The organism is Novosphingobium album (ex Liu et al. 2023), from assembly GCF_029076845.1.
Lineage (GTDB): Bacteria > Pseudomonadota > Alphaproteobacteria > Sphingomonadales > Sphingomonadaceae > Novosphingobium.
Genome location: NZ_JARESE010000049.1, coordinates 1 through 109981 on the forward strand (window position 1 = coordinate 1; position 109981 = coordinate 109981).

A 109981-nucleotide genomic window follows, 5' to 3' on the forward strand; every position below is an offset into this window, starting at 1 on the left:
CAAGGTCAACAACAGCTTTTAATGAATTGAATTTCTCCTTTCTTTTCAAACCCAACGCACGGAGCTTGTCCCATGAAAGTCGCCTTCGCCACCCAGGATCTCGAACGGATCGACGCGCATTTCGGCTGGGCGCGCAATCTTGCGATCTATGATCTCACGCCTGAAGGCTGGTCGCTCGACAAGGTCGAGGAGTTTTCCGGCGAACTCAACGAGGACGGCAACGAGGACAAGCTGGAGCCCAAGCTGAAGGCGCTGCGGGGCGTTTCGATCCTCGTCGTCGCCGCGATCGGCGGATCGGGCGCGGCGCGGGTGGTGGCGCAGAACATCCACCCGATGAAAGTGGCCGAGCCCGAACCGATCGAGGGAATGCTCGAAAAACTGCGGCAAGTGCTGTGCGGCACGCCGCCGCCGTGGCTGCGCAAGGTGCTTGCCCGCGATGGCGAGCGCCAGTTCGATGCCAATGCGTTCGATTTCGAAGAAGAGGAAGCGTGAGATGACCGGAACCGTTATTGAAACGCCCGTGATCGAAGGATTCGCCGCTGCGCTGGTCCGCCAGATCCGCGCGCAGGACACCCACGGCCACTGGGAGCGCAAGAGCGACCACCAGTTGCTCGAAGACTTCATCCTCGACAGGGAAAAGCGCCGTGCGATCCCGATCATCGGCGATCCCGATCCCGATACGCTGTGGCGGCTGGAGCTGTTCTATGGCGCGCTGTGCCTGGAGATCGAGCGGCGCTGCCGCCGCATGGTCCAGCCGATGATGAAGATGAGCCACGAAGGCTTCGGCCGCATGGTGCTGATCGCCGGGCGGCTGGTGGTGGTGAACAAGCAGTTGCGCGACGTGCATCGCTTCGGCTTCGACAGCCTCGACAAGCTCAACGCCGAGGCCGAGAAGCTGATGGCCTCGGCCATCGACCTGATCGAGCGGTTCCCCGCCGTCGCCGATTATTGAGGAGGCGGCCCCCATGTCCGACATCGAGAGCCTGAAGGGCGAGCTCAAGAAGCTTTCGGCCAAGGCGATGCAGGCGAAGATGGACTTGCACGACTTGTCCGAGGAACTGCCCGCCGGCGTCGAGACGGTGATGGCCGTGGCCCAGCGCGTGCGCGATGCCTATGCCGCGCTCGATGCCAGGCGCGCCGAGCTGAAGGCGCTGGAGGCGGCGGCGTGACCGCGCTGCTGACTCGCGGCGGGCACGAATGGGTGCCCGACTATCTCGTCGCGATCGACCCGGACCTGTGCATCGGCTGCGGCCGCTGCTTCAAGGTCTGCGGGCGGGACGTGATGACGCTCAAGGGCCTTACCGGCGATGGCGACATCGTCGAGCTTGAAGAGGATGACGACGAGGAGGATATCGAGAAGCGGGTCATGGCCATGTCCGATCCCGATGCCTGCATCGGCTGCGGCGCCTGCGCGCGCGTTTGCCCCACCAATTGCCAGACCCACGCTCTGGCGGCATGATCGCGGAGACCTGAACATGAGCCGGGCCGGAGACATCTACGCCGAACTGCTCTGGCTTGGCACGAAGGCCGGGGCGGCGCTGTTCGATACGCATGTCGCCGCCTCGATCATGGCGCTCGCCGTGGCCGAGGCCCAGGCCGAGGGCACATCGCTGTGCGAGGCGATCGGCCTCGACGATGGTGAGCTGGCCGAGCTGATCGCGCAGTGCTTTCCCGAGGCGCGGATCGAGATCGCCGGCCGGCCGATGCTCACGCAGGAAGAGCAGGCGCTGCGCGACATCCTGTGGATGAATGCGGCGCAGGCCTCGGTGCTGGAACTGTTGCTCGCCCGGATGATCGCGCGGCGCTGCCAGCGGCCCAACCACTTGTGGCAGGATCTGGGGCTGGGCGATCGGGGCGAGCTGTCCATGCTGATGGAACTGCATTTCCCGCGCCTTGCCCGCCGCAATTCGGCCGACATGAAGTGGAAGAAGTTCTTTTATCGCATGATGTGCTCGTCCGAGGGGTTCCGCCTCTGCGCCGCGCCGGTCTGCACCGAGTGCGACGATTTCGAGGCCTGCTTCGGCAGCGAGGACGGCGAGGCGCTGCTGGCGCGGATCGCCAACGGGCGTACCGGCGCGATGGAGGCGCGGATATGAGCGGCGATGGCGATCCCGAAGCGGCGATCATGGCGATGGTGCGCCGCTTCTATGACCTGTGCCTGGCCGATAGCCTGCTGGGCCCGATGTTCCGTGCCAAGATCGCCGATTTCGCCGAGCACTATGGCATCGTCGCCGATTTCTGGTCGCACTCGCTGCTGGGGACCGACCGCTACCGGCGCGGCACGCCTTACGTGCATCACGTTGGCCTCAAGGTGGAGGAAGACCACTTCACCCGCTGGATGGCGGCCTTCGAACAGGCGGTGGCGGAAACTCTCCCGGCCGGGTTGGCCGAAACCGCGATGAAGCGCGCGCGGCACATGACGCAGAGCTTCCGCATGGGGCTGCTGCCGCTGCCCAAGCCGGCGCCACAGACGACATGACCGGAGCGGTCTTCGCGATCTGCGCGGCGCAGGACATTCCCAACCGCCGTGCCGTTCCCTTCGTGCTCGCCAGGCGCGACGGGAGCGGCACGGTGCGCCCCTGGCCGATCTTCGTGCTGCGCTGGGGCCGCAACGTGCGCGCTTACGAGAACCGTTGCCCGCACCAGGACACCAACCTCGACTGGGAACGCGGCGAGTTTCTCGACGGCGCGGGAACCCGCATCCAGTGCGGCAAGCACGGCGCGCTGTTCGATCTCGGCTCCGGCGAATGCGTCGAGGGGCCGTGCCTGGGCGCGCGGCTTGCCGCGATCGACGTCTCGATCGACGCCGAGGGCGACATCTGTCTGGCGGGGGGCACGCTGGTCGAGGACGACGATGTCGACAGCGGGCAGGGGCTCGAATAACCGACCTGTCCGCCGCCCGCTTGACCGTGATCAAGGCATGTCGCCGCCGGCCGGGTAGCCTGCGGACATGACTCGCATTCTCGTCATCAACGGCCATCCCGACAGCGGGCGGCATTTCCTCCATGTCGCGGCCGATGCTTATGCGGCGGGCGCCGCGACAAGCGGCCACGAGGTGCGGCGGCTGGATGTCGCCGCGCTGGAATTCCCGCTGATCCGCTCCGAACAGCAGTATCACGACAATGCCTTGCCCGAGGATATCGCGAAAGCGCAGCAGGACATCCTCTGGGCCGAGCACCTGCTTATCCTGTTCCCGCTCTGGCTCGGCGATGCCCCGGCCTATTTCAAGGCATTCCTGGAGCAGGTCGCCCGGCCCGAGTTCGCCTTCGTGCCGAAGGAGCACGGCTTCCCGCAAGGCCGGCTCGCGGGCCGTTCGGCGCGACTGGTGGTTTCGATGGGGACGCCGACGCCGATCTATTCCTATTACTACGGCGGGCACGGGGTGAAGAGCTTCAAGCGCAACATCCTGGAATTCGTCGGCATCCATCCGGTGCGCTATGCGATCATCGGATCGGTGGGCGGCCCGGCGCGGCACCGCGAGAAGTGGCTCGCGCGGCTGAGGCACTGGGGCGAGCAGGCCGCCTGACGCGCAGGCGCGCCCGCCCCGTCGCCGCGGATCAGACCGGGCGGTTCTCGTTGCGGTTGCGCACCGGTTCCATGATCGCGACGCCGTCCTCATAGCCCAGCATCGGGAATTCGAGCTTCGCGCCCGCGAGTGCATCGAGCACGTATTCAAGCTTCCCGGCGCCGTTCATCTTCTTCACGTCGTTCTTGTCGATGCCGACGAGTTCGAGCGTTTCCTTCCACACGGTGGATTCGTCGAGCGGCAGCACGCGCGCGATCACGCCGCCGGGCAGCGGCACCGAATACTTCTTCAGGAAGTCGATGTTGTTGACGAAGAACACATAAGTCCCTTCCGGCACGAGGACGTCGCCCAGCACGTCGCCCACGTCCTTCAGCCAGGCGAAATTGTGCAGATAGCCGGCGAGCACCGGGATCTTGCCGGTCGCGCTGTCGGCGACGGCAAGCACCTGCTCCACCGAATAGGCCGGCGGGCGCGCCTCGTCGGCGACCTGATCCTGGAAGGCGAGGGCGATATCGCCGCGAAAGCCGAAAGTTCCGGCCCTGGGCAGCGGCTCCTTGAGGACAGCGTTGAGCAGGCGGTGCTGGGCGGCCAGCGTGCCGAAGGCGGTGTCTTCGAGCCGGACGGCGGAGAGAGTCGACATCTGGGTTTCCTTGGGTTGCAGGGCAGGGTTTGCACCGCGCCGGGTTGAGCCTGGCCCGTCATGCACGAACCGCGCCGTTTTCCTTTCCCCGGGCGAATGCGCGATCCGGCCGCTCCGCTTTGTGTGCAACGCAACAAGACCGCTGTCTCGATTGTGACGAATCCGACATGCGGCGCGTGTCGCGAAGCCTTTCCCGTCCCCGAAATGCGGGCGATTTCGCAATTGGCACGGGGCTTGCTGCAAGGCCGTCAGGAACAGTCCCAGCGGAGCAGGCCATGATCGTCCTTACCGACAGCGCCATCGAAGCGGTCCGCACCGCGATCGCCAAGGCCGCAGCCACCCCGGCGGGGCTGCGCATCCAGGTCGAGGCGGGCGGCTGCGCCGGCTACAAATACATGATGGGCCTGGTCGGCGCGCCCGATGCCGACGACGTCGTGATCCAGAACGACGGCGTCGCGGTGTTCATCGATCCCGTCAGCCAGCCGCTGATCGAGGGCACCGTCATCGACTTCGTCGTGGCGCTCGAAGGCTCGGGCTTCACTTTCGAGAATCCGAACGCAAGCAACCGCTGCTCGTGCGGCAAGTCCTTCGGTTGAGGGAGACCGGCAATGTGGGAATACAGTGACAAGGTCAAAGACTACTTCTTCAACCCCAAGAACAGCGGGGTGCTGGAAGACGCCGACGGCGTCGGCGATGTCGGCGCGATCAGCTGCGGCGATGCGCTGCGCCTGATGATCAAGGTGGACGAACCCACCCAGTTGATCACAGACGCCCGCTTCCAGACCTTCGGCTGCGGCTCGGCGATCGCGTCTTCCTCGGCGCTGACGGAACTGATCATCGGCAAGACGATCGAGGAGGCGATGACCATCTCGAACCAGGATATCGCCGATTTCCTTGGCGGGTTGCCGCCCGAGAAGATGCACTGCTCGGTCATGGGCTACGAGGCGCTGCAGGCGGCCGTGGCCAATTATCGCGGCGTCGAATGGGTCGACGACCATGAGGAAGGCGCGCTGATCTGCAAGTGCTTCGGCATCGACGAAGCCATGATCGAGCGCACCGTGCGCGCCAACGGCCTCACCAGCCTGGACGAGATCACCAACTACACCAAGGCGGGCGGCGGCTGCTCGACTTGCGCCGAGGGCATCGAAGGCGTGCTTGAGCGCGTCAATGCCGAGATGGTGGCCACAGGCGATCTGGCGGCGGACCGGGCCTTCGTGCCGGGCGCCATGCCGCGTCCTGGCAAGCCGAAGAAGGTCGCGCCGATCGCGCCGGCCGGCGCCAGGGCGAAGGGCGCGCCGCTGACCACGCTGCAGAAGATCCGCCTGATCGAAGAGACGATCGAGACGATCCGCCCCTCGCTCCAGCGCGACGGCGGCGATTGCGAGCTGGTCGATGTCGACGGCAACCGGGTGATCGTCAAGCTCACCGGCGCCTGCGTCGGCTGCCACCTCTCCAGCGCGACGATCGAAGGTGTGCAGGCCCGGCTGGTCGAGGCCGTGGGCGTGCCGCTCATCGTCGTTCCCGCCGCCCCCGTGCACTGATCGAACAGGAAAGGCACGCCGCCATGGAACCGGTCTATCTCGACAACAACGCGACCACCCGCACCGACCCGGAAGTGGTGGCGGCGATGTTGCCCTTCTTCACCGAGCAGTTCGGCAACGCCTCCTCGATGCACGCGTTCGGCGCCGAGGTCGGCGGCGCGATGGCCACTGCCCGCAAACAGCTCCAGGCGCTGCTCGGCGCCGAGTTCGACCATGAGATCGTCTATACCTCGGGCGGGACCGAAGCCGACAACATGGCGATCCTCTCGGCACTCGAAACGCAGGGAGATCGCGACGAGGTCGTGACTTCGGCGGTCGAGCATCCGGCGGTGCTGAGCCTTGTCGCGCATCTCGAAAAGACCGGGCGGGCCAAGGTCCACGTAATCGGCGTCGACGCCAAGGGCCGGCTCGATATCGAGGCCTACCGCAAGGCGCTCGGCCCGAAGACCGCGATCGTCTCGATCATGTGGGCCAACAACGAGACCGGGACGATCTTCCCGGTCGAGCAGCTCGCCGCGCTGGCCCACCAGGCCGGAGCGCTGTTTCATACCGACGCCGTGCAGGCGGTGGGCAAGATTCCCATCGACCTCAAGACCTCGGAAATCGATATGCTCTCGCTCTCCGGCCACAAGCTGCACGGGCCCAAGGGCGTGGGCGCACTCTTTGTGCGCAAGGGCGTCCGCCTGCGCCCGCTCGTTCGCGGCGGCCATCAGGAGCGCGGCCGGCGCGCCGGTACCGAGAACGTGCCGGCGATCATCGGGTTGGGCCGGGCGGCCGAACTGGCGCTGGCGCACATGGCGGACGAGCAGACGCGCGTCGCCGCCTTGCGTGACCGGCTCGAACAGGGGCTGCTCCAGCGGATCGGCAATTCGTTCGTCACCGGCGATCCCGACAACCGCCTGCCCAATACCGCCAATGTCGCTTTCGAATATATCGAGGGCGAGGCGATCCTGCTGCTGATGAACCGCGAGGGCATCGCCGCGTCATCCGGCTCGGCCTGCACCTCGGGCTCGCTCGAACCCAGCCACGTGCTGCGCGCGATGAACGTGCCTTACACGGCGGCCCATGGCGCGATCCGCTTCTCGTTCAGCCGCGAAAACAGCGAGATCGACGTCGACCGGGTGCTCGAAGCAATGCCGCCGATCATCGAGCGCCTGCGCGAGATGTCGCCCTTCTGGCGCGAGCGCGACAAGGCCGCCGGCGCGTTCAACCCGACTTACGCCTGAGGAAGGATCACGCCATGGCCGGACTGAAGCTCCCGATCGTCATCAACGACAGCACGCTGCGCGATGGCGAGCAATCGCCCGGCGTCGCCTTCACTTTCGAGGAAAAGCTGGCGATCGCCGCCGCGCTCGACGCGGCCGGAGTTGACGAGATCGAGGCGGGAACGCCGGCCATGGGCCCGCAGGAGATCGAGGCCATCGCCGCCATGGTCGATCGGGTCGAGCGTGCCGCGATCATCCCCTGGTGCCGCATGACCCGCGACGACGCCGGCCGGGCGCTGCTGACCGGAACCGGGCGCGTGCATCTTTCGGTGCCCGTGTCCGATCGCCAGATCCGCGCCAAGTTCGGCACTGGCCGCGCCGACGTGCTCGCGCGGATCGCCGATGTCGTCGGCTATGCCCGCGATCTTGGCCTGCGCGTGTCAATCGGCGGCGAGGATGCGAGCCGGGCCGACATGGATTTCCTCAAGCGCGTCGTCGTCGCCATCGAGGAAGCCGGCGGCCACCGCTTCCGCTTCGCCGACACGCTCGGCGTGCTCGATCCGTTCCGCACTTGCGACATCTTCCGCGAACTGGCGCGCGAGACCGATATCGAGCTGGAATTCCACGGGCACGATGACCTGGGCCTTGCCACCGCGAACACGCTCGCGGCGGTGCGCGGCGGCGCCACCCATGCCAGCGTCTGCGTGCTTGGCCTGGGCGAGCGGGCGGGCAATGCCGCGCTGGAGGAAGTGGTGACGGCGCTGGGTGAGACGCTCGGCCTTGCGACCGGGGTGGACCTCACCCGGCTGCCGGCGCTGGCCCAGATGGTGTCGGATGCCTCACGCCGCGCGATTCCCGAAAGCAAGCCGATCGTCGGCTCGATGATCTTCACGCACGAATCGGGCATTCACGTCTCCGGCCTGCTGCGCGATGCCGGCACGTACGAGGCGCTCGACCCGGCGAAGTTCGGGCGCGAGCGGCGGATCGTGCTGGGCAAGCATTCGGGCCGCGCGGCGGTGCGCTCGATGCTGCGCTCGATCGGCCTCGAAGCCGATCATGAACGCATCGCGCGCATTCTCGCCGAAGTGCGCGAACGCGCGCAACGCACCAAGCAGAGCATCGGCGTCACCGAACTTGCCGCGCTCCATCTCGCCAGCGCCGAACCGCAGGGCATGGCCTGATGCCCGCCGCCCCCCCCTTCGACCGGGTACCCATCGCCCGCCGCCAGCCATCGCTCCTTGCCTTGGCGCGCGACGATATCGCTTGCGTCGCGGCGCGCGATCCGGCGGCCGGGGGGCGGTGGGAAATCGCGCTGACTTATCCGGGCGTGCACGCCATCATCTGGCACCGCATCGCCAACCGGCTGTGGCGGGCCCGGCTGCGCTTTCCCGCGCGCTTTCTCGCGTGGGTGGCGCGGCTGCTGACCAATGTCGATATTCATCCGGCGGCGCGGATCGGCGCGCGCTTCTTCATCGATCATGGCGCCGGCGTGGTGATCGGCGAGACCGCCGAGATCGGCAACGACGTGACGCTTTATCACGGCGTCACGCTGGGCGGCACGAGCTGGTCGCCGGGAAAGCGCCATCCGACACTGGAAGACGGCGTGCTGGTTGGCTGCGGCGCGAAGATCCTGGGGCCGATCACGATCGGCAAGGGCGCGCGGGTCGGCGCGAACAGCGTCGTCGTCGATCCGGTGCCGCCGGGCATGACGGTGATCGGCATCCCCGGCCGCCTGGTGCGCCCGCAAGGCGAGCGGCGGCGGCTCTCGGGCCGGATCGACCTGGACCATCACCTGATGCCCGACCCGGTGGGCGACGCGATTTCCGAGCTTCTCGACCGGATCGACTTTCTCGAAGCGCGGCTGGCGCATCGCGAGGCGGGCCGGCGCGAGCGTCCGGTCCGCGAAACGGAGGACCGCCATGAGCCTGCTTGACGAACTGCAGGGCCTGTCGAGCGCCGAGGAGTTCTTCACCTTCCTCGACGTGCCGTTCGAACCCGCCGTGGTCCATGTCGCCCGGCTCCACATCATGCGCCGCATGGGCCAGTACCTGCGCGGCAGCGAGGTGGAAGGCGCGTTGAGCGATGCCGGCGACGCCGCGCTGTTCGCGTTGTGCCGCGAGCATCTGGCGCAGGCCCATGCCGATTTCGTCGCCTCATCGCCGATCGAGCAGCGCGTGTTCAAGGTCCACAAGGACGCCGTGGCGCCCAGGCCCGAGCCGAGCCGGCCCTTCGTTCCCCTTTCAGCCCTGACCGGAGAATAACCCATGCATATCGTGGTGTGCATCAAGCAGGTTCCCGACAGCGCGCAGATTCGCGTCCACCCGGTGACCAATACGATCATGCGCCAGGGCGTGCCGACGATCATCAACCCTTACGATCTGTTCGCGCTGGAAGAGGCGCTGCGGCTGAAGGAGCGCTTTGGCGCCACCGTGACCGTGCTCACCATGGGCCCGCCGACCGCCGCGGATTCGCTGCGCAAGGCGCTGACCTTCGGCGCGGACCGGGCCGTGCTGCTGACCGACCGCTACTTCGCCGGCTCGGATACGCTGGCCACCAGCTTCGCCCTGTCGATGGCGCTCAGGAAGATCGCCGCCGATTTCGGCGCGCCGGAGATCATCTTCACCGGCAAGCAGACGATCGACGGCGATACCGCGCAAGTCGGCCCCGGCATCGCCAAGCGGCTCGATTATAACCAGCTCACTTACGTCTCGCGCATTGTCGAGACCGATCTCGATGCCGGCACGATCCGCGTGGAACGCCGGGCCGAGGGCGGCATCCAGGTGCTCCAGACCCGGCTGCCCGTGCTCGTCACCATGCTGGAGGCGACCAACGAGATGCGGCGCGGCTCGATCGAGAACGCGCTGATCGCCGCGCGCGCCCCGGTCGTGACGTGGAACGCCACTGATGTCGGCATCGAAGACCTGACCAAATGCGGCCTGCGGGGCTCGCCCACCATCGTCAAGAAGGTGTTCGCGCCAACCGCGCGGACCGAGAAGGCCGTGATCGTCGATGCCGATGGCTCGGCCGACGCGAAGGCGCAAGCGCTGGTCGAGGCGATTTTCGCGCGTGCGCCCACGGTCGAACACGAACTCAACGAACAGGCCGCGCACCATTACGTCTGAAGGAGGCGAAGATCATGGCTGAGGAGAAGAAGCCCGCTCCACCGGCCGCCGGTGGCAGGGCCAATACCAAGAAGGAACTGCCCGAGCACTTCAAGGCGTACAAGCACGTCTGGGTGGCGGTGGAGATCGAGCACGGCCAAGTCCATCCGGTATCCTATGAACTGCTTGGCGAAGGCCGCAAGCTGGCCGACAAGCGCGGGGTGGAGCTGGCGGCGGTGGTCATGGGCGATGATCGCGCCAGCCTTGAGGACGCGGCCGTGGCCTGTTTCGAATATGGCGCCGATTGCGTCTATCTCGCGCAGGACCCGGCGCTCGCGCATTACCGCAATGAGACCGCGACGCGGGTGCTGACCGATATCGTCAACACCTACAAGCCGGAAATCCTCCTGCTGGGCGCGACCAACCTCGGCCGCGATCTGGCCGGTTCGGTCGCGACGACGCTGCTGACCGGGCTGACCGCCGATTGCACCGAACTGGCGATCGACGAGGAGGGCTCGCTCGCCGCGACCCGGCCGACTTTCGGCGGATCGCTGCTCTGCACGATCTTTACCCTCAACTTCCGGCCGCAGATGGCGACAGTGCGTCCGCGGGTGCTGGCCATGCCCGAGCGTGAGGCGGGGCGCACCGGCCGAATCGTCGAGTTCGCGCCCGGCCTGGTCGAGGACGACATCGTCACCAAGGTGCTCGATTTCATCGCCGATCGCGACAGCGACAAGGCACAGCTGCCTTATGCCGATATCGTCGTTGCTGGCGGGCTGGGGCTCGGCTCGGCGGAGAATTTCCAGCTCATCCGGGAACTGGCTGGAGTGCTGGGCGCGGAATATGGCGGCTCGCGCCCGCTGGTGCAGAAAGGCTGGATCACCTCGGACCGCCAGATTGGCCAGACCGGCAAGACCATCCGGCCCAAGCTCTATATCGCCGCCGGCATCTCGGGCGCGATCCAGCATCGCGTCGGCGTGGAGGGAGCGGACGTGATCGTGGCGATCAACACCGATCCCAACGCGCCGATCTTCGAATTCGCCCATCTCGGCATCGTCGCCGATGCCGTCACGCTGTTGCCGGCGCTCAGCCAGGCATTTGCCCGGCGCCTGCGCGTCAACCGGCTCGCAAGCTGAGGAGGACCGGACAATGATCGAGGAGAAGTTCGACGCGATCGTGGTGGGGGCGGGGCCTTCGGGCAATGCCGCCGCCTATACGATGGCCAGGGAGGGGCTCAACGTCCTCCAGATCGAGCGCGGCGAGTATTCCGGCTCCAAGAACGTGCAGGGCGCGATCCTCTATGCCGATGCGCTGGAGAAGATCATCCCCGATTTCCGCGAGGATGCCCCGCTCGAACGCCACGTTATCGAACAGCGCATGTGGATGATGGACGACAAGTCCCACACCGGCGCGCATTATCGGTCCGAGGATTTCAACGAGGAAAAGCCCAACCGCTACACCATCCTGCGCGCGCAGTTCGACAAATGGTTCAGTTCCAAGGTCCGCGAGGCGGGCGCGCTGGTGCTGTTCGAGACGACCGTGACCGAGCTGGTCAAGGATCTCTCGGGCCAGGTCATCGGCGTGCGCACCGACCGGCAGGGCAGCCCGATCATGGCCAATGTCGTGATCCTGGCCGAAGGCGTGAACGGGCTCGTCGGCCAGCGTTCGGGCCTGCGTGACGAGGTTTCGCCCGACAGCGTCGCGCTCGCGGTCAAGGAAATGCACTTCCTGCCGCGCGAGACGATCGAGGCGCGCTTCAACCTCACCGGCAACGAAGGCGTGGTGATCGAGGCCATGGGCACGATCACCCGGGGGATGACGGGCACCGGCTTTCTCTACACCAACGAGGAATCGATCTCGGTCGGCATCGGCTGCATCGTCTCGGACTTCGCCGAGAGCGACGTGACGCCCAACGAACTGCTGGAGGCGTTCAAGAACCATCCCTCGATCAAGCCGCTGCTGGCGGGCAGCGAGTGCAAGGAATATGCCGCGCACCTGATCCCCGAGGGGGGCTACCGGGCGATCCCGCGGCTGACCGGGCCGGGCTGGATCGTCGTCGGCGACGCCGGGCAATTCGTCAACGCGGTGCATCGCGAGGGCTCGAACCTTGCCATGACCACCGGCCGGGTCGCGGCCGAGACGGTCGTCGCGCTGACCCGCAAGCGCGAGCCGATGACGGCGGCGGCGCTCAAGGATTACGAGAAGCGGCTGGAACAGACCTTCGTCATGAAGGATCTGAAGAAGTACCAGGGCATCCCAGCCCTGCTCCACGCCAGGAAAGGCGCGTTCTTCGGGGCCTATCCCCGGCTGGTCAGCCAGGCGATGCAGACCTGGTTCCGCGTCGACGGCACGGACAAGAAATCCAAGGAACAGGCGATCTACCGCAACTTCCGCGAAACCCGCACGCTCTGGGGTATGCTGGGCGACGCTTTCAACCTGGTGAGGGCATGGCGATGAGCAATGCAGTGACGGCGCCGCGCGCCAAGGTAGAGGAAAAACTGTTCCAGAACCGCTATCTGGTCGATGCCGGCAGGCCGCATATCAAGGTGCGGCCGCATGATGTGCCATCGGCCAGCCTGCTGGCGATGATCACGCTGTGCCCGGCCGGCTGCTATACCACCACCGAATCCGGGCAAGTGGAAGTCGCCGCCGACGGGTGCCTCGAATGCGGGACATGCCGCATCGTTACGCGCAAGACCGGCGAAATCGAATGGAACTATCCACGCGGCGGCTTTGGTGTCCTTTACAAGTTTGGATGATCCGATCACCGAATTCCGCTTGTCGAATCGGCGGAAACCTGAGACTTTTCTGGTTCTGTTGCAAAGCGGCGGCGGCAAGCGTGGCGCACCAGCGGCAGATCGGGAGGCGAATGTCCTGACGGCAGAAAGGTTTCCGTCATGGGCAGCTTTGCCGGTAAGGCCAGACCAGACATACCCGGACCGATCGTGAGTTCCTACAGCCGTCAACCGAGCCATACGCGCGCGGACATCGCGTTGCGCGGCGTCTACGAGATTTCCAAGGTGCTCGCGGTGCCGGGCCGGCTGGAATCGACGCTGGCCAATGTCCTGACGCTGCTGTCCAGCTTCCTCGACATGCGGCACGGCCTGGTGACGCTGGTGGACGAGCGCGGCGTCCCGCTCAACGTCGTCGGCATCGGCTGGAGCGAGGAGCGCGCCCGCGCCTGGCTGGGCCGGGTGCCGGAACGGGCAGTGGCGCAGATCTGCGGCACCGGGATGCCGGTGGTGGTCCATAACATGGAAACCAGCGCCCTGTTTCCCGAGTGGTCCTTCGACGGGCCGCTGCCGCTGGACGGCCGCGTCTCGTTCATCGGCGTGCCGATCAAGGATCGCAACAAGGTGGTCGGCACGCTGACGATCGAGCAGATCTGGGACGAGACCACGACCTATCATGCCGCCGACGAGGACGTGCGGTTCCTGACCATGGTGGCCAACCTGATCGGCCAGACCATCCGCCTGCTCGAAATGGTGCAGCGCGATCGCGAGCGGCTGATGGACCAGCAGCGCCGGCTGGAAAAGGAACTGGTGCGGGAACCGGCGGTGCCCGCGTCGGGCCGGGGCAAGGTCAGCGATGTCGGCATCGTCGGCTCCAGCGCCGCGCTCAAGCACGCGCTCGACCAGATCCGGCTGGTCGCGCGCAGCCACTCGGCCGTCTTGCTGCGCGGGGAATCGGGCACCGGCAAGGAACTGTTCGCGCGGGCCGCGCACGATTTCTCGCCTCGCGCCAAGAAGCCCTTCATCAAGCTCAACTGTGCCGCCTTGCCCGAATCGGTGCTGGAATCCGAACTGTTCGGCCACGAAAAGGGAGCCTTCACCGGCGCCGTCGCCCAGCGCAAGGGACGCTTCGAACTGGCCGATGGCGGGACGCTGTTCCTGGACGAGATCGGCGACACTTCGCCCGCCTTCCAGGTCAAGCTGCTGCGCGTGCTGCAGGAAGGCGAGTTCGAGCGGGTGGGCGGCAACCAGACGATCAAGGTCGACGTCCGGCTGGTCTGCGCGACCAACCGGAACCTTGAGGAAGCCGTCGCCAGGGGCGAATTCCGCGCGGATCTGTATTACCGGATCAACGTCGTCTCGGTGCGGCTGCCCGCGTTGCGCGACCGGCGCGAGGACATTCCCGATCTGGCGCGCGAATTCCTGCGCCGCTTCGATGAGGAGCACCATACCGCGCACCAGCTGTCTCCCTCGGCGATCCGCGTGCTGGAAAGCTGCTATTTCCCCGGCAATGTCCGCGAACTGGAGAATTGCATCCGCCGCACCGCGACGCTCGCGCATGACGACCGTATCGGCGAGGATGACTTCGCCTGCCGCAACGACGAATGCCTTTCGGCGACCTTGTGGAAATCCGCCGTCTCGCCGCCGTTCCCGATCGTGCAGCCGCGCCCGCGCGACCTTGCCCAGACCGCGCCCGAGCCGCCGCGCCGGCTGACGCTGGACGACGAGGAGGAGGACAGCGAGGACGCGCCGGTCGACAACGTCAAGGTTGGCCGCCGCGAACTGGTCGATACGCTGGAAGCGACCGGCTGGGTGCAAGCCAAGGCCGCGCGCAGGCTGGGCCTCACCCCGCGCCAGATCGGCTACGCCATCCGCAAGTACGGCGTCGAGGTGCGCCGGCTGTAGGGCCGCTCGCCATTCCGCCCTGGCCGCCTGAAAATGGCGGTTTTCCGTGCTTCCGGTGCTCGCGTACGGTTAGTACGCTGCGCTCCGGGTCACGAAAAACCCTCATTTTCGGCGCGCTGTCTTCTGAATGACGATCGGCCCTAGAAGGCCGCGTGGCCGTCGGCGTCGGGCATCGCGATGCGCAGCAGCCCGGCCACGGTCGGCGCGATGTCGCGCTGGTCGATCAGGCCGATGTCGCCGCGTTGTGGCACGCCGGGGCCGCTGGCGAAGAAGGCGGAGTTCATTTCCGGCTGGTCGGGGAAATAGCCATGGCTTCCCCCGGTTCCGGTGGGCTGCACCATCGGGCCGGCCGGATCGCCGCCGGCAAGATAGCCGCTCTGGAAATCGACCCAGAAGCTGGCTTGCGGCGAGCCGCCCATGCGCGCGATCCCGGCCGCGTCGATCACGCGGCGGATGTGGTTCGCGGGGTCGGCGGCCAGCTTGTCCAGCAGGGCCCGGGTCCGGGCCTTGAGCGCCTTGTCCCGCGGATCGGCCAGCATGATCGGCACCGAGGCGCCGCCCCAGGGCGCTGCCCGCCAGGTGACGATCCGGTGCGAGGCGGGATCGAGCGTGAGCAGCCCGGCCTGCGCGAACGCGCGCAGGAGATTGACGCTGTGATGCGTGGGGGCAAAGCCATGGTCGGAAACGATCACCACAACGAGGTCGGGCTCGACCCGGCGCGCCGCGTCCACGATCGTGCCGACGGCGGCATCGACCGCATGGAGCGCGGCCCTGGCCTCGTCCGAGCCGGGGCCATGGACGTGCTGGACATGGTCCAACTCGCCCAGATGGATGGTGAAGAAGCGGGGTTTGCCAAGGGCATAGATCGCGGCGGCGAAGCCCGCCTTGGCCATGTCAGAACAAGGCGAGGCGCCGACCCGGCCACCGACATCGAAGCCGACCGCGCGATCCACGGCTTCGGCCTTGCTCGTGCCGCCCAGCCGGCGCAGCAGCTTGGGATCGCTGCGGTCATGATCGCGCGGATAGTCCGGGAAATTGTAGGTGATGTTGGGCGATCCGACGCTCGCCGGCCAGGAGATCGACGCGGTCGTGCCGCCGGCGGCGTGCACCAGATCCCACAGCGTGGGAACCTTGATGTCGTCGGCATACCAGTACCAGCCCATCGTGTTCAGGCCGGTCGGATCGAAGCCTTCGTTGTCGGTAATGCCGTGGCGGGCCGGGGCAACGCCGGTGATCAGCGTGAGGTGGCTGGGCCGGGTAAGCGTCGGCAGCGATCCGCGAACGCCGCTGGCATAGCTTCCCGCCAGCATTACCCGCCGCATGTTGGGCACCGAGATGCCGCGCTGTTCGGCCTCGATCACATCGCCGGGGCGCAGCCCGTCGATCGAGATCATCAGCACCGGCTCGGCCCGCGCGGTCCAGGGCAGGCCGGCGGTCAGCAGGAGGGCGATGGCGGCGCGGGCGAAGACGGACATGAGGGGAAGCCTTTCTGGTCGGCCCGCTCCTGCGAGCCACGCGAAGGATCGGGGCCGGCGGGCCGGCCGCCCCTGGCTTGACGGCTCCCCCCGGATCGACCGGAGAGAGCCGCGTTCGCCATTCCGGCGGCGGCGGGCCGCCCGCCGTCAGAAGGTGAGCGTCAGACGGCCGTAGTAATAGCCGCCGTTGATCCCGAACGACCCGTCGGTCAGATAGCCGTTCCAGGAATAGCCCCGGTCGCCGGTCAGGTACTGGTTCTTGCGGATCTTGTCGTAAGGCAGCTTGGACGGATAGTGATTGGTCAGGTTGTTGGCGCCGATCGCCACTTTCACGTTCCGGGTCAGCTGGTAGGCGGCTTCCAGATCGGTGATGAATGCGGCGTGGTTCTTGTAGACGAAATCGACCCCGGAAATACTGGTCAGCGTCGATTGCGACGAATAGTAGTTCTCCCGCAGGTTCAGGCTGAAATCACCCATCGTCCAGAACGCGTTGAGCACGGCGCGGAACTTGGGAAAGCTGTTTTCCCATGACCAGATCGAATACTTGTTCATCAGCGCGGTCGCGGCCGGGTTGATCGTGCTCTGATAGAGCTTGGAAGGCGGCGCGCCGACCTTGGTGACTTTCAGCTCGTTGTAATTGGCCGCGAGCGACCAGTCGATCCCGCCCAGGCTGCCCAGATCAGTCTTGTAGTTGACCATCAGGTCGATGCCGCGATTGCGTGTGTCCATGCCGTTCACGAAAGTCTGGATCGAGACCGCGCCGTCGACATTGCGCGTGCCCGCCAGGTTCTTCAGGATATAGCTTGGAATCTCGCCGCCCAGCGAGGCCGCGACGGCGTCCAGCACGGCCTGCTGGTTGTAGATCGCGTAGGTATCGGCATTGTAGACACCGCACCGATTGGCGTCGAACGCGCCCGATTCCTTGTAGCCTTCGGGGCAGGCATTGCCGAGATAGCCGTAATAGCTGCCCGACATGACGATGCGATCGCGAATGGTCGTCCAGTATCCGTCGATCGTGATCGACAGGTTGCGCGCCGGCTTGAACACGAAGCCAAGGTTGTAGCTCGTTGATTTTTCCGGCTTCAGGCCGCCGAAGCCCAGGCTGACCGCCGCGTTCGATCCGGGCGGGAACAGGCCGCTGACGCCGACGGTGCCGACATTGACGCCCGAATAGAAGCTTTCGCCCAGCGTCGGCGCGCGAAAGCCGGTGGAGATGGTGCCGCGCACCGCGAACGCGCTCGACAGGTCGAGCCGGGTGGTGAGCTTGAGCGCGGTGGTATCGCCGAAATCGCTGTAGCGTTCGTGTCGCACCGCGCCCTCGACCAGCCAGCCGTCGACCGGCTTCACCGCCAGATCGAGATATTGCGAGAAGTTGGTGCGGTGGTGGCCGCCGGCGTTGTTCGGGCCATAGCCGATGAAGGCCTGCGCGCCGCTGGCGTAGTAGGAGGCAGGATCGCCCTGGCCGATGCCGTAAGTCTCGCGCCGCCATTCCAGGCCGCCGGCCACGGTCAGCGGGCTGGCAAGGCCAAGGTCGAACTCGTGCGTCAGGTCCAGCGTGTTGCTCCACTGCGAGGCCGTGAAGGTGCCGTCGTAGAAGGTGTCGGGCGTGAAGCCCTTGTCCTTGTAAAGCGAGGCATTGGCCGATTTCTCGACATAGACGGCGAATTCGTCGCGGCCATAGGTCGAGGCGATGTCGAAGGTCGTGCCGCCGAGGTTGCCCTTCAGCCCGGCCGAGAACGAATAGTCGGTATCGTCACCCCGCAGAACCGGCGCGAAGCCGCCGGGAAACAGCGGCGTGCCATTCGCGCTGGTGACGACATCGGGCGGACGGTAGTTCTGCCGGGCGCGCACGATCTTGTGGGCCCAGCTGCCGAACGTATAGAGTTCGACATCGCCGAAATCGTAGCCGCCGTTGAAGTTCACCGTCGTCTGCTTGGACTGCGGATCACCCAGCCGCTTGTTGACGTAAGGATAGTCCGGCATCTGGGCGATGGCGGGATAAGTCGACAGATAGCGCTGCGCGACGGCGCTGGGGCCATAGACCAGCGGATTGACGTCACCGCGAAAGCTGTAGTCGTGCCGCTTGTTCTCGGCCGTGAGGTTCAGATAGGCGTTCTCGAACGGGGCGATGCCGATATTGCCGGACACCGAATAAGTCTCGCCGCCCTCGTCGAAATACTGGCCGGCGGTGGCATTGATGGTGCCGCCGTGATCGGCCTTCTTCTGGATGAAGTTGATCACGCCGGCGATCGCGTCGGTGCCGTATTGCGCGGCCGCGCCGTCCTGCAGCACTTCGACCCGGTCGATCGAATCGGGCAGGATGAAGCTGACGTCGGGCGCCGCGCCGCCGTTGAACACGCCGCCCGCCACCGCGACGTTGGCCGTGCCGTGGCGGCGCTTGCCGTTGAGCAGGACCAGCGTGTGGTTGGGGCTGAGGCCGCGCAGGCGCATCTGCTGCGTCGCCGCCTGAAGATCGCTGCCGAACGCCTGGACCTGCACCGTGGGCAGGTTCTGCGCCAGGCTCTGGATCATGTCCGGCTGGCCGGTGCGCTTGAGCTGGTTCTGGTCGATCACCTGGATCGGCGTCGGGCTGTCGGCCGCGCGCATCCCGGCCACGCGCGTGCCGGTGACGATGATTTCGGCCTGCGCTTCGCGTTCGGCCAGAGCCGTGTCGGAGAAGCGGGCATCGCTGGTCGTGTCGGCCACCAGGCTGATGGTCTGGCCGTTGCGGGCGCCGACGCGCAGGCCGGTTCCTTGCAGCAGGTGGGCCAGCGCCTGGTCGACGGCGAGCCGGCCTTTCACCGCACGGGTGCGCTTGCCGTCAAGGCCGCCGGCCGGCGCGACGATCTGGACGCCGGCCTGCCGCGCGAACGCGGGAATGCCGGTCACGGCCGACTGGGCGGGAATATCGAACAGGCGCGCTTGCGCCAGGGCGGGCTGCGCCGTGCACACCGCGACGACCGCCGAAGCGGCGCCAAGAGCATATTGCAGTTTCATAAAGTCCCCCGGATATGTGGCCGGCCAGGCCGGCGACAGCCGCTAGATGCGGGGGCGGGCGAGTTCCTCCACTCGCGCCGGGGGTTTTTTTTACCGGGGCTATCGCGACAGGTGGATCTCGTCCTGACCGGCGCGGACTTGCGCGCCCAGGCTGACGGCGATCGCCGTGGCGAAGCCCTTGGGATCGTTCGCGGCGAACAGCCCGGTGATCCGTTCCTCAGCCAGCTTCGGATCGTCGATCACGATGCGGTTGCGGCCATAGCGGTCAAACCGCGAGACCACTTCGCCCAGCGTCTCGCCTTCGAACGAGAGCATCCCTTCGCGCCAGGACAGCGCGCGGCCGATCTCGTCCTCGTCATGGCGCACCGGCGTGGGCGGCGTCCATTTGTCCGCGTCGAGCAGGTTGACCGAATAGTTCGATTCCACCAGCAGCGGCGCGGCGGCCCTTGGCTGGCTCAGGCGCGAGACCGAGACTTTCCCCTCGCTCACCAGCACGAGCACCGGCAGGCCATCGAACACGCGCACGGAAAAGGCGGTGCCGACCGCGCGCACCACCAGATCGCGCGCGTTGACGTAGAACGGGCGCGCCTTGTCGTGCGCCACTTCGAAATAGGCCTGGCCCGACAGCAGCGTGACCCGCCGCGCTTGCGCGGTGTAGGCGACGGTCACGCGCGTATCGGCATCGAGCGTCATCACCGATCCGTCTTCCAGCGAGATCCGCCGGATCTCGCCCAGCGCGCTCGTCATCGGCGTGGCATCGCGCGTGAGCCGGGGGATGAGCACCACCGCCGCCAGCGAAGCGGCCAGCGCCGCGCTGCCGATCAGCGCTGCCCGGCGCGACAATACCGGCAGGCGCCGCGCCCGATCGGCCTCCAGCACTTCGCTGCCCAGCGCGCCCGCGCGTTCGGCATGGAACCAGATCGCCTGCGCGCGCGCCAGGGCGCCGATACGGCGCATGTCGCCGGCCAGCCATTGATCCAGCCTGACGCGCTCCTCGTCCGACAGACCGCGATCGCTCAGGGCGGCCCAGTTGGCGGCCTCCTGATCAATGGCCTCGGCGGTCTCTTTCATCGACATTCGGCGCGGGGTCTTCCTGAAGATCGGCAGCGTGTTCGGACATGGATGCAGTGCGAGCCGATTTTCCGCCACGTCCAAATTGTTTCATCAATTGCTGTATCGCACGAGCAATGTGTTTTTCAACGGTACTTTCGGCCAGCCCCATGGCGGCGGCGATCTCGCGCTGCGAGAGCCCCTCGACCCGGCGCAGGGTGAAGGCCCGGCGCGTCTGGGGCGGCATCGCGCGGATCGCGTCGGCGACGCGCTTCAACTCGTCGCGGCCCATGGCATGGCGTTCGGGCGAAAGCGTCTCGGACTGGACATCGAATTTCTCGATGTCGCTGACCGCTTCGATGCGCACCACTTTCGATCGGCGCAGGCCCTGCAGGACCAGCGATTTGGCGATCTGATAGATGTAGGTGCGCGGGTTGCGGATGTCGTCCACCGATTCGCGCGTGGCCAGCACCGCGTAAGTCTCCTGGATCAGATCGTCGATATCCCAGGAAGAAAGGCCGGCGTAGTGTTTGAGCCAGCGGCGCAACTCCGGCTCCAGCGGCACCACGTGGGCGGTAAGCCATCGGCTGCGCTGAGGATCGAGCGGATGCATTGGCGCGCATATCGGGCCGGTTTATGACATCAGGAGGTCGATCGGCGGGCGCGCGGCCCGCGGCCCATTGCCCGCGCGCGGTTGCGACGGGCGCGCGATCGGCCCGGCGGGACGGTCATTCCACGGCGGCGGCGGCGCGGCGAAGCTGCGTGGGCGCGCGATCGGCCCGGCGGGACGGTCATTCCACGGCGGCGGCGGCGCGGCGAAGCTGCGTGGGCGAGCGGCCGAACCAGCGGTTGCAGCTTCGCGTCATGATCGATTGCTCGGCAAAGCCCAGCCGCTCGGAAATGCGCGCCAGATCGAGGTCGGTCTGCTGCAGGTAGTATTGCATCACGTCGCGCCGCACTTCGTCCTTCACCTGCTGGAACGAGGTGCCCTCGCGCGCCAGCCGGCGGTGCAGCGTGCGCACGTGCAGGTTGAGCGCGCGGGCGACATCGGCGTTGGTGCAGGCGTTCTGCCCCAGCCGGCGCATGACGATGCCGCGCACTTCGGCGTGGAACGGCGGGTGCTGGCGTGTGAACCGATCCGCGATATAGGCCGTCACCCGGCGCAAGGCGCGGCTGTCGCCATGGACGATCGGGCAGGCGAGATCGGCGGCGGAGAACACGACGCCGTCGGCTGGCTCGCCGAAGCGCACCTCGCAGCCGAAATAGCGGCGATAGACGCGCGGGGGAGAGACCGGCTGGTGGCGGAAATGGATGCGCCGCGCGCGCGCATGGCCCTGGGTCAGCTCGATAGCGGCAAGATGGCCCAGCAGCAGGATCTGCTCCATCGTCTGCGCGCGATGGGCCAGGTGATCGAGCAGGATGTCGTGCCCGGCGAACACCAGCTTCTCCTCGGGCAAGGGGTGCAGCCAGACGCGCGCGGCCAGGCTGTGCGCATAGCTGTGCCGGCTGACATAGCCGAGCGCATCGCCCAGGCTGCGCGAATGGCGCATGACTTCGCCAAGCGGTCCGAACACGCCGGCCCCGCCTTGCCGCACCGCCAGCCGCATCCCCAGATCGGGGCAATCGAGCGCGTGCGCGGCCCGCTCCATCAGCCGGATTGCCTGCCGGTAGGTCAGTTCCGGCTCCGCGCGCGAGGGCCCGGCGTCATCGGCATCGACCGGATTCCCGCGCAGCGCGGCGGGATCGCCGCCCAGGTCCGCGACCAGTTCGGGCAGGAATTTCAGCAGCCGCGCGTGGACCCGCTCGAAATCCTCGTCCCGGATCGCGGGGGCAGGCAAGGGGGAGGCGGGCAAGGTTGGCGCGGGCGGGGCGGGGGATGGGCCGGGCATGGTCATGGCGTTCCTGATCGGCGGGCCGGGACCATCGGCGCTTTGTCCGAATCAGTCAAACCGCAGCGGCGATGACGGCTGGCCTCAACAGGCCCCGTCCAGTCGCACGATATGGCTGGCCAGCCGCTCGACCTCGCCGCTGTCGTGGCTGACGTAAAGGATCGGCAGGCGCAATTCGTCGCGCAGCCGTTCGATCACCACCATGATCTCCTCGCGCCGCGCCAGATCGAGCGAGGCAAGCGGCTCGTCCATCAGCAGGAAGCGCGGGCCGCTCAGCAGCGCCCGGCCGATGGCGACGCGCTGCGCCTCGCCGCCCGAAAGCGTGCGCGGCCAGCGATCGAGCAAAGGCGCGATGCCCAGGAAATCGGTCGCTTCCTCCAGCGCCATCCAGCGGCTTTCGGGCGGGGCCAGCTTCCAGCCGTAAAGCAGGTTGGCGCGGACCTTCATGTGCGGGAACAGGCGCGCGTCCTGGAACACATAGCCCGCGCGGCGCTGCTGGGGCGGCAGGTCGATCCCCGCCGCGCTGTCGAACAGCACGCGGCCTTCGATGGCGATGCGGCCGCGATCGGGCCGGAGCAGCCCGGCGACCATGTTGAGGATCGAGCTTTTGCCTGCGCCCGACGGGCCGAACAGCGCGGTCAGGCCATCCGCGCTGGCGAACGCCACGCGCACTTGCGCATCGCCGAGCCGGCGTTCCACCGCCACGTCAAACAAGGCCGCTGCCTCGCCCGCCGCGCCGCGTCAGCACTTCCGATGCGGCCAGCGCCAGCAGCGAAAGCACCACGGCGATCACCGCCAGCCGCGTGACCGCGTTCTCCTGGCCGGGAACCTGCAACGCGCCATAGATCGCGATCGGGATCGTGCGGGTTTCGCCCGGGATGTTAGAGACGAACGTGATCGTCGCGCCGAATTCGCCGATCGAGCGCGCGAAGCCCAGCACCGCGCCAGCGGCCAGGCCCGGCATGGCTAGGGGCAGGGTGATCGTGCGGAACGTGTGCCAGGGCGATGCGCCCAGCGTGCGCGCGGCGCTTTCCAGCCGGCGATCCACCGTCTCGATCGAGATCCGCATCGCCCGCACCATCAGCGGCAGGGCCATCACGGCGGCGGCCAGCGCGGCGCCGGTCCAGCGGAACATCAAAGAGATGCCCAGCCATGCCTCCAGCCAGCGCCCCACCGGCCCGTTGTTGCCGAAGGCCAGCAGCAGCAGCCACCCGGTCACGACCGGCGGCAGCACCAGCGGCAAGTGCACCAGCGCGTCCAGCGCCAGCTTGCCCGGCAGGCGCGTGCGCGCCAGCACCCAGGCGAGGCCGAACGCGATGGGCAACATGCCGCCCACGGCGACGCCGCTCACCCTGAGCGACAGCCGGATGACCTCCCATTCGTCGGGCGTGAGCAGCAAGCCGCCGGCCCTCAGCGCGCGGTGAAGCCGTGCCGCACGAAGATCGCCTTGCCCTCGCGCGAGATCAGGAAGCGGCGGAACGCTTCGGCCTGCGGGTCGGTCGATGTCTTGAGCAGCGCGATCGGATACGTGATCGGCGGGTGGGTGGCGGGCGGAAAGACGCCGATCACTTTCACTTGCGTGGAAGCGCGCGCATCGGTGGCATAGACGATGCCGAACGGCGCGGCGCCGCGCTCCACCAGCGCGAGGGCGGCGCGCACGTTCTCGGCACGCGCCACTTTGGGCGCGACCGCGGTCCAGACGCCCAGCCGGGTGAGCGCTGCCTTGCCGTATTTCCCGGCCGGCACCGCATCGGGATCGGCCATGGCCAGCCGCCCGTTGCCCAGCGCCCGTGCCAGCGGGAAGCCGCGCGCGATCGTCAGCCGCGCGGTGCTGGCGGCCGGCGCGATCAGCACCAGCCGGTTCGACAGGAAGGCGGTGCGCGTGCTCGGGCGGATCAGCCCCTTGCCGGCGACATGGTTCATCCAGTCCTCATCGGCCGAAACGAACAGGTCGGCCGGCGCGCCCGCCTCGATCTGGCGGGCCAGCGCGGCGGAACTGGCGAAGGAGATGACGGGCCGGGGATGCTTGCGCGCGGCCCAGGCATCGGCCGCCTGGTTCATCGCTTCCTGCAGGCTCGCGGCCGCGAGGACCAGTGGCCCCCGGCCTTGCGCGTGGGCGGGCCCGGCTGCGAGCAGGCAGGCGAGGAGGAAAATCGCGATCTTGCGAAGGATCGACAGCATGGCGTTCCCGGTGAAAACTATATCGCCACGTATATAGTAGGGCGCCGGTGCGGGCAATGCGAAAGGCGGCGCGGGCGGCGGGGCGAGATGGGGTGGGGCGAGATGGGGCAGGGCGGGACGATCCGGCTTATTCCTTCTGGCTGGCCTTGGGCTCGGCCAGCATCTGGCCCATCAGCGCGCGGTAATCGGCGCAGTCGGCCGAGAGGTCGAGCTGTTCCTGCAGCTTGCGGTAATGGTCCAGCACCATCTCGCCAAACGCGCTGACCCGGGCGCCGCCGCTGCTGCCCGGCGCGGTTTCGACCAGCGGTTCGCGCCAGCAGCGGTTCATCGCGTCCACCAGCAGCCAGGTGCGGCGATAGCTCATGGTCAGCGCCCGGCCCGCCGCCGAGATCGAGCCATGGGCGCGAATGGCATCGAGCAGGTCAGCCTTGCCCGGACCCATTGCGATCTCCTCGCCGCAGTAGAGCTGGACTTTGATCTTGAGGGCCATTGGGGACATGCCGCAAGGATAGGCTGCAAAGGCCGGCGCCTGCAATCGGATCAGTATCCGCTTGCGATATCGCAACGGGCGCCGGGCCGGGCGTGGCGCGGATCGGTGGTGATGGTCCGGTCGGTCAGTTCGCCCATGAAGGCGACGAGTTCGGCTGTCCGCGCGGGCGAAAGGGCAAGGCCGTGGCGCGCGATCGCCGCTTCCAGCGTCGGCGCGCTACCGTCATGCAGGTATGGCGCGGTGATCGCGGCATTGCGCAGCGATGGCGTGCGGATCATCCCGGCATCCTCCGCCCGGCGAGTCGCGCGGGCAAGGCCGGCATCGCGGCCGGAATCGATGACAGAATCGAGGTCGGCATCGGCCGCGCCGCCGGGCAGGCGATGGAATCGCAAGTCGGTGAAGTTCGGCCCTGCGTGGCAGCCGGCGCATTGCGCGAACGCCGCTTCGCCGCGCCGCGCCGCCTCGGGCAGCGGATCGCCGCCGGCGCGCGCGCGATCCCACGGTGTATCGTAGCTGACCAGCGTCCGCTCGAACGCGGCGAGGGCCCGCGATACCGAGGCCAGATCGATCCGCCCGCGCGTTTCCGGGAAAGCCTTGCGGAACAGCTTGCGATAGCAGGGGTTGCCCGAAAGCCGGCGAGCGAGTTCGGCCTCCTGGCCTTTCATGCCCATCTCGATCGGATCGTCGCCGGTGATCGGCACGAGCGCCTGGCGTTCCAGCGTCGTCTGCGCCGGATCGCCCCAGGTCAGCGGGGTGAACCACGCGACATTGACCAGCGAGGGCACGTTGCGCAGCCCTGGCTCGCCATGCGCGCCGGGATGCGCGCGCACGCCGTCGCTGAAGGCACGGCGCTGGTCATGGCAGGTGGCGCAGGACAGCGTGCCGTTGATCGACAGGTCGGCATCGTGGAACAGGCGCCGGCCCAGCGCCACTTTCGCCGCGCTCATCGCATTGCCCGGCGGGACCGGCGGCGGCGCGATGCCTGCCGGCAACTGCCACCATCCCGCGCCGGGCCGGCCTTGGGCCAGCGCTCCGCTTGCCGCCAGCATCAGGACCGCGAGCGCCAGGGCCCGCTTGCCCATGGGCTTCACGGCAGCCGCGTGACCATGATCGTCAGCGCCGGTTCGCCCTGCGCCGCGATCTGCACGATGTGCCGGCCGGGCTGGAGCGTGTAGTCGACCATCTTGGCAATGCCCGAGCAGGCGGGGCCATGGCCATGCGCGACCGAGCCGAGCGCCTTGCCGCCCTCGATCACATCGACCCAGGACCGGCCGTCCTGCGCCACGCGATACGTGCCCGCCTCGGGCACGTCGAAGGCGAAGAGGCCGCCATAGCTGACCGAGCCGCCCGGCTTGGCCGGCTCCACCGCGTAACGCACCCTGGGCGTCTGGGCGAGCGTGGCATCGGCCGCCTGGCCCAGCGTGAGCAGCGCCTTGCCCGCCGCATCCGGCCGGGTCGCGGCGGTGAGCGCGACGTGCCTGCCGGCCCAGCCTTCCATCGGCGCGGGCGGCGGCGCGGGGGCGGTGCAGGCGGCGCCGTCAGGTTCGGGTGTCATCGCCGGTTCGGCCGCCATCGCCGCGACCGGGCCACCGCCAAGCCATGCCGCAGATGCGAGAACAATTGCCGCCCGAAATCGAATCATGCTTGCGCCTCCCTGAATTCGATGATCTATATACCGTGAAATATAGATGAGAGCCAAGCGCATTCTGGCGCCTGGGGTTCACGGAGGACAGAATGAAACACCGCATTTCCGCGGCTGCCCCCCTTTTGCTTGCCGGGGCGGCCTGTTCAGCACCGGCTTTGGCCGAGGATGCGGCCGAGACGGACAGCCCGTTCGAGCTGGGCCAGATCGTCGTTGTCGCACCGCGGCAAAGCGGCGCCGACATCACCACATCCTCGGTGAATGCCAAGGCGATCTACGAATACGGCCGCGATACGCTGGATGACGCGGCCCGGCTGATCCCCGGCGTCACCGCCGGCACCACCGGCAATTCGCGCAACGAGCGGCTGATCTATGTGCGCGGGTTCGATCGCTATCAGGTGCCGCTTTCGATCGACGGCATCCGCGTCTACCTGCCCGCCGATGGCCGGCTCGACTATGGCCGTTTCCTCACGCCCGACATCGCCGAGATCCAGGTGGCCAAGGGCTATGTCTCGGTGCTCAACGGCCCCGGCGCGATGGGCGGCGCGCTCAACCTCGTCACCCGCAAGCCCGGCAGCGCGCTCGATCTGGAAGGCCGCTTCAGCCTCAATCTGGACAACGACGCCGATTACGCGGGCTACACCGGCTTCGCCTCGATCGGCACCAGGCATGACATGTGGTACGCGCAGGCCAGCTACGCGCGCAATTTCACCGATCACTGGAGCCTGTCGAACGACTTCAAGCCCACCGCCAACGAAGACGGCGGCGAGCGCGACCTGTCGCGCACCGAGGACTGGCGGGTCAACGCCAAGGTGGGCTTCACTCCCAACGATACCGACGAATACGCGATCAGCTTCACCCGGCAGGAAGGATCGAAGCTGGCGCCGATCCACGTCTCGGACACCACCGGCCTGCGGTACTGGACCTGGCCGTGGTGGGACCTGCAGAACATCTATTTCCTTTCGACCACCCGACTGGACGATATCGCCACGCTGAAGACGCGCATCTATTACAACACGTTCAAGAACAGCCTCGACAGCTTCGACGACAAGACGCGCACAGCCCAGACGCGCGGCAGCAGCTTCAACAGCGCCTACAGCGACCGGGCCTATGGCGGCTCGGTGCAGCTCGATCTCAGGCCCTCGGAGGCCGAGCGGCTGAGCATCGCCTTCCATTACCGCAACGATCGCCACCGCGAGTATCAGGAAAGCTTCGCGCCCAGCCACTTCGTCGAACCCTGGCAGACCGACGAGGAGGAAACCTACAGCGCGGCGATCGAGAACGCCTACAAGCTGAGCCCGCAGCTTGAATTCATCGTCGGCGCAAGCTTCGACTGGCGCCAGCTGCGCCGTGCCGAAGACTATGCCAACAACGCCTTCCTCTATTACAGGCGGCGCAACGGCGATGCCTGGAACGCGCAGGGGCAATTGCTCTGGACGCCGGATCAGGACACCAGCCTGCACGCCTCGGTCTCCTCGCGCGCGCGCTTTCCGACCATCTTCGAACGGTTCAGCACCCGCTTTGGCGGCGCGGTTTCCAGCCCCGATCTGGCCGCCGAACGCGCGACGCAGTTCGAGCTGGGCGGCGCGCACCAGTTCGGGCCGCTGCATGTCGAGGCTTCCGGCTGGTACGCGCGGGTGAGCGATGCGATCATCGCGTTCCCGTTCATCTATACCACCTGCACGCCGGCCGGCGTGTGCACCGACAACGCGGTGACGCAGAGCCGCAACCTGGGCAAGGGTGACTATTACGGCGCGGAACTGTCGTTCACCGCCGAAGTGGCCGAAGGCTTCAGCCTGGGCGGCAACTATGGCTGGGTCCATCGCAAGCTGAAAGACCCGTCGAACGCCGCCTTCCGCCCCACCGGCGTGCCCGAGCATTCGGGCTTCCTGTGGGCCAACTGGTCACCGCTGCCCGCGCTGCACATCGTGCCCAACGTGGAAGTCACGTCCGATCGCTGGACGGTGAACACGGCCGGCACGCGCTATTACAAGATCGGCAGCTACGTGCTGGCCAACTTGCGCGCCGATTTCGACGTGACCCCCTGGGCGACGCTGGGCATCGGCGGGCGCAACCTGCTCGACAAGAACTACATGACGGTGGACGGCTATCCCGAAGCCGGCCGGACCTTGTTCGTCAGCCTGCGGCTCAAGAACTGAGCCGCAGGTTCGGGGCTGCCCGCGCGGCGCGCGCGAGTCAGGTGAAATCGACGCTCGCGCCCTGGCGGGCGAACGGCGCGCGGCGGATGGTGAAGGTGCGGTAATCGGGCGAGAGCACGGTATCGACGCCGATGAAGCTGGCCAGGCCGCGCTCGCGCTCCAGCTCGATCCGCACATAGCCCTGGTGCATGTTGTCGGTCCAGACGATCTCGGGCACATGCTCGGCGAAGGCGGCATCGAGCTTGCGCGCGGTATCCGGGGCAAAGCCGCTGTCGATGAAGTCTCCGGGCGACGAGATGCCGGCGGTGCCGATCTCGATGCCCGCCGGGCGGCCCGCGTCGTCCTTCAGGCGATTGGCCCAGAAGCTGTGGCTGTCGCCCGACAGGAACACGAGATCGCCAGCGCCCACCCGGCGGCTGAGCGCGTAGAGCCGCTCGCGCGCCCAGGGATAGCCATCCCAGGTGTCGGGGTAGAACGGCAGGTTCCAGTGGCCTTTCCACGCCAGGATCGTCGCCGGGCTTTCGGCCGCCCTGGCCAGATCGGCCAGCGTGGCGGTGGCGAGCGCGGGATAGGGATCGGGTACCAGGCCCAGCGCGGCCAGATCGGGCACGTCGCAGCGGGCGATGACCATCGGGTTGCCGATCAGCCGCCAGGGCTGTCCGGCCTTGACCGAGGCGGCCAGCGCCACTTCCAGATCGGCTTCCAGTTCGGGCGCCAGCAGCCTGCGGCCGGGTTCACCCAGCACGTCGCGGCGGAACTTCGCCGCTGCGTCCTTGCTGGTGATCGTGGTGGCGTGCGCCAGATAGTCGATCTGCCTGGCGCGCGCGGTGTGCAGGGTTTCCAGCGTGTGCAGCGTGGCCAGATCGCCGAAGCTGTAGCCGCGCCAGAACTGCGCGCGGGTGCGGCCCGGCGCCGGCTCGCGGATCGGCATCCATTCGTAATAGGCCTGGATCGAGGCGGCGCGGCGCGCGGCCCAATCGCCTTCCTTGGCCGGCTGGTGGTTTTCCGCGCCGCCGATCCAGGGATCGTTGGCGCTTTCATGGTCGTCCCAGCAGGCGAGCAGCGGGTGCGCGGCGTGCATCGCGCGCGATCCCGCGTCGGTCTTGTACTGGGCGTGGCGGGTGCGATAGTCGGCCAGCGAGACGATCTCGTTGGCCGGCGCGTGCACGCGGTCGATCGTATGGGCCACCGGGCCGCCCCATTCGTCCGCGCCGTATTCGTAGATGTAGTCGCCGGTGTGGAGCACGAAATCGACATCCGCATCCCGCGCGATCGCGTCATAGGCATTGAAGAAGCCGAAGGCATAGTTGGAGCACGATGCCAGCGCGATGCCCAGCCGGTCCAGCCGGCCTTGCGGCAACGTGCGCGTGCGGCCCACGGGCGACCAGGCATCGCCCAAACGGAAGCGGTAGTAATAGGTCCGGCCCGGCGCCAGCCCTTCGGCCAGCACTTTCACCGTGTGATCGCGCTCGGGCCCGGTCGCGGCGATGCCGCGCCGGAGCACGGGATCGAACGCGGCGGTTTCGGCCAGTTCCCAGGCCACTTCGGCGGCGCCCTGATGCGTCACGCGGGTCCACAGCACCACGCTGGTCGCATCGGGATCGCCGCTGGCGACGCCGTGGCGGAACACCGGACTGCTCGCCGGCACGTGCGCCCAAAGGCCGGCGGGCAGGGCCAGCAGCGCGGTGGTGCCGGCAAGCCCCGACAGGATCGCGCGGCGCGAGACGCCGGCCGAAAGGCGGAACTTGGCACAAGGCTCGGTCATGGGGCTCGCTCCCGCGATGAAATCAGTGGGCTGCCCGGTGCCACCGAAGTGCGTCGCCTTCGGAAAAGCGCGCCGGGCGCAAACGAGGCGGGCCGGCGCCAAGGCCGGCCCGCAAGGTCTTTCAGCTTAGGCGCGTTCAGAAGTCCGCGGTCACGGTCAGCACCGCGCTGCGCGGCGCGCCGATCCACGCGGCGTTGCCCGAGATGCCGCCGAGGTAGTTCTTGTCGGTCAGGTTGTTGACCGTCAGGCTCACGTCGATGCCCTTGAGCAGATGGCTGAACGCCTCGCCCTTCAGGCCGATGTAGGCGTCGGTCAGCAGGTAGTTGTCGGCCTGCCAGGTGTTCGACGTGTTGACGAAGCGCTTGCCGGTATATTTGCCCGAAACGCCGACGCGCAGTGGCCCGGTGTGGTAATCGGCCGAAAGCACCCACATGTTCTTGGGAATGCCGGTAACGCGGTTGCCGGGGTGCATACCCTGCTCGGCATCGAGCGCGTCATTGCCCGTGCCGCGATAGGTCGCGTCGATGTAGGTGTAGGAGGCATAGAGGTTCAGGCCCGGCAGCGGCCGCGCTTGCGCGAGCAGTTCGAAGCCCTGCGCATCGATGCCGCCGGCGTTGAAGAACTTGCCGTCGCCTTCGCTGAGGTAATCGTTGCCCGCCTGGGTCGAGTTGGGCACGAAGATCACCTGGTTGGAGAACTTGCTCTTGAACCAGGTGGCCGAGCCGTTGAACCAGCCGGTCTGGTACCGCGCGCCGGCTTCCCAGTTCTTCGCCGTTTCGGGCTTGAGCTGCGAGATGTCGGCGTTGTTGTATTCCAGCAGGGCGTCGGTCAGCGCCTTGAAGTTCTCCGCATAGCCGCCGAACAGGTTGAGGCCGTGGACCGGCTCGAACTGGACGCCGCCGGAGAACAGCACTTTCGATGTCGACTTGAAGCGGGTGTTCTCGCTCTCGCCGAACGCGTCGATCCGCTCGATGTGGTTGATGAACTGCTTGGCGCCCACGGTCACGGTCACCGGGCCGTAGATGGCCTGATCCTCGACGTACCACTTGAACGTGTCCTGCGGATATTCGCGGCGGTACTGCGTCCAGTAGGCCAGCGAATCGTAGGCCGGGCCGACCGAGGTGTCGGTCACGTTGTGCCAGTCGCGCCATTCCTGGCGGTGGGTCTTCTCATACCACGCGCCGCCGCGCAGCCGGTTGTCGACTTCGCCGAACGTCGCGTTCCAGGCCACGTCGGCGGTGCCGCCGGTGCGGTCCTTGCGGTAATGCGTGTGGCGGTAGGACTGCGCGCCGATCGCGCCGGCCGGATAGCAGGCCGGGTCATAGTTCGGATCGGAAGTGCCGCCGTAAGGGAAGGTGATGTGGCCCACGCAGCCCGCGCGCGGCGTCAGCGCCACGCCGTTGGCATCGACGAAGAAGATCTGGCCCAGGATCGCGCCGCCATCCTTGTGGCCGCCGTTCAGCTCGCTTTGCGGCTTGCCCGCGCCATCGGCGATGACATCGACGACATATTGCGGCACCCAGTCGCCCCGGCCGGCCATGTCGTGGTAATAGCCCGCCACCTTGACGTCGAGCGTGTCCGCGATCTTGGTTTCGGCCTTGAGGTAGGCGAAGAAGTTCTGGCGCAGCGTGGCCCAGGCGCGGCGATAGGCCTGGTCCTCGTAAGGAACGCCATACCACTGCGCGGTCAGCCCGTCGGTCTTGGGCGCGGCGGCATACTGGTCGGCCGAATAGATCTGGTCGTAGTTGTTTTCCAGCGCGTCATCGAACGAGACATAGCCGGTGAGCTTGACCGGCGTATCGACGATGAACTTCATCGCATAGTTCTGGCGGTTGTTCTGCGCCGACTGGGCGACCCAGTCGCTGCCTTCCTGATAGGAGGCGGAGAACCAGGCGCGCACCACGCCGCCCAGCACATTGCCGGTATCGAAGCGGCCATAGATGCGCTTGGCCTGGAAATCGCCCACCGCGCCCGAGAAGCGCACGCGCCGCTCTTCCAGCGGGTCGGACGTCACGAAGTCGAGCGTGCCGCCCAGCGCTTCGTTCGAGAGCGAGCCGATGTCGGCGGTGCCTTGCGAGACCGCGATCGTGCCGATGTTCATCGTGTCGATATAGCGGTTGGCCTTGGCGCCGCCGCCATAGCCGGAACCGCCGTTGGGCAGGCCGTCGATGGTGATGCCGACCTGCTGGGTATCGAGGTTCGACTGGAAGCCACGCACCGAAACCGCCGTCGACCAGTCGTCGAAGCCGAAGGCGTCGCCTTCTTGCACCTGCACGCCCGGCAGGTTGTCGACTAGGTCGAGCGCGGAGGCGACCGGCGGCTGCTGCAGGATCATCGCCTCGTCGGTGGCCGAGTTGTTGTAGGTCGCGGGCATCCCGGTGACGACGATTTCCGTCTCGGCGCTCGCATCTTCGGCCGCGTCGGCTTCGGCGGCGTGGGCCGGCGTGGCAATGGCCAGCGCGAGCAGGCTCACGCCGAGGAAGCCGGGATTCCGGCTCAATTCGATTCGCATGGATGTTCCCCCTGAACTGCGATTTTTCGCAGCGCAGCATCTGCTCTCCGATTCTGACCGCCGTCGGTCACTTCAGTGACGTTTCAGATGCGGTTTCGAGACGGTTCAGGGAACGTTGCGTGGCCGGCGTATGACGGCCCGCGGGGGTCACTTCACTTTGTAAGGGGCGTACTCGGGCGGATGGGCGCCGGTGCCGATGCGGACCGAGGGCGGGAAAGCGCCGCCGATATCGGTGATGCCGTAGTCCCGGCCCGCTTCGGCGCCGATCAGCGTCTTGCCGTTGTGCCGCATCATCTCCGGGTCATTGAGCAGCGCCCAGGCGACATGGCCGGTGTAATCGGGCGATTCCAGCGTGCCTTTCAGGTGGGCGAAGCGATCGGGCATGGCCTCGATCATGCCCAGCAGCCGCTCGGTGGCGAGCGCGCCCATCCAGATCGAGACCGCCGCGACATTGGCACCCGCGTCGGCGAAGTCCACGCCCATGTCGAAGGCCATCTTGTCGAGCCCCGCCTTGTGCGCGCCATAGGCGGGGCCGAAGCAGTAATGCATCGAGCCGGGCGAGGAGGTGAAGACGATCAGCCCCTTGTCCTGCTTCACCATATGCGGCGCGGCGTGCCAGCTGGCGACGAAGCCGCTGCGCACGCCCACGGTGATCATGTTGCCGATCTCGATCGGCTTTTCCCAGAACTGGCCGGGCGCATCCAGCCGATCGTGCACCGCGCAGGCATTGTTGACCAGGATGTCGATCCGGCCCGCCTCGGCGATCACCCGGTCGATCAGCGCCTTGACTTGCGCATCGTCGCCCGCGTCGCAGGCCACCGCGATGCCCCGGCCGCCGGCCTCGGTCACTTCGCGCGCGGTGGCGTGGATCGTGCCCGGCATCGAGGCATCGCCTTCCTTCTGCGACCGGCCGGTGACGTAGACGGTGCAGCCATGCGCGCCGAGGGCCCTGGCGATGCCCCTGCCGGCGCCCCGGCTGGCGCCGGTGACGATGGCGATCCTGCCTTGCGGTGCCTGTGTCATGATCGCTTCCTTCTTCCGATCAGCCGAGCGTGAAGTTCGCCGGCGCGATCTTCACGCCGGGCACTTCGGACCGGCCGCGATAGAGCGTCGAGGTGCCCGACAGCGGCTTGCCGTGCTTCAGGCACTCGCCGGCGTCCTGGGGCACGATGTTGAGGTAGATATCGCGGCCGTCGCTGCCGCCAAAGCGCACTTGCGTGGTCGTGCCGGGCGGGGTGTGCACCGGCGCCAGTTCCTCCCCGCCGGGCGTCACGCGCCGTACGATGCCGGGCGAGAACACGCCCGCGATCCAGACGTTGCCTGCCGCGTCGATCGTCATGCCGTCGCAATCATCACGGTCGAGCAGCACGCGCCGGTTGGCCAGCGTCAGGTCGGGCGCGACGTCCCAGGTATAGGCCTTGCCGAAGGTGTCCGAGCAATGCAGCAGGGCGCGGGCCGGATCATGGGCGATGCCGTTCGAGAACCTGAGGCCCTCGGCCAGGCGGATCGCCTGCCGGTCGCGCGTCAGCCGGTACACCGCGGTGGGGCGGCTTTCCCTGGCGGCGATGACGTGTTCGATATCGTTGGTGCCGAAAAAGATGCCGCCCGTGCCATCGGGCCACATCTCGTTTATGCCGTTGACCGGCCGGCCTTCCAGCTCGGCGATCAGCCAGCCCGACTTGCCGGTTTCCGGGTGGTTCCACATGATCCCGCCCTGGCCGGAAGACAGCACCGCGCCATCGGCGTTCATCAGCACCCCGCCGGTCCACATCCGGCCTTCGTTGAGCACGCCGAGCCTGGTCCCGTCCGGCTTCACGCCGTGGATGCCGCCGCCGATCACGTCGCTGTACCAGATCGCCTCGCGCTCATGGTCCACGGCGAGTCCTTCGAGGTAGATGCCCGTGGCGATCGCCTCGAACTCACCCGGCAACAGTTCGGTCACGCGCGTCTCTCCCGGAATGATCGTGCGCGGTCTCTCGATTCGCCGCGCGCGGCCGGCGCGTTGGCCAGCGTGTTCGTCCTATTGTTAGCGCGCGCAGGCTGTCAACCGGGCGGTGTTCGCCGGGACGATGCGCCGGAGGCGGCTTCGCCTGCACAGCGGAAGAGATCGCGTTGCCATGGCGCGATCGGCAGGCTAACAATCCGACGAACAGGGGGGCGGCCGCATGGCCGCGCAAGCCCCCGGCAAAGCCGTGAAGCGAGAGGGATGAAGGGACGATGGCCGACGAGTTACCCGATTTCTATTCCGACCCGAAGCTGATCGACGATCCGCGCCCTTATTACGACGCGGTCCGCGCGCGGTGCCCGGTGTTCGCCGAGCCCTATCACGGGTCGATCATGGTCACGGGCTATGACGAAGTGGTCGAGGTGCTGACCACGCGTGACGGCACCTATTCCTCCGCGCCGTCAGTGGTCGGCCCGGTCCTGGGCCTGCCGTTCGAGCCCGAGGGCGACGATATCACTGCCCAGCTCGACGCGCACCGTGCGCGGATGCCCTGGTCGGAGCATCTCGTCTGCTTCGATGGCCAGAAGCACGCCGAGAACCGCGCGTTGCTGACCAGCCTGCTGACCTTCAAGCGGCTCAAGGCCAATGAGGACTATCTCTATGCGCTGGCCGATCGGCTGATCGACGGCTTCATCGACCGGGGCCGGTGCAACGTCGTTACCGATTATGCCCATGCCACCACGACTTACGCGATCTCGGACATCCTCGGCATTCCCGAGGAGCATCGGGCCGAACTGCTCGAACTGATCGGCCCGGTGCCCAGCCAGCTCGATGGCGATGCCGCGCACAAGATCGGGCCCGACCCGCTGGTGTTCCTCAAGGACCGCTTCGATGCCTATATCCGGGAGCGGCAGGAGCAGCCGACCGGCGACTTGCTCTCCGACCTTGCCAATGCGCGCTACAAGGACGGCACCGTGCCCGATCCCGACATGCTCTCGCACCTTGGCCGCTTCCTGTATGGCGCCGGGCAGGACACCACGTCGCGGCTGATGGCGCGCTGCGTCCTCGAACTGGTCGACGATGCGGACCTGCAGGCCCGCCTGCGGGCCGAGCCCGCGCGGATACCCGATTTCATCGAGGAAGTGCTGCGCTATGACGGGCCGGTCAAGGCCGCCTACCGTCTGGCGCTGACCGACACGACCGTGGGCGGGCAGCCGATCAGGGCGGGTACCATCCTCAACGTCAGCCTGACCGGCGCGAGCAACGATCCCCGGCACTTCGCCCATCCCGAAAAGCTCGATATCGACCGGCCGGGCAATCGCGATCACCTCAGCTTCAGCCGCGGCGTGCACGGCTGCCTGGGCGCGCCGCTGGGCCGGCTGGAGACGCGCGTGGTGCTCGAACGCCTGCTGGCGCGCACCGCCTGGATCGATATTTCGGAGGAACACCACGGCCCGCCCGGCGCGCGCACCTATCGTTTCGAGCCGACGTATTCGTTCCGCAGCCTGGCCGACCTGCACATCAAGTTCACGCCGGCCTGATCCCTTGCGGGCTTCCCAGCGCGATCACGACGTATCAATCCAAGACGATCACGCGCTAGGCCAGCCGCAGCAGGTGCAGCCGCGCGCGGCCAGCGTCGCGCACGGTTTCGGCTTCGAAGCCTTTCACCGCGACCGCCTCGTCCCGGCCCGTCTCCAGGCTGATCCAGGTCGCCGGGGCGATCCATCCCAGCCGGTTCAGCTTGTCGAGCGCGACCGCGCCGGCGCCGGTGCCGTAAGGCGGATCGAGCAGGACAAGGTCGAGCGGCTCTTTCGCGGGGCCCAGCGTGAGCGCCGAGCCGGCGCGCACCTCGCATCGCGCCTGCGCGCGCAGGGCGGCAATATTGGCGCGGATCGCGCGGATCGCCGCCGCGTCCTGATCAACGAACAGGCAGTGCGCCGCCCCGCGCGACAGCGCTTCCAGCCCCAGCGCGCCCGATCCGGCGAAAAGATCGGCCACCTTGAGCCCCTCGAACGCGCCCAGCCGGCTGGTCAGCATCGAAAACAGCGTCTCGCGCGTGCGGTCGGCGGTGGGGCGCGTGGCATCGCCTTCGGGCGCGGCAAGCTTGCGCCCGCGCCATTCGCCGGCAACGATCCTCATGCGCGCCGGCCTCCGGCAAGCTCCTTGCGGAAGCGTTCCAGATCCTTGGGGGCGATTTCCACCGCCGCGCCCTTGGGCAGTTCGTCCAGCGCGAAAGGGCCATAGCCGATGCGGATCAGGCGGCTGACCTGGAGGCCGAGATGCTCCAACACGCGGCGCACTTCGCGGTTCTTGCCTTCGGTCAGCGTCATTTCGATCCACTGGTTGCGCCCGGTGCGGCGATCCATGTTGGCATCGATCCGGCCATAGCGCATCCCGTCGATCTCGATGCCCTCGATCAGGTCTTCCAGCTGCGCCTGCGTCACGTCGCCGAAAGCGCGCGCGCGATAAGTGCGCGTCACCTTGGTCGCGGGCAGTTCCAGCAGGCGCTTGAACTCGCCATCGTTGGTCAGCAGCAGCAGCCCTTCGGTATTGAGGTCGAGCCGGCCCACCGGCATCAGCCGGGGCGTGGCCGGCGGCAGCGCATTGCGCAGCGCGGCATAGATCGTCGGCCGGCCGGCGGGATCGCGCTCGGCGGTGAGCAGCCCGGCGGGCTTGTGGAAGGCGAACAGCCGCGTCGCCTCGGGCGCTTTCACCGGCTTGCCGTCCACCGTCACGCCGCGCAGGTCGGGCAGCACGGTGGCGGGCGTGGTGATCGTGTCCTCGCCCTGCTTGACGCGGCCTTCGGCGATCATCCGCTCGGCCTCGCGCCGGCTGGCGACGCCCGCGCGCGCCAGCAGCTTGGCGATGCGTTCCCCCTCGCGCGCGTCGCCGGGCCTGGCGGCGCCATCGCGCGGGGGGGCCGGCTTGGCCGAAGCGGGCTTTGCAGGCGCGGGCTTCGGGGCCGCTGGCGGGCGGGCACTCGGGCGCGGGCCGCCGCGACGCGCGGTCGGACGTTTGGCACCGGGCCGGTCGGTTGGTCTGGACATAAGCCGCGCTTAGCTGTTGATCGCGCAATCATCCAGCCTTCCCATCGCGGGGCGGCGCGCTAAGCATGGATCATTCGCGAGCAGGGGAGCACGGCGTGGAGACCGAAACGATCGAACCGGCGCCGGCGCAGCGGCGCGACTTGTGGGAATCGATCCGGCCCTATCTGGAAAAGGAATCGCTCGCCGCCTTCTTCCTCGGCGTATCCTCGGGCTTTCCCTACGCGATGATCGGCGCGACGCTGACCACGCGGCTGGCGCAGGATGGTATCGAGAAATCGACCATCACCGCCTTCACCCTGGCGTTCCTGGTCTACAACCTCAAGGTCTTCTGGGCCTGGATCATCGATGGCGTGCACTTGCCGGCGATCGGCCAGCTGGGCCAGCGCGTCTCGTGGATGCTGGTGACGGGGCTGCTGGTGATCGCCGCGACCATCAACCTGGCGCTGGTCGATCCGGCGGGCGATATCGGCGGCACGGTGCTGGCCGCCGTGCTGGTGGGCGCGGCCGGGGCGAGCTTCGACATCGTGATCGATGCCTATCGGATCGAAACGCTCAAGCCCTATCAGCTCGGCACCGGCTCGGGCATGAGCCAGTATGGCTGGCGGATCGGTTCGACTGGCGCGGGCGCACTGGCGCTGGTCGTCGCGGCGCGGTGGGGATGGAGCTCGGCCTATGTCGCCTGCGCGGTCTTCGCCATCCCCGCAATGGCGGTGGCGCTGCTCTTGGGGGAGCCGGCGCGGCACGTGATCGTGGCGCGGCGCAAGGGGCTGGCCGAAGTCTGGGCCTCGATCGTCGGGCCGTTCATCGAATTCTTCCAGCGCAGCGGCGCGGTGCTGGTGCTGATCTTCATCCTGGTCCACAAAGTCGGCGATACGCTGGCGAACCTCACCTTCCGCCTGCTGTTCGACGATCTGGGCTTCTCGAATGACGAGATCGCGATCTACGACGTGGGCGTGGGCTTCTGGGCCTATTTCATCGGCATCTTCATCGGCGGCATCGCCTATGCGCGGCTGGGGCTGAAGCGATCGGTGCTGATCGCGCTGGTATTGATGGGCATTTCCAACCTCAGCTTCGCGCTGCTGGCGGCGGCGGGGCACAGCAATATCGGCATGGCCGGCGCGATCGGCTTCGAGAACGCGGCCTCGGGCTATGGTGGGGTGGTGGTGGTCGCCTATTTCTCGGCCCTGTGCGACTTGCGCTTCACCGCCGCGCAATATGCGCTGATCTCGGCCGGGGCCAGCGTGGTCGGGCGTTTCCTGACCGGCACCACGGCTGGCGCGCTGATCGAGGCGATGGGTTATGTGAACTTCTACCTGCTCACCACGCTGGCGGCGCTGCCCGGCATCGTCCTGTTCTGGTGGATGAGCCGCACCGGCCTGGTCGACGCGGCGATGGGCACGGCGGGCGAAGTGGGCGAGGGCGGCGCGCGGAGCTAAAGCCTGATTCAGCGTGGCCGGAGCGGGCTGGTGCCGCCCTGAAATGCGCTCTTTCGCGCATTTCCAGACAGACTCTAGAATACCCCGCCCGCCAGCGCATCGATCGCGGCTTGCAGGATCACCGCCGCCGCCGCCGAATCGATTCGCTCGGCGCGCTTGGCCCGGCTCATGTCCTGGTCGATCAGGCCGCGTTCGGCGCTGGTGGTGGACCAGCGCTCGTCCCACAGCAGGATCGGCAGGCCCAGCACGCCCAGGTTGCGGGCATAGGCGCGGCTCGATTGCGCGCGCGGGCCTTCGCTGCCGTCCATGTTGAGCGGCAGGCCGATGACCACGCCCCTGATCGCGCGCTCGTTCGCCAGGGCTTCGAGCACGGCCTTGTCCGCGCCGAACTTGCCGCGCTTCAGCGTCTTGCCGGGAGAGGCGATGCGCCAGCCGGCATCGCAGAAGGCGGTGCCGATGGTCTGCGTGCCAAGGTCAAGCGCGATCAGCGCGCCGCCTTCGGGCAAGGCGTCGCGATATTCCAGCGCGCTGGTCGTGATCAGCGGGATGGCCGCCATGCCTTCACCCTGCGTTCGAAATCGGCGCGCAGGTTAGCCCAGAACAGCGGGATATCGTAAAGGTGGTAATTGTTGCCGGGCAGCACATAAGGGCCAAGCTGGAGATCGGGCGGCGGGCCGATGTGCAGGAAATGATCCTCGCCGCAGAACGCCGGGACCGCGCCCGCCACCAGCTCGCCGCTTTCGGCCGCGACATCGGGCACCAGCGTGCCCAGGTTGTCCCTGGCCAGGGCGCGGCCATCGCGCGCGCCGGTGATCGGATTGGTGCACAGGAACGCCGTGTCACCCATGCCGGTGCCATCAAGGCGTTGCCCGTCAAGCCCGGGGCGGCGGGCATAGGCCTTGAGCAGCATGGCGGTTTCGGCTGGATCGGCGACGGACAGCCAGCTCATCACGCAGCCCGCCTGATCGGGGGCGGTGCAGGCCGGCAGGCCCATGGCGGGCAGGTCATGGGCCAGCGAAACCGGCCAGCCGACGACATAAGCGGCCGCGACGCGCGCGGCGAGCGGCGTGCCGGCGATCCGGTCGCGCATCAGGCGGCGCAGCAGGAACGCGCCCTGGCTGTGCCCGGCCAGCACGATCGGTTGTCGGGGATCGACCGTCCTGATGAACACGTCGAACGCCTCCAGCACATCGCCATAGGCCAGGTCGAGCGCGCGGGCCGCCTCGGGCGCGTCGGTCAGGAAAGCGCCGACCGCCGCCTGGCGGTAACGTGGCGCCCAGATTGCGGCGGCGCGGTTGAACGGGCTGGCCATGCCCTTGACGAACAGCGCGGCGCGCTGGCGCGATACCGGATCGTCGAGCGAGGCGTTCCAGCTGTCGCGCGTGATGTGGCTGGTGGGGTGGATGAAGAACACCGCGACCGCCAGCGGCTTGCCGGCCTCGCCCGCCGGCTCGCGCAGCCCCGGCGGGCGCCACGCGGCGGGATCGGCCGCGCTCATGCCCGGCCGCGCGATCCACATCCCCGGCGCGGCATAGGCGGCTTCGGGCAGGGGCGGCTGGGGGGTGAACGCGGCCGAGGGGACGAAAGCCATCTCGGTCAGATCCTCGGCGAAGATGCGCAGCGCGATCAGCCCGGCCAGGACCAGCACGACGATGCCGGCGATCACGTAAAGGAACTTGCGGGCCATGGCGTCAGGCCGCGTCCGGCGCCGGCTCGGGGCCAGGTTCGGCAAGATCCGGGTCCATGCCGGCCGCCGCCGGATCGTGGCGTGCCGCGCCGCGTTCCAGCCAGACCTTGATCATCGCCACCAGCGGATCGGCCAGCGCCAGGCCCAGGATGCCGAACAGCACGCCCATGATGAGCTGCGCGGCCAGCACCAGTGCGGGCGGCAGGTCCGCCGTCTTGCGTGCGATCATCGGCACGATCAGGTAGCCGTCCACCGTCTGCACCACCAGGTAGACCACGATCGTGTAGATGCCCATGTCGAACCCGCCCGAAAAGCCGACCATCACCATGATGAAGCCGGAAATCGGCGCGCCGATATTGGGCAGGAAGGCCAGCAGCCCGGTGATCAGGCCCAGCAGCGCGGCCATCGGCACGCCGTAGACCTGCAGCATGAGCCAGGTGGCGACGCCTTCCACGGTCATGCCCAGCAGACGGCCGAACAGCAGGCGGCGCAGCTTGAAGCCCATGATCTGGGCGGTGCCTTCGAAATAGGCGCGCCGGTCGGCCGGCATCATCCAGGCGACGCCGCGCCGGTACAGCCGGGGTTCCAGCGCGAAATAGATGCCCAGCACCAGGATCAGGAACAGCGTGGTGAACGCGCCGATCAGCCCGCCGACCGCGCGCGTCACCTGGCCGATGCCGCCCATCGCCTGCGGGGCCAGTTCCTGCACGTTGCCCACGTTGATGACGATGCCGTGGCCGCGCAGCCAGTCCAGCGCGCGGAAGAACTGGGTCTGGATCGTCGCGGGCAGCTCGGCCGCCTGCTGGGCGATCTGCGATCCGGCGAAGCGCGCGGTCCAGGCCAGGAACAGCACGGCCGCGATCAGCACGATCGCCACCCGCCAGCCGCGCGGGCTCGGCAAGACCCGCCCCAGCAGCCGCGCGCCGCCGTCGATCAGCGCGGCAAAGACGATGCCGCCGAAGATCACCAGCAGCGATTGCGAAAGGAACACCGCCAGCGCCAGCAGTGCCGCCATGCCCAGCCAGACGAAGGCGCGGCGCACTTCCTGCCGGATCACCGGATCGGCGATATCGGTGGGCCCGGCGCGGTGACGCGGGCCGGGCCGCTCGTCGCTGCCGGGGCCGGCGGCCATCAGCGCGCGGTCCCGTTGGGTTCGACGCGGGGCCGCAGGCTGGTGCCCGCCCGGCCGCCGCGCAGCGCCGACCACCAGGTCAGCGGATTGAGGCTCTGGCTGCCGTCGAGCGAGAAGGTAAGGAATTCGGCGCGTCCGCCAATGTCGGACAGCGGCACCGGACCGCCCAGGCCGTTGCCCGCCAGCGGCTCGCGGCTGTCGGCGGAATGATCGCGGTTGTCGCCCATCAGGAAGACGTGGCCAGCGGGCACGGTGATCTCGGGGAAATGATCAAGCTCCTGGTCGCGATGGTCGATGATCAGGTAACTCGCCCCGTTGGGCATGGTTTCGCGCAGCACCGGCAGCTCGCACACCTCGCGGCCCGAAGGCAGCCGCGCCTTGAGGCCGGGAAAAGTCATATCGTCGCAAGGCTGGCTCTGGTCCACCGCCAACTCCAGATCGGGCTCGACATGCTGGGGCACCGGCTTGCCGTTCAGGATGATCTGGCCGTTGCGCACCGCGATCCTGTCTCCGGGCAGGGCGACGACGCGCTTGATCAGGTCATCGCGGCGATTGCGCGGCACGACGATGACGATGTCACCATATTCGGGCGTGCCGCCGAAAATCCGCCAGGTGCCGCGCGGCAGCAGGTGAAAGCTCATCGACGACCAGTTCCAGCCATAGGGGTACTTGCTCACCACCAGCCGGTCGCCCACCAGCAGGTTGGGCATCATCGAGATCGAGGGGATGTAGAACTGCTTGGCGACCAGGCTGTGGAAGCCCAGCACCGCCAGCAGCATCAGCGCCAGCCCGCGCAATTCGGCCAGCCAGTCGATCCGTTCTTCTTTGGCCGCGCCCGGGGCCGCCGGTTCGCTTTGCGCTTCGCTCATAAAGGTCTCGCTTCGATCACCACGAAGGCTTGTGCCCATGGGTGGTCGTCGGTGAGCGTGAGGTGAACCAGCGTTTCATGGCCGGCCGGCGTCAGCGCGGCGAGTCGCGCCGCCGCCCCGCCGGTCAGCGCCAGCGTCGGCGCGCCGCTGCGGGCATTGACCACGCCGATGTCCTTCATGAACACCCCGGCGCGAAAGCCGGTGCCGATGGCCTTGGAAAAGGCTTCCTTGGCGGCGAAGCGCTTGGCGTAGGTCGCCGCGCGGGTCAGCTGGCGCCGCTGCGCCTTGGCCCGCTCGATCTCGGTGAAGACGCGCAGTTCGAATCGCTCGCCGAATCGATCCAGCGAGGCCTGGATGCGCTCGATGTTGCACAAGTCCGAGCCGAGGCCGATGATCACCGCGCCGCGTCCATCAGGTCGCGCATTCGCCGCACGCTGGCCTCCAGCCCGGTAAAGATCGCCTCGCCGATCAGGTAATGGCCGATGTTCAGCTCGGCCAGTTGCGGGATCGCCGCGATCGGCTGGACGTTCTCGTAAGTCAGGCCATGGCCGGCGTGCGGTTCGATACCGTTCCTGACGGCGAGCGCGGCCATGTCGGCGATGCGCTTCAGCTCCACCGCCACCTGGGCGCCGGTGGCATGGGCATATTCGCCGGTGTGGAATTCGACCACCGGCGCGCCCAGCTTCATCGCCGCCTCGATCTGGCGCGGCTCGGGCGCGATGAACAGGCTGACGCGGACCCCGGCGTCGGAAAGCCGGGCCACGATCGGCGCGAGCTGGTTGTGCAGCCCCGCCGCGTCGAGCCCGCCCTCGGTGGTGCGCTCCTCGCGCTTTTCGGGGACGATGCAGGCGGCGTGCGGCGCGTGACGCAGCGCGATCGCCACCATCTCGTCGGTCGCTGCCATTTCCAGGTTGAGCGGCAGGCCGGTGGCCGACTGGACGCGGGCCAGATCCTCGTCGCGGATATGGCGCCGGTCCTCGCGCAAGTGCACGGTGATGCCGTCGCCGCCGGCCTGCGCGACGATCTCGGCCGCGCGCGCCGGATCGGGATGGTCGCCCCCGCGCGCGTTGCGGATGGTGGCGACGTGGTCGATGTTGACGCCAAGGCGCAAGGGCAACGGCCGGGGAAGCGGCGCGGGCAGGGGGGCGTTCATGCCGGGCTGGTCGTTCACGGCTGCGCGCGGCTGCCGGGCTTGACCGCCGGCGTGGCCGCCAGTTCGGGCGGCAGCGCGTCGACCGCGTAAGTCGGGAAGTTGATCGCGACGAGCGGGTGGAACGGCACGCCCAGATCGACCGTGCCGGCCGACCGATCGACCAGCGCGGCCGCGGCGATGACCTTGCCGCCCGCCGCCTCGATCGCGGCGATCGCCTCGCGCGAGGACTTGCCCGTCGTCACCACGTCCTCGACCATCAGCACCTTGTCGCCCGGTTCGAGCGAGAAGCCGCGCCGCAGCTCGAACGTGCCTTCGGGCCGTTCGACGAACATCGCATCCACTTTCAGCGCGCGGCCCATCTCCTGGCCGATGATCACGCCGCCCATCGCGGGGGAGACCACCTTGTCGATCTGCCGGCGCACTTCGTTCGGCAGCTTCGCGGCCAGCGCCACCGCCAGCCGCGCGGCGCGATCCGGGTTCATCAGGACTCGGGCGCATTGCAGGTAGTGCGCGCTGTGCCGGCCGGACGACAGCAGGAAGTGTCCTTCCAGCAGGGCCTTGCTGGCGCGGAATTCGGCGAGGACCTCTTCCTCGTTCATCGTGAACCTGTTCCTTCGGGCCGTTTTGGAGCGATATGGGGCAGGCGCGCGGCGCGCTCGCCCAAAAATTCCCCTAGAGGCGCTTGAGACGCGCCGCAAGCGCGCGTATAGGCCCGGCGCAAGGGGTATCATATCCTCACTAACGGGGTGCGCGTCGGGGTCAGGATTCCCGTGCGCCGTCAAGGGAAACGGAAGCGGGAAAACGATGAAATCCGGCGAAATAGCACGTGCCGCAAGCCAGGCGTTGAAAGCTCTGGGGCTCTCTTTTGCACTGGCCCTCGCGCCGCAGGCGGCCCTTGCCGTCGCGCCCGCGCCAGCAGCTTCCGCCCCCGCCGTGACCAGCACCGCCGATGCGGCCGCGCCCGCGGCTGACGCCGCCGCTCCGGTCGCCGCCGCCGCCGGTTCCTACACGCCGCTGAAGCCGATCGAGGGCGTGGGGATGCCGGTCGATGGCGCCATCGGCCTGCAGCAGCAGTATTCTCCGCTCGGTGAATATGGCCACTGGATGCACAACGTGGTGCTGCTGCCGATCATCACCGTGATCTGCGTGCTGGTGCTGGTGCTGCTGCTGATCGTCATCGTGCGCTATAACCGCCGCGCCAATCCGGTCGCGTCGAAGACCAGCCACAACACGCTGATCGAAGTGATCTGGACGCTGGTTCCGGTGCTGATCCTGATCGGCATCGCGGTCCCCTCGATCGACCTGCTGGCCAAGCAGTTCAAGCCGGCGCCGGCCAAGGCGCTGACCATCAAGGTCACGGGCAACCAGTGGTTCTGGACTTACGGCTATCCCGACAACGGCGATTTCGAAGTCGTCTCCAACATGCTCAACGTGCCCGGCCAGCCGACGATCAACAACGGCGTGCGCGACGTCGGCTCCAAGCCCTGGGACGGTCCTTCGCACCTGGAAGTGGACAACCGCATGGTGGTGCCCGTGGGTGAGCCGATCCGCCTGCAGATCACCGCGGCCGACGTGATCCACTCGTTCGCCGTGCCCTCGCTGTGGTTCAAGCTCGACGCCGTTCCCGGCCGCATCAACGAGAAGGTGCTCTTCGTCGAGAAGCCGGGCGTCTATTACGGCCAGTGCTCCGAACTGTGCGGCGTCAAGCACGGCTACATGCCGATCGCGGTCGAGGCGCTGCCGCGCGACAAGTACAACGCCTGGGTGCTGACGCACGCGGGCGGTGTGATCGACGGGCAGAAGAAGCCCGAAGCGGCTCCGGCCGCCGCCGCTCCCGTGGCCGATGCCACGGCCGACGCGGCCGCAGATGCTTCCGAAGCTCCGGCCGCGGATGCTTCCGCGGCTCCCGCCGCCTAAGCCCGAAATCGCAGACACAGGTCCCAGAATCATGGCAACCACCGCAGAACACTTCCAGGCCCACGGCGATGACCACGGCCACGCCGATCATGATCACAAGCCGGCGTTCTTCGCCCGCTGGTTCATGTCGACCAATCACAAGGACATCGGCACGATGTACCTGATCTTCGCGATCTTCGCGGGGATCGTGGGCGGCGCCTTCTCGGGCATGATGCGGCTGGAACTGGCCCATCCGGGCATCCAGTACCTTGATACCTTCGCCCGCTGGTTCGGCGCGACCAACCCGGATTTCAACGCGACGCTGCACACCTGGAACGTGCTGATCACCGCGCACGGCCTGATCATGGTGTTCTTCATGGTCATGCCCGCGATCATCGGCGGCTTCGGCAACTGGTTCGTGCCGATCATGATCGGCGCGCCGGACATGGCGTTCCCGCGCATGAACAACATCTCGTTCTGGCTGACCGTTGCCGGCTTCCTCTCGCTGATGACCTCGGCCTTCGTGCCCGGCGGCCTCGGCAACGGCGCGGGCACCGGCTGGACGGTCTACGCTCCGCTTTCGACGTACGGCTCCACCGGGCCGGCGGTCGATTTCGGCATCTTCGCGCTGCACCTTGCCGGTGCCGGCTCGATCATGGGCGCGATCAACTTCATCACCACCATCTTCAACATGCGCGCGCCGGGCATGACCATGCACAAGATGCCGCTGTTCGTGTGGTCGGTGCTGGTCACCGCGTTCCTGCTGCTGCTTTCGCTGCCCGTGCTCGCCGCGGCGATCACCATGCTGCTGACCGATCGCAACTTCGGCACCACCTTCTTCGATCCGGCCGGCGGCGGCGATCCGATCCTGTACCAGCACCTGTTCTGGTTCTTCGGCCACCCCGAAGTCTACATCATGATCCTGCCCGGCTTCGGCATCATCTCGCAGATCATCTCGACCTTCTCGAAGAAGCCGGTGTTCGGCTACCTCGGCATGGCCTACGCCATGGTCGCGATCGGCGTGGTCGGCTTCATCGTGTGGGCGCACCACATGTACACCACCGGCCTTTCGGTGAACACGAAGATGTACTTCACTGCCGCCACCATGGTCATCGCGGTGCCCACCGGCATCAAGATCTTCTCGTGGATCGCGACGATGTGGGGCGGTTCGGTCGAGTTCAAGTCGCCGATGGTCTGGGCGATGGGCTTCATCTTCCTGTTCACGGTCGGCGGCGTCACCGGCGTCGTGCTGGCGAACGGCGGCGTGGATGACGTGCTGCACGATACCTATTACGTCGTCGCGCACTTCCACTACGTGCTCTCGCTTGGCGCCGTGACCGCGCTCTTCGCCGGGTTCTACTACTGGTTCCCGAAGATGAGCGGCCGCTGGCACTCCGAACTGCTCGCGCACATCCACTTCTGGGTGTTCTTCGTGGGCGTGAACATGATCTTCTTCCCGATGCACTTCCTCGGGCTGCAGGGTATGCCGCGCCGTTATCCCGATTACGCCGAAGCCTATGCGCAGTGGAACTCGGTGGCCACCGATGGCTACATGATCATGGCGGCTTCGCTGGTGATCTGGTTCATCAACATCGCCTATGCATTCACCGCCGGCAAGAAGGCGGAAGGCAACTACTGGGGCGAAGGCGCGACGACGCTCGAATGGACACTGTCGAGCCCGCCGCCGTTCCACCAGTTCGAAACGCTGCCGGTGATCGAGGCGACTGCGCATCACTGAGCCCGGCCTTGCCCGGTCATCGCGATCCGCGCACGCCAATCCGGGGCCCCGCCATGGGTGCCCCGGATTTGTGCCTCGCAATGAACCGGCAAGGGTGTAGGATCGACAGGCAGCCATGACCGCGACGACAACCGCAAAGCATATCCCGGCCGACTGGCGCGATTTCTTCGCGCTGACCAAGCCCAGGGTGATGAGCCTGGTGATCTTCACCGGGCTGTGCGGGCTGATCGCCGCGCCCGAGCGGATTCATCCGGTGCTGGCCTTCACCGCGATCCTGTGCATCGCGGTGGGCGCGGGCGGCGCCGCCGCGCTCAACCAGTGGTGGGAAGCCGATCTCGATGCCGGGATGAAGCGCACCGCCGCGCGGCCGCTGCCCACTGGGCGGATCGGCCGCACCGACGCGCGCGATTTCGGCGTGGCGCTCTCGGTCGGATCGGTGCTGCTGATGGGGCTGGCGATCGGCTGGCTGGCCGCCGGCATCCTGGCCGTCTCGATCGTCTATTACGCGGTGGTCTATACGATCTGGCTCAAGCCGCGCACACCGCAGAACATCGTCATCGGCGGCGGTGCCGGCGCGTTCCCGCCGCTGATCGGCTGGGTCGCGGCCACGGGCCAGATCACGCTGATGCCGGTGCTGCTGTTCGCCATCATCTTCTTCTGGACGCCGCCGCACTTCTGGTCGCTCGCGCTGTTCGTGCAAAGCGATTACGCCAAGGTGGGTATCCCGATGCTGCCGGTGGTCGCGGGCGAGAAGGTCACGCGGCGCCAGATCCTGATCTATGCCGTCCTGCTGCTGCCGCTCAGCGTCCTGCCCTGGTGGGTCGGCGGTGCCGGCATGGTCTATGGCGCGTCGGCTTTCGCGCTGTCGTTGCTGTTCCTGGCGCTGTCGCTGCGCGTCGGGCTGCGCGAACGGACTGGCCCGGATGACCGGATGAAGCCGGAAAAGCAGCTTTTCGCCTATTCGGTGCTTTACCTCTTCGCGCTGTTCGCGGCGCTGGTGGTGGATCGGCTGGTGGGCGCATGACCGAGGGACCGGACCCCGAGCGCATCCGCCGCAGCCGCAATCGCGTGCTCGGGCTGCTGCTGGCCGCCTTCGTCGTGCTGGTGTTCTTCATCTCGATCGCGAAGATGGGCTGATGCCGGCCGTTGGAACCCTGCACAAACGCAACAAGCGAGTGGGCGTGATCGCGCTGGCCATGGCGGGCGCGATGCTGGGCCTCGGCTTCGCCTCGGTACCGCTTTACCGCATGTTCTGCCAGGTGACGGGATTCGACGGCACCACCCAGCGCGCCGACGAGGCCAAGGCCGCCAGCGTTTCCGTCACCGGGCACACGATCTCGATCCGCTTCGACGCCAATGTCGAGCGTGGCATGGACTGGCAGTTCAAGCCGCTGCAGGTGACCGACACGATCTCCATCGGCGCGCGTGACATGGCGCTGTTCTGGGCGAAGAACACGTCTGACCATGCGATCACCGGCATGGCCACGTTCAATGTCGAACCGGAATATGTCGGCAAATATTTCAACAAGATACAGTGCTTCTGCTTCACCGAGCAGACACTCAAGCCCGGGCAGGAAGTGCGTATGCCCGTGCTTTACTATGTAGACCCGGCCATCCTTGACGATCCCGATGCGAAGGACGTCGAGCAGATCACGCTGAGCTACACATTCCACCCCTCGGCGGACAGCGGCGCAAAGGCACTGGACCGTACCGGGTCGGGCGTTTAAGGGGCGCACGGGCTAACCATCGCGGCTTCCGCGCCGCAGGCATTCGAGAGACGGGGACGAAGGCATCATGGCCGGAACCAAGCACCACGATTACCACATTCTTCCGCCGGACATCGTCCCGCTGCTGACCACGATTGGCGCCTTCACCTTCACCTCGGGCATGGTGCTGTTCATGCACGACATGCCGGGTGGCCACTTCGTGCCCTGGCTGGGCCTGGCGCTGCTGCTGGCCTCGATGTTCGCGTGGTTCTCCAAGATCGTGAAGGAAGCGCACGCCGGCGATCACACCCCGGTGGTCCAGCTTCACCAGCGCTATGGCATGATCCTGTTCATCGCTTCGGAAGTGATGTTCTTCGTCGGCTGGTTCTGGGCCTTCTTCGATTTCTCGCTGTTCCCCTCGACGATCGCCGAGACGGTCGGCGGCCAGTGGCCGCCCAAGAGCATCGAGGCGGTGATGGACGCCTTCGACCTGCCGCTGCTCAACACGCTGATCCTGCTCTGCTCGGGCACCACGGTCACCTGGGCGCACCACGCGCTGATCCACGGCGATCGCGACGGGCTGAAGAAGGGCCTGTGGGCCACGGTGCTGCTGGGTATGCTGTTCACCTCGATCCAGGCTTACGAATATATCCACGCGCCGTTCCCGTTCGGCGTGAACACCTTCGGCTCGGCGTTCTACATGGCGACGGGCTTCCACGGCTTCCACGTCATCGTCGGCACGATCATGCTGATCGTCTGCCTGGTGCGCGCCTATCAGGGTGATTTCACGCCGCGCCAGCACTTCGGCTTCGAAGCCGCCGCCTGGTACTGGCACTTTGTCGACGTGGTCTGGCTGTTCCTCTTCGTCGCGGTCTATGTCTGGGGTGGCTGGGGCTACCCGACGCACTGACGGCCGGCGCGTTCCGTGGCCGATACCGAACCAGAACACGCAGGGCAGCCGGGGATCGCCTCGGCTGCCCTTTTCGGTCTGTGCCCGCGCTGCGGCGCGCGCACGCTGTTCGGCGGCCTTGCCAGCTTCGCCCCGCGCTGCCGCGTCTGCGGGCTGGATTTTTCCGGGTTCAACGTGGGTGACGGGCCGGCGGCCTTCCTCACGCTGATCGTCGGCGCGCTGATCGCGGTGCTGGCGATCTGGGTGCAGCTTTCGTTCGAACCGCCGTTCTGGGTCCATATCCTGCTCTGGGTGCCGCTGACGACGCTGGCGGTGGTCGGTGGGCTGCGCGCGGGCAAAGCGGCGCTGCTGGCCGCCGAATACCAGCGCCGCGCGGGCGAGGGCCGGCCGAGGGACGAGTGATGCGGCGCGTGCCTGTTTTCGCGACCCTGCTGGTCCTGGCCGCGGTCGCGACGATGATCGCGCTCGGCTTCTGGCAGATCCGGCGCCTGCACGAAAAGGAAGCGCTGCTCGCGCATTATGCCGCCGCGCAGGCGACGTCCGCCGAAGTGCCATGGCCGGCGGACGCGCAAGCAGCCCAAGCCGCGCTCTATCGCCATGCGCGAGTACTTTGCGGCAAGGTGCTCGATCGCACCAGCATCGCCGGGCGCAGCGCTCGCGGCGAGGCGGGGGTGGCGCAAGTGGCGGACTGCGCCTTGCCCGGCGGCGGCACGGCCCGCGTCGTGCTGGGCTGGTCGCGCCAGCCGGCGGCTGGGCTCGGCTGGCAAGGCGGCGAAGTGCGCGGCATCCTCGCGCCCGGCCCGCGCCTGGTCGCCGATCCGCCGCTGGCGGGGCTGGAGGCCAACGCGCCGCCCGATCCGGCGGAGATCCCCAACAACCACCTGGCTTATGCCGTCCAGTGGTTCCTGTTCGCGCTCACCGCGCTGGTGATCTATGCGCTGGCGCTGCGCAAGCGCTGGAACGCCGCGCCCGGAACGCCGCGCACCTGATTATCGGTCGATATGCTGGTGGTCGCGATGCCCAGCGCGAATCGGTGCGGGATGCAGCGCGCTGGCGCTGGCCTGATCGATGCGTCCCCGGCGTGCGAACCGCCAGTGAATAGGCCCGCGCTGCCGGAAGCGATTGCCACCGCGCGCGTGCGCGGCTAACCGCGCTTCGCAATGGATTATGTCAGCACCCGGGGAAGCGCGCAGGCGCTCGATTTCGCAGGCGCGACGCTGGCCGGGCTGGCGTCGGACGGCGGGCTCTATGTGCCGCGCGAATGGCCGCGCTTCACCGAGGCCGAGATCGCGGCGATGGCCGGGCGGCCTTACGCGGAGCTTGCCGCCACCGTCATGGCCCCGTTCGTCGGCGAAAGCCTGACGCGCGAACGCCTGCTGGACCTGTGCCGCGCCGCCTATGGCCGCTTCGCGCACAAGGCGGTGACGCCGGTGCGCCAGTTCGACGAGCAGCAGTGGCTGCTGGAGCTGTTCCACGGGCCCACGCTGGCGTTCAAGGACGTGGCGCTGCAATTGCTCGGGCTGCTGTTCGAGGAATTCCTCGGCCGGTCGGACCGTAACCTGACGATCGTGGGCGCGACCAGCGGCGATACCGGATCGGCGGCGATCGACGCGGTGGCGGGCCGCGCCAAGGTCGATATCTTCATGCTCCACCCGCGGGGCCGGGTGAGCGAGGTGCAGCGCCGGCAGATGACCACGGTGCTGGCGCCCAACGTGCACAACATCGCCATCGAAGGCAGCTTCGACGATGCGCAGGCGATGGTGAAGCGCATGTTCAACGATGCGGCGATGACCGACCGCTTCGCCATCGGCGCGGTGAATTCGATCAACTGGGCGCGGCTGATGGCGCAAGTGGTCTATTACTTCGCCGCCGGGCTCCAGCTTGGCGCGCCGCACCGCCCGGTCGCCTTCTCGGTGCCGACCGGCAATTTTGGCGACGTTTTCGCCGGCTACGTCGCTGCGAAGATGGGCCTGCCGGTCGAACGGCTGATCGTCGCCACCAACGTCAACGACATCCTCCACCGTGCGTTGACCAGCGGCGATTATTCACAAGGCACCGTCACGCCCACCGCCGCGCCTTCGATGGATATCCAGGTCTCCTCGAACTTCGAGCGGCTGCTGTTCGATCTCGGCGGCTGCGACGGGGCCGCGCTCGCCGCGCAGATGGCGGGGTTCGAGGCGACCAAGACGATGCAGCTCACCAATGCGCAGGCGCAAGGCGCGGCGGCGCTGTTCACGAGCGCGCGGGCCGATGCCGACGAGATGAGCCAGGCGATTCGCTGGGCCTGGGAGGAATGCGGCGAGCTGATCGACCCGCACACCGCCTGCGGCGTCCACGCGGCGCGCGGCGCCGGGATCGACAAGGGCGTGCCGGTGGTGACGCTGGCGACGGCGCATCCCGCCAAGTTCCCCGACGCGGTCGAGCGCGCCACGGGCCAGCGCCCCTCGCTGCCCGTGCGGGTGGGCGACCTGTTCGAGCGCGAGGAACGCTGCGTCGATCTGCCCGGCGATTACGCGGCGGTGACGGCCTATGTGGCGGAGCACGCGGTTCCCAAGGGCTGATGGCCGGCCTCGCGCAACAGCCCCTGATTCTCACCGGCGAGGGCTGGGCGGACTATGGGCTGGTCGATTCGGGCCATGGCCGCAAGCTGGAACGCTATGGCCCCTATCGCTTCATCCGGCCCGAGCCGCAGGCGCTGTGGACGCCGCGCCTGACGGACTGGGACGCGCATGGCGAATTCGTGCCCGGCTCCGACGAGGACGGCGGCGGGCGCTGGCAGTTCGACAAGCCGGTTCCCGAAAGCTGGCCGCTGGCCTGGCGCGAGGTGAAGTTCACCGCGCAATGCACGCCGTTCCGCCACCTGGGCTTCTTTCCCGACATGGCGCCGGTGTGGGACTGGATGCGCGAGATGCTGGATGGCGTCGGATCGGGGCCGGCCGCGCCGTCCCCCGCGCGCGGCACCGGCCCTGAGGGCGGACAGGGACTCTCCACCCTGAATCTGTTCGGCTACACCGGCGTCGGCACGCTGGCGCTCAGCGGGGCGGGGCCGGTGGCGCATGTCGATGCCTCGAAGAAGTCGGTGGCGCAGGCGCGCGAGAACGCGGCGCTTTCGGGGCTGGAGAATCGCCCGGTGCGCTGGCTGGTTGACGATGCGGCCAAGTTCGCCGCGCGCGAAGTGCGGCGCGAGCGGCGCTATGACGGGATCATCCTCGATCCGCCCAAGTTCGGGCGCGGCCCGAATGGCGAGACCTGGCGGCTGGAAGAGCATCTGCCGGCGCTGGTGGCCGATTGCCGCCGGCTGCTCGATGCACAAAGCCGCTTCCTGTTCCTCACCGTCTATGCCGTGCGCATGTCCTCGCTGGCGCTGGCCGGCCTGCTGGCCGAGCTGTTCGCCGACTTGCCCGGCACGGTCGAGCACGGCGAACTGGCGGTGCGCGAGGAGGGCGAGGGCGCCCGGCTGCTGCCCACGGCAATTTTCGCGCGCTGGCGCAACCCCTGAAATTTTTGCGCGCTGATCCGGCATGACGCACAACTGAAACATTGCCCATTCATGACGCCTTCCTGACAAGGAGTTCTGCGTGGACACAGTAATGCGGACCGAGGGTGTCGCTGCGGCCTATGACCGCTGGGCGCCCGTTTATGATCTCGTTTTCGGCAATGTCTTCAAGTCGGGCAGGCAGCAGGCGATCGAGGCGGCGGAAGCCGTCGGCGGGCGCGTGCTCGAAGTCGGCGTGGGCACCGGCATCTCGCTGCCGCTCTATGACCGGCGGCTGAAGCTGACCGGCATCGACATCGCCGATGCCATGCTCGACAAGGCGCGCGACCGGGTGCGTGAGCAGAAGCTCGACAATGTCGAGGATCTCGCGGTGATGGACGCCGAGAACCTGCGCTACGAGGCGGACAGCTTCGATGTCGTGGTGGCGCAGTATGTCGTCACCGCCGTGCCCAACCCGGAAGCCGCGCTCGACGAATTCGTCCGCGTGCTCAAGCCGGGCGGCGAGATCATCATCACGACCCGGATTGGCGCCAACAAGGGCGTGCGCGGCGGGATCGAGAAGGCGCTGATGCCGCTGACCAGCCGGCTCGGCTGGCGCACCGAGTTCCCGATGAGCCGCTATGAGGCCTGGGCGCGCGCGCATCCGCGCGTCACGCTGATCGAGCATCGGCCGCTGCCGCCGCTCGGACATTTTTCGCTTCTACGATACGGCAAATTGCCGGGCTGAACCTTCAAGCGAGAGCTGCCACACCCATGGGACAGAAGATCGAAAGTTTCCGCGAAACCCTGCGCGAGCAGCGCTGGGACGACCACCGCTATTACCATCACAGCCTGATCAACCAGAGCCTGCACTTCGTCAGCGCGGTCACGTTCCTGACCGCCTATGTGCTGGTGTGGAAAGACCCGGCGCTGGCCGCGCTGCTGGCCTGGGGCGTGGCGATGACGAGCCGGCAGGCCGGCCACTTCTTCTTCGAGCCGCGCGACTACGACTACGTCAACGATTGCACGCACGAGCACAAGGAAGAGATCAAGGTCGGCTACAACCTTGCCCGCAAGGTCGTGTTGATGGGCCTGTGGGCGCTGAGCCCGCTGGTGCTGCTGATCGATCCAACGCTGTTCGGCGTGTTCGAGCCGCATGTCGGCTTCGAGGAATTCGCGCGCCATGTCGGCCTGATGTGGCTGGTGCTGGGCGCGGGCGGTCTCGTGTTCCGGGTGGTGCAGCTGTTCTTCATCCGCGACATCGAGACCGGGCTGGTGTGGGGTGCCAAGATCCTCACCGACCCGTTCAACGATTTCCGCCTCTATTGCCGCTCGCCCGGCAAGCTGGTGCGCGCCGGCATCGAAAACCGCCGCTCCGCCAAGGCGGGCTGACAGACTGTCGGGCGTCCTCTTCGCGATTGCGAGGAGGACGAGCCCGGGCCGCAATCCAGAGCATCGCGGCATGATCGCTCTGGATTGCTTGGGCCATTGGCCGCGCAGTGACGAGGGCCCGATTTCAGTGCTTGCGCAACCGCGCATCGAAGAATTCACGCACCAGCCGCCGGTTCAGCTTGGGCGCGGCGTTGGCTTCGCCGCTCCACCACCAGCCGTCGTCCGCCATCGCTTTCGCCGCGCGCACGAAGCGTTCCTCGACTTCGGCGAAATCGGCCTCGGTATAGGCGAGGCTGAAGATGAACCGGCCGCTGCCGACCCAGCTCAGCGCCAGCCCCTCGGCGCGCAAGTAGAACTGGAGCATCCAGTGATAGCGCGACGCCTGCGTGTACCACACCGTCCAGATCGTCGAGAGATTGGCGACGCGCACCGGCAGGCCCTCGGCCGCAAGCCGGGCGTTGAGCCGTGTCGCCCGCGCGTCCCAGCACTCGTCGATGCCGTCATGCAGCGCCTTGCCCTCGGGCGTTTCCATGTGCCGCAGGAAGGCGTCCATCGCGCCCATGACGTAAGGGTGCGAGTTGAACGTGCCACGCGCGAAGCAGATGTCGGCGGGGCGATCCTCGCGGAAGCGCTTCATCAGGTCGGCCCGGCCGCACAGCACGCCCACCGGCAGTCCGCCGCCCAGCGTCTTGCCGTATGTCACCATGTCGGGCTTCAGGCCGAAATACTCGCAGGCGCCATGGCGCGCGAGGCGGAAGCCGGTGAACACCTCGTCGACGATCAGCGGCACGCCCGCCGCCTTGCACACGCCGGCCAGCCGGGCGAGCCAGGCGGCATAGTCCTCGCGCGATACGCGCCCGTCGCTCCGGCCCGTCACCAGCGTCGAATCGCCCGGCGCGTTGCGGTTGGGGTGCAGCGCCTGCAGCGGGTTGACCAGTACGCAGGCGATATCCCTGCGGCTGGCGATGACCTTGAGGCTCTGCTCGCTCATGTCGGCGAGCGTGTAAGTGTGGTCGGCCGGGATCGGGTTGCCGACGCCGGGCTGCACATCGCCCCACCAGCCGTGATAGGCACCGGCGAAGCGCACCAGATGCGTGCGCCCGGTGTGATAGCGCGCCAGCCGCACCGCCTGCATCACCGCCTCGGTGCCCGACATATGGAACGAGACCGCCTCGAGGCCCGAGATCGCCTGCAAGCGCCGCACGTTGTCGGCGACCACCGGGTGCAGCCCGGCCAGCGTCGGCCCCAGCTTCGCGGTCGTCGCCTCGCCTTCGGCCACCAGCCGGCGATAGGTGTCGACGCCCAGCAGGTTCACGCCATAGGAGCCGGTGAGATCATAGAAGCGGTTGCCGTCCAGATCGGTCAGCATCACGCCTTCGGCGGCTTCGTAGAAGTTGCCGGCCGAAAGGCATTCGCGCACCACCGGGCTGAACTGGAACGGCACGCGGTAAGTGCTGGTGAACTGGATGTCGGGAATGCCGTCGCGGATCTGGGCGGTATAGGCTGCGGTCTTCGCGAAGCGTTCGGCATAGAGCGCGGACAGTCGCGCGAAGCCGGCCTCGCGCGCCTGCGCCACGGCATCAGGTGCGTCATCGGCGCGGAAGAAGGCGGCGCGATCGAAGGCGTAGTTCGGCATCAGCCCGGCCACGCGCTTGGCCATGCGCGAATGGCCGGCGAGCGAGCGGTGCTTGGCCCGCGACAGTTGCAGCCGCGCGCGCGCCTTGTCGGCGGCGATCAGCGTTCCGGCGGCGCCGAGCAGCGCGGCAAGCAGCGTTTTCCTGTTCAAATTCCCTATCCTCCAGCGCGGCGGAGAGGCCAGCGATGAGCCTGCGTTCCGCCTTGAGCCGCATCGGCGCGCGGGAGGACCTCAATTTCCTCCTCACCAACCGCATTCCCCGCCACGCGCTGACCCGCTTCATGGGCTGGTTCAGCAAGCTGGAGACGCCGCCGGTGCGCGATGCGTCGCTCGCCCTATGGCGCTTGTTTTGTGACGTTGATCTGACAGATGCGGCCGAATCCCGCTTTCCCAGCCTGCACGCCGCCTTCATTCGCCGCCTGCGCGAAGGCGCGCGCGCGGTCGATGCCGATCCCATGGTGCTGGCCAGCCCCAGCGACGCCATCGTCGGCGCGTTCGGGCGAGTCGCGGCAGGCACCGCCCTGCAGATCAAGGGGATGCCCTATGCGCTGGCCGATCTGGTCGGCAGCGCCGAAGAGGCGGAATCGTTCCGCGACGGCTGGTATGTGACGCTGCGGCTGACGGCGGGCATGTATCACCGCTTCCACGCGCCGCATGACCTGGCCGTGGAGCAGGTGCGCTACATCTCGGGCGATACCTGGAACGTCAATCCGATCGCCCTGAAGCGCGTCGAGCGCCTGTTCTGCCGCAACGAGCGCGCGCCGATCGCGGTGCGGCTGGACCGGGGCGGGCACCGGCTGATGCTGGTCCCGGTCGCGGCGGTGCTGGTCGCCAGCATCCGCCTGCCCTGGCTCGATGCCGGGCGCAACGTGCGTGCCGGCGGCGAAGGCGTCCGCCCGTCGGCCGCGCGTTTCGCCAAGGGCGAGGAAATGGGCTGGTTCGAGCATGGCTCGACCATCGTCGTGCTCGCGCCCGCCAGCTTCGCGCCCGCGCCCGGGATTGCCGAGGGCAGGCCGATCCGCATGGGCGAGGCGCTGCTGCATCTGCCCGGCTGACGGCCCCGGACTGGACTTCGATGCCGCGAAATGCCAAGCGCGGCTCTTGTCCTCCAGCCGGAAAAGAGCGCTTTGGCCGACAGCCTGATCCTTGAAGTCGCCGATTTCGAAGTCGATGTCCTGACCGGGATCTATTCGGAAGAGACCGGCCAGCCCCAGCCGCTGCGCATCTCGATCGCCGCCAGGCTGAAGCCGATCCCGCGCTACGCGCCCGATACGCCGCTTTCCGCCAGCAAGAACTACATGGACCTGAAGTTCGCCGCGTCCGAGGCGTTTCCGCCGGGGATGCATTTCAAGCTGATCGAGGCGGTGGCCGATCATGTCTGCGAGACGCTGTTCCTGCAGGACGGGCGGATCGAGGCGGTGACGGTCAAGATCGTCAAGCTGGCGATCAGCGAGAATGGCGAGCACATCGGCATAACCCTGACGCGCGAGCGCCGGTGATGCCCATGCTGCGCGTGGAAAGCCTGCCGGAAGGGCCGCTCGATGCCGCCGCCGCGTTCCATGCCAGCCTGCTTCCCCAGGCGCTGGCCGCGCTGGGCCGGGGCGAAGACCTCACGCTGGTGTTCCCGCCGGCTGGCCATGCGCATCGCGCCTGGCGGCTCGCGGCGGTGCAGGCGCTGGCGCGCGAACATGCGCCGCTCAGGGTCAATGCGCTGGAGAGCGACGATGCCACGGCGATTCGCGCGGCGGACGCCTGGCTTGCCGGCGCGCCGGGCATGACCGGGCAGCTCTTGCCGCTCGATGGTAATGGCGCCGGGCCGGTGCTATATCAGTCGCCATGACCGGCCCCACTCTCCTTGTCGACCAGTTCCAGCGCAGGATCACCTACTTGCGCCTGTCGGTGACGGACCGCTGCGACTTGCGCTGCGCCTATTGCATGCCCGAGCGGATGACCTTCCTGCCGCGCAAGGACGTGCTGAGCCTTGAGGAGCTGCACGATCTCGCGCTCGGCTTCATTGCCCGGGGCATCACCAAGATCCGCCTGACCGGCGGCGAGCCGCTGGTGCGGCGCGACATGATGGAGCTGGTGCGCGCACTGGGCCGCAAGGTGGGAGACGGGCTCGACGAGCTGACGATGACCACCAATGGCACGCGCCTGGCCGAATTCGCCGAGGACCTGTTCGCGGCCGGGGTGCGGCGCATCAACGTCTCGCTCGATACGCTGGACCGGGATCGGTTCGTCCGGCTGGCGCGCCGCGATTCGCTGGCGCAAGTGCTCGAAGGGCTGGCGGCGGCGAGGGCCGTCGGGCTCAGGGTCAAGCTCAACACCGTCGCGCTCAAGGGCATCAACGAGGATGAGCTTCCCGAAATCGTCGCCTGGGCGCACGGGCAGGGCTTCGAGGCGACGCTGATCGAAGTGATGCCGCTGGGCGAGATCGAGGAAGACCGCTTCGATCACTACCTGCCGCTCTCGGCGGTGCGCGACCGGCTGGAACGGCGCTGGACGCTGACCGAAAGCGAGCATCGCAGCGGCGGCCCTGCGCGCTATGTCGACGTGGCCGAAACTGGCGGCCGGCTGGGCCTGATCACGCCGCTGACCAACAATTTCTGCGAGGGCTGCAACCGCATCCGCGTGACCGCCACGGGGCAGCTCTACGCTTGCCTTGGCGGCAACGAGCAAGTCGATCTGCGCGCCGCGCTGCGCTCGGACGATCCGCAAGGCCGGCTGGACGCGGCGCTCGATCTGGCGATGCGGATCAAGCCGGCGCGCCACCACTTCGCCATCGATGGGCACGGGCAGGCGCCCGCGCTTTCACGCCATATGTCGATGACCGGCGGTTAGGTTCATGCCGTTGAAGCTGGTGTTCCTGGGGCGGCTTGAAGACGTGGCCGGCGCGCCCGACCGCGAGGTGGCCGGGGCCGATTCGATCGAGGGCGTGCTGGCCGCGCTCGAACCGGAACTGGCGGCGGCGCTGCGCGAGCCCCGGATCAGGCTGGCGGTCAACGGCGTGCTGCTGGCGGGCGGCGATGCGCCGGCGCTCAGCCACGGGGACGAGATCGCCTTCCTGCCCCCGGTCAGCGGTGGCTGACATGGACGCAGGCGCCAGCGACGTCAGGCTGCTGACCGAAAGCTTCGATCCGGCGGCGGCGCTGGGCGCCTTCACCGATGCCCATCGCGCGGCGGGCGGCGTGGTCGGCTTCATCGGGCAAGTGCGCGCGGGCGACGGGGTGGAGGCGCTGGAACTGCGGCACTACGATCCGATCACGCTGCCCGCGATGTGCGATCTGGCCGGGCGCGTGCGCGCGCGCTGGGCGCTGGACGGGCTGCTGATCGTCCACCGCACCGGCGTGATGCACCCGGGCGATCCGATCGTGCTGGTCGCCGCCGCCGCGCGCCATCGCCGCGATGCCTTTGCCGCCGCGGATTTCGCGATGGATCACCTCAAGTCCGAAAGCTGGTTCTGGAAGCGTGAGAAGGCGCATGGCGCATGGCGCTGGATCGAGCCGCGCGCCGAGGATTTCGAGGATATCCGCCGCTGGGGCTGAGCGGGCCGGCGCGGCGCGAATCTTCGTTTCGTTTGATATCGGTCAAGGCGCTGGCCGGCGAGGGGCGCAAAGCGTTTCGCGTGGGCTTCGCTTCGGCCGTGAGACTGGCACGGTCGGGGCGAGGCCCCAAAGGCCATCGCGACGAAGCGACGATCACGACACAGCGCGCATAGTGACACTTCGGGCGGATGGTCGGGCGCGTGGCAGCGGCCGCTCCGGCTGCCGACGCCATCTTCGCGTTCGACAGGGGCGGGGGGCTCTTGCCCGCCTGAAGGACCCCTTCCCTCGCAAGGGGGGAGGGGTCATTCCTCGCAAGGGGGGAGGGGTCATTTCCTGCCGGTGGGTTCAGCCGCGCAGCCGGGCGGCAAGGCCGTCGATGGCCTGATTCTCCTCGCTCACCATGGCATCGATCCGGTTGCGCGCCTCGGCGATGGCGAGCGCGGAGGGCGAAGGCGGCGCTCCGGCGCCAGCGTCGCGCTCGGCGACGTAGAGTTGGTCAAGCTCGGCCAGGGCGGTGACGGCGGTGCTGCGCGCCGCTTCCAGATCGGCGATCGCGACTTGCGCGGAAATCCACGTTTCGCTGGCGACACCCGCGCCGCGCGCGGCGCTGACCGCGCGTTCGGCGGTGCCGCGCCTGGCCTCGAACGCGGCATGGCCCTTGCCGGCGCCGGCCAGCAGGCCGGCGAGCCGCGCCTGCAGGTCGGCGCTGGCCGGCGGCGGGACGGGCGTGGGCGCGCCTTCGCCGGGAACCGGCTGCGCGGTGAGCGCGACTCGCTCGGCATCGCGCAGCGCGAGCGAGGGATAGTCCCCGGTGGAAGCGCAGGCGGCGACGAGAATCGGCAGGACCAGAAGGGTGAGACGGGCAGGAGCGCGGGCCATGGCGCCTGCCATAGCATGGCCGCCACGGATCGCGAGCCGGATTTGGTCGGAGCAGGCAGGCCGGGGCCCTGCCGCAAGCGCGGCGGATCCGATGCAGCCGCAAGCGCGGTGAATCCGATTCAAACGCCCGGTCCCCCGTTGACAGCGCCGGGACGTTCGACTAACGGCACCTCTCTTTCCGGCCCCCGTGCCCACACGGGGTGTCCGGCGCGTCGCCCGCAAGGATACCCGATCAAGGCCGTTTCGGCCTTCTTCGGTTTCACAGCGGCCGGGGCAGGTTGTTTCGGCTCGTTTTCGGGCAATTGGATTTAGGTAAGGGCACCATGTTCGCAGTAGTGCGCACGGGCGGCAAGCAGTATCGGGTTGCCGCCGGAGACAAGATCGCGGTCGAGAAGCTGGCGGGTGAAGCCGGTGAGACGATCACTCTGGGCGACGTCCTGCTCGCCGGCAGCGAAGGCGAGATCGCCGACGCGGCGGGTGTCACGGTTTCGGCCGAGATCATCGCGCAGGCGAAGAGCGAGAAGGTGATCGTCTTCAAGAAGCGTCGCCGCCACAACTATCGCCGCAAGGCCGGCCATCGCCAGCAGATGACGCTGCTGCGCATCCTCTCGGTCGGTGGCGAGGACAAGAAGGCCGCCAAGCCGAAGAAGGCCGCCGCCAAGCCCGCTGGCGAAGCGGAAGCTCCCGCCGTCGAAGCCCCCGCGGCCGACGCCGAATAAGATCTGGAGTAGTACGAGATGGCACACAAGAAAGCTGGCGGTTCATCGCGTAACGGTCGCGACTCCGCGGGCCGTCGCCTCGGCGTGAAGAAGTTCGGCGGTCAGGAAGTGGTCGGCGGCAACATCATCATTCGCCAGCGCGGCACCAAGGTCTATCCCGGCGTCAATGTCGGCATGGGCAAGGATCATACGCTGTTCGCCCTCGCCGAGGGCCGCGTGCGTTTCCACGATGGCAAGCTGGGCCGTAAATACGTCTCGGTAGACGCCATGGCGGAAGCCGCCGAATAATCGGATGGTCGATGACGGGGCCATCCTGCGGGATTGGCCCTGCCGGACGCACTGAAGCCCGGCCAGCGTGAAGGGAGAGGGCCAGTCCCGCTCCCTTTTTTCGTGTCTCCCTCACTTTGCCGGCACGATCCGCGTGGAAATGCGTTCCGCGTCGTAAACTGCCGTAACGCCAGTGTAATCCGCGTCGCCTAAGCGGCCGGCGCGGGGCAGACGAGTGGAGGAATTCGCATGTTCGTTCGCAGCCCAAGGCTGTTCCTGCGCCCGCCCTGGGCCGAGGACTGGCGCGAGATCCGCGCGGGCATCGCCGACGAGGCGATCGTGCGCAACCTCGCGACCGTGCCGTGGCCCTATACCGAGGATCACGCCCGCCAGTTCGCGCAACAGGCGCAGGAGCGGCATTTGCCGCATTTCCTGATGACGCTGCCGGATGTGCCCCAGGCGCCGGTTATCGGTTGCATCGGGCTTTCGCGGCGCGAGCGCGGCGAAGTCGAGCTGGGCTACTGGGTCGCGCGCGCGCACTGGGGCCGGGGCTATGCCAGCGAGGCGGCCCGTGCCGTGCTGCCGCTCGCCCGGATGCTGGGCCACAGGCGGATCGTCGCCGGCCACTTCGCGGACAATCCGGCCTCGGGCCGGGTGCTGCTTAAGGCTGGCTTCCGCCCGACCGGCTTTCGGGCCGAGCGTTACAGCGAGGGGCGCAAGGCGCTGGCGCAGACGGTCGAATACGCGCTCTCGCTGGATGCGCCGTGCGATTTCGATGGCGACGAGCCGCTTTCGATGGCGGCCTGAAGAGGCGCTTCGAACCGGGCGAGGGGGCCGCGTCAGGCCCCCTTCCGGGGCATCGCGCGCGCTGCCCATCCTGACGCAATTGTCGTGCAATCCGCGCCTGCTTCCGCCATGGTCCGTCATGCGGGAAGAAGGATGGAAAGACACAATGTTCATCCGCACGGAGAGGCTTTTCCTCCGGCCAGGCTGGCCGGAAGATCTGGACGAATTGCTGGCGGTGCTGCGCGATGACGCGGTCCTGCGCAATCTTGCGCTCGCGCCGCTGCCGGGCACGGCCGAGGAGGCGCGCGAATACCTCGCGCGGCCACGCCACCGGCTGCTGCCCAACTTCTTCATCTATGCGCGAAGCTTCGGCGGCCCGCGCCTGGTCGGCGGGATCGGGCTGGGGCGCGATGGCGACGATGTGGAACTGGGCTACTGGATCGTGCGGGCCCATCGCGGCAAGGGCTATGCGGCCGAAGCGGTGCGCGCGGTGCTGGCGCAGGCGCGGATGCTGGGCCATCGCCAGATCGTCGCGCGCCATTTCGCGGATAACGAGACATCGGCGCGCGTGCTGGAAAGCACCGGCTTCAAGCCCACCGGGGAAACCCGCCCGCGCTTCAGCACCGGGCGCGGCGGGGAAGCGCCCGCGATGCTCTATGTGGCGGTGCTGTCGGAAAATTCCGCGCGGCCCGATGGCGCCGGCACGCGCGCGCGCCGGAATCCGGGGCCGGAGCAATACCTCAAGCGAGCTTGAGCCAGTCCGGTGCCAGCGCGGGATCGATATCCTCGATCCGCAAATGATCGACCGCGAGGGCCAGTTCGGGATAGGCGGCGCGGCGGCGCTTCTCGTCCGAACGGCCCAGCGGCACGACGATCAGCCGGCGGTTGACCTTCTGCCGCCAGTTCATCCGCGCGGTGTTTTCCTGCCCCACGTAGCAGCCCTTGGCAAAGTTCACGCCGTTCAGCTCGACCGCGTTGCATTCGAGCCATAGCGTCGCGTCCTGCCCCAGCTCGGCCTGTCCTTCGGCCACGCCGAGCGCCAGGCGATGCGCGCGCCAGGCGGCATCGGCGCTTTCGTCGGTTTCGTCGACCGGGGCGATCCAGCGTTCGCCCAGCGCCGGCAGGCGCGGATCGCTGGCCGCGCCGTCGCCGGTGTGCGGGCGCCAGTGCACCGCCAGGGTATCGTCGCGCGCGATGGCGATCGCGCGGCGCAGGCGGTAGAGTGAAAGGCGCCGCGCCAGAAGGTCGGCCGCGGCGGCCTCGCAATCGATCAGCAGGTCATCGCCCGCCGGCCAGACGATGAAATCGAACAGCGCCTTGCCTTGCGGGCTCAGCAGCGCGGCCCAAGCCGGCAGCACGCCTTTCACATCATTGGTGACGAGGCCCTGGAGGAAATCGGCGACATCCTCGCCGCTCCCCTCGCGGGGGGACAGGCGGATCACGGCGCGATCGAACAGGCGGGTTGCGGTCATGCGGGCAAGGTGGGGATGCGGGCCGGGGTTGGCAATCGCCGGCTGGGGCGCATGTGCCTATCGCGGGCATTGTCCATCGCCGGCCGCCAGCCGTTCGCGCATCGCGTCGAGCACCCAGATGGCGGCGGGGCCGGGTGGGGCATCCTTGCGCCAGAGCGCGACCAGCGCATAGTCCATCGCCGGCCGTTCGGGCAGCGCCAGCTCGATCAGCGCGCCGCTGGCCAGATCCTCGCGCACCGCGTGGCGCGGCATCGAGCCCCAGCCGATGCCCTGCCGCAGCAGCGCGTGCTTGGCGCCAAGGTCCGCCAGCCGCCACGAGCGCGGGCTGAACACCGAGAAATCGCGCCCGGCGGTAAGCGGCGAACGATCGGTCAGGACCAGCTGCAAGTGCTTGCGCGCTTCGCCCGGCGCGATCCGCGCCATCCGGGCCAGCGGGTGATCGGGCGCTGCCACCGGCACCAGCTCGACCGCGCCCACTGCCTCGCGTTCCAGTTCGGGCAGGTCGAGGATGTCGGGCCCCGCGATCCCCAGCGTGGCGCGGCGATCGAGCACCAGGGCGGCGATCCCGCCCAGCGCCTCGACATGGAGGCGCAGCGGGACGCTGGGAAACATCGCCTGGAAATCGCGCAGCAGGCGGGCCAGCGCATCGCCGGGCACCATCACGTCCACTGCCAGCGAGAGTTCGGCCTCCAGCCCCTGGCGCAGGCTGCGCACTTTGGCGAGCAGCGCATCGACATCGTCGGACACCGCGTGCGCCTCGGACAGCAGCGCCTGCCCCGCCGTGGTCAGGCGCGGGCGGCGCGAGCCTTCGCGATCGAACAGGCGCACGTCGAGCTGCGCTTCGAGCTGGGCGACGGCATAGCTGACCACCGAGATCGCCCGCCCCAGCTTTTGCGCGGCGCGGTTGAAGCTGCCTTCCTCGACGACGGCAAGGAACACGCGCAAGTGATCGAGGCTGGGCGGGACGAGATCAACCATTCAACTTTCTCGAATATCTTGGCCGATTTTATCCCAATTATCCGATAGCGCCGCAAGCCCTATCTGCCCGTCATCACAACACTTCACGACGGGAGCAACGGACATGATCGAACTTCGCCCTTTCAACACGCTCGGCGCCGCCAATCACGGCTGGCTCGACGCGCACCACCACTTTTCCTTCGCCAGCTATCATGACCCGGATCGGACCAACTGGGGTCGCCTGCGGGTGTGGAACGATGATACGATCGCGCCGAAGACGGGCTTTCCCACCCATCCGCACCACGACATGGAAATCATCACTTATGTGCGCAAGGGCGCCATCACCCACCGCGACAGCCTGGGCAACGAAGGCCGCACCGAGGCGGGCGACGTGCAGGTGATGAGCGCGGGCACTGGCATCCAGCATTCCGAATACAACCTGGAGGACGAGGAAACCACGCTCTTCCAGATCTGGATCCTGCCCGATCGGCGCGGTGAGAAGCCGAGCTGGGGCGCGCGTCCGTTCCCCAGGGAAGACCGCGCCGGCAAGTTCGTGACGCTGGCTTCGGGGATCGCGGGGGACGGCGATGTCCTGCCGATCCGCGCCGATGCCCGCGTGCTGGGCGCCACCGTGCGCGCCGGTGACAGCGTGACTTATCCGACCGAGCCTGGCCGCCATGCCTATCTCGTGCCCGCGAAAGGCCGGGTCAGGGTGGGCGAGGTCGAGGCCAATGCCCGCGACGGCATCGCCGTCACCGGGCTCGACAGCATTACCGTAACCGCGATCGAGGATGCTGAACTGGTCCTCGTCGACGCCGCCTGATTACCCACAACCCGAAAGGATATTGCCATGACCGAACGCCATGAAGCCAACCCCCGCGTCGAAAAGCTGTTCGTCGATCGCTGGTCGCCGCGCGCCTTCGACGGCAGCGAGATTCCGCAGGCGGATCTGGACGTGATCTTCGAAGCCGCCGGCTGGGCGCCTTCGGCCTTCAACGCGCAGCCCTGGACGTTCCTCTACGCGCGGCGCGGCGATGCCAACTGGGATCGCTTCCTCTCGCTGCTGGTCGAATTCAACCAGGGTTGGGCCAAGGATGCCTCGGTGCTGGTCTTCGTCGTCTCGGATACGCAGATGCGTTCGGAAAAGGGCAATTCGGACAACCATAGCCACAGCTTCGATGCCGGCGCGGCCTGGGCGCAGATGGCGCTGCAGGCGACCGCCATGGGCTATCACGCCCACGGCATGACCGGCGTCGATTTCGCCCGGGCCGTGACCGAACTGGGCATCCCGGCCGACCACCGGCTCGAAGCGGCGGTGGCGATTGGCAAGCAGGCGCCCAAGGAGAAGCTGCCCGACTACCTTCAGGAACGGGAAGTGCCGAGCGGCCGCAAGGCGATCGGCGAATTCGCGAAAGCCGGCAACTTCGGCTGATTCCCCCCGCCAGCCGGCTTTCCCACAGGCCCGGTCCGCGTCCTCCCTCGCGCGGATCGGGCCTTCTTTTTGGCCTGCGAGGTTAAGGTGGTCCGCATGGTCCGCCGCGCGTCAGAACCTGATCTTGACGTCCACCATGACCCGGTTGCTGGTCATGCCATTGGCCAGCGTATTCGCCTCGACATGGGCGCCAAGCCGGGCGCTGTCGCTCAAGGCGATTTCGCCGGGCGGCGGCGGCGCGGGCAAGTCGGGCAGGGCGCGCAGCCGATCGCGTTCGGGATCGGGCGCGCAGACGACGATCTCGCCGGGCCGGCTGTCGGCGCAGCGCGGGCGACCGATGCGAAAGTCCGGCGCATCCGATCGCGCGGCCAGATCGGCCAGGTCGAACCCGCCGGCTGCCGGCTGCGCCAGCGCGGGCGGTGGTGAGGGAAGTTCCGGCATGAGGCTCCGCGCGAGTGATTGGCGCAGTTCACGACCGGAAGATGGTGATTTGATGGCGCGCGCCGCCAAAAAAAGCGAAGGGCCGGCACTTGGTCGACCCTTCGTCAAAACCGGAAAATGGCTCGCGAGGTCAGTCCTCGCGCGCGGGGCGCGAGGTCAGCGTATCGACCATCAGGCTGGTGAGCAGTTCCTTTTCTTCCTGCAGCCGCTCGATCGCCGGGCGTTGGCCGGGCAGCCAGTCAGGCGTCAGCAGCATGGCCAGCTCGGTCGCGCGGGTGAGGCACAGCCACGTCACCTGTTCACCATAAGTCAGCGTCACGCGGCTGATCTTCTCGAACTCCAGATCGACGTAGCGCACCTGATCGATGAAATGCCGCCCTTCGGGCACGCCATCGGGGCGCGGCGTGGGCTTGGTGACGGCGATCTGCCAGTACCGGCGCTCTTCAAGGCAGCGCTCGGTCATGCCCGGCAGGTTGACGACGGTAATCGGTTCGAGGCTTTCCTCGTCATAGATGACGACGCGCATGGTTCGGAATTCCTTTCACCTGGCAAGATAGGCCGTGGCCCAGCATTGCTCAATGGGGCTTGCGGCGAAATGAACGAAGCGCAAGGTTCGCCCGCCGGCTGTCGCGCGCGGTGCCATCGTGGCATGGGCGCGGCCATGCCGGGAGCATCGGCGATTCGGCCGCGATTCCAGGCGGCAACACGAAAGGGTCATGACAATGAGTGCCAGCAGCCCCGAACTCGTTCTGGCCGGTGGGCTGGTGCACACGCCTGCGGGCGCGGCGGTGGCCGATGTGGCGGTGCGCGACGGCAGGATCCTGGGCATCGGCAGCTATCCGCAGGCCGCGCGGCGGATCGACTGCGCCGGGCTCGATGTGCTGCCGGGCGTGATCGACAGCCAGGTCCATTTCCGCGAGCCGGGGCTGGAGCAGAAGGAAGACCTGGAAACCGGCGGTCGCGCGGCGGTGATGGGCGGCGTCACCGCCGTGTTCGAGATGCCCAACACCTCGCCCAACACCGATTCGATGATGCGCGTGCACGACAAGCTCGAACGCGCGCATCACCGGATGTATTGCGACCATGCCTTCTATGTCGGCGCCACCGCCGACAACGCGGCCGAGCTGGCCGAGCTGGAGCGTATTCCGGGCACGGCCGGCGTGAAGATCTTCATGGGCGCGTCCACCGGCAGCCTGCTCGTCGCCGAGGACGAGGCGCTGGCCCGCGTGCTGGCCAGCGGCACGCGGCGCGTCGCCATCCATGCCGAGGACGAGGCGCGGATGAACGAGCGCAAGCACTTGCGGGTCGAGGGCGATCCCGCCTCGCATCCGGTCTGGCGCGATGACGAGAGCGCGATCCTCGCCACCCGGCGCATCCTCAAGCTGGCACGCGCGGCGCGCCGGCCGATCCATGTGCTGCACGTGACCACGCCGGCCGAGCTGGAACTGCTCAGCCAGCATCGTGACATCGCGACGTGCGAGGTGACGCCCCAGCACCTGACGCTGGCGGCCGAGGAGGCTTATCCCGCGCTGGGCAGCTTCGCGCAGATGAACCCGCCGATCCGGTCGGCGGCGCACCGCGACGGGCTGTGGCACTGGCTGCGCCAGGGCGTGCCCGACGTGCTGGGATCGGACCACGCGCCGCACACGCGCGAGGAAAAGGCGCGGCCCTATCCGCAAAGTCCCAGCGGGATGCCCGGCGTGCAGACGCTGCTGCCGCTGATGCTCGATCATGTCGCCAGGGGGCACATGACGCTGGAACGCCTGATCGACATGACCAGCGCGGGCGTGCAGCGCGTGTTCGGGCTGGTCGGCAAGGGCCGGATCGCGGCCGGCTATGACGCCGATTTCACCGTGATCGACCGCAAGGGCCGCTTCACCGTGACCGAGGACTGGCTCGAAAGCCGCTGCGGCTGGTCGCCCTTCACCGGCATGGACCTGCAAGGCCGGGTGATCGGCACGATCGTGCGCGGGCATCTGGCGATGTGGGAAGGCCAGCTCGCCAACGCCGCGCAAGGAGAGCCGCTGCGCTTCGCTTCGGCGCTTTAGTCGCGTGCGGTCATGTTGGTCTGGCGCGGTCAGGACCTGCGTCATGACCTTTGCGGCGCCGGCCCGCTCCCGTGCCTCGGCCTCGCCGCCGCGCGAGCAGGTCGAAGCTGAACACCGCGATCGCTGACCAGATGAAGCCGAAGCAGGCGAGTTGCACCGGCCGCAGCGGCTCGCCAAAGACGGTAAGGCCCAGCAGGAAGAGGATCGTCGGGGTCAGGAACTGGATGAAGCCCAGCGTCGAATATTCCATCCGCCGTGCCGCCACCGCGAAAAGCAGCAGCGGGATCGCGGTGACGAGCCCGGAAATCGCCAGCAGGAAATCGGTGCCCGGCGTCACGCCCAGGCTCGATCCGGCCGGGCTGGCGGCATACCACAGCACGATCCCGGCGGCGGGCAGCGCCAGGATCAGCGATTCGATGGTCAGGCCGGGCAACGCCTCCACCGGCGCCAGCTTGCGCACCAGGCCATAGCCCGCGAAGCTGAACGCCAGCATCAGGCTGATCCACAGCATCTCGCGCGCGCCCCAGGCCAGGATCACCACGCCCACCGTCGCCAGCGCCACCGCCAGCCACTGCGGCCGGGTCAGCCGTTCGCGCAGGAACAGCGTGCCGGCCAGCACGTTGACCAGCGGATTGATGTAGTAGCCCAGGCTGGTCGCGAAGACATGGCCCGACTGGATGGCGAAGACATAGACCAGCCAGTTGCTCCCGATCAGCAGTGAGCTTGCGGCCAGCGCGCCCGGCACGCGCCGATCGCGCAAGGCAAGGCGGACCGGGGCGAACTGGCCGCGCCAGGCGACGATCGCGATGCATACCGGGATGGTGAACAGGATGCGCCAGCCGACCATTTCCAGCGCCGGCACGTGCCGCACCAGCCGGAAATAGAACGGGAACAGCCCCCAGAGCAGATAGACGCCGATGGCATAGGGCAGGCCGCTGGGCGGGCGATCGGTGCGGGTGGGCATGAGGGGGACGGGCTCCTTGGCCCCCTTAAGGTCAGGCCGGGGCGCGGGGCAAGCCACGGTTCGTCGCAAGGCGATGCTCGTTTCGTCGAAACCACGGAATCTGACGAAAGTGTTGCCGTCCGTTCAGCTTATTCCTTCTATTCCTGAATGCGTACCGCGATCCGGCCTTATGGCAGGATCGGCCGGAACGGAATGCCCCGCGCGGACGGCGACGCGCGGGGAGCACGGCACGGATGGCGCTTCGGGCGCGAGATGTGCCGCGAGGGCGCTTCCGCCGCCTGGCTGGAAGCGCCCTCGATCCCCGCATCGCCGGGCGGGCGGGATGCCGATACGATCGCCCCGCGATCCATCCCGATTTGGCACGTCCGCGCCGAAACCGGCGGTTTAACCATGCTCTTCAAGACTTCGTTAACGCTTGCCCTACAGGCTTAACCGCGCGTTAAGCCAGTTTCGGGTGGTGTCCCGCCCTGTCGGGCATCTGTCCGAGGAAGGAATGATCCGATGAAGTCTCCTGCCCGTTTCCTCCTTGCCGGCCTTGCCAGCGCGGCCTTGCTGGCCGGCTGCAACCCGGCGCGCAAGGATGCCGACGACGTCACCGAGAAAGACCCGGCGATGACCGGCGCGCTGGGCGACCAGATCATGGTCGATCCCGAACTGGCCGGGCAGAACGGCGCGGCGGTTTCGGCGAACGGCGGGCAAGTGGAACTGCCGCCCGAGCAGCGCTCGCCCGAAGCCATCGCCGCCGCGCGCGCGGAAGCCGCCAAGCAGGCGGGCGGCACGCTCAAGCCGGCGCCGCAGCCGGGCACGGGCGGAGCCACCTCGCTGGTCGAAGGCGCCGCCACCGCCGCGCAAGTCGCGCAGCAGTCGAAGGCGGCGAGCACCGATTGCTCGCAGAAGGCGCAGTATTCGATGGACTGGGCGGCCAAGCTGCCGGCGGAGTTGCCGGTCTATCCGCGCGGCGCCGTGCAGGAAGCGGCGGGCGCCGACAGCGAGGGCTGCCGCCTGCGCGTGGTCAATTTCGTCACCCCGGTGACGCCGGGCGACGTCATCAGCTTCTATTACACCAAGGCAACCAAGGGCGGCTACGCCGCCGAATACCACATGGACGGCACCGACCATGTGCTGGGCGGCAAGAAGGGCGGCGCTTCGTACCTGATCTATGCCCGCAAGCTGAAGAACGGCCTGACCGAAGTGGACCTGATCGCCACGGGCGAATGATTTTCCAGCCTGGTGGGTTGGTTATCCAGCCTAACGGCTGGGGGGCGTGGGCCGGTGCCGCAAGGCCATGACGGATGTCATGGCCGCACCCAACAAAGACTCGGGCTGGTGCCGCTCCCAGCCGTGAGGCTGGAAAAATTACCGCAAACCCACGCCGATCACCGCGCGGGGCTGTTCCATTTCGCCGGACGTCACCGGATAGGCGCAATAGTCCGCCGCGTAATAGCCGGTGGGGCGATGGTTGCCCGAAAGCCCGATGCCGCCCATCGGGGCGCTGTGCGCCGGGCCGACGGTCGGGCGGTTCCAGTTGACGATCCCGGCGCGCACGTTGGCCCAGAAGCGGTTGTAGTCCTGCGGGCTGCCGCCGACCAGCGAGGCGACGAGGCCGAAGCGGGTGTTGTTGGCTTCCGCGATCGCCTCGTCCAGATCGTCGACGCGGATCACTTGCAGGATCGGGCCGAACAGCTCGACATCGGGGCGATCCTTCATCGCCGTCGTGTCGATGATCGCCGGGCTGAGGAACGGTAGCGCGTCGTCCGGGCGGACGAGGTGCTTGATCGCCTTGCCGCCGTGGCTGAGCAGGTAGACGAAGCTTTCGGTCAGCCCGTCGGCGGCGGCATTGTCGATCACCGGGCCCATGAACGGCGCCGGCTCGTCGAACGGGGCGCCGAAGATCAGGCGATCGGCCAGCGCCTTCACTTCGTGGACCACGGCATCGTAGAGCGAGGACTTGACGATCAGCCGGCGCGCGGCGGTGCAGCGCTGCCCGGTGGAGGTGAAGGCGGACTGCACGACCAGCGCGGCCGCGTCGGTGATCTTGGGCGTGTCCCACACCACCAGCGGGTTGTTGCCGCCCATCTCCAGCGCGCAGACCTTGTCCGGCCGGGTTGCCAGCCGGCGGTTGATGGTGATGCCGGTGTTGGCCGATCCCGTGAACAGCACGCCGTCGATATCCTCGTGCGCGACCAGCGCCTGCCCTTCGGCCGGGCCGCCCGCGACGAACTGCATCACCGCCGCCGATATCCCCGCCCGGTTGAAGCAGCGGGCCAGCATCTCGCCGGTCGCCGGGGCCTTTTCGCTGGGCTTGAACACCACCGCGTTGCCGGCGATCAGCGCGGGCACGATATGCGTGTTGGGCAAGTGCGCGGGCATGTTGAACGGGCCCAGCACCGCCAGCACCCCGTGCGGCTTGTGGCGGACGGCCAGCGTGCCCTGCATCGCCGAATCGAGCTTGCGCTGCGCCGTGCGCTCGGCGAAGGCGCGGATCGAGATTTCCACCTTGGCGATCACGTTGTCGACTTCGGCGCGGGCTTCCCACATCGGTTTGCCGGTTTCCCGCGCGATCGTCGTTGCCAGCTTTTCGGCATCCTTGCGCACTTCGTTGGCGAAGCGGCGGAGCAGTTCCATGCGGGTGGACAGCGGCTGCGCGGCCCAGGCGGGCCAGGCGCGCCGGGCGCGCTTCACCGCCTCGTCGATATCGCTGACCTTGCCGCGCCAGATCTCGGAGCCCGTGGCCGGCTCATGGGAAATGATCTCGGCCGTGCTCCCTTTGCCTGCGGGGCCCCGGTCGCTGCCTGTGCCTGACGTGCCTGTCGCTACCGCGTCCATGACCACTAAAATTCCGTTATCCAAGAAAGTTCTAGAATTGAGGGTCTATGGCACAGGTAATCCTACCGTGTTGCTAACGTGCCAACGGCTCATCGCGGGGAACGGTGCTTTCGCCGAGCGCGGCGCCCAGCCGGCGGATCGCGGCGACTTTCTCGTGGAGCGGCGCCCAGTCGTCATGCGCGTCGATCGCCGACCAGGTGCGCTCCACTTCGTCGATCAGCACGCCGGGCGGGGTGGGCTCGGCCCAGATCGGATCGTCCAGCGGCGCGGCGGGCGCGTATCCGGCCAGGATATCCGCCAGTTCGCCTGCCGGCGCCGCGCGGCCGCCGCGATGGGCGAAGAAGAAGCTCTCGGGTGCCACGCCGCTTTCGCGCATAGACCGTTCGGCCGCGAGGATGAGCGCGGTGTCGTGCTCCTGCCCGCGCGGCGCCACGCCGAGGCGGGCGGTAAAGCGCCGGGCCATGGCGGCGGCGTAAAGCGGGCCGAAACGGTCGAGCGCGGCGATCAGCGGCTCGCTTTCGGCCAGCAGCCGCAGCGCGACCGCGAACTGCCCGCAGTTCCACAGGATGGCCTCGGGCTGGCGGCCGAAGGCATAGAGGCCCGTATGGTCGAAATAGGCGGCGGTGAAGCCCGGCTCCCACCGGGGCAGCCAGCGCCACGGGCCATAGTCAAAGCTTTCGCCCGAAATGTTCATGTTGTCGGTGTTGAGCACGCCGTGGACGAAGCCCGCGACCATGTAGGACGCGGCGAGATCGGCCATCCGTTCCACCACCTGGTGCATCAGGATCACCGCCGGCTCGTCGCGGCCCGGCGCGTCGGCGGGCGGCTCGCCGCCGGGATAGGTTTCCAGGCAATAGGCAACGAGCGCGGCCATATGATCGCGTTCGTCATGCGCGAGCAGGCGCTGGAACGTGCCGATGCGGATATGGCCATGGCTCAGCCGCACCAGCACCGCCGAGCGCGTGGGCGAAGGCTCGTCGCCGCGCCACAGCGCTTCGCCGGTCTCGATCACCGAGAAGGTCTTGCTGGTGTTGACGCCCAGCGCTTCGAGCATTTCGGTGGCGAGAATCTCGCGCACCGCGCCTTTCAGCGTCAGCCGCCCGTCGCCGTCGCGGCTGAAGGGGGTCTGGCCCGATCCCTTGGTGCCCAGGTCCAGCAGCCGCCCGGCCCCGTCGCGCAGCTGCGCGAACAGGAAGCCGCGCCCGTCGCCGATGTCCGGGTTGTAGGCGCGGAACTGGTGGCCGTGGTATTTCAGCGCGAGCGGCTGCGCCAGGTTGCCGGCCAGCGGCTCGAACCGGGCGAAATGCGCGATCCATTGCGCCTCGTCCAGCCCGTCCAGCCCCACCGCGCGGGCCCAGCGGCCATTGCGGAAGCGCGTGACGTGCCGCGGGAACGCGGCCGCGGCGACCGGGGCGGCAAGCCAGGCGGAAACTGTCTCGATACGGGGGTCGGGACGATAGGCACTTGCTTGCGGTTCGCTTCGCATCAGGCGATAGTGGGCTGAGGGCGCCCGCCATGCAAGCCGGGCGGTGATGGCTAAATGACCTAGGCAGGGGCGCCGGTTCAGGAAATGACGCGATACGAGGATCGGTTCTGGACGAGCCGTGACGGGCTGAAGCTCCACTACCGCGATTACGCGGGGCCCGATCACGGGGAAGGCGCGGGCCGTCCGCCGATCGTCTGCCTGCACGGGCTGGCGCGCAATGCCCGCGATTTCGAGGCGCTGGCCGAGCGTCTCTCGCCCGCATGGCGCGTGCTTTGCCCGGAAATGCGGGGCCGGGGCGAAAGCGAATATGCCCGTGATGCGGCGACGTATAACCCCATGCAATATGTCGATGATCTTTCCGCGCTGCTGGATGAACTGGGGATCGCGCGGATCGTCGCGGTCGGCACGTCGCTGGGCGGGCTGATGACGATGATCCTGGCGATGCTTTCGCCGGGCCAGATCGCCGGGGCGGTGATCAACGATGTCGGCCCCTGGCTCGAACCGGCCGGGCTGACGCGGATCAAGGACTATGTCGGCCAGGGCCGCAGCTTTCCCACCTGGGTCCACGCCGCCCGCGCGCTGGAGGAAACCCAGGGCACCGCGCATCCCGGCTACGACTTGTCCGACTGGATCGCCATGGCCAAGCGCGTGATGACGCTGTCCAGCAATGGCCGCATCGTGTTCGATTACGACATGAAGATCGCCGAGCCTTTCGTCGGGCTGGACGTCCATGCCCAGCCCGATCTCTGGCCGGGGATCGAAGCGCTGGCGGGCAAGCCGGTGCTGATCGTGCGCGGCGCCCTGTCGGACCTGCTGTCGGAAGAGACGCTGGCCGGGATGCGCGCGCGCCTGCCCGATGCCGATGTCGTCACGGTCCCCGGCGTCGGCCATGCGCCCAGCCTGTCCGAGCCCGAGGTGGAGGCCGCGATCGACCGCCTGCTGGCGAAAGTGGCCTGACCTTGCGCCTGCTCCATCTTCATTCCAGCTTCAATCCGGGCGGTAAGGAACTGCGCGCGGTGCGGCTGATGAACGCGTTCGGCAAGGGCGTGTCGCACGATATCGTCTCCGCCTCGCCCGGCGCGCATGGCGCGGCGGCCGCGATCGCGCCGGGCATCGCCTTTGCCTTTCCCGATTTCCCCTCGCTCGAAGGACGGCCCCTGCCGGGCCGGCTGCAGCGCATTGCCCGGGCGATGAAGCCCTATGACCTTGTCCTGACCTATAACTGGGGGGCGATGGATGCGGTGATGGCGCATACCCTGTTTCGCGATTTTCTCGGCCTGCCGCCGCTGGTCCACCACGAGGACGGGTTCAACGAGGACGAGGCCGATGGCCTGAAGACCGCGCGCAACTGGTTCCGCCGCATCGCGCTGGCGCGGGCCTCGGCGCTGGTGGTCCCGTCGAAGAGCCTGGAGGCGATCGCTCTGGGCCCCTGGCAGCAGCCGCGCGGGCGCGTGCGGCTGATCGCCAACGGCATCGACGTGAAGGCCTACCGCGCCCGGCCCAGGGCCGACGCGCTGCCGCGCATTGTCAAGCGGCCGGATGAAAAGTGGGTCGGCACCCTGGCCGGGCTGCGCGCGGTCAAGAACCTGCCCCGGCTGGTCCGCGCTTTCTGCGCCATGCCAGAGCCGTGGCAGCTCGTGATCCTGGGCGAAGGGCCTGAGCGCGAGGCGATCCGTGCCGAGGCGCGGCGGCTCGACGTGGCGCACCGGGTGCACTTGCCCGGCTTCGTGCCCGATCCGTCGAAGGCGGTGGGCCTGTTCGATCTGTTCGCCTTGTCATCGGACAGCGAGCAGTTCCCGATCTCGGTGGTGGAGGCCATGGCGGCCGGGCTTGCCGTTGCGTCGCCGGCCGTGGGCGACGTGGCCGGGATGGTTTCGGTGGAAAACCGCCCCTTCGTCACGGCGCCGGGGGATGAGGGCGCGCTGGCGCAAAGCCTGGAAACGCTCGCTGCCGACGCGGACTTGCGCCGGCGCGTGGGCGCGGCCAATCGCGCCCATGCCGAGGCGCATTATGATGAAAAGACGATGATTTCCGCTTACCGGGCGACTTATGGCGCGGCCTTGCGCCGCCCGCGCTTTCCCTGAGCGGGCCTTTCGCGCCAGGCCCATTCAGCCGGGCTTCACGCATATCCGTGCAGCGATCAATATCGTTGAAAACCCACGCCCATCCGCTAAACAGCCCGGCAATCTCGCAACCATCCGCAGAAAGCGCCCGCATTGGCCCTGCCTCCTTCCGCAAACGGTGACTCCGAAAAGTCGGTCCAGCGCAAGGCCGCGCAGCAGGACGTGTTCCTGCGCGAAGTCGACGATGCGCTGCGGCATGACCAGATGGAAGGTTTCTTCAAGCGCTATGGCGTGCCGGTGCTCGCCGCGCTCGTCATCGGGCTGCTGGCCTTCGGCGGCTATCTCTACTGGCAGCACCGTTCGCGTGCGCAGGCCGAGGAACATGCCGAAAAGTTCGTCCAGGCGCTCGACGATCTCGACGCCAACAACCTGAAGGCGGCCGACGAGAAGCTGGCGGCGCTGGCGGGCCAGGGCGGCCCCGGCGCGGACGCCGCCGCCCGGCTGATGCGCGCGGGCATCGCGCTGGAACAGCAGCGCACCGCCGAGGCGGTGAAGCTCTATGGCGAAGTCGCGCAGGACAGCGCGGTGCCGCAGCCGCTGCGCGATCTGGCCACCGTGCGCGAAGTCACCGCCGGGTTCGATACGATCCCGCCCCAGGCGGTGATCGACCGGCTGAAGCCGCTGGCGGTGAAAGGCAATCCCTGGTTCGGCCTGGCGGGCGAACTGGTGGGCATCGCCTATCTCAAGCAGGGCAAGCAAAATCTCGCCGGCCCGCTTTTCGCCCAGATTGCGCGCGATGAAACCTTGCCGGATTCGCTGCGCAGCCGCGCGCGCCAGCTTGCCGGCATTCTCGGCCAGGACGCGCTGGACGATGTGGTCGAGGAAAAGAGCGCCAGTGGCGAGAATGCCGCGGCGGCGCCCGGCCCGGCGGCCGAATGAACCTGTTTGCTGGTGAGGATGTGTGCATGAAGTCTGGTAATCCCTCGACCCGCAAGGCCATACCGATGCTCGCGCTGGCGCTTGTCCTCGGCCTGTCGGGGTGCAAGGTCTTCGGCAACAAGGAAGGGCCCAAGACGCCGACGGTGGGCGAACGCGTGCCGATCCTCTCGCGGATCGAGGCGGGCGCGAAAGTCGATCCCGAAATGGCCGGGGTCTCGGTGATCCTGCCCCCTGCCGAGGCCAACCCCGACTGGCCGCAGGCCGGCGGCACGCCCAGCAAGAGCTATGGCCACCTCGCGCTGAGCGCGCAGCCCGCCAGGCTGTGGACCGCCAATGTCGCCGGATCATCGAATCGCCAGCGCCTCGCCGCCTCGCCGGTAATCGGCGATGGCCGGCTCTACGTGATGGATACCGAGGGCAACGTCAGCGCGTTCAATGCCGATAACGGCACCAAGCTGTGGTCGCGCAGCTTCAGCGTTTCGGGCGACGGTTCGCAATCGGTGTTCGGCGGCGGCGCCAGCTTCGATGGCGGCCGCCTCTATATCACCACCGGCGTGGGCGAAGTCGCCGCGCTCGATGCCACGAACGGCGATGTGGTGTGGAAGGCCAAGCCGAGCGGACCGCTGCGCGGATCGCCGACAGTCGCGTTCAACGCGGTCTACGTGATGACGCAGGACAACCAGATCCTCGCGCTCGATGCCGCCGACGGCAAGCCGATCTGGACCGAATCGGGCTCGGTCGAGCAAGCGGGCGTTTTCGGCGTGGCCGCCCCGGCGGCGGGCCAGGGCACGGTGATCGCGGGCTATTCCTCGGGCGAGCTGGTCGCCTATCGCTATGAGAACGGCCGCCAGCTCTGGTCGGACGCGCTGGCCCGCACCTCGATCTCGACCGAGGTGGGCAGTCTTACCGATGTCGATGCCGATCCGATCATCGATCGCGGCCGGGTCTATGCACTGGGGCAGGGCGGGCGCATGGCCGCTTACGAACTGCTCACCGGCCAGCGCATCTGGGAACTCAACCTGGCGGGCATTTCCACGCCGGCGGTGGTGGGCGACTGGGTGTTCACGCTGACCGATGACGCGCAGATCCTGGCGATCGCGCGCGGCACGGGCAAAGTGCGCTGGCTCACCGATCTGGGCAAGTACCGCAATGTCAAGAAGCGTAAGGACCAGATCTTCTGGGTGGGCCCGGTGCTGGCCGGCAATCGCCTGTGGGTGGCCAATTCGCGCGGCCAGCTGGGCTATGTCGATCCGGCCGAAGGCACCTACACCAGCTTCGCCGAATTGAACGGGCCGGTCTCGCTGGCCCCGGTGGTGGCCAACCAGACGCTTTACATGCTGGATGACAGCGGCCGGATCACCGCGTTCCGCTGATCGGCGGGCGCTTTCGTTCGGGCGTTTCACGCCGATTAACCTTTTGCCGCTAGGCCCGGCGGCATGAGCGACGCGAAGCACGCCGTGGCCGTCCGGCCGGCCAGCGATGTCTCGCCGGCCGTGGGGCTGGTGGGGCTTGCCGGCCTGTTCGTGTGGATCGTGATCTGCCGCAACTGGGCCGGCATCGCCGAAGCCTTCGCCATTCCCGGCCCGCGCGAGCCGCTGTCCGGGCCTTACGCGGCCTTGACGACGATGCTGTTCACCGGCGTGCCGATGGTGCTGTGGTCGGTGCTGGTCGACAAGGTGCACTTGCGGGCCTCCACCGGGATCGACTGGACGCTGCGCCGCGCGCCTGGCGCGACGCTGGATATCTCGATCACCAAGCTGGCCGGCCTGTGGGCGACCTGGGCGATGATCGGCTTCTTCTACTGCGTCGCGCGCTGGTACTGGTCGGGCCAGTACCTGTTCGCGATGGAAGTGATCGGCGCGGCTGCGGTGCCCACCTTCCTGCTTTCGGTGCCTTACGTGCTGTGGCTCGATCGCTACCTGATCGAGCCGCGCGACGGCGCCTGGCATTTCGGCGCGATGCTGATCGGGCGCGAGAGCTGGGATGCCGAACGGGTCAAGCGCCATTGGCGCGCCTGGGCGATCAAGGGCTTCTTCGGCGCCTTCATGATCTCGATCCTGCCGCCCGGCTTCTACACCGTCGTCACCGCCGATTTCGGGGCCATCGCCGCCGATCCGGTCGCGTTGGCCGGCGTGCTGATCGAGGCGCTGTTCCTGATCGACGTGCAGATCGGCACGGTGGGCTATCTCGTCACGCTGCGCCCGCTTGATGCGCATATCCGCAGCGGCAATCCCCATCTCGCCGGCTGGGTCGCGGCGCTGATATGCTATCCGCCGTTCGTCTGGGGCACGATGGGCAATGCCAATGTGCTGGCCTACGAAGTCAACACCGCCGGCTGGGCGCAATGGATGGCGGGCAATCCGGCGTTGCTGTGGATCTGGGGCGCGCTGCTGGTGTTCCTTACCGGGGTCTATGCCTGGGCGACTTTCGCCTTTGGCCTGCGCTTTTCCAACCTCACCTATCGCGGCGTGCTGACCAACGGGCCTTACCGCTTCACCCGGCATCCGGCTTATCTGTCGAAGAACCTGTTCTGGTGGTGCTCTACCCTGCCGTTCCTCGTCACCAACCATTCGTTGACCGACGTGGTGCGCAACACGGTGATGCTGGGCGTGGTCAGCGGCATCTATTTCTGGCGTGCGAAGACCGAGGAGAAGCACCTCCTGGCCGAAGACGCGAAATATCGCGAATATCACGCCTGGATGGCCGAGAATGCTTTCATCACGCGGCTGTTTTCGATGGCGGGCCAGCGGCTGCTGCCGCGTCCCCGGCCGATGCAGCCGGCCGAATGATCAGGGCACCGCGGCGCTTGCCATCCGATATGCGGTGATCCGGCGCCCGCTTGAGCCCCGGACCGCTCGGGCGCGTCCACGATCGCGTTTAGAAGCTTTCCTCGTAGATGCGGCTGATATCGCCGCCCCATTCGCCGTGGAACTTGTCGAGCAGGCGCTGCGCCGGCACTTTGCCGGACTTGACGATCTCGGCCAGCGGCTCAAGAAAACCGCTCTCGTTGTTGCCGCCGGTATCGAGCCGGCCGCGCGCGTTGAGCCCGGCCCGCGCGATGTCGACCACTTCGCCCGCGATCTTGCGCAAGGTGCCGCCGCCGGGGATCGGCGCGTCGAGCCCCAGCCGGGGCACCGCGTTGCGCAGGGTCTCGCGCCCTTCCATGTCCCAGCCGCGCACCAGGTCCCAGGCGGCATCGAGCGCGCCCTGATCGTACAGCAGGCCCACCCAGAACGCGGGCAGCGCGCAGATCCGGGTCCACGGGCCGCCATCGGCGCCGCGCATTTCGAGGAACGATTTCAGCCGCACTTCGGGAAAGGCGGTGGAAAGATGGTCGGTCCAGTCGCTCAGGCGCGGCAGTTCGCCGGGCAGGGCCGGCAAGCGGCCTTCCATGAAATCGCGGAAGCTCTGGCCGGCGGCGTCGATGTATTTCCCATCGCGAAAGACGAAGTACATCGGCACGTCGAGCATGTAGTTCACATAGCTTTCATAGCCGAAATCGCCGTCGAACACGAAAGGCAGCATCCCGGTCCGCGCCGGGTCGGTGTCCGACCAGATGTGGCTGCGATAGGAGAGGAAGCCGTTGGGCTTGCCCTCGGTGAACGGGGAATTGGCGAACAGCGCGGTGGCGAGCGGTTGCAACGCCAGGCTGGTGCGGAACTTGTGCACCATGTCGGCCTCGCTGGAATAATCGAGGTTCACCTGGATGGTGCAGGTGCGCAGCATCATGTCGAGACCCATCGTGCCGACGCGGGGCATGTGCCGCAGCATGATCGCGTAGCGGCCCTTGGGCATCACCGGCAGCTCGTCGCGCCGCTTGTCGGGCCACATGCCGAGGCCGAGGAAGCCGGTGCCGGTCCGCTCGCCGATGGCTTTTACTTGTTCGAGGTGGCGCCCGGTTTCGTTGCAGGTCTCGTGCAGGTTTTCAAGCGGGGCACCCGAGAGTTCGAGCTGGCCGGCGGGTTCGAGGCTGACGGCGCCGTCCTCGCCGCGCAGGGCGATGACCTTGCCGCCTTCCTCCACCGGCTCCCAGCCGAACTCGGTCAGCGCCATCAGCATGTCGTGGATGCCGCCAGGTTCGTCATAGGAAGGCGCGTGGTGATCGCCGACATCGTAGACGAGCTTTTCATGCTCGGTGCCGATGCGCCATTTCTCGCGCGGCTTCTCGCCCGCCGCCATGGGTTCGGCGAGTTGGGAGATGGATTCGATCACCGGATCGATATGATCCGACATCTCGCGCGTGCTCATGGGCGTGCCGTTAGGGGAGAGACCGGGGGAGCGCCAGCTATTTATGCCAGTCGCCCGCCAGCCCCATCCACAATGCCGTCGCGGCGATGGCGGCGGTCTCGCCGCGCAGGATGCGCGGGCCCAGCGAAATCGCGCGCGCTTGCGGATGCGCGCGGATCGCAGCGCGCTCGGCATCGTCGAACCCGCCTTCGGGGCCGACCAGCAGCGCCGCCGGGCCGGCATGGGCGGTAAAGGCGGTGGCGGCGGGCGCGCCGCCCGTCTCGTCGGCGAAGAACAGCGCGCGGTCCCCGGGCCAGTCGCGCAGCAGCGCATCGAGCTTCACCGGCTCGGCAAGCTGGGGCAGCGCGGTGCGCGCGCATTGCTCGGCCGCTTCGGTGACGATGGCGCGCGCGCGTTCGGCGTTGAGCTTGTCGGCCACGCAGCGCCGCGTCACCACCGGCTGGAGGCGCCGCACGCCCAGCTCGGTGCCTTTTTCGAGCACGAGATCGAAGTTCGGCTTCTTGAGCAGCGCGGCGCAGAGCGTGAAATCGGGCACCTGCTCACGCAGGCGCAAGCGGTCGCGCACGGTCAGCGTGATCTCGCGCTTCGCCACGGCGCTGACCGTGGCGGCCCATTCGCCCGTCGCATCGTCGCACAGGATCACCGCGTCGCCCGTGGCCACGCGCATCACCCTGGCCAGATAATGCGCCTGCCCCTCGCCGATGGTCACGGGGACGCCGGGTGCCAGGACATCGCCCACGAACAGGCGCGGCGCGCTGCGAGGCGGCCAGGCGGGCGTCGCGATCAAAGCCGGCGGCCTTACCGGGCGATCGTGCGCAGCACCGTTTCCCACTGCTTCACGCCGGGATCGAGCGTCGCCAGCGGCAGCCGTTCGTTAAGCCCGTGGGCGAACTCGTCCTCGGGCCGGATGAACGAGGCCGAGACGGCCAGCGCGGTGATGCCCTTGGCGCGGAAATGCATCGAATCGGTCGCGCCCGCGCTCATGCCCGGAACGATGGCGATGCCCGGCGCGCGTTCGTGCACCGCCTTGTCGACGGCGGCCATGATCCTGGGGTCCAGCGGCGATTCGATCGATTCGAGCGTGCCGTTGTCCTTGAACGCGATGCCGATCGCCGGATCGGCGATGATCTCGCCCAGCGTCTGCTGCACACCGGCGCGGCTGGTGCCGGGGAAGATGCGGCAATTGACGTTGGCTTCCACCGATTGCGGCAGCGCGTTGGGCGCGTGGCCGCCGTTCACCATCGTCGGCACGCAAGTCGTGCGGATCACGCCGATATATTCGGGGCGCGCGGAAAGCGCGGCGATCGCCGCCTCGTCCTTCGGGTTGGCGGCATAGGCGCGCATGGCCGGCGCGATATCGGCGGGGGCCTGCGGTGCGCTGCCTTCGAGGTAGGCCTTGGTCAGCGGGCTGAGCTGCGGCGGGAACTTGTAGGCCCAGATCCTGGCCAGCGCGGTGCCCATCGCGGCGATCGGGTTGGTCTTGCCCGGCCGGCTGGAATGGCCGCCCGGATCGCTGATCTTCAGCGTATAATCGGCGTAAGTCTTCTCGCCGGCCTGCACCTGATAGACGAACGGCGTGCCATCGGCGGAAAGCTCGCCCCCGCCTGCGTCGGCATTGAGCACCAGCGCGGCATCGGCCAGCGCGTCGGCCATGGCCTTGGTGGTGGCCATCTGGGTTTCCTCGTCCCCCGAAAAGCCGATGACGATATCGCGCGACGGCACCCAGCCTTCGCGCTTCAGCTTGGCGATCGCGGCCATGACCATGGCAAGGTCGCCCTTGTTGTCGATCGCGCCGCGCCCATAGACGAAGCCGTTCTCGACCACCGCCTTGAACGGATCGCGCTCCCAGTCGGCCGGCCTCGCCTCGACCACGTCCATATGCGCGATCACCACATAGGGCTTGGCCTTGCGATCGCGGCCGGGATAGCGCGCGGTGAGGTAGCCGGTCTCGCCCAGCGGGGTGAACGCCACGTCCTCGGCCCTGAACCCGGCGGCGACGAGCCGCGCCTTGAGCTTTTGCGCCAGCACCGGCACTTGCCCGCGCCCGGCGACGGTCGGCACCTCGATCGCTTCCCTGAGGATCGCCAGCGCTTCCTGGCCGGCCGGGGTGGCGGGGCCGGAGGCGCCCGTTTGGGCCGAGGCGGGCAGGGCGGCCGCCAGCAGGGCGGGAACGGCAAGCAGGGCTGAACGCATCAAGGCTCTTTCCAATTCGGAGGCTGTCATCGCGGGACTGGTCCTGCCCTTGTCGCGCGATGCCAGGCCAAGTGCAACGCCCATGACAGGCCCGCGCACAGCCGCTAGGGCATTTTCCGGTCGACCGTTGCCGGTCGAAGGCTCGGAAAAATCCGGCGACCAAGGCAGGCACGCCGCTGTCGAGGCTTGCGGCGGGATGGCTCGGCACACAGCGGGAAGGCGCAGGAACATGGCGATATTTCCAGGTTTTTCGACGCGGCGATGGGCCATCCCGGGCAAGTTCCCGTGGCACCGCGCGGTTCGCTCGCTTGTGGCCTGGCCCGCCCGATGATCGCGCACCTTCCCCTGTTCCATCGCATCGCCGGGCAGCCGGTGATCGTGCTGGGGACCGGGGACATCGCCGAGGCGCGGCGCCGGCTGGTGGAGCGCGCGGGCGGCGAAGTGATCGGCGATGCCGCGCAAGGCATCGACCGGGGCGCGCGGCTGGCCTTCGTTGCGCACGCCGACGAGGCGGATGCCCGCGCCGATACGCTGCGGCTGCGCCATGCCGGCATCCTGGTCAACACCGCCGACCGGCCCGAGCTGTGCGACTTCATCGTGCCCGCGATTCTCGATCGCGCGCCGGTCCTGCTGGCGATCGGCACGGGCGGCGCATCCGCCGGGCTGGCCAAGGCGCTGCGGCTGCGGCTGGAAGCGCTGCTGCCGTCCTCGCTGGGCCGGCTGGCCGAGGTACTGGCTGGCGCGCGCGCGGCGCTGCGGGCGCGCTGGCCCGATGCGGGCGATCGCCGCCGCGCGCTCGATGCCGCGCTGGGCCAGGGCGGCGCGCTCGATCCGCTCGATCCCGCGAGCGCCGGGCGGCTCGACGGCTGGCTGGCCGGCGGGCCGGACGGCACGCGCGATGCCATGGTCGAGATCGTGCTGGCCAGCACCGATCCCGAAGACCTGACGCTGCGCCAGGCGCGCCTGCTCGGCTCGGCCGATTGCATCGCGCACGAGCCGCGGGTGCCGGCCGCGATCCTGGATCGCGCGCGGGCCGACGCGGCCCGGGTGCCGATCGCCCCCGGCGAAACCCCGCCGCTGCGCGCCGGCCTGGTGATCGTGCTGCGAAGCTGATTATCCGCCCGGCGTTCCCGCTTTCGCCGCGCGGTGCCGGAGCAGAATCCACGGTACGCGCTCGGCATCGAATTGCAGGCGGCTGCGCTGCTGGGTGAAGGGCGGCATGTGATCGCCGACGATCAGGATGTCGGTGGGCGGGAAGTCCGGCCGGCCGATCTCCTTCACCAGCGCGTCGGCGGTGTGGCCCCAGATCGAGAACAGGCGGCAGATCATCGGGAAATCGCCATCGAACTTCGCGCCGAGCCCTTCGCAATGCTCGGTGCCCAGCGCCTTGTTCTCGACGATCGGCAAATGCGAATTGAGCGTCAGCCAATAGATGAACTGCGGCTGCTTCGCGGTTTCGAGCTGGCGGCGGATGAAGCCCGGCACGCTGCGGTCGCAGGCGCCGGGAAAGACGTTGGGACACAGGCCCGCGCCGTGATCGAGCAGTTCCTGCCCGAAGACCATGCGCTGGAAGCCGATCAGCGGATACCAGCGGCTGCGATCGAAGAATTCGGGCTCGAACGCATGGTAGGACGTCGTGCGATAGCCTTGGCGCGCCAGCAGGGCGGGCAGGCAATCGGGCTGCGGAGCCCGGATCCTATCGTAATTGCCCCAATGCCCGCACAGTTCGCGGATCTCGCCACTGGTGGTCGATCCGAAATAGGGCGTGGTGCCGTGGATCATCTCGTAACGGCCGGCGAGTTCGGGGCGCATCCAGAACGCATCGAGCCGGGCGCGGAGCGCCGGGTCGCGCGGCTCTCCCATCGCTTCCACCACGATAAGGAGCAGGTTGGTCTTGCCGTCGGCCAGCGCGGCGAAGCCGGCCTGCGAGCTGGCCGAGCTGAACGGCGCGCCGTGCGGATCGGTGCGCGCGTAGGAGCCCATCGCGTCCTTCGAGATCGCATAGTCGCCGCCCGTCAGCAGCAGCGTGGCGCCCACGGCGGCGAACAGCCAGCGGGGTCGGCGGAAATCGCTGGGCTGGCGTAGCAGCCACAGCCCGGTGCCGAGGATCAGCAGCAGCAGCGCGGCGCCCGCGACATATTCGATCGAGGCTTGCGGGTTCATGTCGAAGACGAGGCCGATCACCGAAAGGATCATCGTCACCGCCATGTTGAACATGCGCGCGATGAAGCTGATGACGAGATAGGCCATCAGCGCCAGGAACAGCCCGGCGCGGCCCGCGTAGTTCAGCCGCCGCGCGATCAGCCCGGCCAGCCCGCAAAGCACCACTTCGGGATAGCGCGGCGGCCCGCCCATCAGCGTGATCGGCAGGAACGGCAGGTTGGGCAGCACCAGCCAGCAGGCCAGCCAGTTGAGGAAGGCGCGGGTTTCCGTGTTCCGGCGGGGCGTGGCCGCTGGCCGGTCGGATCCATCGAGAACGTCGGGTCCATCGAGAGCGTCGGGTCGGTCGAGAGCGATGGTGAGCGACATGCCTTCCCTTTCGCAGCCTCCATGCACCAGGATGGTTAACGATTGCTTGCGCGCAGGGGATGATCGCGGGGGCCACGCGCGGCTTGCCTCTTGCAATCCGGGCTCCCCTTGCGTATGGGCGCGCCTTCGAAATTCCCTTCCGCATGCGGCAAGGGCGCGCGAACCCTTGAAGAGCTGCGATCGGGGGGTTTGGCGAGGTGGTTTCCCGCTTTGGCGGAACCGGAAAAAATCGGTCACGCAGGCCATGCCTTCGGGAGCGCCATACCGGCGTTCGGGCGGGTTCTGCCTCTGGCGCGCGGCGAAAAATGAAGGACCAGGGTCAATGAACCTGATTCAGCAGATCGAGGCCGAGGAAATCGCCAAGGCCGCCAAGGAAATCCCGACGTTCCGTCCGGGCGATACGCTTCGCGTCGGCGTGAAGGTCGTCGAAGGCACCCGCACCCGCGTGCAGAACTTCGAAGGCGTGTGCATCGCGCGTTCGAACCGCGGCATGGGTTCCAACTTCACTGTCCGCAAGATCAGCTTCGGCGAAGGCGTGGAGCGCGTGTTCCCGCTCTATTCGCCGAACATCGATTCGATCGCCGTCGTCCGCAAGGGCGTGGTGCGTCGCGCCAAGCTGTATTACCTGCGTGGCCGCACCGGCAAACGCGCCCGTATTGCCGAGCGCCGCGACATTAAGCCCGGCGCCGAGGCCGGGCAGGGTTGACGGGAGGCTGATCCCACAAAGTTCAGTCACCACGAAATCAGACCGAAGCGGCCGGCTCCACTACCAGGAGACCGGCCGTTTTTCTTATCAAGGGATACGTGAAATGGGTTATCGGGTAGCCGTCGTCGGCGCGACCGGCAATGTCGGCCGCGAAATGCTGAACATCCTCGCCGAGCGCGAGTTTCCCTGCGACGAGATCGCCGCCGTCGCCAGCCCGCGCTCGACCGGGACCGAGATCGAGTACGGCGATACCGGCAAGATGCTCAAGGTGAGGAACATCGAACATTTCGATTTCACCGGCTGGGACATCGCCCTGTTCGCCGCCGGCTCGGGCCCGACCAGGATCTATGCGCCCAAGGCGGCCTCGCAGGGCTGCGTGGTGATCGACAACTCCTCGCTCTATCGCATGGAGCCCGACGTCCCGCTGATCGTGCCCGAAGTGAACCCGGATGCGATCGATGGCTACAAGGCGCGCAACATCATCGCCAATCCCAACTGCTCGACCGCGCAGATGGTGGTGGCATTGAAGCCGCTGCACGATGCCGCGAGGATCAAGCGCGTGGTCGTCTCCACCTACCAGTCGACCTCCGGCGCGGGCAAGGCTGGTATGGACGAGCTGTTCGAGCAGAGCCGCGCGATCTTCGTCGGCGATCCGGTGGTGCCTCACAAGTTCACCAAGCAGATCGCCTTCAACGTGATCCCGCACATCGACGTCTTCCTGGATGATGGCTCGACCAAGGAAGAATGGAAGATGGTGGTGGAAACCAAGAAGATCCTCGATTCCAGGATCAAGGTCCATGCCACTTGCGTGCGCGTGCCGGTCTTCGTCGGCCATTCGGAATCGCTCAACATCGAGTTCGAAAGCGAGCTTTCGGCCGAGCAGGCGCAGGACATCCTGCGCGAGGCGCCGGGCGTGATGCTCGTCGACAAGCGCGAGGACGGCGGATACGTCACCCCGGTCGAATGCGTGGGCGACGGCGCGACCTACATCAGCCGCGTGCGCGAGGATCCGACGATCGAGAATGGCCTGGCCCTGTGGTGCGTCTCGGACAACTTGCGCAAGGGCGCCGCGCTCAACGCGGTGCAGATCGCCGAGCTGCTGGGACGGCGCCACCTCAAGAAGGGGTGATCGGCGGAGCGCACCCGCTTGCCAAGCGGGTGCGCCGCCTCCACCTATCTAACCTGCAAGGCAAGGGAGATAGGCATCATGGACAAGCGCGAAGCATCGGCGGCCCTGGAACGGCTGGCGAGCCGGCTGGCAACGCTTTCGGGCATTCTCGACAAGGCCGAAGCCGATCCGGCGGGCCGTGCGCTGGAGGAGCTCGCACAGGCGCGGCTCGCGCCGGACATGCATCCGCTGGCCTGGCAAGTCTCGGCGGTCTGCACCCAGGCGCTGCAGTTCCTGGAATGGAGCCGGGGCCACGAAGTACCTCATACGGTTGCCGAAGTGACGGGCTGGGCCGAAGCGCGCGCGGCCCTCGCACAGACGCGGGACCGGCTGGCGCAGGCATTGGCGGACGCCGGGGAAACGCCGGAAGGCAAGCGTATCGTCCTGGGGCCGCTGGGGCTCTATCTCGATCTTTCGGCACCGCGCTATCTGGACGACTGGATCGTGCCGAACCTCTATTTCCACCTCACCACGGCTTACGCCATCCTGCGGATGCAGGGCATCGCGCTCGGCAAGGCGGACTTCATGGCGCACCTGATGGGCGATCTGAAGCCGATCGAACCCGAACTGGCGGCATGACCCGGGCGATGACCGGCGGCTGCCAGTGCGGCCGCATCCGCTACACGGCCCTGCTGGCGGACGACGAGGCCTATCTGTGCCACTGCCGCATGTGCCAGCGCGCCACTGGCGGCTTCGCGGCCGCTTTCGTGCATGTGCCGGCCGACGCGGTGACGTGGGAGCACGAGCCGGACTGGTACGACAGTTCGCCTATCGCCCGGCGCCCGTTCTGCGCCGGGTGCGGCACGCCGCTGGGCTTCCGCTTCCGCGATGGCGGGGGCATGGACCTGACCGTGGGCAGCTTTGATGATCCCTCCGCCTTCGTGCCGGTCGCGCACGCCGGGGCAGAGAGCCTGCACGCGGCCTGGCTCGACACGCGCGACCTGCCGCGCCAGTACAGCGCCACCACCGAAAGCGTGGCGAAACGCTGGAAGGCGGCAGGGCTGGCGGTGCCGGAATAGCGCTGTGTTGCGGCCATGCTATCAAAATGATATCATCATCGCATGGGCCAGATCCTGATCCGCAACCTTGATGACGACCTGATCGCCGACTATCGCGAGGCGGCGGCGCGCAACAACCGCTCGCTCGAAGCGGAAATCCGCGAGGCGCTGCGGATCTTGCGGCCCAAGAGCGCCAAGCGGCGCGAGGAACTGCTGGAACTGTCGCGGCGTATCAGCGCGATGACGCCCAAGGGCGTGGTTCAGACGCCGTCCGAAGATCTGGTCCGCGCGGATCGCGATGGCAAGCGCGAGTGAAGCGGATTGTCGATACCAGCGTTGCCATCAAGTGGTTTGTCATCGAAGCGGATCATGAAGCGGCAAAGGCGCTGATCGGGCAGGATCTGGTTGCCCCGGATATCCTCGTGGCGGAAATGTCCAACGCGATCTGGAAGAAGTGCCGCCTTGGCCAGATGGATCGCGCGCAGGCGGCGCTGGCGCAGTCCATGGTGGGCTCCTTCATCGAGCTTCTGCCTTCCGTTCCCCTGGCTGAGCGGGCCTTGCGCATCGCCATCGAACTGGATCATCCGGTCTACGATTGCTTTTTTCTGGCGCTTGGCGAAATGCTCGATCTGCGCGTGATGACGGCCGATCGTCGTCTTGCAACCCGCTGTCAGGGTTCGCCATTCGCCGAACAGATCGAGGTTCTCTAGATGACTGCCCCCCGCACCGAATTCCATGAAGGCTGGGGCGGCGCGAAGCTGGCCGTCCATCGGCTGGGCGCCGGGCGGCCCGTGCTCTTGCTGCATGGCCTGTTTTCCAGCGCCGGGGTCAACTGGATCAAGTTCGGCACGGCGGCGCGGATCGCCGATGCCGGGTTCGAGGCGATCATGCCGGACTTGCGCGCGCACGGGCAAAGCGATGCGCCGCACGATCCGGCCGCCTATCCCGAAGACGTGCTGGTCAAGGACGCGCTCGCGCTGGTCGCGGGGCTGGGGCTGGCCGACTATGACCTTGGCGGCTTCTCGCTGGGCGCGCGCACCTCGGTGCGATCGGTGCTGGCCGGGCTCGCGCCGCGCCGGCTGGTGCTGGGCGGCATGGGGCTGGAGGGACTGGCCGGCTGGGCGCGGCGCAGCGCCTTCTTCATCGACGCGATCGACCGCTTTGACGAGATCATGCGCGGCGATCGCGCCTACTTCGCCAAGTCCTTCATGAAGACGCAGAAGGTTGACCGGGTGGCGACGCGGCTGCTGCTGGGATCGGTGGACGACACTCCGCCCGAGGCGATCGCGCACGTCACCATGCCGACGCTGGTGGTCTGCGGCGCGGAAGACCGGGACAACGGCTCCGCGCCCCGGCTGGCCGAAGCGCTGCCCCAGGCGCGCTATGCCGAAGTGCCGGGCACGCACATGACCTCGGTCAGCCAGCGCCAGTTCGGCGATGCCATCGCGGAATTTCTCGCGGCTTGACCCGTGGGGGTGGGGGCGCCAAGCATGGCGCATCCGCAAACCCAAACAACGGGGCAGCCATCATGAAAATGCACATCGTCTCGCTGGCAGCGCTCGCCGGAGCGCTTGCCGCAACCCCCGCGCTTGCCGAGGACGCCGCGCCGTCCAGCCAGAGCGCCGGGGATTTCGTCAAGCAGGCCGAAGCCACCTATGCGCAGAAGCTGGTCGAAGGCGGCCAGGCCGAATGGGTCTATGAGACCTACATCAACCAGGACACCGAGGCGCTGACCGCGCGGGCCGGGGCCGATTACACCCGGTTCACGGTCGATACCGCGCTGACGGCCGCGAAATACGCCGCGCGGCCCGACCTGCCCTATGACGTCAGCCGCAAGCTCAACCGGATGCGCACGATGATCGTCCTGCCCGCGCCGACCCGGCCCGGCGCGGCCGAGGAGATCGCCACGCTCACCGCGCGGATGCAGGGCATCTACGGCAAGGGCAAGGGCACGTTGCGGGGCCAGCCGATCAACGGCAGCGATATCGAGGCGGCCATGGGCACCAACCGCAATCCCGACGAGCTGAAGGAGATGTGGACGAGCTGGCACGACAATGTCGGCACGCCGATGAAGGCGGATTACGCCCGCATGGTCAGGCTGGCCAACGAAGGGGCCACGGAGCTGGGCTATGCCGATGCCGGCGCGCTGTGGCGTTCGAACTATGACATGACGCCCGAGCAGTTCGCCACGCTCACCGAGAAGCTGTGGCAGGAAGTGAAGCCGCTTTACGAACAGCTCCACTGCTACACCCGCAGCAAGCTCAACGAGAAATACGGTGACGGCGTGCAGGCGAAGACCGGCCCGATCCGCGCCGACCTGCTCGGCAACATGTGGGCGCAGGAATGGGGCGGCATCTATGACATCGTCGCGCCGCCGGGCGCGGGCGACCTGGGCTATGACATCGGCGACCTCCTGACCGCCAAGGGCTATGACCCGATCAGGATGGTGAAAGCGGGCGAGGGTTTCTATTCCTCGCTGGGTTTCAAGCAATTGCCGTCCACCTTCTGGGAACGCTCGCAATTCGTGAAGCCGCAGGATCGCGAGGTGGTCTGCCACGCCTCGGCCTGGGACATCGACAACAAGGACGATCTGCGCATCAAGATGTGCATCAAGGTGAATGCGGACGATTTCGTCACGATCCACCATGAGCTGGGGCACAATTACTATCAGCGCGCCTACAACACGCAGCCGGCCTATTACCTCGATGGCGCCAACGATGGCTTCCACGAGGCGATCGGCGATACCATGGCGCTGTCGATCACGCCGCAATACCTGGTCCAGATCGGCCTGCTCGATCCCGCCCGCGTGCCCAGCGCGGACAAGGATATCGGCCTGCTGCTGCGCCAGGCGATGGACAAGGTGGCCTTCCTGCCGTTCGGCCTGATGATCGACCGCTGGCGCTGGAAGGTCTTCTCGGGCGAGATCGCGCCCGAGAACTACGAGCAGGCCTGGACCGACATGCGCCAGCAATATCAGGGCATCGTCCCGCCGGGTGCGCGCCCGGCCGGCGCGTTCGATCCGGGGGCGAAGTATCACCTGGCCGCGGTGGTGCCCTACACCCGCTATTTCCTGGCGCGGCTGCTGCAGTTCCAGTTCTATGAGGCGGCGTGCAAGCAGGCGGGCTGGAAAGGGCCGCTGCATCGCTGCAGCTTCTACGGCGACAAGCAGGTGGGCGAAAAGCTGAACGCGATGCTGGAAATGGGCGCATCCAGGCCCTGGCCCGACGCGCTGGAAGCCTTCACCGGCAGCCGCGAGATGAGCGGCAAGCCGATGCTGCGCTACTTCGCGCCGCTGCAGAAATGGCTGGAAAAGCAGAACGCGGGCAAGACTTGCGGGTGGTGAGGGCAAGGAATTCCTCCCCGAGCTTGTCTCGGGGAGGTGGCAGCCGCATGAGCGGCTGACGGAGGGGTAACGGCGCAAGATCCCCCTCCACCCCGACGCCTGCGGCGTCGCGGTCCCCCTCCCCGAGCAAGCTCGGGGAGGAATTCGCTCACCGGAATGGCGGTTCGTTGAACGCGCGCAGCTTGCGCGAGTGCAGGCGCGCGCCTTCGGCGTGCAGCAGTTCGCAGGTCTTGAGGCCGATCTTGAGGTGCGAGGCGATCGCTTCCTCGTAGAAGCGGTTGGCCTGCCCCGGCAGCTTCAACTCGCCATGCAGCGGCTTGTCCGAAACGCACAGCAGCGTGCCGTAAGGCACGCGGAAGCGGAAGCCCTGGGCCGAGATCGTCGCGCTTTCCATGTCGATGGCGACCGCGCGTGACTGGCTGAAGCGCTTGGCCGAATGGCTGTAGCGCAGTTCCCAGTTGCGATCGTCGGTGGTGACGATGGTGCCGGTGCGCATCCGCTTCTTCAGGTCCATGCCGCCCGTGCCGCTGACCACTTCGGCCGCCTCGGCCAGCGCCTGCTGGACTTCGGCGATGGCTGGCAGCGGGATTTCGGGCGGCAGCACGTGATCGAGCACATGGTCGTCGCGCAGGTAGGCGTGGGCCAGCACGTAGTCACCGATCTTTTGCGAGCTGCGCAGGCCGCCGCAATGGCCGATCATCAGCCAGGCCTCGGGCCGCAGCACGGCCAGGTGATCGGTGATCGTCTTGGCGTTGGACGGGCCGACGCCGATGTTGACCAGCGTGATGCCCGAACGATCCTCGCGCGTCAGGTGATAGGCGGGCATCTGGTGACGCCGCCAGGCGGTGTCCGACAGGCGATCGCGCGCGTTGTCGATCGGCGCTTCCAGATAGAGCCCGCCCGCGCCCGACAGCGCGGTAAAGCCGTTCGATCCCACTTGCTTGCCGGCCCAGTCGACGAATTCATCGACATAGCGGTGATAGTTGGTGAACAGGATATAACGCTGGCAATGATCGGGGCTGGTGCCGGTGTAATGCGCCAGGCGGGCCAGGCTGAAATCGGTGCGCAGCCCGTCGAACAGCGCCAGCGGCAAGTCGTGGAAGCTGTCCATCTCGACCCCGTCGGCGATCTCGTCGCCGATCATGGCCAGCTCGGTCGCAGGGAAATGCGCGGCCAGATCCTGCGGCGTGACCGTGCCGAGCGGCTGCCCGTCAAGCACGTAGGGGAAAGGGATCTCCTGCCGCGATCGTGCGACCTCGATCCTGACGCCGTAGTCGGCGGTCAGCAGTTCGAGCTGCTCGGTCAGATAGTCGCGGAACAGGCCGGGCCGCGTGATCGTGGTGGAATAAAGCCCGGTGGTGTCTAGCCGGCCGAACGAACGGCTCGATTCCGGGCGATATTCGTGGCCCGAGTAGTGAACCCGCAGCTCGGGATAAGTCCAGGCGTTACTCAGGCGCCGTTCCGCCGGGGGCAGGGTGCCGTCCCGGACGAAGGCGGCAATGTCGGATTGCAGGGTGGCGACGGCTTCGTCGTAGACGCGGACCAGTTCCGCGATGATCGTTTCGATGGATTGCATCGCGATTTCTTACGCGCGCCATGTTGCAATGCAAGGGCGAGCTGCGCCGCCGCGCGCCGCCGCGGGCCGGGAAGGCGCCGCAGCCGCATGGCGCCGGCGGCCCGGCGCGCCGATCTTGCGCCTGCTTGCGCGGCCGGTTGACATCCGAAATTTGCCGAAGTAGGTTTTGTACCGCTAAAAAATATACCGTTACATACGATTTGTAGCGGTACATAAAAACGGGCCGCTGAACTCCGGGAAACGAGCCGGCCTGCGAAGAGACTGGGAGGTGCGACACTGTTCTTCAGGTCATCGCTGGCGCGTGGCAGCCGCCCGGCGCGCGATGCCGCAAGCCGCGATCAAGTAAATCCATAAGAAGCGACCAAGATATCTTGGCGTGAATACAGTCAAAGATTTGGGATTTTGGGGAGGGTTATGAAAGCTGATTGCTGGAAGCAAAGCCTGTGCCTGTCCGCCGCGGCGGGCCTGGCATTCATCGGAACCGGTACGGCCCACGCGCAGGAGAGCGCACAGGCGCAAGGTTCCCATCCGCAAGCGACGGTCGATACCAGCGAGATCATCGTCACCGCGCGCAAGCGCAGCGAGTCGCTGCTGGAAGTGCCGGTGATCATGACCGCGATTTCCGACGACAAGCTGCAGAAGCTGCAAGTCAACCGGATCGACGATCTGCCCCGGCTGGTGCCGGGCCTGACGATCGGCAAGGGCCCGCTCGCGATCGGCGCGCTGGTTTCGCTGCGCGGCGTCGGCACCTCGCAGCAGGACCCCAGCATCGACCAGTCGGTCTCGCTCAATATCGACGGGCTGTCGCTGGGGCAGGGCCTGGCGTTTGCCAGCGGCATGTTCGATCTGGCCCAGATCGAAGTGCTGAAAGGGCCGCAGGCGCTGTTCTATGGCAAGAGCAGCCCCGGCGGCGTGATCGCGCTGCGCACCGCCGATCCCACCGACAGCACCGAAGTCATCGCGCGCGCCGGCTACGAATTCGAAGCCGACGAGAAGACGGCCGAACTGATCGTCTCCGGCCCGATCGGCAATACGTTGAAAGCGCGCCTCGCGGGCCAGTATTCGCGGGCCAGGGGCTATTTCCGCAACGAAGCGGTGGCGATCCCCGGCACGGGCGCGCGCGATCCGCTCTATCATCGCCTGTCGCGCTCGCACAGCTATCAGGTGCGCGGCACGCTGTTGTGGGAGCCTTCGGCCGATTTCCACGCCCGGCTGAAGATGAACCTGGTGCGCGATTATGCCAACGATGCCGATCAGCGCCAGCTCAAGAGCTGCCCGGAAGGCACCGAGCAGCCCGTCGCGCCGATCCCGGTCTCGTTCATCAGCGGTGACGATTGCAAGCTCAACCGCGTGCTGCATTCGGTCTATCACGATCCGGCCGCGTTTCCCGGCATCATCAACGATGGCGTTCCGTTCCTGCGCGTGCTGCAGAAGTACGGCACGCTCGAACTCGATTACAATCTGACGCCGCGCATCACCCTGACATCGACCACCGGGCTTTACCGGCTGCGCTCGCTGAGCCTTACCAACACGCACGGCAGCACCGCGCTGGGGCCGACGCTGGGCATTTCGAGCGGCTATGACCGCAATGAATTCACCCAGGAATTGCGGCTCAACAGCGATTTCGTCTCGCCGCTCAACTTCACGGCCGGCGCGTTCTACCAGAAGGGCCATTTCAAGGATGGCGTGACCATCCAGGGCAATGCCGCCCTCGGGCTCGATTCGATACATAGCGATGGCTACACCAAGGTCGATATCGAGACGTTCTCGCTGTTCGGGCAGGCGCGCTGGAAAGTCGTGCCCGATCTGGAAATCGCGCTGGGCACGCGCTGGACCGACGAGCGGCGCACGCAAGATCCGTTCAACCTGCTGACCCAGGCGCCCGTGCCCGTGGCGGTCGATCGCATCCACACCAGCAATTTCTCGCCCGAGCTGACGCTGAGCTATACGCCCACCGACAGCCTGACGGTGTTCGGCTCGCTCAAGCAGGCTTACAAGTCCGGCTCGTTCAGCGCGGGCACCGTGCCCAATCCGGGCGCGGACAATTCGTTCGGCGATGAAAAGGTGCGCGGCGGCGAGGCGGGCGTGAAGACGCGGCTGGCCGGCGGCAGCCTGCAGGCCAATCTGGCGGCCTATTACTACAAGTATTCCGGCCTCCAGGTCGGTGCGATCGAGCCGGCGGACAATGGCGTGCCGATCATCCGCGTGGTCAATGCCGGCGCCGCGCGGACCTATGGCGTCGAATTCGATGCGACCTACCGGCCGCCCACGATCGACGGGCTGACGCTGACCGGCGCGCTCAACTACAACAACGGCCGCTACAGCGAGCTTAACACGGTGCCCTGCTGGAGCGGCCAGACCATCTCGCGCGGGTGCGACCAGTTTCCCAATCCGCAGACCGGGCGCAATACCGCGCAGGATCTGTCGGGCACGCCGCTGATCCGCGCGCCTGACTGGCAGGCGACGTTCGGGTTCGATTACGAACTGCCGGTGGGCAACAACATGGCGATAGCGATCACCAATTCGAACCAGTATTCGTCCCGCTTCGTCACGTTCATCGCGATCGGCCGGCCGCATGACGACAATTTCCAGAAGGCATTCCTCAAGTCCGATCTCAGCGTGGCGCTGCGCGGGCCGGACGAGCGCTGGGAAGTCGCGCTGGTGGGCAACAACCTCACCGACAAGATCACCGCCGCCAACTGCTCGGCATCGAACGCGCAAGGGGGCCTGATCTTCGGGGATGTCACGGGGGCGCAGGATCCGGGGGATTCCGGGCTGGGCGAGGCGAGCTGCAATGTCCAGCGCGGCCGCTCGGTCTGGCTGCGCCTCACGTTCCGGCCGGGCTTCTAGGCCGCGCCGGGCGAATGGGGCGGGAGAGGGGGCAGCCTCTTCCGCCCCGCATGAAGCGAAGGCGGGGTTTCGGGCACGGCCCGATGCGCTCGCGAAGCAGGAGTGGATGCGTGATGGGCCAGCCAGTCGAAACGAAGCGCGGTTACTGCAAGGTCTGCACCGCCCAGTGCGGCGTGGTGATCGATGTGGCGGGCGACCGGATCGTCCAGGTCAAGGGCGATCGCGCGCATCCGCTGACCAGGGGGTACACTTGCCCCAAGGGCCGCGCGGTCGGCCAGTGGCACCACCATGCCGATGCCATCACCGCCCCGATGATGCGCAAGCATGGCGAGCTGGTGCCGGTGAGTTGGGACGAGGCGCTCGACGATCTGGCCGCGAAGCTGGCCGGCATCGTCGCCCGGCATGGCCCGCACGCGGTCGGCATGTTTTTCGGCAGCGGGCTGGGCGTCGATTCTTCGGGCTATCGCATGGCCGAGGCGCTGCACGCGGCTTGGAACCATCCGCCGCGCTTCTCGCCGATCACGATCGACGGGACCGCCAAGATCATGGTGGCGAGCCTGATGGGCGGGTTTCCCGGCTTTGCCACCAAGATCGATTTCGACAATGCCGACATGGTGCTGTTCGTCGGCAGCAACCCGATGGTCAGCCACGGGCACAACAACGGCATGTTCAATCCCGCCCCCAGGCTCAAGGCCATGGCCGCGCGCGGCGAGGTCTGGACGATCGACCCGCTGTTCACCGAGACGGCGAAGTTCTCGACCCGGCACATCGCGCCTTATCCCGCGACCGACCATGTGATCCTGGCCTGGCTGGCGCGCGAGATCATCGACAACGGGCTGGTCCATCCCGCCCAGCCGATCACGGGGCTGGCGGAACTGCGCGCGGCGCTGGAGGACTTCGACCGGGCGCGCGCCGCCGCGATCGCCGGCGTCGCCGAAAGCGACCTGGCGGACCTGTTCGCGGCCGTGCGCGCGCGCGGCAGGGTGGTGGTGGAAACCGGCACCGGCGTGACGATGTCGGAAACCGCCAATGTCTCGCACTGGCTCGCCTGGGCGATCATGATCCTGACGGGCGCGATGAACCGGCCGGGCGGCGTGTGGTTCCACCCCGGCTTCCTGACGCGGTTCGATGCGATCGAGATGCCGCCGATGCACGATCCGTTCACGCCCGGCCCGCCGACGATGCCGGGGGTGGACGGGCTGATCGGCGAATGGCCCTGCGCCGCGCTGCCCGGCGAGATCGCCGCCGGCAACATCCGCGCGGTGGTCAACCTTGGCGGCAGCCTCATCCGCTCGTTCCCCGATGCCAATGCGCTGGCTCCGGCGCTGCGCGAACTGGAGGTGCTGGTCTCGTTCGAGATCATCGCCAACGAGACGACCGCGCTTTCCACGCATGTCCTGCCGACCAAGGACCAGATCGAGCGGCCGGAAATGACGCTGTGGGATACGCTCGGCTCGCAAGTCTGCATGCAGTATTCGCCGGCGATGGTCCCGCCGATGGGCGAGCGCCGCTCGGCCTGGTGGGTGCTGGCGCAACTGATGCGGCGCATGGGCATGGCCGTGCCCGATCATGTGCCCGACGACGACCGCGCGCCAGGCGCCGATCATCACATGCTCGCCCGGATGATGACGCCCGAGGCGCGCTGTACGTTCGAGGAACTGGTGGCGACCGGCTATGTCGAGCGCGCGCACGAGATCGGCGGCGCCTGGTTCGATCGGCATATCGCGCGGATGGGCGGCTGGCGGCTGGCGCCGCCCCGGCTGCTGGAATTCTGGCGCGGCCTGCGCGCGGCCGAGCGCGCCGCGCCGGGCGCACGGCCGCGCCTGCGCTTCATCTCGCGCCGGCAACGGCGCAAGCTCAACGGCTCGCTCGAATTCCTCGGCAGCCCGGCCGATATCATCCTCAATCCGGCCGATGCCGCGGCCTATGGCATCGCGCACGGGCAGCAGGTGCGGGTGTTTTCCGATCGCGGCGAGATCAGCCTGACCGCCAATGTCGATCCGGCGATCCGCCAGGGCGTCGCCTCCATCCCGCACGGGCATGGCAAGGCCAACGTGAATTATCTGACCGATACCACCGAGGTCGATCCGCTGGGCGGGCAAGTGCTCTACACCGGCATCCCCATCGAGCTGGAGGCGATCGCCTGACTTTCGCGGGGGGCTTTGGTCCCGGCCGGCGATCCACGGGCCGGCAATGCAAATGCGCGTGGGACAGAACATGGACTGGAGGAGACAGGATAATGCGAGAGCCGAACAATTTCGACGAAGCGCTCAAGGAAGCGACCGGGCCCAATTCGCGCAAGGTGATCGAATATTCGCGCGCGATGTACGAAGGCGTGAAGGCAGCCAAGTTGCCCGATTTCACCCCGGCCGGCTGGGACGAACTGGGCAAGCTGATCGACACCGGGAACTTCGTGCGGATCGGCAATTTCCGCGAGAAGGTGGTCTGGGACCAGTACGTCGGCCTGCTCACCCAGTGGGGCCAGTCCACCGAATGGGACATCACGATCAACCGTGTCACCGAAGGCGACGGCTGGGCCATCCAGGAAGCCTATGAGTTCGCGCGCTATCCCGATCGCGATGAAGGCTATGATTCGGTGGCGGTCTACGATTTCGGCGAGGACGGACGGCTGGTGAAGCTGGCCATCTACCTTTCGAAGGAAGAGCACCTGAGCTCGGCCCAGTCGCACCAGTGGGATTGGGACAAGGTCGGCGCCGACAAGGCGTGAACCGGCCGTGCCGGCCAGGCCGCTCGCCTGGCCGGCGGCCATCGGGGAGAAGGACATGCTGCTGAAACAGCGATACGGCCCATGGGCGCTGCTTGTCGGCGGGTCCGAAGGCGTGGGCGAGCATCTGGCCCGCCAGCTTGGCGCGGCGGGGATCAACGTCATCCTCGTCGCCCGCAAGCCCGAGCCGCTGGCGGAAACGGCGCGCAAGGTGCGCGCGGAAAGCGGCGTCGAAGTGCGCACCTTGCAGCTTGACCTGATGCGGCCCGACATTCTGGAGCGGCTGCGCGAAGTGACCGAGGATGTCGAGATCGGCCTGCTGGTGCACAACGTGGCCGGCAACCAGGCCTATGGGCCTTTCGTCGATACCACGCTGGAAGCGGCCTTGTCCGCCGTGCTGACCAGCCCGGTGGCGCTGACCAAGCTGGCGCACCACTATGCCATCCCGATGGCGCGGCGCGGGCGCGGCGGGGTGCTGTTCACCGGATCGCTGGCGGGCAATGCCGGCAGCTACAGCCTCACGACTTACGCGGCGGCCAAGGCTTTCACCCAGATCTTCGGCGAGGGGTTGTGGGCCGAACTGCAGCCGCGCGGCGTCGACGTGCTGGTGTTCCCGCTCGGCGCGACCGACACGCCGTCCCGCGCACGCTATGGCACCGGGGATTCCGACGAGATGCCGGTCGCAAGCTCCGAGGAGGTGGCCCGGCAGGCGCTGGCGCAGCTCCCCAACGGCCCGGTCTATGTCGCGCCGGAGAACCGGCCGTTCTTCGAGCTGATGTGCACGCCCGACCGCCGCCGGGTGGTGGAGATCCAGCGCGATCTGCAAGTCAGCATGTTGCCTGACGGCGTTTGAATCCGCTGCCGCCCCGCTGTTCAATCCCCGGTCGAGGCGCGCGGGATGATCGTGTAGTCGAGCAGGGTGGAGGAAACGGGCATGGAGCGCGGGTCCGTGCCGGCCCGGATATGCCGCACCAGCCGTTCCACCGCCTGATCGGCCATGGCCGCGTAAGGCACTTTCACCGAAGTCAGCGGCGGCCACACGGTCTGGGCGATATAGGTGTCGTCGAAGCCGGCGACGGCAAGGTCACCCGGTACTTTCAGCCCGCGCGAAAGCGCCGCGGTCAGCGCGCCGGCGGCCATCTCGTCATTGCTGGCGAAGATCGCCGTCGGCGGATCGGGCAGGTCGAGCAGCGCGGTCGCGGCCGCGAGCCCTTCCTGCACGGTATATTCGCCCTGGGCCACCAGCGCCGGGTCGAACGTCAGGCCGTGATCGGCCAGCGCGCGCGTGTAGCCTTGCGAATGGGTGTGGTGGATCGAGAATTCCTCGGGCACGCGGATGAAGCCGATCCGGCGATGCCCCTTGGCGATCAGGTGGGTGGTCAATTCGTAGGCGGCGGCGGTCTCGTCGATGCGGAAGGTGGAGATCTTCTCCAGGTTGCTGCCCGCGCCCACGCAGGCCAGCGGGAAGTCGATCTGGTCCAGCTCGGCGCGGTTGGCGATGGATTCGCCGTAGATCGGCGTGACGATGCAACCTTCGGCCCCCCGGTCGCGCAAGGCGTTCACCGATGCCCACATGTTGCCGATCTCGGCATAGACGATCGGCTCGAGCAGGAGCTGCACGTTGAGCCGCGAGGCGGCGGTCAGGGCGCCGGTGAGGATCGCGGTGGCGATCGGGTGCTCGTCATTCGAATGGACCAGGCCGATGAACATCGGCCCGGCGCTGGCCAGTTGCCGCGCGGCCTGGTTGGGCACGTAGTTCAGCTTTTCGACCGCGCGCAGCACTTTCTCGTTCATCACCGCCGAGGCGGACCGGCCGTTGAGCACGTTCGAGACGCTCATCGGCGAAACGCCGGCATGGGCCGCCACCATCCTGAGCGTCACGGCCGATTTCGATCGTCTTGAATTGCGCGTCATGGCCTTCTCGCAGATTGTCCCTTCTCGCCGATGGGCCGGTCTTGCGGGAAATTGTTGACTTGTCCAATGTAGCGCTACATACCTGAGCCCGCCTCGATGGGCAAGCGGCCGGAACCGGCGGCGGCCTTTCGCGGCGGGAGAGGGGACAAGCCTTGGCGCATGAGTATGACGTCATCATCGTCGGCAGCGGTGCCGGCGGCATGGCGGCCGCGATTACCGCGAAGCTTTCGGGCCTGCGTCCGCTGCTGATCGAGAAGACCGCGCAGCTGGGCGGTTCCTCAGTGCTGTCGGGCGGCGTCCTGTGGATGCCCAACAACCCGCTGCTGGCGCGTGAAGGCGTGCCGGATTCGCGCGAGGCGGGCCTGCGCTATCTCGCAAACTTCGTCGAGGAAGGCGATCCCTGCTCGTCGCCCGCGCGGCGCGAAGCGTTCGTCGATGCGGTGCCCGCGGTCATCGCGCTGCTCGAAGCGCAGGGGATGCGCTATGAACGCTGCCCCGGCTATGCCGACTATTACAGCCACTTGCCCGGCGGCCACGCGGCCAGCCGTTCGCTTCAGGCGGCGCTGTTCAACGCCAACCGCCTCGGTTCGTGGAAAGCCCGGCTGCGCGCGCCCAGCCTGCCGCTGCCGATCCGCACGTCCGAAGGCGCGCAGCTCATGCGCGTGGGATTCGCCTGGGATGGCAAGGCCATGGCCGCGCGCATCGCCGCGCGCTACCTGGCGGCGCGGCTGACCGGGCGGACGGTCCACGGTGCGGGTGGCGCCTTGCAAGGGCGGATGCTGGAAATCGCGCTACGCCTGGGCGTGGAGATCTGGACCGATGCCGCGCTGGTCGATCTGGACATGCGCGGCGGTGCGGTGGTCGGCGCGCACTTGCGGCGCGAGGGCGAGGATATCACCGTCGCGGCCGGGCGCGGCGTGATCGTGACGGCGGGCGGCTTCGCGCGCAACCTGGCGATGCGCCAGGCCTATATGCGCGCGCCGGCCTCGATCGAATGGACCAAGGCCAATCCCGGCGATACCGGCGATGCCATCCAGGCGATGCGGCGCGCCGGCGCGGCGCTGGGCTGGATGGACGAGGCCTGGTGGGTCATGACCTTCCAGGCCGGTGCAGAGACCTACCAGATCGTTCCCGAACTGATCAAACCGCACAACATGCTGGTCGATGCCGGCGGCCAGCGCTTCGTCAACGAGGCGCGTTCCTACATGGAAGTGGGCCGCGCCTGCTATGCGCGCAATCCCGCGTCGCGCGCCATTCCCGCCTGGGTGATCGCCGACAGCCGGCATCGCCGGCGCTACATGTTCGGCTATCAGCCGCCGGGGCGCATTCCCGAAAAGTGGATCGAGAACGGCTGGGTCCGCCGCGCCGACACGATCGAGGAACTCGCCGGCCAGTGCGGCATCGACCCGGCCGGGCTCGCGCGGTCGGTCGCGCGCTTCAACCGCTTTTGCGAGACCGGGATCGACGAGGACTTCCACCGGGGCGACAATGCCTATGCGGCTTATTGGGGCGATCCCACCGCGCGGCCCAACCCCAGCCTGGGCACGATCGCCAAGCCGCCGTTCTGGGCGGTGCCGCTGGTGCCCGGCGATGTCGGCACTTGTGGCGGGGCGATCACTGACGCTTGCGCCCGCGTGCTGCGGGAGGATGGCGGCGCGATCGACGGGCTCTATGCCGCGGGCAATTGCGCCGCGCCGCTTGCCGGCCCGCACTATATCGGCGCCGGCCTGAGCCTCGGCGCATCGACCGTGTTCGGCTATCTCGCCGTGCGCCATGCCGCCAGCGGCTGAAAGGACCCCGCATGTTGGAAACGCGTGACATCATCGACATTCAGCAGCTTGAGGCCTTCTGCCACCACGCCGTCGATCATGACGACCAAAGCCTGTTCCACCTGGCCTTCACCGAGGATGCCCGGTTCGACGGGCGCCTGTGCGGCGGCCCGCTCTGCGTCGGGCTGGACGAGATCCGCGCCTTCTTCGCGCTGGGCAAGCCGCCGCATCCCCCTTCGCACCACATGACCAATTGCTGGGTGCACGAGGAAGACGGGCGCGTGCGGGTGAAGATGAAATGGATCTGCCCCGATCCGCGCACCGGCACGATGGTGGTGGGCGACAATGACGATTGGGTCGTGCCCACCGATGCGGGCTGGCGCATCAAGGAACGCATCGCCATGATCCGCTATCCCGGCGGCTTCAGCGGATCGGGCGAGGGATAGGGCGGCGCGGCGCCCGTCGCGAAGCGGCGATCGCACCGCTTCGGCCCTGCTTCCTGTTGCCAGGCGCTGATTTTCCGGCAGTCATCCCGCCTTCATCGCGGCGTGGCTAGGCTGCGCCGCAGCGGACCTGGATCGGGTGCGGTCCTGGCGGGAGAGACGTGGATGCGGCTGGCGATATTCCTCATGGGATCGGCGTGTGCGATCGTGCCGGTGCCTGCATTCGCGCAGGCCGGGCAAGGCGACGTTTCCGTCACGATCTACAACAACGATCAGGCGCTGATCCAGGATGCGCGCCGGATCGATCTGCCCGCGGGCATCAGCCGGCAGGAGTTTCCCGGCGTTTCCGCGTCGCTGCGGCCCGAAACGGTCACGCTTTCGGCCAGCGGCACCGGCGTGGTCGAGCAGAACTTCGATTATGACCTGCTGACGCCGGCAAAGCTGATGGAAAAGGCGGTGGGGCAGACCGTCACCGTCGTGCGCACCAATCTGGCCACTGGCGTGGAGACCAGCGAGCAGGCGCTGGTGCTGGCGAACAATGCGGGCACGGTGCTGCGCATCGGCAATCGCATCGAGATCCTGCAGAACTATGGCGCGCGCGTGGTCTTTCCGCGCCTGCCCGAAAACCTGCGCGCCAATCCCACGCTTTCGGTCACGCTCGATACGCAGGCCGCCGGCCCGCGGCCCGTCACGCTCAATTACCTGTCGCGCGGGCTCGGCTGGAAGGCCGATTATGTCGCCCTGTTCGATGAGACGGCGGGCAAGCTGGACATGCAGGGCTGGATCACGCTGATCAACAACAGCGGCACCACTTTCGGCAACGCGCGCGTCCTGCTGGTCGCCGGATCGCCCGGCCAGGCGGGGCCGGACGCCCGCTATCGTCCCAGTCCCCAGCCCGTGCGCGCACCGTCCGGCAATCGTCCAGGCAGCGAAAGCGCCGATCGCGAGAGGCTGGGAGACTATTACGTCTATCCGCTTGCCGGCCGCACGACGGTTGCCAATGCCCAGCAGAAGCAGGCCAGCTTCCTCGATGTCGAGGGTGCGCCGGCCAGCAAGGGCTACTTCTATCGCAACGGCTGGATGGGGCAGAGCGACGAGCCGGTCAGCGCCGATACGGTGCTGCGCTTTTCCTCCTCGCGCGAAGGCGGCCTTGGCGATGCGCTGCCGGCGGGCACGGTGCGCGTCTACATGCGCGACGCGCGCGGGCAGTCGCAGTTCATCGGCGAGGATACGATCGGACACACGCCGATGGGCTCGCTGCTGGCGCTGAAGACGGGCGAGGCCTTCGACGTGAAGGTCAAGCCCACGCTGGAAAACCGCGAGAAGATCACCACCGACGAGTGGGAGCGGACCGCCCGCTATCGCATCACGCGCGACGGCAAGACCGAGGACGTCACCGTTGATCGCACCAGAACCTATTGGCGCACGACGATGAGCTACACCCTGACCAATGCCCGGCCCGAGCCGGTGACGGTGGAGATCGTCCAGGCCGGGCTCGACAACGGCTGGCAGGATACGCGGATTCCGTCCGAAAGCGTCAAGGGAGAGCAGCGCTCGCGCGATGAACGGGCCTGGCTGGTGCCCGTGCCTGCCCAGGGCGAGGCCAGGCTGACCGTGCAGTTCGACACGCGGTATTGAGCGGCGGGCCGATGATCCGCCGATGCATCGCGCGGCTCTGGCCGGGAGTGCTCGCGCTCGGCCCGGCGGGCCCCGCGCTGGCGCGGCAGGTGGTGACGTCGCCGGCGCCCGAACAGGTCGCCGTCACGATCTATCGCGCGGCCGACCGCGGCGATGGCGCGGCGATGGACCTGGCCTGGCTGCGCGGCTTCGCCCTCGTCACCGAGACGCGCACGGTCGATATCCCGGCGGGTGAGGGGGTGATCCGCTTCGAAGGCGTGGCTGCCGGCATGTTGCCCGAAAGCGCGCTCGTCACCGGATTGCCGTCCGGCGTGCGCGAAAAGAACCTCGATGCCGATCTGCTCTCGCCCCGCAGCCTCTACGCGCGCGGCCTGGGCCGGCCCGTGACCCTGCGGCGGCGCAACCCGGAGACCGGCGAGGCGCGCGAGGAGCCGGCGATCGTGCGTGCGAGCACCGATGGCGGCGTGATCGTGCAGACGAAGGACGGGTTCGAGGCGGCCGATTGCGGCCCGCTGAAGGATGCGCTGTCCTTCGATGCCGTGCCCGAAGGACTGTCGGCCCGCCCGACGCTGTCGGTGGCGACCGATGCGCCGCAGGCCTCGCGCGTGACGCTGACGCTGTCCTATCTCGCCTGGGGGTTCGACTGGCAGGCCAGCTATGTCATCCGCTTGCGCGAGAACGGGCGCAAGGCGGATGTCCTGGCCTGGGTCACGCTGGCGAACGGCGATCCCATCAGCTTTCCCGATGCCCGCGCCGCCGTGGTGGCCGGCAAGGTCCATCGCGCCGAACCGGACGGGCAGGCCGGCGCGCGCCGCCCGCCCGACCGTCTGGTCTATCCCTGCTTCACCCAGAACAAGCGTTCCTTCGGGATGCCGCCGCCAGGTGGGGCCAGTGCCCCGCTGGCGATTGTCGTGACGGCGCAGAGGCGCGAGGAAAGGCTCATGGACGTTCCGCTCGCCGTCACGGTGACGGAGGAAGGGCTGGGCGATCTCAAGCTCTATCGCGTGCCGATGCCCACCACCATCGCTTCGCAGGCGCAAAAGCAGGTGGCCCTGTTCCATCGCGGCGATGTTGGCGTGGTGATCGTCCATGCCGCCGAGATCCGCGGCGATCGTGCCGCCGGCAGGGTCGGCCAGCGCTTGCGGATGGGCAATCGCCAGGCGGATGGGCTGGGCGTCGCGCTGCCGGCCGGAACCGTCACCGTATTCGAGCCGCACGGCGGCCAGCCGGTGCTTTCGGGTGAAGGCACGTTGCGCGATGCGGCGGTGGGCCAGGATGTCGAGGTCATGCTGGGCGACGCTCCGCAAGTGCAACTTGCCATCGAACCCGTCGCGCGCGATGCGAACCGCCACGACCGTGAGGATTACGCCGCGACCGTGACCAACGCCAACCCCTGGCCCATCGCCTTCGAAGCGCGCCTTGCGGCCCCTGAAGATGATGAACGGATCGTCGAGCCGCTATCGGCCAAGCTGGCGCGCAAGAATGGCGCGCTGCTCTGGAAAGTGACGGTTCCGGCCCAGGGCACGGCCAGGCTGACGTACCGCCTGCGCCGGCGGTAGACAGAACCGGCCCAAGTGGAATGCCCGGTGGCCTTGCGGGGGTCTGGGCGTATGATCCGCCACCGTCAGGACCGTCCCTTTCGCCGGATCGTCGAACAGACCGTGGCGCCAAGGCCCAGATAGCTTGCCGCGCTGCCGATCGCGACCGACCAGGCGATGCCCGGCCCGCCCCGGTCGAACAGCAGGGCGATCGCCGTGGCCATGCAGACCATGCCCAGAATCCGGCAGGCGAGCGCGGCGCGCGCGCGGCCTGAGGCGTGGAGCACGGGTTCGAATGCGACGCTGCCCAGTTCAAGGCTGGCCGCGATCGACAGCGGCACGAGCAACGCCGCCGCGCCGGTGAAGCCCGAGCCGCCGATCAGCGCCAGCAGCGGCTCGCCTGCCAGCAGTGCGATCGTGACGACGATGGCGCCCGCCGCCGCCGCCAGCAGGCTGGTCTGCACCGCCAGCCGGCGAAAGCCGCCAGCGTCGGCGGCGACGCGCGAATGGGCGATCTCGGCATAGACCGAGCGGGTCAGCAGCGCGGAAAGCTTGCCCAGGGCCTGGGTGAGCTGGCTGGCGAGGCGATAGAGTCCGGCCGCGCTGGTGCTGGCCAGCGCGCCAGCGGCCATCAGCGGCCCGTGCCGCATGGCCGCGTCGATCGAGCCGCCCGCGTGCGTGACCAGCAGGAACGCGGGCAGGCCGGGATTCTCGCGCAGGGCCAGGCGCCAGTCGCGCAAGTGCGACAGGCGCACGGCGCGCGGGCACAGCCGGCGCGCCATGGCCCAATAGCAGGCCGCCTCGGCCAGATCGACCAACGCCCAGGCCAGCAGGAAGCGGCCCACGCTGGGCCCCGTCTGCCAGATCGCGATCGCCGCGATCAGCCGGCCGGCGGGCACGATCGCCTCGACATAGACCGCCCGGTCGAAACGGTGCAGCGCACGGACCATGCCCGTCGGCGCGGAGACGAGCGCCCAGACCATCGCGCAGCAGAAGGCGAAGCCCATGTCGATGAAGGCGGTGTTGAGATCGAGCAGGTCGGCAAAGCCGTAGAACGCGATGAAGGCGATCAGGCAGCCCAGCACCGCGCCCAGCGCGTCTATCAGGCCGCACAGCATTCCCAGCCGGCCGAACCGTTCCCAGTTCGCCTGGTGCACGTGCCGGGCGCCATAGCGCACGACCACGCGCCAGGTCTCGAACCCGGCCAGCGCGATCAGCGCCTGCGCCGCGCCGAAGATCAGCGAGAAGTGCCCGAACTCCTTGAGGCCGAGCGCGCGCGTCAGGATCGCCAGATAGCCCAGCCCGCACAGCGCGCCAAAGCCCTTGCCGCCGATCAGCCAGCCGGTATTGGCCAGGATGCGCGCCAATGGCGAGCGGGCCGGCGCGTGCCCGGCCGGTGGGGAGGCGACACTGGCGGCTTTCATCGCTTGCCGGTCGGTCAGGCGGCGATCGCCAGCCCGCCGGCGCCTTCCAGCCCGGCGATCCGCGCCACAAGGTCGGCCGCCGCCGCGACGGGAGGCTGGCCCTTGAGCACGGGGGTGCCGTCCGGCAGCCAGGCGATGCCCTCGATCGCATAGCGCATCCGTTCCTTCTGCCAGGTCCGATAGGCGCCGTGGTCGGCAAAGGCGCGGTCGATGGCGGCGACGGGATCGGCATCGGGGCCGATCACTTCGCCGAAGTGCCACATCGCGTAGTCCTCGCTTTCGCGCCAATCGGCCCCGTGCGCGTCGACGAACAGGCAGGGGCGCGGGCGGACGAGGAATTCGTAGACCTGGCTGCTCACGTCGCCGAGGTAGAGATCGGCGCCCAGCGTATAGGTCATGTCGTTGCTGCGCGGCGAGCCGAGGTCGATCAGCACCCGGTCCGGCACGGCCATGGCTTCCCACGCGCGCCGCCGCCGCGCGCTCCACCGCTTCGCGAGCCGGACATGCGGGGCGACGACAAGGTTGTAGCGCCCGTCACGCACCACGGCCTCGACCAGCCGGCGGCCGAAGCGGTCGATCGAGCGGTGCCGCGTCGAGAAGTGCGGATTGTAGAGGATCACCGGCCGCTCGTTGGCGAACAGCGGCGCGCGCGCGCCGGCCTGGCGCAGCATGGCGGAAAGCTTGACCGGCCCGGTGACAGTGCAGTCCGCGCCGTTCACCCGGCCGCCGGCGACGAGCCGGTCACGATCCTTCCGCCCGGCGACCAGCACGTGATCGAACAGGGCGAAGCGCTTTTCGAAGCCGACCGCGCGGTCGCCCGCGCCGTGCGGGATATGCAGGATCGGCGGGCATTGCGCCGAAAGGCGGCGCAGGATCGTGGTGGTGCGTTCCGCGCACAGGATCAGCGCGGCCTGGCGCAGCCGCTCGGCCCAGACCAGCAGGCGCGCGATCTTGCGCAGGCCGGCGGGCAGCACGGCTTCGGCCATGGGCGGCAGCCGCATCTCCACCAGTTCGGGCAAGGGCTGGCCGATCGCGCGGGCCAGCGCGCGCACCGCCTGCGCGTCCTGCCGCGCGGGAACGAAGATCCGCGCCTGCCCCGGATAGCGGCGTTCCAGCTCGCAGGCGACCGGCACGATATGCGCGAACTGGTGCGCCCCGCCGATGGCCAGCACATGGATGCGCCCCGCCCCATCCGGCGCGAAGCCGCGCGGGGCGGTGGTAGACGGGGCGGCGGGGCAGAGGGGGGAAAGGCGCGGACGCGCC

At 67.8% G+C, this 109981-nt stretch carries 111 protein-coding genes and 1 pseudogene (1 of these 112 cut by a window edge); 70 read left to right on the top strand and 42 right to left on the bottom strand.

Annotated features, from left to right (window positions below; translation table 11 throughout):
• Nucleotides 1–72 precede the first annotated feature (72 nt).
• From nifX to PYV00_RS14380, 8 genes are all read left to right on the top strand, one after another.
• The gene (gene nifX / locus PYV00_RS14345; protein ID WP_275228971.1) at nucleotides 73–492 is read left to right on the top strand and encodes a nitrogen fixation protein NifX; all 420 of its coding nucleotides are present in this window, start codon (nucleotides 73–75) and stop codon (nucleotides 490–492) included.
• Between the two features lies 1 nt (nucleotide 493).
• Nucleotides 494–952 (top strand): NifX-associated nitrogen fixation protein, encoded by a 459-nt coding sequence (locus PYV00_RS14350; protein ID WP_275228972.1) that lies wholly within the window; start codon nucleotides 494–496, stop codon nucleotides 950–952.
• Nucleotides 953–965: 13 nt separating this feature from the next.
• Nucleotides 966–1169, top strand: coding sequence for a CCE_0567 family metalloprotein (locus tag PYV00_RS14355; protein WP_275228973.1), 204 nt, complete (start codon nucleotides 966–968; stop codon nucleotides 1167–1169).
• A complete protein-coding gene (gene fdxB / locus PYV00_RS14360; protein WP_275228974.1) occupies nucleotides 1166–1459 on the top strand; it encodes a ferredoxin III, nif-specific in 294 nt (97 codons plus the stop codon). The genes PYV00_RS14355 and fdxB overlap by 4 nt, the downstream gene beginning before the upstream one ends.
• A 16-nt stretch (nucleotides 1460–1475) precedes the next feature.
• Nucleotides 1476–2096, top strand: coding sequence for a nitrogen fixation protein NifQ (locus PYV00_RS14365; protein ID WP_275228977.1), 621 nt, complete (start codon nucleotides 1476–1478; stop codon nucleotides 2094–2096).
• Complete coding sequence (locus PYV00_RS14370) at nucleotides 2093–2479, top strand: group III truncated hemoglobin (protein ID WP_275228978.1); 387 nt, start codon at nucleotides 2093–2095, stop codon at nucleotides 2477–2479. Before PYV00_RS14365 ends, PYV00_RS14370 begins: the two co-directional genes overlap by 4 nt.
• Complete coding sequence (locus PYV00_RS14375; RefSeq protein ID WP_275228979.1) at nucleotides 2476–2883, top strand: Rieske (2Fe-2S) protein; 408 nt, start codon at nucleotides 2476–2478, stop codon at nucleotides 2881–2883. The genes PYV00_RS14370 and PYV00_RS14375 overlap by 4 nt, the downstream gene beginning before the upstream one ends.
• A 67-nt stretch (nucleotides 2884–2950) precedes the next feature.
• Nucleotides 2951–3526 (top strand): NAD(P)H-dependent oxidoreductase, encoded by a 576-nt coding sequence (locus PYV00_RS14380; protein ID WP_275228981.1) that lies wholly within the window; start codon nucleotides 2951–2953, stop codon nucleotides 3524–3526.
• 31 nt (nucleotides 3527–3557) lie between these two features.
• Here the strand turns inward: PYV00_RS14380 and PYV00_RS14385 are convergent, their stop codons facing one another.
• Nucleotides 3558–4166 (bottom strand): hypothetical protein, encoded by a 609-nt coding sequence (locus PYV00_RS14385; protein ID WP_275228982.1) that lies wholly within the window; start codon nucleotides 4164–4166, stop codon nucleotides 3558–3560.
• Between the two features lie 275 nt (nucleotides 4167–4441).
• On the opposite strand from PYV00_RS14385, the gene PYV00_RS14390 reads away from it, so the two are divergent.
• The 11 genes from PYV00_RS14390 (at nucleotide 4442) to nifA (ending at nucleotide 14650) form a co-directional block, all read left to right on the top strand.
• Nucleotides 4442–4762, top strand: a complete 321-nt coding sequence (locus PYV00_RS14390; RefSeq protein ID WP_275228983.1) for a HesB/IscA family protein — start codon at nucleotides 4442–4444, stop codon at nucleotides 4760–4762.
• 12 nt (nucleotides 4763–4774) lie between these two features.
• Entirely contained in the window at nucleotides 4775–5707 is a 933-nt protein-coding gene (gene nifU, locus PYV00_RS14395) for a Fe-S cluster assembly protein NifU (protein WP_275228984.1), read from the top strand.
• Nucleotides 5708–5730: 23 nt separating this feature from the next.
• Nucleotides 5731–6933, top strand: a complete 1203-nt coding sequence (nifS, locus tag PYV00_RS14400) for a cysteine desulfurase NifS (protein ID WP_275228985.1) — start codon at nucleotides 5731–5733, stop codon at nucleotides 6931–6933.
• 14 nt (nucleotides 6934–6947) lie between these two features.
• Nucleotides 6948–8093, top strand: a complete 1146-nt coding sequence (gene nifV, locus PYV00_RS14405) for a homocitrate synthase (RefSeq protein ID WP_275228986.1) — start codon at nucleotides 6948–6950, stop codon at nucleotides 8091–8093.
• A complete protein-coding gene (gene cysE / locus PYV00_RS14410) occupies nucleotides 8093–8845 on the top strand; it encodes a serine O-acetyltransferase (RefSeq protein ID WP_275228987.1) in 753 nt (250 codons plus the stop codon). The genes nifV and cysE overlap by 1 nt, the downstream gene beginning before the upstream one ends.
• Entirely contained in the window at nucleotides 8832–9173 is a 342-nt protein-coding gene (gene nifW, locus PYV00_RS14415) for a nitrogenase stabilizing/protective protein NifW (RefSeq protein WP_275228988.1), read from the top strand. Before cysE ends, nifW begins: the two co-directional genes overlap by 14 nt.
• Before the next feature lie 3 nt (nucleotides 9174–9176).
• A complete protein-coding gene (locus tag PYV00_RS14420) occupies nucleotides 9177–10034 on the top strand; it encodes an electron transfer flavoprotein subunit beta/FixA family protein (protein WP_275228989.1) in 858 nt (285 codons plus the stop codon).
• A gap of 14 nt (nucleotides 10035–10048) precedes the next feature.
• Nucleotides 10049–11149 carry an electron transfer flavoprotein subunit alpha/FixB family protein gene (locus PYV00_RS14425; protein ID WP_275228990.1) on the top strand — a complete coding sequence of 367 codons (1101 nt, stop codon included), beginning with the start codon at nucleotides 10049–10051 and terminating at the stop codon, nucleotides 11147–11149.
• Nucleotides 11150–11162: 13 nt separating this feature from the next.
• Nucleotides 11163–12470, top strand: coding sequence for an FAD-dependent oxidoreductase (locus tag PYV00_RS14430; protein ID WP_275228992.1), 1308 nt, complete (start codon nucleotides 11163–11165; stop codon nucleotides 12468–12470).
• Complete coding sequence (locus PYV00_RS14435) at nucleotides 12467–12772, top strand: ferredoxin family protein (protein WP_275228993.1); 306 nt, start codon at nucleotides 12467–12469, stop codon at nucleotides 12770–12772. Before PYV00_RS14430 ends, PYV00_RS14435 begins: the two co-directional genes overlap by 4 nt.
• A gap of 186 nt (nucleotides 12773–12958) precedes the next feature.
• The gene (nifA, locus tag PYV00_RS14440) at nucleotides 12959–14650 is read left to right on the top strand and encodes a nif-specific transcriptional activator NifA (protein WP_275228994.1); all 1692 of its coding nucleotides are present in this window, start codon (nucleotides 12959–12961) and stop codon (nucleotides 14648–14650) included.
• 140 nt (nucleotides 14651–14790) lie between these two features.
• Here nifA and PYV00_RS14445 read toward each other — a convergent pair whose 3' ends face one another.
• From PYV00_RS14445 to PYV00_RS14495, 11 genes are all read right to left on the bottom strand, one after another.
• Nucleotides 14791–16125 carry an alkaline phosphatase family protein gene (locus PYV00_RS14445; RefSeq protein ID WP_275228995.1) on the bottom strand — a complete coding sequence of 445 codons (1335 nt, stop codon included), beginning with the start codon at nucleotides 16123–16125 and terminating at the stop codon, nucleotides 14791–14793.
• 147 nt (nucleotides 16126–16272) lie between these two features.
• A complete protein-coding gene (locus PYV00_RS14450; protein WP_275228996.1) occupies nucleotides 16273–19122 on the bottom strand; it encodes a TonB-dependent receptor domain-containing protein in 2850 nt (949 codons plus the stop codon).
• A 99-nt stretch (nucleotides 19123–19221) separates the two neighbouring features.
• The gene (locus PYV00_RS14455) at nucleotides 19222–20193 is read right to left on the bottom strand and encodes a FecR family protein (protein ID WP_275228997.1); all 972 of its coding nucleotides are present in this window, start codon (nucleotides 20191–20193) and stop codon (nucleotides 19222–19224) included.
• Complete coding sequence (locus tag PYV00_RS14460) at nucleotides 20168–20785, bottom strand: RNA polymerase sigma factor (protein WP_275228998.1); 618 nt, start codon at nucleotides 20783–20785, stop codon at nucleotides 20168–20170. The genes PYV00_RS14455 and PYV00_RS14460 overlap by 26 nt, the downstream gene beginning before the upstream one ends.
• A 178-nt stretch (nucleotides 20786–20963) precedes the next feature.
• Nucleotides 20964–22067, bottom strand: a complete 1104-nt coding sequence (locus tag PYV00_RS14465) for an AraC family transcriptional regulator (protein WP_275228999.1) — start codon at nucleotides 22065–22067, stop codon at nucleotides 20964–20966.
• Between the two features lie 78 nt (nucleotides 22068–22145).
• Nucleotides 22146–22760 (bottom strand): molybdenum ABC transporter ATP-binding protein, encoded by a 615-nt coding sequence (locus PYV00_RS14470; protein ID WP_275229000.1) that lies wholly within the window; start codon nucleotides 22758–22760, stop codon nucleotides 22146–22148.
• 7 nt (nucleotides 22761–22767) lie between these two features.
• A complete protein-coding gene (gene modB / locus PYV00_RS14475) occupies nucleotides 22768–23460 on the bottom strand; it encodes a molybdate ABC transporter permease subunit (RefSeq protein WP_275229001.1) in 693 nt (230 codons plus the stop codon).
• 11 nt (nucleotides 23461–23471) lie between these two features.
• Nucleotides 23472–24242, bottom strand: coding sequence for a molybdate ABC transporter substrate-binding protein (gene modA, locus PYV00_RS14480; protein WP_275229002.1), 771 nt, complete (start codon nucleotides 24240–24242; stop codon nucleotides 23472–23474).
• 127 nt (nucleotides 24243–24369) lie between these two features.
• Nucleotides 24370–24741, bottom strand: coding sequence for a winged helix-turn-helix domain-containing protein (locus PYV00_RS14485; protein WP_275229003.1), 372 nt, complete (start codon nucleotides 24739–24741; stop codon nucleotides 24370–24372).
• Between the two features lie 41 nt (nucleotides 24742–24782).
• The gene (locus PYV00_RS14490) at nucleotides 24783–25814 is read right to left on the bottom strand and encodes a cytochrome-c peroxidase (RefSeq protein WP_342803817.1); all 1032 of its coding nucleotides are present in this window, start codon (nucleotides 25812–25814) and stop codon (nucleotides 24783–24785) included.
• Nucleotides 25815–25819: 5 nt separating this feature from the next.
• Nucleotides 25820–26374: a homogentisate 1,2-dioxygenase gene (locus PYV00_RS14495; RefSeq protein WP_275229005.1), complete on the bottom strand. Its 555-nt coding sequence runs from the start codon at nucleotides 26372–26374 to the stop codon at nucleotides 25820–25822.
• Nucleotides 26375–26532: 158 nt separating this feature from the next.
• Between PYV00_RS14495 and PYV00_RS14500 the strand changes: the two genes are divergently transcribed.
• Nucleotides 26533–28533 carry a TonB-dependent receptor plug domain-containing protein gene (locus tag PYV00_RS14500; RefSeq protein WP_275229006.1) on the top strand — a complete coding sequence of 667 codons (2001 nt, stop codon included), beginning with the start codon at nucleotides 26533–26535 and terminating at the stop codon, nucleotides 28531–28533.
• Between the two features lie 37 nt (nucleotides 28534–28570).
• Here PYV00_RS14500 and PYV00_RS14505 read toward each other — a convergent pair whose 3' ends face one another.
• The 4 genes from PYV00_RS14505 to PYV00_RS14520 form a co-directional block, all read right to left on the bottom strand.
• A complete protein-coding gene (locus PYV00_RS14505) occupies nucleotides 28571–30298 on the bottom strand; it encodes an alkaline phosphatase D family protein (protein WP_275229008.1) in 1728 nt (575 codons plus the stop codon).
• 136 nt (nucleotides 30299–30434) lie between these two features.
• Nucleotides 30435–32810, bottom strand: coding sequence for a TonB-dependent receptor (locus tag PYV00_RS14510; RefSeq protein ID WP_275229009.1), 2376 nt, complete (start codon nucleotides 32808–32810; stop codon nucleotides 30435–30437).
• 147 nt (nucleotides 32811–32957) lie between these two features.
• Nucleotides 32958–33833 (bottom strand): SDR family NAD(P)-dependent oxidoreductase, encoded by an 876-nt coding sequence (locus tag PYV00_RS14515; protein ID WP_275229010.1) that lies wholly within the window; start codon nucleotides 33831–33833, stop codon nucleotides 32958–32960.
• A 19-nt stretch (nucleotides 33834–33852) separates the two neighbouring features.
• Nucleotides 33853–34752 (bottom strand): SMP-30/gluconolactonase/LRE family protein, encoded by a 900-nt coding sequence (locus PYV00_RS14520; protein WP_275229011.1) that lies wholly within the window; start codon nucleotides 34750–34752, stop codon nucleotides 33853–33855.
• A 275-nt stretch (nucleotides 34753–35027) separates the two neighbouring features.
• Between PYV00_RS14520 and PYV00_RS14525 the strand changes: the two genes are divergently transcribed.
• Nucleotides 35028–36296, top strand: coding sequence for a cytochrome P450 (locus tag PYV00_RS14525; RefSeq protein WP_275229012.1), 1269 nt, complete (start codon nucleotides 35028–35030; stop codon nucleotides 36294–36296).
• 55 nt (nucleotides 36297–36351) lie between these two features.
• Here the strand turns inward: PYV00_RS14525 and rsmD are convergent, their stop codons facing one another.
• Nucleotides 36352–36894 (bottom strand): 16S rRNA (guanine(966)-N(2))-methyltransferase RsmD, encoded by a 543-nt coding sequence (gene rsmD, locus PYV00_RS14530; protein ID WP_275229013.1) that lies wholly within the window; start codon nucleotides 36892–36894, stop codon nucleotides 36352–36354.
• Nucleotides 36891–37802 (bottom strand): pseudouridine synthase, encoded by a 912-nt coding sequence (locus PYV00_RS14535; RefSeq protein WP_275229014.1) that lies wholly within the window; start codon nucleotides 37800–37802, stop codon nucleotides 36891–36893. The genes rsmD and PYV00_RS14535 overlap by 4 nt, the downstream gene beginning before the upstream one ends.
• A gap of 95 nt (nucleotides 37803–37897) precedes the next feature.
• Here PYV00_RS14535 and PYV00_RS14540 point away from each other — a divergent pair, with 95 nt between their 5' ends.
• Nucleotides 37898–39238: an MFS transporter gene (locus tag PYV00_RS14540; protein WP_275229015.1), complete on the top strand. Its 1341-nt coding sequence runs from the start codon at nucleotides 37898–37900 to the stop codon at nucleotides 39236–39238.
• 74 nt (nucleotides 39239–39312) lie between these two features.
• Here the strand turns inward: PYV00_RS14540 and ruvX are convergent, their stop codons facing one another.
• Genes ruvX through pyrE form a run of 7 tightly spaced genes read right to left on the bottom strand, consistent with a single transcriptional unit; the run spans nucleotide 39313 to nucleotide 44678 of the window.
• Nucleotides 39313–39795: a Holliday junction resolvase RuvX gene (gene ruvX, locus PYV00_RS14545; protein WP_275229016.1), complete on the bottom strand. Its 483-nt coding sequence runs from the start codon at nucleotides 39793–39795 to the stop codon at nucleotides 39313–39315.
• Nucleotides 39777–40925 (bottom strand): DUF3089 domain-containing protein, encoded by a 1149-nt coding sequence (locus PYV00_RS14550; RefSeq protein ID WP_275229017.1) that lies wholly within the window; start codon nucleotides 40923–40925, stop codon nucleotides 39777–39779. Before PYV00_RS14550 ends, ruvX begins: the two co-directional genes overlap by 19 nt.
• 4 nt (nucleotides 40926–40929) lie before the next feature.
• A complete protein-coding gene (locus tag PYV00_RS14555; protein WP_275229018.1) occupies nucleotides 40930–42057 on the bottom strand; it encodes an AI-2E family transporter in 1128 nt (375 codons plus the stop codon).
• Nucleotides 42057–42926, bottom strand: coding sequence for a signal peptidase I (lepB, locus tag PYV00_RS14560; RefSeq protein ID WP_275229019.1), 870 nt, complete (start codon nucleotides 42924–42926; stop codon nucleotides 42057–42059). The genes PYV00_RS14555 and lepB overlap by 1 nt, the downstream gene beginning before the upstream one ends.
• The gene (acpS, locus tag PYV00_RS14565) at nucleotides 42923–43324 is read right to left on the bottom strand and encodes a holo-ACP synthase (protein ID WP_275229020.1); all 402 of its coding nucleotides are present in this window, start codon (nucleotides 43322–43324) and stop codon (nucleotides 42923–42925) included. The genes lepB and acpS overlap by 4 nt, the downstream gene beginning before the upstream one ends.
• Nucleotides 43321–44079 (bottom strand): pyridoxine 5'-phosphate synthase, encoded by a 759-nt coding sequence (locus PYV00_RS14570; protein ID WP_275229112.1) that lies wholly within the window; start codon nucleotides 44077–44079, stop codon nucleotides 43321–43323. Before PYV00_RS14570 ends, acpS begins: the two co-directional genes overlap by 4 nt.
• A gap of 14 nt (nucleotides 44080–44093) precedes the next feature.
• The gene (gene pyrE / locus PYV00_RS14575) at nucleotides 44094–44678 is read right to left on the bottom strand and encodes an orotate phosphoribosyltransferase (RefSeq protein ID WP_275229021.1); all 585 of its coding nucleotides are present in this window, start codon (nucleotides 44676–44678) and stop codon (nucleotides 44094–44096) included.
• Nucleotides 44679–44883: 205 nt separating this feature from the next.
• Between pyrE and coxB the strand changes: the two genes are divergently transcribed.
• The 11 genes from coxB (at nucleotide 44884) to PYV00_RS14630 (ending at nucleotide 55196) form a co-directional block, all read left to right on the top strand.
• A complete protein-coding gene (gene coxB / locus PYV00_RS14580) occupies nucleotides 44884–45996 on the top strand; it encodes a cytochrome c oxidase subunit II (protein ID WP_275229022.1) in 1113 nt (370 codons plus the stop codon).
• Between the two features lie 31 nt (nucleotides 45997–46027).
• Complete coding sequence (gene ctaD / locus PYV00_RS14585; RefSeq protein ID WP_275229023.1) at nucleotides 46028–47713, top strand: cytochrome c oxidase subunit I; 1686 nt, start codon at nucleotides 46028–46030, stop codon at nucleotides 47711–47713.
• Nucleotides 47714–47828: 115 nt separating this feature from the next.
• Complete coding sequence (locus PYV00_RS14590) at nucleotides 47829–48737, top strand: heme o synthase (RefSeq protein ID WP_275229024.1); 909 nt, start codon at nucleotides 47829–47831, stop codon at nucleotides 48735–48737.
• Between the two features lie 112 nt (nucleotides 48738–48849).
• Nucleotides 48850–49440, top strand: coding sequence for a cytochrome c oxidase assembly protein (locus PYV00_RS14595; RefSeq protein WP_275229025.1), 591 nt, complete (start codon nucleotides 48850–48852; stop codon nucleotides 49438–49440).
• Nucleotides 49441–49507: 67 nt separating this feature from the next.
• On the top strand, nucleotides 49508–50329 hold the full coding sequence (locus PYV00_RS14600) for a cytochrome c oxidase subunit 3 (protein ID WP_275229026.1): 822 nt from the start codon (nucleotides 49508–49510) through the stop codon (nucleotides 50327–50329).
• 15 nt (nucleotides 50330–50344) lie between these two features.
• Nucleotides 50345–50731, top strand: coding sequence for a DUF983 domain-containing protein (locus tag PYV00_RS14605; RefSeq protein ID WP_275229027.1), 387 nt, complete (start codon nucleotides 50345–50347; stop codon nucleotides 50729–50731).
• Entirely contained in the window at nucleotides 50731–51318 is a 588-nt protein-coding gene (locus PYV00_RS14610) for an SURF1 family protein (protein WP_275229028.1), read from the top strand. Before PYV00_RS14605 ends, PYV00_RS14610 begins: the two co-directional genes overlap by 1 nt.
• 171 nt (nucleotides 51319–51489) lie before the next feature.
• Nucleotides 51490–52890 (top strand): threonine synthase, encoded by a 1401-nt coding sequence (thrC, locus tag PYV00_RS14615; protein ID WP_275229029.1) that lies wholly within the window; start codon nucleotides 51490–51492, stop codon nucleotides 52888–52890.
• On the top strand, nucleotides 52890–53828 hold the full coding sequence (locus tag PYV00_RS14620; protein WP_275229030.1) for a class I SAM-dependent methyltransferase: 939 nt from the start codon (nucleotides 52890–52892) through the stop codon (nucleotides 53826–53828). Before thrC ends, PYV00_RS14620 begins: the two co-directional genes overlap by 1 nt.
• A gap of 79 nt (nucleotides 53829–53907) precedes the next feature.
• Nucleotides 53908–54552 carry a class I SAM-dependent methyltransferase gene (locus PYV00_RS14625; RefSeq protein ID WP_275229031.1) on the top strand — a complete coding sequence of 215 codons (645 nt, stop codon included), beginning with the start codon at nucleotides 53908–53910 and terminating at the stop codon, nucleotides 54550–54552.
• 26 nt (nucleotides 54553–54578) lie between these two features.
• Nucleotides 54579–55196 carry a hypothetical protein gene (locus tag PYV00_RS14630; protein WP_275229032.1) on the top strand — a complete coding sequence of 206 codons (618 nt, stop codon included), beginning with the start codon at nucleotides 54579–54581 and terminating at the stop codon, nucleotides 55194–55196.
• Between the two features lie 124 nt (nucleotides 55197–55320).
• Here PYV00_RS14630 and PYV00_RS14635 read toward each other — a convergent pair whose 3' ends face one another.
• Entirely contained in the window at nucleotides 55321–56982 is a 1662-nt protein-coding gene (locus tag PYV00_RS14635) for an aminotransferase class III-fold pyridoxal phosphate-dependent enzyme (protein ID WP_275229033.1), read from the bottom strand.
• A 35-nt stretch (nucleotides 56983–57017) separates the two neighbouring features.
• Here PYV00_RS14635 and asd point away from each other — a divergent pair, with 35 nt between their 5' ends.
• The 6 genes from asd (at nucleotide 57018) to PYV00_RS14665 (ending at nucleotide 60377) form a co-directional block, all read left to right on the top strand.
• Complete coding sequence (asd, locus tag PYV00_RS14640) at nucleotides 57018–57887, top strand: archaetidylserine decarboxylase (protein ID WP_275229034.1); 870 nt, start codon at nucleotides 57018–57020, stop codon at nucleotides 57885–57887.
• 72 nt (nucleotides 57888–57959) lie between these two features.
• Nucleotides 57960–58331, top strand: coding sequence for a dihydroneopterin aldolase (locus PYV00_RS14645; protein ID WP_275229113.1), 372 nt, complete (start codon nucleotides 57960–57962; stop codon nucleotides 58329–58331).
• A complete protein-coding gene (locus PYV00_RS14650; protein ID WP_275229035.1) occupies nucleotides 58331–58672 on the top strand; it encodes a Rossmann fold domain-containing protein in 342 nt (113 codons plus the stop codon). Before PYV00_RS14645 ends, PYV00_RS14650 begins: the two co-directional genes overlap by 1 nt.
• On the top strand, nucleotides 58669–59673 hold the full coding sequence (gene moaA, locus PYV00_RS14655; RefSeq protein ID WP_275229036.1) for a GTP 3',8-cyclase MoaA: 1005 nt from the start codon (nucleotides 58669–58671) through the stop codon (nucleotides 59671–59673). Before PYV00_RS14650 ends, moaA begins: the two co-directional genes overlap by 4 nt.
• Nucleotides 59674–59677: 4 nt before the next feature.
• Nucleotides 59678–59920: a MoaD/ThiS family protein gene (locus PYV00_RS14660; protein ID WP_275229038.1), complete on the top strand. Its 243-nt coding sequence runs from the start codon at nucleotides 59678–59680 to the stop codon at nucleotides 59918–59920.
• 1 nt (nucleotide 59921) lies between these two features.
• Nucleotides 59922–60377, top strand: coding sequence for a molybdenum cofactor biosynthesis protein MoaE (locus PYV00_RS14665; RefSeq protein ID WP_275229114.1), 456 nt, complete (start codon nucleotides 59922–59924; stop codon nucleotides 60375–60377).
• 345 nt (nucleotides 60378–60722) lie between these two features.
• On the opposite strand, the gene PYV00_RS14670 is transcribed toward PYV00_RS14665, so the two are convergent.
• On the bottom strand, nucleotides 60723–61256 hold the full coding sequence (locus PYV00_RS14670) for a hypothetical protein (RefSeq protein WP_275229039.1): 534 nt from the start codon (nucleotides 61254–61256) through the stop codon (nucleotides 60723–60725).
• A gap of 323 nt (nucleotides 61257–61579) precedes the next feature.
• On the opposite strand from PYV00_RS14670, the pseudogene rplU reads away from it, so the two are divergent.
• The 4 genes and pseudogenes from rplU to PYV00_RS14690 form a co-directional block, all read left to right on the top strand.
• Nucleotides 61580–61963: pseudogene (rplU, locus tag PYV00_RS14675) on the top strand (50S ribosomal protein L21); the annotation flags it as partial.
• A 30-nt stretch (nucleotides 61964–61993) separates the two neighbouring features.
• Nucleotides 61994–62263 carry a 50S ribosomal protein L27 gene (gene rpmA, locus PYV00_RS14680; RefSeq protein WP_260043380.1) on the top strand — a complete coding sequence of 90 codons (270 nt, stop codon included), beginning with the start codon at nucleotides 61994–61996 and terminating at the stop codon, nucleotides 62261–62263.
• Nucleotides 62264–62491: 228 nt separating this feature from the next.
• Nucleotides 62492–63049 carry a GNAT family N-acetyltransferase gene (locus PYV00_RS14685; protein WP_275229040.1) on the top strand — a complete coding sequence of 186 codons (558 nt, stop codon included), beginning with the start codon at nucleotides 62492–62494 and terminating at the stop codon, nucleotides 63047–63049.
• A gap of 145 nt (nucleotides 63050–63194) precedes the next feature.
• Nucleotides 63195–63782: a GNAT family N-acetyltransferase gene (locus PYV00_RS14690; protein ID WP_275229042.1), complete on the top strand. Its 588-nt coding sequence runs from the start codon at nucleotides 63195–63197 to the stop codon at nucleotides 63780–63782.
• Here PYV00_RS14690 and PYV00_RS14695 read toward each other — a convergent pair.
• A complete protein-coding gene (locus PYV00_RS14695) occupies nucleotides 63769–64500 on the bottom strand; it encodes a YgfZ/GcvT domain-containing protein (protein WP_275229043.1) in 732 nt (243 codons plus the stop codon). The two genes, PYV00_RS14690 and PYV00_RS14695, sit on opposite strands and share 14 nt — an antisense overlap.
• 57 nt (nucleotides 64501–64557) lie before the next feature.
• The gene (locus tag PYV00_RS14700) at nucleotides 64558–65478 is read right to left on the bottom strand and encodes a LysR family transcriptional regulator (RefSeq protein WP_275229044.1); all 921 of its coding nucleotides are present in this window, start codon (nucleotides 65476–65478) and stop codon (nucleotides 64558–64560) included.
• A gap of 103 nt (nucleotides 65479–65581) precedes the next feature.
• Here PYV00_RS14700 and PYV00_RS14705 point away from each other — a divergent pair, with 103 nt between their 5' ends.
• Nucleotides 65582–66280: a pirin family protein gene (locus tag PYV00_RS14705; RefSeq protein ID WP_275229045.1), complete on the top strand. Its 699-nt coding sequence runs from the start codon at nucleotides 65582–65584 to the stop codon at nucleotides 66278–66280.
• Between the two features lie 27 nt (nucleotides 66281–66307).
• Nucleotides 66308–66889: a nitroreductase family protein gene (locus PYV00_RS14710; RefSeq protein ID WP_275229046.1), complete on the top strand. Its 582-nt coding sequence runs from the start codon at nucleotides 66308–66310 to the stop codon at nucleotides 66887–66889.
• A 111-nt stretch (nucleotides 66890–67000) separates the two neighbouring features.
• On the opposite strand, the gene PYV00_RS14715 is transcribed toward PYV00_RS14710, so the two are convergent.
• Entirely contained in the window at nucleotides 67001–67330 is a 330-nt protein-coding gene (locus tag PYV00_RS14715; RefSeq protein WP_275229047.1) for a hypothetical protein, read from the bottom strand.
• 130 nt (nucleotides 67331–67460) lie between these two features.
• Nucleotides 67461–67856, bottom strand: coding sequence for a hypothetical protein (locus PYV00_RS14720; protein ID WP_275229048.1), 396 nt, complete (start codon nucleotides 67854–67856; stop codon nucleotides 67461–67463).
• Nucleotides 67857–68052: 196 nt separating this feature from the next.
• Between PYV00_RS14720 and PYV00_RS14725 the strand changes: the two genes are divergently transcribed.
• Nucleotides 68053–69378 carry a dihydroorotase gene (locus PYV00_RS14725; protein WP_275229049.1) on the top strand — a complete coding sequence of 442 codons (1326 nt, stop codon included), beginning with the start codon at nucleotides 68053–68055 and terminating at the stop codon, nucleotides 69376–69378.
• 10 nt (nucleotides 69379–69388) lie between these two features.
• Here the strand turns inward: PYV00_RS14725 and rarD are convergent, their stop codons facing one another.
• On the bottom strand, nucleotides 69389–70342 hold the full coding sequence (gene rarD / locus PYV00_RS14730) for an EamA family transporter RarD (RefSeq protein ID WP_275229050.1): 954 nt from the start codon (nucleotides 70340–70342) through the stop codon (nucleotides 69389–69391).
• 147 nt (nucleotides 70343–70489) lie between these two features.
• Between rarD and PYV00_RS14735 the strand changes: the two genes are divergently transcribed.
• Both PYV00_RS14735 and PYV00_RS14740 read left to right on the top strand, forming a co-directional pair.
• A complete protein-coding gene (locus tag PYV00_RS14735; RefSeq protein WP_275229051.1) occupies nucleotides 70490–70774 on the top strand; it encodes a hypothetical protein in 285 nt (94 codons plus the stop codon).
• Nucleotides 70775–70843: 69 nt separating this feature from the next.
• Entirely contained in the window at nucleotides 70844–71560 is a 717-nt protein-coding gene (locus PYV00_RS14740; protein WP_275229052.1) for a hypothetical protein, read from the top strand.
• A gap of 138 nt (nucleotides 71561–71698) precedes the next feature.
• On the opposite strand, the gene astD is transcribed toward PYV00_RS14740, so the two are convergent.
• Nucleotides 71699–73168 carry a succinylglutamate-semialdehyde dehydrogenase gene (astD, locus tag PYV00_RS14745; protein ID WP_275229053.1) on the bottom strand — a complete coding sequence of 490 codons (1470 nt, stop codon included), beginning with the start codon at nucleotides 73166–73168 and terminating at the stop codon, nucleotides 71699–71701.
• 73 nt (nucleotides 73169–73241) lie between these two features.
• A complete protein-coding gene (locus PYV00_RS14750) occupies nucleotides 73242–74654 on the bottom strand; it encodes a protein adenylyltransferase SelO family protein (protein WP_275229054.1) in 1413 nt (470 codons plus the stop codon).
• A gap of 84 nt (nucleotides 74655–74738) precedes the next feature.
• Between PYV00_RS14750 and PYV00_RS14755 the strand changes: the two genes are divergently transcribed.
• The 5 genes from PYV00_RS14755 to PYV00_RS14775 all read left to right on the top strand — a co-directional run bounded on the left by PYV00_RS14755 (nucleotide 74739) and on the right by PYV00_RS14775 (nucleotide 80445).
• Nucleotides 74739–75611 (top strand): alpha/beta fold hydrolase, encoded by an 873-nt coding sequence (locus PYV00_RS14755; RefSeq protein WP_275229055.1) that lies wholly within the window; start codon nucleotides 74739–74741, stop codon nucleotides 75609–75611.
• A 2-nt stretch (nucleotides 75612–75613) separates the two neighbouring features.
• Complete coding sequence (locus PYV00_RS14760; RefSeq protein WP_275229056.1) at nucleotides 75614–76738, top strand: glycosyltransferase family 4 protein; 1125 nt, start codon at nucleotides 75614–75616, stop codon at nucleotides 76736–76738.
• 132 nt (nucleotides 76739–76870) lie between these two features.
• Complete coding sequence (locus PYV00_RS14765; protein ID WP_275229057.1) at nucleotides 76871–77656, top strand: tetratricopeptide repeat protein; 786 nt, start codon at nucleotides 76871–76873, stop codon at nucleotides 77654–77656.
• 26 nt (nucleotides 77657–77682) lie between these two features.
• Nucleotides 77683–79029 carry a PQQ-binding-like beta-propeller repeat protein gene (locus tag PYV00_RS14770; RefSeq protein ID WP_275229058.1) on the top strand — a complete coding sequence of 449 codons (1347 nt, stop codon included), beginning with the start codon at nucleotides 77683–77685 and terminating at the stop codon, nucleotides 79027–79029.
• A gap of 63 nt (nucleotides 79030–79092) precedes the next feature.
• On the top strand, nucleotides 79093–80445 hold the full coding sequence (locus tag PYV00_RS14775) for a methyltransferase family protein (RefSeq protein ID WP_275229059.1): 1353 nt from the start codon (nucleotides 79093–79095) through the stop codon (nucleotides 80443–80445).
• Between the two features lie 88 nt (nucleotides 80446–80533).
• On the opposite strand, the gene PYV00_RS14780 is transcribed toward PYV00_RS14775, so the two are convergent.
• From PYV00_RS14780 to PYV00_RS14790, 3 genes are read right to left on the bottom strand one after another with little or no spacing between them, the layout of a single operon-like run.
• Entirely contained in the window at nucleotides 80534–81904 is a 1371-nt protein-coding gene (locus tag PYV00_RS14780; RefSeq protein ID WP_275229060.1) for a glutamate--cysteine ligase, read from the bottom strand.
• 37 nt (nucleotides 81905–81941) lie between these two features.
• Nucleotides 81942–82691 (bottom strand): 16S rRNA (uracil(1498)-N(3))-methyltransferase, encoded by a 750-nt coding sequence (locus PYV00_RS14785; RefSeq protein WP_275229061.1) that lies wholly within the window; start codon nucleotides 82689–82691, stop codon nucleotides 81942–81944.
• 11 nt (nucleotides 82692–82702) lie between these two features.
• Nucleotides 82703–84097, bottom strand: a complete 1395-nt coding sequence (locus PYV00_RS14790; RefSeq protein WP_275229062.1) for a M20/M25/M40 family metallo-hydrolase — start codon at nucleotides 84095–84097, stop codon at nucleotides 82703–82705.
• Between the two features lie 327 nt (nucleotides 84098–84424).
• Here PYV00_RS14790 and PYV00_RS14795 point away from each other — a divergent pair, with 327 nt between their 5' ends.
• Nucleotides 84425–85210 (top strand): precorrin-2 dehydrogenase/sirohydrochlorin ferrochelatase family protein, encoded by a 786-nt coding sequence (locus PYV00_RS14795; protein WP_275229063.1) that lies wholly within the window; start codon nucleotides 84425–84427, stop codon nucleotides 85208–85210.
• Here PYV00_RS14795 and PYV00_RS14800 read toward each other — a convergent pair whose 3' ends face one another.
• Nucleotides 85211–86626, bottom strand: coding sequence for a sulfatase-like hydrolase/transferase (locus PYV00_RS14800; RefSeq protein WP_275229064.1), 1416 nt, complete (start codon nucleotides 86624–86626; stop codon nucleotides 85211–85213).
• 322 nt (nucleotides 86627–86948) lie between these two features.
• Between PYV00_RS14800 and rplS the strand changes: the two genes are divergently transcribed.
• The 8 genes from rplS (at nucleotide 86949) to PYV00_RS14840 (ending at nucleotide 92841) form a co-directional block, all read left to right on the top strand.
• Complete coding sequence (gene rplS, locus PYV00_RS14805; RefSeq protein WP_275229065.1) at nucleotides 86949–87332, top strand: 50S ribosomal protein L19; 384 nt, start codon at nucleotides 86949–86951, stop codon at nucleotides 87330–87332.
• A gap of 103 nt (nucleotides 87333–87435) precedes the next feature.
• Nucleotides 87436–88461 carry an aspartate-semialdehyde dehydrogenase gene (locus PYV00_RS14810; protein ID WP_275229067.1) on the top strand — a complete coding sequence of 342 codons (1026 nt, stop codon included), beginning with the start codon at nucleotides 87436–87438 and terminating at the stop codon, nucleotides 88459–88461.
• A 78-nt stretch (nucleotides 88462–88539) separates the two neighbouring features.
• Nucleotides 88540–89079 (top strand): DUF1993 domain-containing protein, encoded by a 540-nt coding sequence (locus PYV00_RS14815; RefSeq protein ID WP_275229068.1) that lies wholly within the window; start codon nucleotides 88540–88542, stop codon nucleotides 89077–89079.
• The gene (locus PYV00_RS14820) at nucleotides 89076–89519 is read left to right on the top strand and encodes a GFA family protein (protein ID WP_275229069.1); all 444 of its coding nucleotides are present in this window, start codon (nucleotides 89076–89078) and stop codon (nucleotides 89517–89519) included. The genes PYV00_RS14815 and PYV00_RS14820 overlap by 4 nt, the downstream gene beginning before the upstream one ends.
• A gap of 42 nt (nucleotides 89520–89561) precedes the next feature.
• A complete protein-coding gene (locus PYV00_RS14825; protein ID WP_275229070.1) occupies nucleotides 89562–89813 on the top strand; it encodes a FitA-like ribbon-helix-helix domain-containing protein in 252 nt (83 codons plus the stop codon).
• On the top strand, nucleotides 89810–90208 hold the full coding sequence (locus PYV00_RS14830) for a type II toxin-antitoxin system VapC family toxin (protein WP_275229071.1): 399 nt from the start codon (nucleotides 89810–89812) through the stop codon (nucleotides 90206–90208). The genes PYV00_RS14825 and PYV00_RS14830 overlap by 4 nt, the downstream gene beginning before the upstream one ends.
• Nucleotides 90209–90964: an alpha/beta fold hydrolase gene (locus PYV00_RS14835; RefSeq protein WP_275229072.1), complete on the top strand. Its 756-nt coding sequence runs from the start codon at nucleotides 90209–90211 to the stop codon at nucleotides 90962–90964.
• Between the two features lie 62 nt (nucleotides 90965–91026).
• Entirely contained in the window at nucleotides 91027–92841 is a 1815-nt protein-coding gene (locus PYV00_RS14840) for a M2 family metallopeptidase (protein WP_275229073.1), read from the top strand.
• A 148-nt stretch (nucleotides 92842–92989) separates the two neighbouring features.
• On the opposite strand, the gene PYV00_RS14845 is transcribed toward PYV00_RS14840, so the two are convergent.
• Nucleotides 92990–94417, bottom strand: a complete 1428-nt coding sequence (locus PYV00_RS14845) for an AMP nucleosidase (RefSeq protein WP_275229074.1) — start codon at nucleotides 94415–94417, stop codon at nucleotides 92990–92992.
• A 414-nt stretch (nucleotides 94418–94831) separates the two neighbouring features.
• On the opposite strand from PYV00_RS14845, the gene PYV00_RS14850 reads away from it, so the two are divergent.
• The 4 genes from PYV00_RS14850 (at nucleotide 94832) to PYV00_RS14865 (ending at nucleotide 100845) form a co-directional block, all read left to right on the top strand.
• Nucleotides 94832–97267: a TonB-dependent receptor gene (locus PYV00_RS14850; protein WP_275229075.1), complete on the top strand. Its 2436-nt coding sequence runs from the start codon at nucleotides 94832–94834 to the stop codon at nucleotides 97265–97267.
• Between the two features lie 113 nt (nucleotides 97268–97380).
• Nucleotides 97381–99414 (top strand): molybdopterin-containing oxidoreductase family protein, encoded by a 2034-nt coding sequence (locus PYV00_RS14855; RefSeq protein ID WP_275229076.1) that lies wholly within the window; start codon nucleotides 97381–97383, stop codon nucleotides 99412–99414.
• Between the two features lie 92 nt (nucleotides 99415–99506).
• Nucleotides 99507–99995 carry a hypothetical protein gene (locus PYV00_RS14860; RefSeq protein WP_275229077.1) on the top strand — a complete coding sequence of 163 codons (489 nt, stop codon included), beginning with the start codon at nucleotides 99507–99509 and terminating at the stop codon, nucleotides 99993–99995.
• Between the two features lie 7 nt (nucleotides 99996–100002).
• A complete protein-coding gene (locus PYV00_RS14865) occupies nucleotides 100003–100845 on the top strand; it encodes an SDR family NAD(P)-dependent oxidoreductase (protein WP_275229078.1) in 843 nt (280 codons plus the stop codon).
• A gap of 20 nt (nucleotides 100846–100865) precedes the next feature.
• Here PYV00_RS14865 and PYV00_RS14870 read toward each other — a convergent pair whose 3' ends face one another.
• Nucleotides 100866–101906: a LacI family DNA-binding transcriptional regulator gene (locus PYV00_RS14870; protein ID WP_275229079.1), complete on the bottom strand. Its 1041-nt coding sequence runs from the start codon at nucleotides 101904–101906 to the stop codon at nucleotides 100866–100868.
• Nucleotides 101907–102058: 152 nt separating this feature from the next.
• Between PYV00_RS14870 and PYV00_RS14875 the strand changes: the two genes are divergently transcribed.
• The 4 genes from PYV00_RS14875 to PYV00_RS14890 all read left to right on the top strand — a co-directional run bounded on the left by PYV00_RS14875 (nucleotide 102059) and on the right by PYV00_RS14890 (nucleotide 107315).
• Entirely contained in the window at nucleotides 102059–103696 is a 1638-nt protein-coding gene (locus PYV00_RS14875; protein ID WP_275229080.1) for an FAD-dependent oxidoreductase, read from the top strand.
• 11 nt (nucleotides 103697–103707) lie between these two features.
• Nucleotides 103708–104121 carry a nuclear transport factor 2 family protein gene (locus PYV00_RS14880; RefSeq protein ID WP_275229081.1) on the top strand — a complete coding sequence of 138 codons (414 nt, stop codon included), beginning with the start codon at nucleotides 103708–103710 and terminating at the stop codon, nucleotides 104119–104121.
• A 162-nt stretch (nucleotides 104122–104283) separates the two neighbouring features.
• Nucleotides 104284–105756, top strand: coding sequence for a DUF4139 domain-containing protein (locus PYV00_RS14885; protein ID WP_275229082.1), 1473 nt, complete (start codon nucleotides 104284–104286; stop codon nucleotides 105754–105756).
• Nucleotides 105757–105767: 11 nt separating this feature from the next.
• A complete protein-coding gene (locus tag PYV00_RS14890; protein WP_275229083.1) occupies nucleotides 105768–107315 on the top strand; it encodes a DUF4139 domain-containing protein in 1548 nt (515 codons plus the stop codon).
• Between the two features lie 65 nt (nucleotides 107316–107380).
• Here the strand turns inward: PYV00_RS14890 and PYV00_RS14895 are convergent, their stop codons facing one another.
• The gene (locus tag PYV00_RS14895) at nucleotides 107381–108718 is read right to left on the bottom strand and encodes a lipopolysaccharide biosynthesis protein (RefSeq protein WP_275229084.1); all 1338 of its coding nucleotides are present in this window, start codon (nucleotides 108716–108718) and stop codon (nucleotides 107381–107383) included.
• A 14-nt stretch (nucleotides 108719–108732) separates the two neighbouring features.
• Nucleotides 108733–109981: the 3' portion of a glycosyl transferase gene (locus tag PYV00_RS14900; RefSeq protein WP_275229086.1), read on the bottom strand. Its footprint extends 26 nt past the window's final position; 1249 of the gene's 1275 nt are visible here — the last part of the coding sequence; its start codon lies off the right edge, out of view; the stop codon is at nucleotides 108733–108735.

What these genes read in the sequence shown, in the direction of transcription:
- PYV00_RS14670 (WP_275229039.1), bottom strand. Translation starts at nt 61,256, where the DNA reads ATGGCCCGCGCTCCTGCCCGTCTCACCCTTCTGGTCCTGCCGATTCTC.
- PYV00_RS14590 (WP_275229024.1), top strand. Translation starts at nt 47,829, where the DNA reads ATGACCGCGACGACAACCGCAAAGCATATCCCGGCCGACTGGCGCGAT.
- PYV00_RS14890 (WP_275229083.1), top strand. Translation starts at nt 105,768, where the DNA reads ATGATCCGCCGATGCATCGCGCGGCTCTGGCCGGGAGTGCTCGCGCTC.
- PYV00_RS14610 (WP_275229028.1), top strand. Translation starts at nt 50,731, where the DNA reads ATGCGGCGCGTGCCTGTTTTCGCGACCCTGCTGGTCCTGGCCGCGGTC.
- PYV00_RS14420 (WP_275228989.1), top strand. Translation starts at nt 9,177, where the DNA reads ATGCATATCGTGGTGTGCATCAAGCAGGTTCCCGACAGCGCGCAGATT.
- PYV00_RS14460 (WP_275228998.1), bottom strand. Translation starts at nt 20,785, where the DNA reads ATGCATCCGCTCGATCCTCAGCGCAGCCGATGGCTTACCGCCCACGTG.
- PYV00_RS14850 (WP_275229075.1), top strand. Translation starts at nt 94,832, where the DNA reads ATGAAAGCTGATTGCTGGAAGCAAAGCCTGTGCCTGTCCGCCGCGGCG.
- moaA (WP_275229036.1), top strand. Translation starts at nt 58,669, where the DNA reads ATGACCGGCCCCACTCTCCTTGTCGACCAGTTCCAGCGCAGGATCACC.
- PYV00_RS14710 (WP_275229046.1), top strand. Translation starts at nt 66,308, where the DNA reads ATGACCGAACGCCATGAAGCCAACCCCCGCGTCGAAAAGCTGTTCGTC.
- PYV00_RS14555 (WP_275229018.1), bottom strand. Translation starts at nt 42,057, where the DNA reads ATGGCCGCCGGCCCCGGCAGCGACGAGCGGCCCGGCCCGCGTCACCGC.
- PYV00_RS14700 (WP_275229044.1), bottom strand. Translation starts at nt 65,478, where the DNA reads ATGGTTGATCTCGTCCCGCCCAGCCTCGATCACTTGCGCGTGTTCCTT.
- PYV00_RS14620 (WP_275229030.1), top strand. Translation starts at nt 52,890, where the DNA reads ATGGCCGGCCTCGCGCAACAGCCCCTGATTCTCACCGGCGAGGGCTGG.
- PYV00_RS14570 (WP_275229112.1), bottom strand. Translation starts at nt 44,079, where the DNA reads ATGAACGCCCCCCTGCCCGCGCCGCTTCCCCGGCCGTTGCCCTTGCGC.
- PYV00_RS14755 (WP_275229055.1), top strand. Translation starts at nt 74,739, where the DNA reads ATGACGCGATACGAGGATCGGTTCTGGACGAGCCGTGACGGGCTGAAG.
- PYV00_RS14705 (WP_275229045.1), top strand. Translation starts at nt 65,582, where the DNA reads ATGATCGAACTTCGCCCTTTCAACACGCTCGGCGCCGCCAATCACGGC.
- PYV00_RS14515 (WP_275229010.1), bottom strand. Translation starts at nt 33,833, where the DNA reads ATGACACAGGCACCGCAAGGCAGGATCGCCATCGTCACCGGCGCCAGC.
- PYV00_RS14355 (WP_275228973.1), top strand. Translation starts at nt 966, where the DNA reads ATGTCCGACATCGAGAGCCTGAAGGGCGAGCTCAAGAAGCTTTCGGCC.
- PYV00_RS14720 (WP_275229048.1), bottom strand. Translation starts at nt 67,856, where the DNA reads ATGCGCGTCGTCATCTATGACGAGGAAAGCCTCGAACCGATTACCGTC.
- PYV00_RS14425 (WP_275228990.1), top strand. Translation starts at nt 10,049, where the DNA reads ATGGCTGAGGAGAAGAAGCCCGCTCCACCGGCCGCCGGTGGCAGGGCC.
- PYV00_RS14390 (WP_275228983.1), top strand. Translation starts at nt 4,442, where the DNA reads ATGATCGTCCTTACCGACAGCGCCATCGAAGCGGTCCGCACCGCGATC.
- cysE (WP_275228987.1), top strand. Translation starts at nt 8,093, where the DNA reads ATGCCCGCCGCCCCCCCCTTCGACCGGGTACCCATCGCCCGCCGCCAG.
- PYV00_RS14375 (WP_275228979.1), top strand. Translation starts at nt 2,476, where the DNA reads ATGACCGGAGCGGTCTTCGCGATCTGCGCGGCGCAGGACATTCCCAAC.
- PYV00_RS14715 (WP_275229047.1), bottom strand. Translation starts at nt 67,330, where the DNA reads ATGCCGGAACTTCCCTCACCACCGCCCGCGCTGGCGCAGCCGGCAGCC.
- PYV00_RS14795 (WP_275229063.1), top strand. Translation starts at nt 84,425, where the DNA reads ATGATCGCGCACCTTCCCCTGTTCCATCGCATCGCCGGGCAGCCGGTG.
- PYV00_RS14895 (WP_275229084.1), bottom strand. Translation starts at nt 108,718, where the DNA reads ATGAAAGCCGCCAGTGTCGCCTCCCCACCGGCCGGGCACGCGCCGGCC.
- PYV00_RS14790 (WP_275229062.1), bottom strand. Translation starts at nt 84,097, where the DNA reads ATGCGTTCAGCCCTGCTTGCCGTTCCCGCCCTGCTGGCGGCCGCCCTG.
- pyrE (WP_275229021.1), bottom strand. Translation starts at nt 44,678, where the DNA reads ATGAACGAGGAAGAGGTCCTCGCCGAATTCCGCGCCAGCAAGGCCCTG.
- ctaD (WP_275229023.1), top strand. Translation starts at nt 46,028, where the DNA reads ATGGCAACCACCGCAGAACACTTCCAGGCCCACGGCGATGACCACGGC.
- rarD (WP_275229050.1), bottom strand. Translation starts at nt 70,342, where the DNA reads ATGCCCACCCGCACCGATCGCCCGCCCAGCGGCCTGCCCTATGCCATC.
- PYV00_RS14800 (WP_275229064.1), bottom strand. Translation starts at nt 86,626, where the DNA reads ATGTCGCTCACCATCGCTCTCGACCGACCCGACGCTCTCGATGGACCC.
- PYV00_RS14885 (WP_275229082.1), top strand. Translation starts at nt 104,284, where the DNA reads ATGCGGCTGGCGATATTCCTCATGGGATCGGCGTGTGCGATCGTGCCG.
- PYV00_RS14810 (WP_275229067.1), top strand. Translation starts at nt 87,436, where the DNA reads ATGGGTTATCGGGTAGCCGTCGTCGGCGCGACCGGCAATGTCGGCCGC.
- PYV00_RS14835 (WP_275229072.1), top strand. Translation starts at nt 90,209, where the DNA reads ATGACTGCCCCCCGCACCGAATTCCATGAAGGCTGGGGCGGCGCGAAG.
- PYV00_RS14505 (WP_275229008.1), bottom strand. Translation starts at nt 30,298, where the DNA reads ATGACCGAGCCTTGTGCCAAGTTCCGCCTTTCGGCCGGCGTCTCGCGC.
- PYV00_RS14450 (WP_275228996.1), bottom strand. Translation starts at nt 19,122, where the DNA reads ATGAAACTGCAATATGCTCTTGGCGCCGCTTCGGCGGTCGTCGCGGTG.
- rsmD (WP_275229013.1), bottom strand. Translation starts at nt 36,894, where the DNA reads ATGAGGATCGTTGCCGGCGAATGGCGCGGGCGCAAGCTTGCCGCGCCC.
- modA (WP_275229002.1), bottom strand. Translation starts at nt 24,242, where the DNA reads ATGCTGTCGATCCTTCGCAAGATCGCGATTTTCCTCCTCGCCTGCCTG.
- PYV00_RS14725 (WP_275229049.1), top strand. Translation starts at nt 68,053, where the DNA reads ATGAGTGCCAGCAGCCCCGAACTCGTTCTGGCCGGTGGGCTGGTGCAC.
- nifW (WP_275228988.1), top strand. Translation starts at nt 8,832, where the DNA reads ATGAGCCTGCTTGACGAACTGCAGGGCCTGTCGAGCGCCGAGGAGTTC.
- PYV00_RS14855 (WP_275229076.1), top strand. Translation starts at nt 97,381, where the DNA reads ATGGGCCAGCCAGTCGAAACGAAGCGCGGTTACTGCAAGGTCTGCACC.
- coxB (WP_275229022.1), top strand. Translation starts at nt 44,884, where the DNA reads ATGAAATCCGGCGAAATAGCACGTGCCGCAAGCCAGGCGTTGAAAGCT.
- PYV00_RS14750 (WP_275229054.1), bottom strand. Translation starts at nt 74,654, where the DNA reads ATGCGAAGCGAACCGCAAGCAAGTGCCTATCGTCCCGACCCCCGTATC.
- PYV00_RS14595 (WP_275229025.1), top strand. Translation starts at nt 48,850, where the DNA reads ATGCCGGCCGTTGGAACCCTGCACAAACGCAACAAGCGAGTGGGCGTG.
- PYV00_RS14825 (WP_275229070.1), top strand. Translation starts at nt 89,562, where the DNA reads ATGGGCCAGATCCTGATCCGCAACCTTGATGACGACCTGATCGCCGAC.
- lepB (WP_275229019.1), bottom strand. Translation starts at nt 42,926, where the DNA reads ATGAGCGAAGCGCAAAGCGAACCGGCGGCCCCGGGCGCGGCCAAAGAA.
- PYV00_RS14525 (WP_275229012.1), top strand. Translation starts at nt 35,028, where the DNA reads ATGGCCGACGAGTTACCCGATTTCTATTCCGACCCGAAGCTGATCGAC.
- PYV00_RS14690 (WP_275229042.1), top strand. Translation starts at nt 63,195, where the DNA reads ATGTTCATCCGCACGGAGAGGCTTTTCCTCCGGCCAGGCTGGCCGGAA.
- PYV00_RS14880 (WP_275229081.1), top strand. Translation starts at nt 103,708, where the DNA reads ATGTTGGAAACGCGTGACATCATCGACATTCAGCAGCTTGAGGCCTTC.
- PYV00_RS14435 (WP_275228993.1), top strand. Translation starts at nt 12,467, where the DNA reads ATGAGCAATGCAGTGACGGCGCCGCGCGCCAAGGTAGAGGAAAAACTG.
- PYV00_RS14535 (WP_275229014.1), bottom strand. Translation starts at nt 37,802, where the DNA reads ATGTCCAGACCAACCGACCGGCCCGGTGCCAAACGTCCGACCGCGCGT.
- PYV00_RS14455 (WP_275228997.1), bottom strand. Translation starts at nt 20,193, where the DNA reads ATGAAAGAGACCGCCGAGGCCATTGATCAGGAGGCCGCCAACTGGGCC.
- nifU (WP_275228984.1), top strand. Translation starts at nt 4,775, where the DNA reads ATGTGGGAATACAGTGACAAGGTCAAAGACTACTTCTTCAACCCCAAG.
- rplS (WP_275229065.1), top strand. Translation starts at nt 86,949, where the DNA reads ATGAACCTGATTCAGCAGATCGAGGCCGAGGAAATCGCCAAGGCCGCC.
- asd (WP_275229034.1), top strand. Translation starts at nt 57,018, where the DNA reads ATGAGCCTGCGTTCCGCCTTGAGCCGCATCGGCGCGCGGGAGGACCTC.
- PYV00_RS14840 (WP_275229073.1), top strand. Translation starts at nt 91,027, where the DNA reads ATGAAAATGCACATCGTCTCGCTGGCAGCGCTCGCCGGAGCGCTTGCC.
- nifS (WP_275228985.1), top strand. Translation starts at nt 5,731, where the DNA reads ATGGAACCGGTCTATCTCGACAACAACGCGACCACCCGCACCGACCCG.
- PYV00_RS14660 (WP_275229038.1), top strand. Translation starts at nt 59,678, where the DNA reads ATGCCGTTGAAGCTGGTGTTCCTGGGGCGGCTTGAAGACGTGGCCGGC.
- PYV00_RS14860 (WP_275229077.1), top strand. Translation starts at nt 99,507, where the DNA reads ATGCGAGAGCCGAACAATTTCGACGAAGCGCTCAAGGAAGCGACCGGG.
- PYV00_RS14695 (WP_275229043.1), bottom strand. Translation starts at nt 64,500, where the DNA reads ATGACCGCAACCCGCCTGTTCGATCGCGCCGTGATCCGCCTGTCCCCC.
- PYV00_RS14490 (WP_342803817.1), bottom strand. Translation starts at nt 25,814, where the DNA reads ATGGGCAAGCGGGCCCTGGCGCTCGCGGTCCTGATGCTGGCGGCAAGC.
- PYV00_RS14550 (WP_275229017.1), bottom strand. Translation starts at nt 40,925, where the DNA reads ATGGCCCGCAAGTTCCTTTACGTGATCGCCGGCATCGTCGTGCTGGTC.
- rpmA (WP_260043380.1), top strand. Translation starts at nt 61,994, where the DNA reads ATGGCACACAAGAAAGCTGGCGGTTCATCGCGTAACGGTCGCGACTCC.
- PYV00_RS14650 (WP_275229035.1), top strand. Translation starts at nt 58,331, where the DNA reads ATGCCCATGCTGCGCGTGGAAAGCCTGCCGGAAGGGCCGCTCGATGCC.
- PYV00_RS14870 (WP_275229079.1), bottom strand. Translation starts at nt 101,906, where the DNA reads ATGACGCGCAATTCAAGACGATCGAAATCGGCCGTGACGCTCAGGATG.
- PYV00_RS14845 (WP_275229074.1), bottom strand. Translation starts at nt 94,417, where the DNA reads ATGCAATCCATCGAAACGATCATCGCGGAACTGGTCCGCGTCTACGAC.
- PYV00_RS14380 (WP_275228981.1), top strand. Translation starts at nt 2,951, where the DNA reads ATGACTCGCATTCTCGTCATCAACGGCCATCCCGACAGCGGGCGGCAT.
- PYV00_RS14740 (WP_275229052.1), top strand. Translation starts at nt 70,844, where the DNA reads ATGAAGTCTCCTGCCCGTTTCCTCCTTGCCGGCCTTGCCAGCGCGGCC.
- PYV00_RS14775 (WP_275229059.1), top strand. Translation starts at nt 79,093, where the DNA reads ATGAGCGACGCGAAGCACGCCGTGGCCGTCCGGCCGGCCAGCGATGTC.
- PYV00_RS14630 (WP_275229032.1), top strand. Translation starts at nt 54,579, where the DNA reads ATGGGACAGAAGATCGAAAGTTTCCGCGAAACCCTGCGCGAGCAGCGC.
- PYV00_RS14465 (WP_275228999.1), bottom strand. Translation starts at nt 22,067, where the DNA reads ATGACCATGCCCGGCCCATCCCCCGCCCCGCCCGCGCCAACCTTGCCC.
- PYV00_RS14820 (WP_275229069.1), top strand. Translation starts at nt 89,076, where the DNA reads ATGACCCGGGCGATGACCGGCGGCTGCCAGTGCGGCCGCATCCGCTAC.
- PYV00_RS14510 (WP_275229009.1), bottom strand. Translation starts at nt 32,810, where the DNA reads ATGCGAATCGAATTGAGCCGGAATCCCGGCTTCCTCGGCGTGAGCCTG.
- PYV00_RS14815 (WP_275229068.1), top strand. Translation starts at nt 88,540, where the DNA reads ATGGACAAGCGCGAAGCATCGGCGGCCCTGGAACGGCTGGCGAGCCGG.
- PYV00_RS14770 (WP_275229058.1), top strand. Translation starts at nt 77,683, where the DNA reads ATGAAGTCTGGTAATCCCTCGACCCGCAAGGCCATACCGATGCTCGCG.
- PYV00_RS14665 (WP_275229114.1), top strand. Translation starts at nt 59,922, where the DNA reads ATGGACGCAGGCGCCAGCGACGTCAGGCTGCTGACCGAAAGCTTCGAT.
- astD (WP_275229053.1), bottom strand. Translation starts at nt 73,168, where the DNA reads ATGGACGCGGTAGCGACAGGCACGTCAGGCACAGGCAGCGACCGGGGC.
- PYV00_RS14385 (WP_275228982.1), bottom strand. Translation starts at nt 4,166, where the DNA reads ATGTCGACTCTCTCCGCCGTCCGGCTCGAAGACACCGCCTTCGGCACG.
- ruvX (WP_275229016.1), bottom strand. Translation starts at nt 39,795, where the DNA reads ATGGCGGCCATCCCGCTGATCACGACCAGCGCGCTGGAATATCGCGAC.
- PYV00_RS14600 (WP_275229026.1), top strand. Translation starts at nt 49,508, where the DNA reads ATGGCCGGAACCAAGCACCACGATTACCACATTCTTCCGCCGGACATC.
- PYV00_RS14485 (WP_275229003.1), bottom strand. Translation starts at nt 24,741, where the DNA reads ATGTCCCCAATGGCCCTCAAGATCAAAGTCCAGCTCTACTGCGGCGAG.
- PYV00_RS14780 (WP_275229060.1), bottom strand. Translation starts at nt 81,904, where the DNA reads ATGAGCACGCGCGAGATGTCGGATCATATCGATCCGGTGATCGAATCC.
- PYV00_RS14445 (WP_275228995.1), bottom strand. Translation starts at nt 16,125, where the DNA reads ATGTCCGTCTTCGCCCGCGCCGCCATCGCCCTCCTGCTGACCGCCGGC.
- nifX (WP_275228971.1), top strand. Translation starts at nt 73, where the DNA reads ATGAAAGTCGCCTTCGCCACCCAGGATCTCGAACGGATCGACGCGCAT.
- thrC (WP_275229029.1), top strand. Translation starts at nt 51,490, where the DNA reads ATGGATTATGTCAGCACCCGGGGAAGCGCGCAGGCGCTCGATTTCGCA.
- nifV (WP_275228986.1), top strand. Translation starts at nt 6,948, where the DNA reads ATGGCCGGACTGAAGCTCCCGATCGTCATCAACGACAGCACGCTGCGC.
- PYV00_RS14495 (WP_275229005.1), bottom strand. Translation starts at nt 26,374, where the DNA reads ATGATTCGATTTCGGGCGGCAATTGTTCTCGCATCTGCGGCATGGCTT.
- PYV00_RS14370 (WP_275228978.1), top strand. Translation starts at nt 2,093, where the DNA reads ATGAGCGGCGATGGCGATCCCGAAGCGGCGATCATGGCGATGGTGCGC.
- PYV00_RS14430 (WP_275228992.1), top strand. Translation starts at nt 11,163, where the DNA reads ATGATCGAGGAGAAGTTCGACGCGATCGTGGTGGGGGCGGGGCCTTCG.
- PYV00_RS14365 (WP_275228977.1), top strand. Translation starts at nt 1,476, where the DNA reads ATGAGCCGGGCCGGAGACATCTACGCCGAACTGCTCTGGCTTGGCACG.
- PYV00_RS14350 (WP_275228972.1), top strand. Translation starts at nt 494, where the DNA reads ATGACCGGAACCGTTATTGAAACGCCCGTGATCGAAGGATTCGCCGCT.
- PYV00_RS14685 (WP_275229040.1), top strand. Translation starts at nt 62,492, where the DNA reads ATGTTCGTTCGCAGCCCAAGGCTGTTCCTGCGCCCGCCCTGGGCCGAG.
- PYV00_RS14735 (WP_275229051.1), top strand. Translation starts at nt 70,490, where the DNA reads ATGCGTACCGCGATCCGGCCTTATGGCAGGATCGGCCGGAACGGAATG.